Below are 115,343 nucleotides of genomic sequence, written 5' to 3' on the forward strand. Positions count from 1 at the left end.
TTACGACATTGATGCCGGACAAACGTTGGAATGTATTCGAAGTGAAACTGGACGGAACCGGCTGCAAGCAGTTGGTTGAAAACGAAGAACCGGATCTGGAATTCTATGACGGTACATACTTGCCTGACGGACGTATTATCGCCAACTCTAACATCGGTTACCAGGGTGTACCTTGTGTTAGCGGTGATGACCCTGTCGGCAACATGGTTCTTTATACTCCGAAGGATAAGAATCTGCGCCGTTTGACATTCGACCAGGATGCCAACTGGAATCCGGTTGTAATGAACAACGGACGTGTAATGTATACTCGTTGGGAGTACACCGACCTGACTCACTACTATTCTCGTATAGTAATGCACATGAACCCGGACGGAACAGAAAACAAAGCTCTTTATGGTAGCGGCGCTATGTTCCCGAACAGTACATTCGATATTCAGCCGTTACCCGGACAAGGATCTGCATTTGTAGGTATCATTTCCGGTCACCACGGTATTGCCCGTTCAGGACGTCTGATCGTATTCGATCCGAGCAAGGGACGTAAGAGCGTTGACGGTATGGTACAGGAAATCCCTCACCGTAACCGTCCTATCCAGGAGCTGATCAAGGACGAACTGGTAAACGGTGTATGGCCGCAGTTCGTTAAACCGACAGCTTTGAGCGATAAATACTTCCTGGTTGCCGCTAAATTGGATCCGCAGTCATTGTGGGGACTTTATCTGGTGGACGTTTATGACAACGTTACTTGTTTGATGCAGGCAGAAGGTGAAGGTTATATCAGCCCGATCCTGGTGAAGGAAACAAAAACTCCTCCGGCAATTCCTGACCGTGTTAAGTTGGATCAGAAAGAGGCTACTGTATTCATTCAGGATATTTATGAAGGTGAAGGTTTGCGTGGTATTCCTCGCGGAACAGTAAAAGAACTTCGTCTGCATGCTTACGAATATGCTTATGTGAAAACTCGTTCAGACCATAACTGGCATGGTATCCAGAGTGGTTGGGATATCAAACGTATCCTGGGTACTGTTCCTGTTGAAGAAGACGGTTCGGTTATCTTCAAGGTGCCGGCTAACACTCCGATCTCTATCCAGCCTATCGATAAGGATGGTGTAGCTATCCAGTGGATGCGTAGCTGGTTTACAGGTCAGCCGGGTGAAGTAGTATCTTGTATCGGTTGTCACGAAGACCAGAACCAGATACCTATTCCTAAACGTGTGATCGCTTCTCAGAAAGCAGCTACTCCGTTGAAGGCTCCTGAAGGTGGTGTTCGTTCATTCACTTTCGATTTGGAAGTTCAGCCAATCCTCGATCGTGCTTGTATCGCTTGTCACAACGGTGAAGGTAAAGCATTCGACCTGCGTGGCGGTAAGAAAGATAGACTGGGTTATGGTACATCATATCTGAACATTCATCCGTATGTACACCGTCAGGGTGGTGAAGGTGATATGGTTGTTCTTCAGCCGTACGAATATCATCCTAACACAAGCGAACTGGTTCGTATTCTGAAGAAGGGTCACCACAACGTGAAGCTGACAGATGAAGAATGGTTGAAACTGTACAACTGGATCGACTATAACGCTCCTGATAAAGGTTACTTCGATGCTAATATATTGGGTAAAGAAATCATTCCTTACCAGGGATTCGATCAGATCCAGCGTCGTAAAGAACTGACCGACAAATATGCTAACGGCATGGGTGTAGACTGGAAGAAAGAAATCGCCGACTACGCCGACTATCTGAAAGCTCAGGGTCCGATCACTCCGGTAATGCCTGAAAAGGCTGCTCCTGTAAAGGAAAAGACAGTGAAGGCTAAAGGTTGGCCGTTCGACAAGGCTGCTATCAAGGAAATGCTTGCAAAAGAAACGAGCAACCGTAAAGAGGTTGAAATCGCTCCGGGTGTAAAGATTAATTTCGTTCGTATCCCTGCTGGTGAATTCGTAATGGGTAGCTATCGTGGCGAATCGGATGCTTATCCTACTGCCAAGGTGAAGATCGGTAAAGCATTCTGGATGGGTGAAATGGAAGTAACGAACGAACAGTTCAACGTTATCTATCCGGATCACGACAGCCGTTTCGTTGATCAGTTGTGGAAAGACCACGTGGTACAGGGTTATCCGGCTAACGATCCGAAACAACCGGTTATCCGTGTAAACTACAACGATGCTATGGAATATTGTAAGCAACTGAGCGAAAAAACCGGCTTGAACATTACGCTTCCTACTGAAGCACAATGGGAATGGGCTTGCCGCGCAGGTAGCGACAATGATTTCTGGTATGGCGACATGAATACAGACTTTGGTAAATTCGAGAACCTGGCCGACAAGACTACTTTACTGTTCGCAGTAAGTGGAGTAGACCCGAAACCGATGTCACCTAACTCTTATTGGTATAAGTATTATACTTACCTGCCTAAAGAAGAAGGTGTAGACGACGGTCAGTTGATCCAGACAGGTGACAAGGTTTACCAGGCTAACCCGTTCGGTTTGTATAACATGCACGGTAACGTTTCAGAATGGACTCGTTCGGATTATGTTCCTTATCCTTATAATGAAAAGGCTAAGGTCACTTCAGACCATAAAGTGGTTCGTGGTGGTTCATATATCGAACGTCCGAAGTTCTCTACTTCTTATGCACGTAAGGCGTACTATCCGTATCAGCGTGTATTTAACGTAGGCTTCCGTGTAATAATCGAAGACTAATCAAGAAGATATGTCCTAGACATAGATAAAATCTATTAGGTGGCCCCGGAATAGCCGGGGTCACTTAATTGAAAATTCTTATCTTTGGCGACATAACTTAATAAAACAACAAATGAAAGCAACTCTCGAAAGAATACTCTCTTCCTTTGTAACGACAATCGTTCTGTTACTCCTTTATGGTTTTGGTCTGGCAATCGCTACTTTTATCGAAAAGTACCACGGAACGCCGGCTGCCAAAGCAATGGTTTATTATTCCCCGTTATTCTTCCTGTTGCAATTCCTTTTAGTGGTTAATTTTATAGCCGTTCTTATCAAATATCAATATATCAAACAACGCAGATGGGGACTGTTGATTGTTCATACCTCCTTTATTATCATCCTTCTGGGCGCCCTTACCTCTTTCCAGTTTGGCGAAGAAGGCATCCTTCATCTCCGCGAAGGAGAAGCTACGGATCAGATAGCAGTCCGCTCGGGCGATCTGACCACTTTCCATACCTTACCGTTCACTGTTGAACTTGAGAAATTTACTTTAACCCGTTATCCCGGCTCTTCGAGTCCGTCTTCTTATGAAAGTGAAGTTTTGGTTCATGTAGACGGTATGACACGCCGCGAACGGATATTCATGAATAATATTTTAGATGTAAAAGGTTACCGCTTCTTCCAGGCTTCTTATGACCCGGATGAACATGGAACCATCCTTTCCGTCAACCGTGATGTGGCAGGACGGAATATAACGTATACCGGTTATCTTTTGTTGGTGATCGGATTGGTTATTTCCCTTGTAGGGAAGAACACCCGCTTTATGAAACTGAGCCGTCGTATGAAAGAGTTACGTTCGGCAACGAAGTCATCGGTGGTCGTGGTGTTATTGGCTTTATCGGCAGTGTCCGCACAGGCAAAAGGGGAGGCTTCTCCCATGCTGGACGCCGTACAGAAATATATGGTTACTCCGGAACATGCCGCTAAGTTCGGTTCGTTGCCCGTACAGTCGCGTAGCGGCCGTATGATGCCGGTCAATACATTCTCTTCGGAGATCCTTCGCAAATTGCATAAAGCGGATAAGATAGGTAATATGAATTCCGACCAGTTCCTGTTGAGTATGCTGGCCATGCCGGACATGTGGATGCGTGTTCCGTTTATTACCCTTTCCAATAAGGAGCTGGCTAATTACTATGACTTGACGGACGGTGAATGTGCTTACCTTCAGGTGTTCGACAGTAATGGAAACTATAAGTTACAGGAAAAGCTGGAAGAGGCTTACAACAAGATGCCGGCCGAACGCAACCGTTTCGATAAAGACCTGTTAAAACTTGACGAACAGATCAATATCTTCCACCAGTTGATCAATCATCAGATGTTGAACCTTTTCCCCAAGGAAGACGATCCTAATCATACATGGTTTGCTCCGGGTGATGATCTCTCGTCTTTTTCAGGCAAAGATTCTTTGTTCGTATCCCGTATCCTCGACTGGTACCTGGCCGAAGTGCAGGATGCTTTGCAAACCGGCGACTGGAAGAAGTCGGATGAAGTAGTCGATATGATCGCTACCTACCAGCAGGCTAAAAACAAAACACTGGATATCTCTCCGAAAAAGATAGAGGCGGAACTGAAGTATAATAAGATGGATATATTCCGCTACTGTAAGATCGGTTACCTGATCTTGGGCGGACTGATGCTGGTACTCTCGTTCGTTATGCTGTTTAAGCAGCAGAAATGGATGACGGCCGGTATCTGGGTACTTGGGATAGGTGTGTTGACCGTATTCTTTTTTCATATGTACGGTATGGGGATGCGCTGGTATATCGCCGGTTATGCACCGTGGAGCAACTCGTACGAGACCATGGTCTATGTAGCCTGGGCTACCGTACTCGCCGGTCTATTGTTTGTTAAACGTAGCACGGTGACATTTGCGTTGGCCACCCTGTTCGGCGGTATTATCCTGTTTGTATCGGGGCTTAACTGGATGGACCCGGAGATCAACCCGTTGGTTCCGGTATTGAAATCGCCCTGGCTCATGTTCCATGTGGCGGTGATCGTAGCGGCTTATGGCTTCTTCGGTATCAGTTGCCTGATCGGACTGACAAACCTGGTGATGACAAGCATTGCAGGAAAGAAGAACACAGACCTGTTGAAAGCCCGTGTGAAAGAATTGACTATCGTCAACGAGATGTCGCTACTGGTCGGACTAACCTTGATGACGGTCGGTACATTCCTCGGAGCAGTCTGGGCAAACGAATCATGGGGACGTTACTGGGGATGGGATCCGAAAGAAACCTGGGCACTTATCACGATGGTTGTTTACGCGGTCGTTACGCATCTTCACCTGGTGAAACGCTGGTATAGCGACTGGTTGTTCAACCTCTGCTCGGTAGTGGCTTTCTCTTCGGTCCTGATGACTTTCTTCGGTGTGAATTATTTCCTGAGCGGTATGCACTCGTACGGACAGAATGATAATGTACACGGTATCTTTACTTATCTGTATATAGCCGGAGCGGTTGTGATTGTGCTCGGTGTGCTGTCGCGTATCGGATATAACAGGACAAAGGATAAAGAATAAAATAGAATTAATTAAATAGTAGTTTAACATTAAATTTTAGTGATCATGAGAACATTTAATCATGTAGGTATCATTACCAACGAAAACAAAGAAGGTGCTATGTTCAACGAAGGTTTGAACGTATGGTTGACGGATTACAGCAAGAGCCCTAACAAAATCGAATTCCTGAAATTTGATGATCCGGCTAAGAGTTGTTTACCTGATCTGGTAAAGACAAATGGTCACCTGGCTTATACTGTTCCTTCACTGGACGAAGCTCTGAAAGGAACTAAAGTGATCTTTGGCCCGGCTGTATGCGACGAACATCTGACTATTGCTTTCATCGAAGAAGAAGGCATTGCTATCGAATTAATGGAAATCAAATAATATAAACCTAACAAAACAAGGAGGAAAAACACCATGGCAGAAATTAAAACTAAATTCATAAATGATCCCGAACAAGTAACTCAGGAATTACTGGAAGGTTATGTACTGGCTTATCCCGAACAAGTTAAGCTGGCTGCTGAAAACATTGTTGTACGTGCCAATCCGAAAGGAGACGACAAAGTAGCTATCGTTACTTTAGGAGGTTCTGGTCATGAACCCGCACTGAGCGGTTTCGTAGGCGACGGTATGCTGGATTGCTCCGTAGTAGGAGATATCTTCGCAGCTCCGGGTGCACAGCGTCTGTTCCAGGCTTTGCAGTTGATGAAACGTGAAGCCGGTATCCTGTTGGTTGTATTGAACCACTCGGGTGACGTGATGAGCGCAAACATGGCTTGCCAGCTGGCAGAACGTGTTGGTATCAAGGTAAAACAGATACTGACTCACGATGACATCAGTGCCGGTATCGGTGCTCCGACTAACGACCGTCGCGGTCTGGCCGGTTGCGTGCCTTTGTTCAAGATCCTGGGTGCTGCTGCCGACGAAGGCAAGTCACTGGACGAACTGATCGAGATCGGTGAACGTTACAATGCTAAAGCGGCTACTTTAGCTGTGGCTATGCGTTCTTGTACACATCCGCAGAACAATGCAACTATTACCGATCTGCCTGACGGTATCATGGAAATCGGTATGGGACAGCATGGTGAAGGTGGTGGCGGCCAGAAACCGTTGGTATCTGCCGATGCCACTGCAGCTGAAATGGTAGATTTATTGTGTCAGCAACTGCAACCGAAAGCCGGCGATAAGATGATGCTTATCATCAACGGCGTAGGTGCAACTACCCACATGGAATTGAATATCATCTTCCGCAAAGCTTACAAAGAACTGGAAGCCCGTGGTATGGAAGTTGTATTCGGCCGTATCCAGGAAATCCTGACTGTACAGGAACAAGCCGGTTTCCAGATGATCATGGGTATTCTGGATGCAGATCATATTGACTATTTAAAGAACAAGAGTGCAAACGCACCTTATTGGACAACTATCGGTAAATAAATAAAGAACATGAAACAATTGACAATCGAGGGCTTCCGTGCTATGCTGAATAACGCCTTAAAGCATATCAAAGCCCGTGAAGACGAATTCTCTAAACTGGATGCGGTAATTGGTGACGGTGATCACGGACAAGCTATCGTAACAGCTTTCTCCGTAGTCGTTAAGGCTTCGGAAAAAGGTACGGAATTCAAATCTATGCTGAATGATATGGGATTTGGTGTGATGCTTGAAACAAGCGGATCGACAAGTACTTTGTTAGGCGCATTTTTCCTGGGTATGAGCGACAACGCTGCCGGAACCGAACTGGATGCGGCGGCTGTTAAGAAGATGTTCGCCGGAGGTCTTGCAAACGTGCAGAAACAGACACAGGCTAAGAAGGGTGATAAAACCATGATGGACGCCCTGATCCCGGCTATCGAAGCTATCGAAGCATCTTCATCCGACGATATCAAAGAAATTATGTCGGCTGGTGCTGAAGCAGCCCTGCGCGGTGCGGAACAAACCGTAAACATGAAAGCAAACTTCGGACGTGCCCGCAACTACGGCGAACGTTCTATCGGTTATGCCGATAGCGGTGCTACTTCCTGGAGCTGTATGTTCGCTTCTTTCGCAGAAGCATTATAATTGAGTAATTAACTTTTTAATTTAGAAAATAGAAAAATGGCAGATTTAGACGATTTGAGAGAAGGCAGTAACTTTGGGTTAGGTGTTGACTCTCAAAAACAAAGTTTCCATGTAAAGGGTGCTGAGAACCTTCCCTGGGGTATGAAAGATCGTTTGTCGCGTATCTTCAACCCGAAAACGGGCAAAGCTGTTATGTTGGCTTTCGACCATGGTTTCATTATGGGGCCGACTTCCGGTCTGGAACGTATCGACCTGAATATCGTACCGCTGGTAGAATACGCTGATTGTATCATGTGTACACGCGGTATTCTTCAGTCTACTATCCCGACAACAACAAATAAACCGATCTGTTTGCGTTCGGATGCCGGTACATCTATCCTGACAGAACTGAACGATAACGTAGTGATCGATATCGAAGATGCTATCCGCATGAACGTTTCAGCTATGGCTGTGATGTTGGCTATCGGTGACGAAGCACACGAAGCGAAAACGATCGCCAACCTGTTTGCTGCCGTAGATAAAGGTACCCGTTATGGTATCCCTGTAATGGGTGTGACAGCCGTTGGTAAACAAATGGCTCGCGATGCCCGCTACTTTGGTCTGGCTTCACGTATTTGTGCTGAAAACGGTGCGAACATCGTGAAGACTTACTATTGCGACGGTTTCGAAAAGGTAGTTGCTGCTTGTCCGGTTCCTGTGGTTATCGCAGGCGGTAAGAAGTTGCCCGAACTGGATGCATTGGATCTGTGTTACAAAGCAATCAACGACGGTGCTGCCGGTGTCGATATGGGACGCAATGTATTCCAGTCTGAAAATCCGGTTGCTATGATCCAGGCTGTTCACGCAGTGGTTCACCAGGGTTTGACTCCTCAGCAAGGATTTGAGTTGTTCCAGGATTTATCAAAATAATCAAACTATAAACACCGAAGGGGCGGGGCTCTGCTCTGCCCCTCGTTGTATCTGAACATAACATAATACACATTGAATTACCATGAAAAAAATATTCGCTTTACTGTGCTCCGCTTTTTTTGTGTTTGCAGCAACATCCTGTCAGCAAAAGGCCCAGAAATTATTACTGGCCGGCTCGGGTTGGAATAAGATCGTTATTATCGACAAGAATACAAAGCAGATCGAATGGGAACATCCCATACAAAAAGGTTGGGAGTGTAACTCGGCTGTAGCTACTCCGGACGGTAACATTCTGTTTGCCTATAAAAAAGGAGCTAAACTGATCACCCGCGATCAAAAAGAATTATGGAACATTCCGGCTCCGGATACTTGCGAAATGCAGACTGCCCGTTTGTTGCCCGATGGTAACTATCTGTTGGCGTGGTGCGGACATCCGGCTAAAATCATGGAAGTAAGCCCGAAGGGCGATATCCTTTCGGAAACGGTATATGAAACAGGTATCGAGAACCCACATGCCCAATTCCGCCAGGTGAATAAGAACAAGGCAGGTAACTACCTGATGCCTCTTTTCGCAACCTCTGAAGTTCGTGAAATCTCTCCGGCCGGCGAACTGGTTAAAACAACTACGCTGGAAGGTACTCCGTATAGCACTGTATTATTGAACAACGGTAACTACATGGTAGCTTGTGGCGACGGACATTCTTTGATGGAAGTAAATCTGGACAAAGGTGAAGTGGTTCGAAAGATCGGTGCAACCGATATCGACGGCGTTTCCCTGTTCTTCGTTGCCCAGTTGCTGCCTACGTCCAACAACGGTCTGTATATCTGCAACTGGCAGGGACATGATCCGAGTGCAAAGGAATCGAACAATCCTCAATTAATGGAAATCGACGGTAACAATAAGGTTGTCTGGAGTCTGAATGACAATGATACATTCGGCATGATTTCTTCAGTTAGCACGATCGATTAACAAGTTGACAATTAACAAGTGACAGTAAGTCTCTTATATTGGCAGTTGGCTATTGATAAGTAACAGTTTGTTTCATGAAAATGAATCTATTCGGCAGAAAGCCGAAATAACTGTCAACTGTCACTTGTCAACTGTCAACTATTTATATATCTTTGCTAAACGTTAAACCTAATAACAAAATTCAATATCATGAAATTGCAACCTATCGACATTTTCATCATTGCACTCTATCTGGTGGCGATGATCGTCATCGGTCTTGTACTGAAGAAAAAGGCGTCGAAAAACATGGACTCCTACTTTTTAGGAGGAAAAACTTTACCTTTTTATATGTTAGGCTTGTCTAACGCATCCGGCCAGTTCGATATCTCGGGCACTATGTGGATGGTTACACTAGCCTTTATTTATGGAGTAAAAAGTGCTTGGGTGCCCTGGCTGTGGCCCGTATTTAACCAAATCTTCCTGATGGTTTACCTTTCTGTCTGGCTGAGAAGGTCGAATGTTCTGACGGGAGCCGAATGGATACAGACACGCTTCGGAAAGAACCGGGGCTCCAATTTGTCGCATACAATTGTTGTTATCTACGCCCTGATCGGTGTATTGGGCTTCCTGAGTTATGGCTTTATCGGTGTAGGTAAGTTTATGGAGATATTCTTCCCCTGGGATTTCGTTTCCCAGTATGTCCCATTCGATATTCCGGCCGAATATGTGCCGCATGCTTATGGTATATTCTTTACTGCTATTGCTACTATTTATGTAATGTTGGGCGGTATGTTGAGTATTGTGTGGACGGATGTCGTACAGTTTGCTATAATGACGGTGGCCGGTATAACGATTGCTGTGATTGCAATGATGAAAGTAAGTCCGGAAACGATCGCCTCTATTGTGCCTGCCGGTTGGGATAGCCTGATGCCCGGATGGACGCTCGATATGAAGTGGACGGATATATTTAGTGATGCCAATGAAAAGATCATGAACGACCAGTACGGTTTGTTCGGTATCTTTATCATGATGATGCTCTTTAAAGGCGTATTCAACAGTATGGCAGGGCCTGCTCCCAACTACGATATGCAGAAGATCCTTTCCTGCCGTAACGGTAAGGAAGCTGCTCTGATGAGCGGTTCCGTTCCTGTAATCCTCCTGATCCCGCGGTATATGATGATCATGGGATTTACAATCCTGGCACTGGCTTTCTTTAAAGACCTCGATCTGACAACGAAGACGGGAGCTATCGACTTTGAGTTGATTCTGCCGAATGCCATTAACGAGTTTGTGCCTGTCGGGGTATGTGGTTTGCTGCTTGCCGGGTTGCTCGCTGCGTTTATGTCGACGTTTGCTTCTACGGCTAATGCGGCTCCGGCTTATATAGTGAATGATATTTATAAGAAATATATTAATCCGAATGCCAGCAATAAGACGATGATCCGTGCCAGCTATATAGTGACGGTGGCGGTTGTTGTTGTCAGTGTGGTGATCGGGTTCTTCGTAGAGAGTGTAAACTCTGTCCTGCAATGGATCACTTCGGCTCTGTACGGCGGATACATTGCTGCCAACTTATTGAAATGGCATTGGTGGCGTTTCAACGGGAACGGTTATTTCTGGGGAATGATTACCGGTATCCTGGCTGCTATGGTATGCCCGTTTATCTTCGACAGTTATACGATGGTGGACGGACACTTCGTAGAAAGAGTGGGAGAGTATGCCAACAATGCACCGATGTTGCCTTTGTTCTACTTCCCTGTGTTGCTGGTGGTATCGCTGATCGGTTGTATCGTGGGAACTTACTCGGCTCCTCCGGTGGATGACGAAACATTGGAACGTTTCTATATCACCGTACGCCCCTGGGGGTACTGGAAACCGGTTTACAATAAGGTCGTAGCTAAATATCCGCAGGTAAAAGCCAATAAGAACTTCAAACGCGATATGTTCAATGTCGCAGTCGGTATCATCTGGCAGATGTGTCTGACTATCATCCCGATGTATATCGTGATTCGCGAAGGAATGCCGCTGCTTACCAGTGTCCTGATCCTGGCTATTACTACCCTGGTATTGAAGAAGAACTGGTATGACAAGATGAGCAAGGACGAAGTGGAATATAATGCGTTGATGAAAGAGTTGAATCTGGATGAAAAGAAGTAATTTTGCATTGTCAATTATAAAATAAATCAACAAGAAATGGATAAACTGAAAATTGTAGGCGAACCGCTGCCTGATATGCCTTGGGAAGATCGCCCGGCTGATTGTAAGGATGTGATCTGGAGATATTCGCAGAACCCTGTAATTCCGCGCGATATTCTTCCCACGTCCAACAGTGTATTCAATAGCGCTGTCGTTCCGTTCAAGGGAGGTTATGCCGGTGTGTTCCGTTGCGACGATACCAACCGTCGTATGCGTCTGCATGTCGGTTTTAGTGCGGATGCTATCCACTGGAGTATCTCTGAGACAAAGCTCGAATTCGAGTGCGACGACAAAGAGATAGGAGAGTTCGTATACGCATACGACCCGCGTGTCTGCTTCATCGAAGATCGTTATTATGTTACCTGGTGTAACGGGTATCACGGTCCGACGATCGGTGTGGCTTATACATTCGATTTCGAAACATTCCACCAGCTGGAAAATGCGTATCTTCCTTTCAACCGTAACGGTGTGATGTTCCCTCGTAAGATCAACGGTAACTTTGCCATGTTGAGCCGTCCGAGCGACAACGGTCATACTCCGTTCGGTGATATCTTCTACAGCGAATCGCCTGATATGTGTTTCTGGGGAAAGCATCGTCATGTAATGGCTCCGGCAGCGTTCGAAGATAGCGCCTGGCAGTGTATGAAGATCGGTGCAGGTCCTATTCCTATCGAGACATCGGAGGGTTGGCTGTTGATCTATCATGGTGTATTGCGTTCCTGCAACGGTTATGTATATAGCTTCGGTTCCGCACTGTTGGATCTGGATGAACCCTGGAAGGTGAAATTCCGTTCGGGCCCATACCTGTTGTCTCCCCAGAAAGATTATGAATGCATGGGGGATGTTCCTAACGTGGTATTCCCATGCGCCGCTTTGCATGATCCGGAGTCAGACCGTATCGCTATCTATTACGGATGTGCAGATACCGTAACTGGGCTCGCCTTCGGTCGTATCAGTGAAATCATTGAATTTACAAAGAAGACATCAATTGTATAATTTGTATCAATATAACTGATATAAAATAGCTTTTTAAATAAGGACATCCAGGGTCAAAACGTGTTTGCTTTGACTTTGGATGTTATTTTTTACCCCAAAAAGTATCAAAAGTATCAAAAGTATCAAAAATATCATCCCCCTTTTTGATAATGCTTATTTTGTATGCCCGGAATTGTTGGTGTTTAATATTGTGTATATCAGGATGATATGTTGATTACGGTTCTATTATTTATCATGGTCTATAATCCTAGCTGACCTTGCTACGGACACGAACGCTGGTTTAGTGTAGGGAGGGAATGGATAGGCACTGAAGGATTCCCCGATGCCTATCCGTTTGTTCTTCGGTAGGCATCCGTCTAAAGATGTCCGCAGCTTAATGGAAAATAAACTTTTTATTCCGGTTTACTGATTGATTAATGGTTGTAAACAGTTTGTATTTCAATAGATTGTGTTTGTTGTTGTGAAAAGGTCTATATTAGGAATGGGGGTGATATTTTTGATACTTTTGATACTTTTTTGTCTGGAAGATAACCTTGTTGCGTAATGTACCAAAACAAAAAAACCTCAGAAAATAAATTTCTGAGGTTCTCTGTGGGCAGTGATGGATTCGAACCACCGAAGTCGAAAGACAGCTGAGTTACAGTCAGCCCCATTTGGCCACTCTGGTAACTGCCCAATACAAAACTTTCGTTTTTTGTAGGAAAATCTCTCTTTTCCTTTGAGCCTCTTGTCGGATTCGAACCAACGACCCCGAGATTACAAATCACGTGCTCTGGCCAACTGAGCTAAAGAGGCATTCGGTATTTCTGTTTTGCGAGTGCAAAGGTAGTGATTATTTTAAACCGTGCAATAGTAGTGGCCGTTTTTTTTTCTGTATTTTTTTCTTGTTTCGTTTCAAAAACAATCTATCTGTCTGATTTGTAGTTGAAAAGGAATAAAGGGAGTACTGTGCGGAAATGATACCCGGAAATAAAAAACTCCCGATAGCCGCCCCGTTTACCGGGTTTGCGCTATCAGGAGTTTATTCAAATTGCGTATGATTACTTTTCTTCTTTCTTCAAAAGCACTTCATCGATGGCTTTTTTGAAATCAGCCTTGCTCATGGCCCCTCTTGCCATCTGCGGCTGTTCGCCCATCGGGCAGAACAGGAGGGAAGGTATGCTCCGGATACCGAAAGCGGCGGCCAGTTCTTCTTCCTTCTCCGTATCTACCTTGTAGATATCGATTTGTCCGGCATATTCGTCGGCCAGTTCTTCCAGGATAGGAGCGATCGTTTTGCATGGACCACACCAGGTTGCGAAGAAGTCTACGATACAAGGTTTGTCACCTTCGTATACCCATTTGTCGGGGCTCGCTTCGTAGTTGGCTACTTTACTTAAGAATTCCTGTTTTGTTAACTCGTTAATTTTCATATTTATAACTCCTCGTTATTTTAGTTATTATTGTGCTTCTAATTACATAACAAAGTTACAACCCTTTATTCCTGTAACAATTGGCTGTTTTTCCTTAATAATTGACATTATATCCTTTGCCGCAAAGAATAAAAAAAACCGTTCGGAGAAGCATGCTCCGGACGGCCTTATTTAGTTTAAACTACACTACTATTAATTAATACCTTTTGCCAACGGCATCCCAATCGATGATCTTCCATAAGGCAGTCAGGTGATCGGGACGGCGGTTCTGGTAATCCAGATAGTAAGCATGTTCCCATACGTCGAATCCCAGAATCGGAGTCAGACCCTTGGCAACAGGGTTGCTGCCGTTAGCTTCTTTGGTAATTGAAAGTTTGCCGTCTTTATCTTTTGCCAGCCAAACCCAGCCTGAACCGAACAAACCGGCACCTGCCGTGTTGAATTCTTTCTGGAAGTTTTCAAACGAACCCCAGGTCTTGTCAATAGCTTCTGCTAATTTGCCTGACGGTTTGCCGCCTCCTTTGGGTGAGAACTGTGTGAAATACAAGTTATGATTGAGGATCTGTCCTGCATTGTTGAATATGGCACCGTCCGATTCTGCTACGATCTGTTCCAACGGAGCGTTTTCAAACTTGGTTCCCGGGATCAGGTTGTTCAAGTTGTTGACATAAGCCTGAAGGTGTTTTCCGTGATGGAACTCTATAGTTGCTTTACTTATAACCGGTTCCAGCGCATTGGCTGCATAGGGTAATTGAATTAATTCGAATTTCATAATTTCTTCTTTTTTATTTGTTGTTTGACTATGATTACTGTTATTTGTGACCAATAATAATAAACTAAGACATAATGTAAGCATGACCAATATGTTTTATGTTGTTTCTATTAATCTAACATTAACAGTTCAATATTTGTTCACCCGGAGAGCCCTCATTTGTTATAACTTTTTTCGATCAATCGATAGACGCGATTTATAAGGCTTGGCTTTTGTTTCCAAACATGCTATTTATCAGTTAGTTTTAGTTGCAGATGTAATAAAAAGGGAAATAATATGTAAAAAGTTGGTTTTTTATCATTTGTAAAGAAAATAATCCCAAAGAAGTTCCTATTTTTGTGGCCGCAATATTATTAATTAAGTAAAACATATTTGTAGATGGTAAAGAAAGTTGGGAATTTAATTCCAAACACCTTTTTTATTACAAAGGGTAGTGGCGACTCGGATCTGGAAAAACATGCAGGTTCTTATCACATGGCCCTTTATGATGCTGGTATATCAGACTTTAACATTATGACGTATTCGTCTGTTATCCCCGCCACTGCACATCTTGCTACCATGGATGAGATTGACCTCCCTCCATTTGGTACGGAACTGAAGACCATTATGGCCGTGTCTCACGGGTATCAGGATGAGTTTGTATCTGCCGGTGTGGTTTACGCCTGGATGTACAAGGACGAAAACTTCGACGAGAAGCTGGGAGCCCTGGTATGTGAGGTTAGCGGCCGTTATCGTATTGAAGAGTTGGAGTCGCGTCTGATTCGTGTAATCAACGATCTTCACCAGAAAACTTACAGTAAGTACTATCTGGGTGAGCTTAACTTTATAACTGAAGGTATTACCATCGAGAAAAGATACGGTACAGCTTTGGCTGCCCTGTGTTTCGTGGACTTCCTAATGCCTGTAATTGAAGAATAAAGATAAATAAGATACCTGATTATTCGTATGGAAAAACAGAGGTAGGGCTTCGTCTTTATCTCTGTTTTTTTTGCTCCTTCCCCGAAAACTCGCCGTAAGTTTGTTATATTTGTAACGGACTTATGCTATAAAATTTTCTTTATTTAAGAAACAATCCGTTTAAAGCTGTTGTTGTATGAAAAAGATTATTAATCCCTGGGAGGGACTGGAAGGTTATATGTGTTTCGGGTGTGCACCCGAAAACCCTCAGGGCCTTCACATGGAATTTTATGAAGATGGGGATGATGTAGTCGCTTTCTGGGAACCGGAAAGCCATTATCAGGGCTGGTTGAATACATTGCACGGGGGAATCCAGACGACACTTATGGACGAACTGGCCGGTTGGGTAGTATTAAGGAAACTACAAACGTCGGGAGTGACTTCCCGTCTGGATGCACGTTTCCTGAAAAGTCTCTCGACCGGGGAACCACGCTTAATGGTGCGCGGGCGCATCAAAGAGCGGAAACGGAATGCCGTTTTTATTGAGACAGAAATATATAATTCGCAAAACGAACTTTGTTCGCGTGCCGATATCGTATATTTTATTGTTACTCAGGAACAGGCAACGGAACAGTTCCATTTTGCCGGATGCAAGACCGAAGATGAAAAATAGTAGATTAAAAAACAAAGCAAAAAGAAAAACAGATGAAATATATAGGAGCTCATGTAAGTGCGTCGGGTGGGATAGAGAATGCACCGTTGAACGCTCAGGCTATCGGGGCAAAGGCTTTCGCTCTTTTTACCCGAAACCAACGTCAGTGGAAATCTTCTCCGTTGACAAAGAAAAGTATCTCTCTTTTTAAAGAACGTTGTCAGGAGTTTGGCTATGAAGCGAAGCACATCCTTCCTCACGACAGTTACCTGATCAATCTGGGACATCCCGAACCCGAAGGATTGCAGAAATCGCGTGAAGCCTTTCTGGATGAGATGCAGCGTTGTGAACAACTGGAGTTAGACCGCCTTAATTTCCATCCGGGAAGTCACCTGAACCAACTGTCTGTCGACGATTGCCTGGCACGTATTGCCGAATCCATCAACTGGACATTGGAACAGACTACCGGAGTATGTGCCGTTATTGAGAACACGGCCGGTCAGGGCACCAATCTGGGATATACGTTCGAACAGATAGCAGCTATTATCGATAAGGTGGAAGACAAGTCGCGTGTAGGTGTCTGTATCGATACCGCCCATACGCTGGCTGCCGGATACGATATCAAGACCGAGCAGGGATTTACGGAGACCTTCCGCCATTTCGACGAGGTGATCGGTTTTTCCTATCTGCGTGGAATGCATATCAACGACTCGAAGAAAGACCTGGCCACACGTGTAGACCGGCACGATAGCATAGGAAAAGGAGTGATGGGACTGACAACTTTCACTATGTTGATGCAGGATCCTCGTTTCGACGATATACCACTGATCCTGGAAACTCCCGATGAATCGATCTGGGCCGAGGAAATCAGTTATTTGTATACTTTATAATATAATAGGGAAAGAGGCACTTTTGTAAGTCTCCTCTTTTCCATAATACATTACAGTTATGTTTATATTAATGCCAATTATTTTTGTTGCAGGCATCCTGGCAATTGCGCTTGAAGATAAGATTAAGATCAATAAAGCCGCAACCGCCCTCTTTATGGCAATTTCTTTATGGATGATCCTGATGTTTGACGCCTATAACATCTTCATTGAACGCTCTAACCCTTTATTCGCCGAATTTTTAATACAAAACCCGGAAATGGCGAACCTGCCGGCCAAAGACCAGTTTATTAATTTCATAACAAACCGCTCCATTGTCTATCACCTGGGTAATGTGGCGGAAACCTTATTCTTTGTAATGTGTTCCATGCTGATCGTCGATATCGTCGACAAACATGGTGGTTTCAGGGCCGTTACGGGATATATCCGGACTGCCAACAAACGGAAACTGTTATGGTATATTAGTTTCGCAACCTTCTTTTTTTCCGCCTTATTGGATAACTTGGCAGCTGCCATCGTGATTATGGCAGTGCTCCGAAAGCTGGTTCCTGACCGGACCGACCGTTTAAAATATGCCTGTATGGTGATTATTGCTGCCAATGCCGGTGGATCATGGTCGCCGATCGGTGATGTCACTACCATCCTTCTTTGGGTAGGTAAAAATATAACTGCGATGCACCAGATATCGCATGTATTCCTTTCAGCACTGGTCAATATGCTGGTTCCGCTCACGATCGCCAATTTCTGGCTCTTCAAGAAAGATGCTCAGTTGCGTGTGATGAGCGAAGAAGAAATGGCGGACGAATTTGTTCCGGAAATATCCAACCGGGCTCGTCGAACAATTTTCGTGATCGGCGTGCTTTCTTTAGCATTGGTTCCTGTCTTCCAGATGCTGACCAATTTGCCTCCCTTCTTGGGGGTATTGCTGGGACTGGTTATCTTGTGGTTCTACACCGATCTGATGTATAGCCGTTTGCACGTACATGAATCGGAAAAGTTACGTATTTCCCGCTTATTACCCAATATAGACTTAGCCACCATCTTTTTCTTCCTGGGGATCCTGATGGCCGTAGGGGCATTGGAAACATCCGGACAGTTGGGACTTATGTCCGCTTATCTCGACAAACATGTACATGATCCGTATCTGATCAGTTTCGTTATCGGCGTACTGTCGTCTTGTGTGGATAACGTTGCTTTGGTTGCTGCTACTATGGGTATGTACCCTGTGGTACAACAGACAGCCGATCTGGCTCCTTATGCCCAGTATTTTGTGGCCGACGGCGGCTTCTGGACTTTCCTTGCCTACTGTGCCGTAACAGGTGGTAGTATCCTGATTATCGGTTCGGCAACCGGTGTAACGGTGATGGGTTTGGAGAAGATCGATTTCATGTACTATACAAAGCGATTTTCAATTCTGGCATTGATTGGTTATATTTGCGGTGCGGCAGTATATATGCTATTATTCGCTTAAACTTATTTATATGAAAAAGAATTGGATTATCGCGGCAGCCTGCGCCCTTTTGCTTTCCGGAATGGATGCAATGGCATGTACAGGTTTGCTGGTTGGAAAGAAAGCATCGGTCGACGGATCGGTTATGATCAGTTATGCAGCAGACTCGCATACTTTATATGGCGAGCTCTACCGTTGGCCGGCAGCAACCTGGCCGAAAGGGGCTATGCTGGAAGTAAGGGAATGGGATACAAATAAACCGTTGGGACAGATCCCGCAGGTAGAACAAACCTATTCGGTAGTAGGAAACATGAACGAATATCAGGTGGCTATCACGGAAAGTACGTGGGGCGGCCGTCCGGAATTGGTGGATACTACGGGTATCATGGACTACGGAAGCCTGATCTATATTGCTTTGCAACGTTCCAAATCGGCACGCGAAGCAATCAAAGTAATGACCGACCTGGTGAAGGAACATGGCTATTACAGCAGTGGCGAAACATTCTCTATCGCCGATAAGAATGAAGCCTGGGTAATGGAACTGATCGGAAAGGGTACAGGCAATAAAGGAGCGGTATGGGTGGCTATCCGTATACCGGACGATTGCATTTCGGCACATGCCAACCAGTCACGTATCCAGCAGATTCCCTTCGATGACAAGGAGAACTGTATGTATTCGCCCGACGTTGTTTCTTTTGCCCGTGAGAAAGGTTATTTCAGTGGAAAAGATAAGGACTTCAGCTTCCAGAAAGCCTATTGTCCTTACGATTTCAGTGGATTGAGAGGATGTGAAGCCCGCGTATGGTCTTTCTTCCGTAAATATGATAACACAATGGATAAGTATACCGATCTGATCAAAGGGGATACTTCTAAGGAGCCGATGCCATTGTATGTGAAGCCTAACCGTCTTTTGTCCGTACAGGATGTACAGAACGGCATGCGCGACCATTATGAAGGGACGGAGCTGGATATGACGAACGATGCCGGTGCAGGTTCTTATAAAGTACCGTACCGCTGGCGTCCCATGACGTTTAAGGTAGATGGTGAAGAATATACCAACGAACGTGCCATTGCAACACAGCAGACCGGTTTTGTAATCGTGCCTCAGATGCGTAACTGGTTGCCGGATGCAGTTGGTGGAATTCTTTGGTTCGGTGTGGACGATGCCGATATGGCTGTATTCACTCCATTGTATTGTTCGATCACGGAATCCCCTGAATGTTATCGCGTAGGCAACGGGGATATCATGAATTTTTCCTGGACCTCTGCTTTCTGGATTCATAACTGGGTAGCCAACCAGGCTTATTCGAAATACAGTTTTATGATCAAGGACATCCGTACGGTTCAGCAGGAGTTGGAGAATAGTTATAAAGAAGCAATTCCGGCTATCGATAAGGCTGCATCCGAATTGTATGCAAAGAATCCGGCAGAGGCTGTAAAGTTCCTTACCTGGTTCAGTACGACGACAGCCGATCAGGCTACGGCCCGCTGGAAGAAGCTGGGTGAATACCTGTTAGTAAAATATATGGACGGAAACGTTAAGAAAGAAGAAAATGGGCAGTTCAAACAAAACGGTTACGGTTTGTCTGAATATCCTGATTTCCCTGGCTACGATGAAGATTACTATCGCAGTATCGTAAAAAGTGCCGGTGACAGACTTAAAGTAAAATAATTATATTTGCGAATAATGTTGAACTAAATTATTGAGAGTATGAAAAAATTAATTGTTATGTGTATGCTGGCAATTATCAGCATGAGTGCATTTGCACAAACCCAACAGGGACAATCGTCGTTCGGTTTTAATCTTGGTTATGGGTTTAATGATAATGGCAATGCACTGTTGGGAGTTGATTATCGTTATAATTTTACTGATGAAGTTCGTTTTGCTCCTTCGTTGACTTATTTTGTGAAGGACGATGGTTTGAGTGCTTGGGCTATCGATATGAACGTTCATTATGTATTCAAGTTGAGTGAAATGTTTGGTTTCTATCCGTTGGCAGGTCTTGATCTTTCATTCTGGAAAGCAACAGGAAAGTACAATTTTGACGGATTAGGAACAATAAAGGCTAGCCAGAACTTTACTCGCTTCGGTGCAAACGTAGGTTTGGGAGGTGAAGTCTATGCAACCGATCAATTAACTGTTGGTCTGGAATTTAAATATAATATCATTAAGGATTTCGACCAGCCTATTCTGGCAGTTCGCGTCGGATATAATTTCTGATAAACAGATAACTTTATAAATAAAAAGGCCTCTCGGTGGAAAATTATTTCATCTGGGAGGCCTTTTTCGTTGCTGTTTCTTTGTTTGGCAAAACATAGGTCTTTTGACTTCAAAACTCCTATGTTTCGATTGCAAAGCATATATGTTTTGAAGTCAAAAGATATATGTATCCTATAAGTTTGTCGTAAATGATGTTTACCATTTCATATAATCCTCGAAAGTAGTCTTTTCAAAGTTCGGTATCACTTCATATACCTTATCTCTGAGGGTTTCTTCCGGGTTGGTAGTGCTTAATCCGATTACCCGCATACCTGCCGCTGTTCCGGCTTGTATGCCGGCAAAAGAGTCTTCGAAGACGATGCAGTCGGCAGGAGAGACGTTCAGGTCGTTTGCTGCCAGCAGATAACACATCGGATCGGGTTTGCCTTTTGTGATACGGTCGGCTGTTACGATCGTGTCGAACAGGTTGTCCAGGTGATGTAATTTAAAAGCACGTTCTACTTTTGAATTATCGGAACTGGTGACCAGACCCATCTGCACACCATTCTTTTTCAGCAAGTGCAGGAATTCGAGGGAGCCGGGCATAGCCGGTAGCGGCATTGTGCTTTCGTATTCGGTCGATTCTTTAATTACCATCTGACGGAATTCTTCCGGACGATCGGAAAAATACTTATCCATTATGTAGGGGAGGGTAGTGCCTTTGATCACAGCGGCGAAGTTATCGATACCTGTTCCGTAGCGGATGCCTGCTTCATTCCAGAAAATATCATAAATAGGTTCAGTGTCGACTATCACACCGTCAAAGTCAAAGAGAGCCGTTTTTAGTTTCATAGAAATACCTTTATTGATTACATTTTGCATACAAAGATACATCTATTTCTTTGATAAGGATTCCTTTTTATTAAAATAGCTATGCATTTGCTGGTACATTATAAATTAATTTCTATATTTGTGCTCGTGCACACTAATGTCTGTATACCGAAAAAACATTTACTTACTTATAATACTAAAAGGAAAACAGAATGAAAGCAACTTTGAAATTGGCAGCCTTATCTCTTGTGCTGCTTTGTTCCTGTCAGTCGAATGACGGTTGGCAACAGTTATTCAATGGTAAAGATCTTACCGGTTTCAAACAGTTAAATGGAGAAGCTCCTTATCGGGTGGAGGATGGTTGCCTGGTAGGAACTTCGGTAACGGGGCAGCCGAATAGTTTTATGGCTACCGAACAGGAATATGGTGATTTTATCCTGGAGTTTGAAGCCTTATGCGATCCTTCTTTGAATTCGGGAGTACAGTTCCGCAGCGAGAGCCGCCCGGACTATCAGAACGGACGTGTGCATGGTTACCAGTGTGAAATGGACCCGTCAGACAGAGCTTGGAGCGGTGGTGTGTATGATGAGGCGCGTCGTGGCTGGCTTGTGACATTGGTCGATAACAAACCGGGACAGGCTGCTTACAAAAAGACAGACTGGAACAAATATCGTATCGAAGCGATCGGCAATAATATCCGTATCTGGCTGAATGGTGTCAATACGGCTAACCTGTATGACGATGAAACGGCTAAAGGTTTTATTGCTTTCCAGGTACATGGTATCGGTAAGAATACGGAACTGGAAGGAAAAGAGATCAAATGGCGTAATATACGTATCAAAACGGAAAACCTGGAAGCAGAGCGTATGCAGGGTACTTTAGCCCCGGAAGTGAACCGTATTCCCAATTACCTGACAGATGCAGAAAAAGCGGATGGATGGAATTTGATGTTCGATGGAAAAACAACCGACGGATGGCGTGGAGCTCATAAAGAGGCTTTCCCGGATCATGGTTGGAAAGTGGAAGACGGACAACTGATCGTATTGAAGTCGGGTGGAGGAGAGTCCACAAACGGCGGTGATATTGTTTCCGATAAAGAATATGCAGCTTTTGAGTTGAGTGTGGAATTTAAAATTACACCGGGGGCTAACAGTGGTATCAAGTATTTCGTAACAGAGGCTGAAAAACAGAGTGGATCGGCTTATGGTCTGGAATATCAGATATTGGACGATAAGCTTCATCCGGATGCCAAACTGTATACAACTTTTCCGGGTAGCCGTACACTGGCAAGTCTTTATGATATGATGCCGGCACAGAATAAACGTTTCAACGGTGTTGGAAACTGGAATCAGGCTGTTTTGAAAGTGTTCCCCAATAATCATGTAGAACATTGGTTGAACGGGTTTAAAACACTCGAATACGAACGTGGCTCGGATGCTTTCCGTGAGTTAGTGAAAGGTAGTAAATATGCTGCCCCGTCATATAACGAGGCAGGACGTTTCGGGGAAGCTCCCAAGGGACATATCCTGTTGCAGGATCATGGCGATGAGGTTGCTTTCCGCAGTATAAAGATTAAAGAGCTTAAATAAACTTTATTTTTCGCGTGCGAAACTGCATAAAAGAATCGGACGTCGCATTTCTTGAATGATATAATCAGAGGAGGTCAATATACTGAATGTGTATTGGCCTTCGTAATTTTTGATCACTGTCTCCAGATCACTGGGGGTAGCAAAGAAAAATCCTCCTTCCGGCATTTCCTGTTCGAAGTTATGGAAACGGTTTCCGAGGTAAAAATTAAGTCCGTACAGGTTTCTGTAAATCCTGAGATTGTTCATCACGAACATGTTATTTTCGTTCAACGGATATTCTTTCATTACCCTTTCTGCGAAAGGACGTGCAGAACCATTCTGACGGATACCGCGCATAATAACGCCGTCGATCAATAGATTGATTGTGAAGCTCAATGCAATGGTAGCATACAGGATTTTGATGTTTATCTTTTTGAACATCTGGTAAAGTACTGTCAGCAGCGCCAACAGGACGATAATAACAATACAGATTGTCAGGCCGTTGCAATAAGAAAACATATTCGATACGGCTTCAACCTGCGACAAGGTAGCTGCACGGTCTGTATATTGCGATACGATAGTTACCGGATCGATGATTCCTATCATTGTCAATCCGATGGCAATCAGAACGACAGTTGTTACAGAGGCCAGGAATGCTGCAAATATACGGGTAACCTTCGTCCTGTATTCGGTAATATAAATTGCGTATTGTGCCAGGAATATCGCAATAAACGGATATGCGGGCATCAGGTACACACTTCTCTTGCTGGAAGGGATGCTATAGAAAAAAATGATACAAACCAAAGCCACTAAGCTGAATAGCTTTTCTTTCTCCATTGAAAGAATGCGGTTCCAGCTGTCTTTCAGGATCTCTTTAAAAGACTGGTTGGATTTTTGCCATTTCAGTCCGAAGAGAGAGAAGAAAAAGAAGATCGTCCAGGGAATAAATCCTGCTGCCAGGGTCATAAAGTTGTACCAGGCACCGTTCTCATGTCCCAGGTCATAGCTGATTTCCGGGGTGTCCAGATGAAAGAAACGTCCGAAGTTCTCGGCAAGTACGACATCCAGGAAATGATCTCCTCCCTGTTTCCAGGCTGCGATATACCACAGTAAAGGTAAAAATAAGGAGGATACACCGATATAGAGGAGCGATTTAAAAATAGTCAATAAGCTGTATTTACGAAGCATTAACAGGTAAGCTCCGAATACAAACAGGGGAAGGATGACACCGACAGGTCCTTTTGTCAATACGGCACATCCCAGTAATATAGGAATTATGATCGGTAAGCCTTTCAGTTCCAACCTGTCCTCCCAACGGAACAACTGATAGAGGCCGATCACTATGAAAGTGGTCAGTAACATATCGACTCGGGTGGTCATGGCCGCCCTGTGTATCTCTATACAGGTAAGTAATAGGAGAGTGGCTATGAAAGCCTGTTGAAATTTAATCCTTCGTCCGAAAAACACCAGTGTACATCCCATCAGACAGATGAAAGCGAGGGCGGACGGCAGGCGGGCAGTAAACTCTGATACATATCCTTGCGGGTAGGAAAAAGCAGCCATCAGCCAGTGTGCCATAGGAGGTTTGTAAGCAAACTCGTTGGCATAGACCTGGGGCAACACCCAATTTCCTGATTCCAACATGGATATAGCAACTGATGCTTCACGTGGTTCTCCTTTGGTGGAGAAATCCCCCAGACCGATCCAGGGAAGTACGGAGATTATACAGATGATGATAACCATTGTTACCGGCTTTTGCAGGTAGAGGTATTGTAGTGTCGGTGTACGCATATTCTTTTTGTAAAAGGGCTATCCCAGTTAATGTCGATATTTTTAATGTGCAAAAGAACGATTTTTTACGGACTTTTCCCGCATTTTTGATAACTTTTTATGTCCCTAAAGATTCTTTGATGGATGAACGGATGATTTCCGCATCCTCTTTATTTTCTTTCAGTATAGAGAGGATCAGGTTCAGGTAACTTTCTTTGTTACTGATACCGCAGATGTTACACAGGCGACTTTGCGGGAGCATACCTTTCTGATTATATACCCGAAGAATGTTTTTATAGTCGTTTGTTTCGACGTATTGAATAAATTTATCTTTTATTCCGCTGTATATCTCGTCTACATGGACGTTGAAACGGATGCTTTCCACATGCTCGGTCAGTTGTTCGACGGTGGTGATTTTGCGGTCTACTGTTGTTTCGAGCTTTTTGCGTACACGATGTTTGGCATGGAGGATCACCTGGCTCTCCATATCTTTCTCGAACAGTTTGACTACATTCTCTTTTACCTGTTCGAATACTTGTTCGGGATCTCTCATCAGGCGGCTGGCAACAGTTTTGATGACGGGTTCGAGCATCAACAGGTTTTCCACTTCGGCTACGTCGGGGACGAAGATGTGTTGCTCGCGCAGATAATCGATCTCTCCCCGGGTACGGCGGTCGCGGTCGACGATGCCCATCGATTCCAGTGTATGGAAATCCTGTAGCTGGCGGAAGGCCTTCGTTGTTTCGATCACTTTCTGGCAACCGCCCATCGGCTTGACCATATAATCGGGGAAGATAAGCGGGTAGAGGCGGTTGTCGATACTGTTGGAGTCGGTGCCTTCGATGAACAGAATTGGTTTACGGCTTCCCAGGATATCTATGTAGACCTCTTCGGGAAGGCTGTCGTTGCTTTCTATCAATTGGTAATCCCAGGTATGGGCATCGGCGTTGTAGTCTCTTATCCAGATCCGTTTACCTTGTGGGCGTGAGGTGGCAAAGTCGATGTCGTGTGTGAGATATATGTAGGTACAATCGGGGCGCATGGTTTCTATCTCGTCCCAAAGCAGGTTCTTGATGGAGTTGTGAAGGAGTATTTCGGGTTCTTCGATCACTAACAGTTCGTTCGGGGCAGCACAAAGTACGGCTCCGATCAGGTAGAAAACGATCTTTTCGCCGTCGCTCATTCTTCCGGCGGTATATGAATTACCGTCGCGACTGGTCGAGGCCAGTTCGATAAAACCGGATTTCCGTACCAGGCGGTTGTGGGGAAACATTTTTTCCCAGATGGCTTGGATGCGGTCTATTTTGGTGACAGGCGGTTGCAGGTCCGGATTGAGCTTGCAGGCTTCCTTGTAATTTACGGCCGCTTCGAATTCTTCGCTTTGCAGGCGCAGGATCAGTTTCTCATATTCCGAAAGGCGGGGCATAAAAATACGTTCTGCGATCATCGACTGAAGGCGGGAGAGTTCGTTGCCTTCGACCGGAACGGGTTCTTCGCTGCTGATAAATAACGAGTGCATGCCGGATATCTTTTTACTGTTATCGGCATAACGTTCCAACAAGTCCCTACCGAACGAACTTTTGCCGGCGCCATTCGCTCCGATCACAACGAGTACCTTCGTGTCGAGTACGGTCGGTTCGGTAGCATTCAACTGGGTTGGGAGAGTGAGTTCCATACAAGTCTGATTTGTTTTACTCCCAAAGGTAAGGAATTTGCTTTAAACCGACTAGTGTTCCTTTGCTTTCTTTTGTTAAGGGGAGGATTACATCAAATAGAAAAGGGTTGCATCTTATTAATTGCAACCCTTTTTCTTTGTTTAATTAGCGAAGTGATAACTACCCGAGCCGATCTCGATTTCCGTGTAGGTGGCGGTGTCGCTCACTTTCCGGATTCCCGGCTGGTTGGATTGTTTGATTTGGAATTCTTTCGGTATACGTACTACCGCAGATGTGTTACCCGGGATTGTGATGTCCCAACTGAAAGTTCCGTTTTCTTTCTTCCAGGCACTTGTGATCTCTCCGTAAACAGATTCGTAGGCCGCAGACACTGAGTTTAATCCCTCTGGGAATACCGGGGCCATGATTAGTTTCTTGTAAGCGATCGATTCCGGAGCGGACTTAATTCCTGCCAGGTCTTCGTAGTACCAAATGATCAGGTCACCCAATAACATGACATGGTTGGCTGAGTTCATGGCAGGATCGGCTGTGTCTCCGTTCCATAATTCCCAGATGGTGGTGGCACCTTTCTTCACCATATAGCCCCAGCTGGGGTAGGTGTCGTTGGTAGCGATCTTCCAGGCCATATCTACCCGGCCGTATTCGGTTAGGCCGCGCATCAGGTGTTGGATACCCAGAACACCGGTGCTTACATGGCCTCCGAAGTCATCTTCTGTTTTCTTTACGATGTTGGCAAAAACTTTTTCTCCGTATCCTTCCGGTACAAGACCGAGACGTAATGACAATATGTTGGCTGTAACGGTGTTGTTGCCATATTGGGCAGTTTCCGGATTGAAGAATTTTGTATTGTAAGCCTCTTTCATCTTGGCTGCAAGTTCACGGTATACAGGGATGTCGTTGTCTTGTCCGCAGATTAGAGCAAATTCACTCATCATGTTCAATAGACTATAATACATGCTGGTTGAGAGGATTGCACCGTCGGTTTTACGGGCCGGATCCTGCGAATGGATCAACTCCTGCGATTCCGGAGGCATACACCAGTCGCCGTATGTGTCTTTTACGATGATATAATCCTTCATGGCTGTTTGTTCGATATGCTGCATCCAGCGTTTCATGGACGGGTAGTGTCTGATAATACCACTCTTGTCACCATATTGGCGATATAATAGGTTGGCAACATAGAAGTAGGCGGCAGGCCAGGTGACATCGTCGTTGTATATGGTCCAATAGCGGGGAGATACATCGGAAATACTTCCTTCGGGGCTCTGAGAGTCTTCTATATCCTGCAACCATTTGTTATAGAGGAGGGCATTGTTGAAGATGAATGCTTCTCCGTAAGCACCTGTTACGCGGTCGCCCAACCAGCCGTGGCGTTCGTCACGCTGCGGGCAGTCGGTCGGCATTCCACGGTAGTTACCGCGGATACCCCAGTAGGCGTTTTTATAGATCTGGTTGACCAGAGGGTTGGAGGTTTCGAACTTTCCAGTCGTTTTCATTTTGTCATAGATTACTTTTCCGGTGAAGGCGGTTAATTCCGGTTTATAGTCGAGCCCCGAGATCTCTACAAAACGAAATCCGTGATAAACGAATATCGGTTCCCAACTGAAATTACCATCCTGTGCCGGTGTATAAATATCGAAGACATTGGCGCTACGCAGGTTATCCAGGTAAAGTGAACCGTCTTCTTTCAGTATCTCGGCAAATTTCATCGTGATAGGTTGATCTTTCTTTCCTTTCAGGTTGATCGCCAGTCTGCCGACCATGTTCTGGCCCATATCGATGATGTATTTACCATCCGGTCTTTCGGTGATGCTGACGGGTTCGATTTCTTCCTGGATGCGAAGGTTCGGGTTGGCTTGTACGGTTAGTTTTCCCGGAGGTGTGGCCATAACATCTGCCGTTTGCCATTTGGAATCGTCGAAACCGTTCTTATTCCATCCGTTCAGTTCCAGTCGGGCATCGTATTCTTCCCCGTCGAATTCGTTGTTGGCTACGATAGGACCTTGGGAGGTCACTTTCCAGGAGGTGTCACTGATAATGATTGACTGCGAACCGTCGGTATACTCGATCTCCAACTGTGCGAGTAAAGAAGGTAAAGTTTCTTGTTTATCTCTCATGCCGAAATAGCGTCCGTTACCTAAGGCGATACCGATCGTGTTTTTATCCTTCGACAATAGATCGGTTACATCATACACATTATAATATACCCGGTTAGGATACCAGGAGGGTCCGGGTGCAAAAATATCTTCGCTAACGGGTTTTCCGTTGATGTAAGATTCGGAGAAACCGAGACCTGAAATGTATAAGACGGCTCTCTGAATAGGTTTGTCTGCAACGAACTCTTTACGGAGATAGCGTGCGGCAAGGCGGGTTTTCCCTTCATTTGTTTCTCCGGGATTGGACAGTTTGTTTTCTCCGATCCACGTCGCCTTCCAGTCGGATGGGGTGAGAGTCATCGACCAGGAGTTTGTTTTACTCCAGTCGGTGGTACCCTGGTTGGTGTTCGCTTTAACACGCCAGAAATATTGTTTGCGGGATTGTAGGGGGCTTCCTGCGTAAGGGATCTGTATGGACTCGTCGCTTTTAATCTCGCCACTGTCCCAAACTAAATCTTTTCCGTTATTTAGATTCTCGGGAGATTCGGCGACTTGTATCTGATACGAGGTCTGAATGAGATCTGGAGAAGCGGAGGAGATTTTCCACATAAAGCGGGGGTGCGATACTCCGATACCGACCGGATTCTCTTTCATTTCAACCCGGAGGTCTTTTATATCGACCGTTTGACAGGATGTACATCCTGTCAGTATGAAAACTAAAGCGGCCAATAAGGAGGATAAGGTTGTTTTCATCTGTATTTGTATTAAGTTATGATAGAATAAAAGTCTATAATTATCTTTCTACAAAATTAGAGTTTTGGATATTGAGCAGACTTTGAATTTTGATATTTATTCTATGTAAAATGATACAACAAGGAATGAAAACGAGAATCTTTTTCTGTGTGAATATAAAAAAGCGGTAAACACCTCGTCTCCCAAGGTTATTTACCGCTTTTCATATTTAGTATTATTTAGTAAGCCCGTGCAAACAATACGCGTTGTGCGGAAGGTTTGCCGGTAACCATACATTTACCCGGTGTCTTGTCTCCTTCCAGAGGGATACAACGGATAGTTGCTTTCGTTTCGTTCTTGATCAACTCTTCTGTTTCAGGAGTACCGTCCCAGTGAGCCATGATGAAGAGGCCTTCTTCGATCTTTTCTTTGAATTCTTCGTAAGTATCGACTGTGACCGTGCAAGCTGTACGATGGTCGAGTGCTTTCTGGAAGATGTTCTGCTGGATTTCTTCCAACAGGTTCTGTACGTATTCTTCGATACCGTCGCAAGTGATGGTTTCTTTTTCCAACGTATCGCGACGCATTACTTCGATCGTGTTGTTTTCAAGGTCGCGTCCACCCATAGCCAGACGTACGGGAACACCTTTCAGTTCGTATTCGGCGAACTTCCATCCCGGTTTCTTATTATCTGCATCATCGAACTTAACGGAAATACCCATCTTCTTCAGCTTGGCAACGATACCGCTCACCTTTTCGCTGATCTGTGCCAACTGTTCGTCATTGCGGTAGATCGGAATAATTACAACCTGGATAGGAGCTAGGTGCGGAGGCAATACCAAACCGTTATCGTCTGAGTGAGACATGATGAGCGCACCGATCAGGCGGGTGGAAACCCCCCATGAGGTAGCCCATGCGTAGTCGCTCTTACCTTCTTTGTCGATGAAAGTAACGTCGAATGCCTTACCGAAGTTCTGTCCCAGAAAGTGGGAAGTACCTGCCTGCAATGCTTTTCCATCTTGCATCATGGCTTCGATCGTATAGGTATCCAAAGCTCCTGCAAAACGTTCACTGGCAGATTTTACGCCCTTTACGACCGGCATAGCCATATAATTTTCAGCAAAGTTTGCATATACTTCCTGCATCTTCTTTGCTTCGATCTCTGCTTCTTCGCGTGTTGCGTGAGCGGTATGTCCTTCCTGCCACAGGAATTCGGCAGTGCGAAGGAACAGACGGGTACGCATTTCCCAACGCATCACGTTAGCCCACTGGTTACATAAGATAGGCAGGTCGCGATAAGACTGGATCCAGTTACGGTATGTATTCCAAATGATTGTTTCTGATGTCGGGCGAATGATCAGTTCTTCTTCCAGTTTAGCTGCCGGGTCGACAACTACACCTGTGCCGTCGTGATTTGTTTTCAGACGATAGTGTGTAACAACTGCACATTCTTTGGCGAAACCTTCTACGTGCTCGGCTTCCTTGCTCAAGAATGATTTCGGGATCAATAGTGGAAAATAAGCGTTTACGTGTCCTGTTTCCTTGAACATATCATCGAGGATACGTTGCATCTTTTCCCAAATAGCGTATCCGTAGGGTTTGATAACCATACAGCCACGTACAGCAGAGTTTTCTGCCAAATCCGCTTTAATTACCAGATCCTGGTACCACTGAGAGTAGTTTACACTTCTCTTGGTCAGTTCTTTCAGCTCTTTTGCCATCTTCTTTAATTCTATGTTATTTTCAATGATTTCAAATAATGTCGGGCAAAGGTACAAAAATATTTAGATTGCATTTCAATAAGTATGGTTGATATTGGAATATATTCTGAGTAGAATTAAGATAGGGAACCAAGAGTTGTTTCATACCGGAGAAACAGTCGTTTCTACTAGATGAAACAGTTGTTTCACTTAAGTGAAACAAAACCTTAAAGCTTAAGTGATAATCACACTCTTTAAACAAACAAAGGCTGTCACCCTTTCAGGGACAGCCTTTGAGTTGTATAAAGAACTTGTCTATTATTTGTACGGTTCGCCTTTAACAGCTGCGATACCCGGCAGAACTTTACCTTCGATAGCTTCCAGCAAAGCACCGCCACCTGTAGATACATAAGAAACTTCGCTTGCAATACCGAACTTATTAACGCAAGCAACAGAGTCGCCACCACCAACAAGAGAGAATGCACCGTTCTTGGTCGCTTCAACGATAGCGTTACCTACTGCACGAGAACCGTCAGTGAAGTTTTCGAATTCGAATACGCCTGTAGGACCGTTCCAAAGGATAGTCTTAGATTTCTTGATAACATCAGCGTAGATTTCGATAGTCTTAGGACCGATGTCAAGACCTTCCCATCCGTCAGGAATTTCGTTTACGTTGGCATAATCTGTTTTAGCATCGTTGCTGAAAGCGTCAGCGATCTTAGCGTCGACAGCCAATACCAGGTTTACACCTTTTTCTTTTGCTTTCTTCATCAGGTCGAGAGCCAGATCCAACTTATCGTCTTCAACGATAGAGTTACCGATCTTACCGCCCATGGCCTTAGTGAAAGTATAAGTCATACCACCTGTTACGATCAGGTTGTCTACCTTGTTCAACAGGTTTTCGATGATTTCGATTTTAGAAGAAACTTTAGAACCACCCATGATAGCAGTAAACGGACGAGCAATGTCGTTCATTACTTTTTCTACAGCTTTTACTTCTTTTTCCATCAGGTAACCGAACATCTTGTGGTCAACATCGAAGTAATCAGCGATCAGCGCTGTAGAAGCGTGAGCACGGTGAGCAGTACCGAATGCATCGTTTACATAGCAGTCTGCATAAGAAGCCAATCTCTTCGTGAATTCTTTCTGGCTTTCTTTCACTGCTTTTTTAGCAGCTTTCTTTTCGTCGTCTGTTGCATCTTCAGCCAAACCTCTTGGTTTACCTTCTTCTTCAGCATAGAAACGAAGGTTTTCCAGCAGTAAAGCTTCGCCCGGTTGCAGAGCAGCAGCCTTAGCGCCAGCTTCTTCACCAATACAGTCGTTAGCAAACTGAACTTCTACGCCCAGTAATTCAGATACACGACCCAAAATATGTTTCAGTGAAAATTTATCAGTAACGCCTTTCGGACGGCCCAGGTGAGAACCTATGATTACACTGCCACCGTCTGCCAGGATCTTCTTAAGAGTAGGAAGAGCGGCACGAATACGAGTGTCGTCTGTGATGTTGAAGTTTTCGTCCAGTGGAACGTTGAAGTCAACTCTTACAAATGCCTTTTTGCCGGCAAAATTGAAATTGTCAATTGATTGCATAACTCTTGTATTTAAATTTCTGTATAAAATGTCTTTCTTAGCGCTCGCAAACTTACATAAAAATATTTTATTTTGGTGTTACATTTACAGAATAATTCGGTCAATTTAGCATTCGCTTCCCTTTTGATAGTTGATTTATTATTATAGTATAGGAAAGGATCGGTGGTTTTCGAATATTAGTAAGGGATACCGGGGAAGACGAGTGTTGGAATATATAATAGTTTTTTTTCAAAACTTTTAATAGTAGATAATAAAGTCTGTTTATATATTTGCCGGTAGCTATTGATAATCATTTTTGAAAGAAAATTTTTATGAACTATGCGTACTAACTATTTAAATCTACTTATTGTACTGTTATTGGGTATTATCCCTTGTAAGATCTACGCTGAAAACTCTGAAAAAAGCGTAATGTTGTACACTCCCTACACTAAAATTTCTTTGCCTCCGGGAGAATCTGTTGATTACAGTATTGATGTCATTAACAAAAGTGACGAAGTGAAAAACGCTACAATCTCCATTGAAGGGATGCCTCGTGGATGGAACTACGAGATCAAATCGGGAGGTTTCACAATCAGTGAACTATCGGTCCTCCCGGATGAGAAAAAGAATTTCTCCCTGAAGGTGGAAGTACCGGTAAAAGTGAATAAGGGGACTTATCAGTTCACGGTATCCGCAGATGGAATGGCCCGGCTTCCTCTTACTATTACCGTCTCCAAACAAGGAACTTATCAGACGGATTTTACAACGACCCAGCCTAATATGGAGGGTAATTCAAAATCTACATTTACTTTCAATGCCTCGATTAAAAACCGCACAGCCGAGCAGCAACTGTATGCCCTGACCGCTGATGTGCAGCGTGGATGGAATGTCGTTTTCAAGCCTAACTACAAACAGGCTACTTCTGCCCAGGTGGAACCTAATGCTACGCAGAATATTACGATTGATATAAATCCGCCGGCAAATGTAGCAGCAGGAACCTATAAAATCCCCGTTCATGCATCGACTGGTTCTACCTCTGCCGATTTGGAACTGGAAGTTGTCATCACTGGTTCCTATGAAATGGAACTGACGACACCGAGGGGATTGCTTAGTTCGGATATAACGGCCGGCGATACCAAGCGGATAGACCTGGTAGTAAAAAATAACGGTTCCGGTGAGTTGAAAGATGTAACATTTTCTGCTAGCAAACCGGTAGACTGGGAAGTCTCTTTCGATCCCGCCAAGGTCGTAAAACTGGGTGCAGGACAAAGTACAAATGTGGTGGCTATCGTAAAGGCTTCCAAAAAGGCGCTTCCGGGCGATTATGTTACAAAAATGGAAGCAAAGACACCGGAAGTTAATGCTACTGCAGATTTCCGTATCTCCGTAAAGACCCCGATGGTCTGGGGATGGGTCGGTGTATTTATTATAGTGGTAGTATTGGGTGGTGTGTATTATCTGTTCCGCAAATACGGAAGGAGGTAAGCCATGTGCCAGCATGTTATCGAACTAACCGGCTTGACAAAGAAGTACGGAGGTTTTACAGCAGTGAACGATTTGAATCTCATTGTAGAGAAAGGTGATATATTTGGTTTGCTTGGCCCTAATGGTGCGGGAAAATCAACAACTATCCTGATGATGCTCGGACTGACCGAACCTACTTTCGGGTCAGTAAAGGTCTGTGGCATAGATTCGACTACCCACCCGATAGAGGTGAAAAGGAAAGTCGGTTATCTGCCCGAAGATGTAGGTTTTTATGATGATATGACCGGAATAGAGAATCTGGTTTACACGGCTCAGTTGAACGGTATTCCTAAAAGTGAAGCGATACAGAAAGCGGAGCAGCTACTGGACAGGGTAGGGTTGACTAATCAAGGAAAGAAGAAAGCCGGGAAATATTCCCGGGGGATGCGTCAGCGTCTGGGACTGGCCGATGTATTGATAAAAGAGCCGGAAGTAATTATTCTGGATGAACCGACATCAGGAATAGATCCGTCTGGTGTACGCGAATTTATGGATTTGATTCATCAGTTAAGTCATGAGGACGGGTTGACGGTCTTATTCTCTTCCCATCATCTGGACCAGGTTCAGCAGGTTTGTAACCGGGTCGGGTTATTTAGCGGTGGTAAACTACTGGCTGATATCAGGCTGGCCGAGTTGCAAAAAGAAGAACATGCACTCGAACATATTTATAATCGTTATTTCGAAGGAGGTAAAGATCATGAATAGAATATATCATCCTTTTTGGGTAATTGTAAACAAGGAAGTCTCCGACCATGTGAGAAGCTGGCGGTTTATCATTCTGATCGTCATAATTGCGTTGACTTGTATGGGATCGTTGTACACTGCCCTTACTAATATCGGTGCTTCTATTAAACCGAATGATCCGGATAATGCATTCCTGTTTCTGAAGCTGTTTACCGTATCAGATGGGACGTTGCCCTCCTTTGTCGTATTTATCAGCTTTTTGGGGCCATTGTTAGGAATTGCCCTCGGATTCGATGCGATCAATTCGGAGCAAAACAGGGGTACGCTTAGCCGTATCCTGTCACAGCCGATTCATCGGGATTATCTGATCAATGCGAAGTTTGTGGGAGCTCTGATCGTGATAGCGATTATGCTGTTCTCGTTAGGCTTTCTGGTGATGGGTTTTGGATTGATTGCTATCGGTATTCCGCCAACGGCAGAAGAGTTTCTGAGGATGGTGTTCTTTATTATTGTTAGTATCTTTTACGTAGCCTTCTGGCTGAATTTGTCGATATTCTTTTCCATACAATTCCGTCAGGCGGCGACTTCAGCATTGGCTTGTGTGGCGATCTGGTTGTTTTTCAGTGTTTTTTATAATATGATCATTAATCTGATAGGAAAAGCACTCAGTCCTTCCGGATTTGCCAGCGATTATCAGATAATCAGTTACCAGCGCTTTATGCTTAATCTGTTACGTTTCGCACCGAGCCAGTTGTTCAGTGACGCAACGACCACGTTACTGATGCCTTCTGTCAGAAGTCTGGGGCCGTTGACTATGGAGCAGGTTCATGGAGCTATTCCCAGTCCGTTGCCTTTAGGACAGAGCCTGATGGTTGTCTGGCCGCAATTGACCGGGCTGATTGCGGCGACGGTTGTTTGTTTCGCTTTATCATATGTTTCTTTTATGAGGAGAGAGGTTCGTTCCCGGTAATTTGATAAATTAGAAAAGGCTCTCATCCGATGTAGGGATGAGAGCCTTTCTTTATTCTGTATATCTATCTTTTCGTTATACGGCTTCCAGCTTAAAGCGCAGGCGTAACCTTCCGTCTGCATAATCATAGTTAAGCAGTTTGAACCGTCCTATTTCGGAGGTATTGCCGACGTGGGCGCCAATGCATGCACAAGCATCGTAATCTCCAACACGAACGATACGTAGTGTATCGCTGGCATCTTCCGGTAATTTGCTGAGATCGACAATGGCACCGGCTTCCGATTTCGGGATAAAGTCGATTGTTACAGGTAGATGTTGATCTATCACTTCGTTTATCCGTCGTTCTACTTCTGCCATCATTTCAGCAGTAGGCGCTTCTGACAATTCATAATCGCACTTGCTCTTTTTCCTTTCTATATGGGCGTTCCTGGAACGGGGACAACCGAACATCCGTACCATCGTCTGGTTAAGAATATGTTCGGCCGTGTGCATGGGTGGATACTCGGCTTTGTTGTGCTCGTTTAATTGAATTTCTTGTTCCATAAATAAATTGAATATCTCTGTTGTTGATTATTTACTTTGCAATATCCTCTTTCAAGATACTATATACATTAATATCTGTATATTTTCCAGTTATCAGAAGTTCACCGTCGCGTTCCGTACCTTCATGTGTGAATCCTAGACGCAGGGGGATGGCATTGCTGGCAGTGTTGCCTACGGCACATCTTATTTGGATACGGTTGAAACCTTTTTCAAAGAAAGCTAACAGGCATAGGTGATGTACGGCCCGGGTAACAAGACCTTTTCCTCTGTATTCAGGCAGTAGCCAATAACCTATTTCCGTACGATGGTTGGCGCGGTCTGAGAAATGAAAACCGATCAGTCCGCAAATGCTTTTCCCTTTTTCAATCATATATACGATATCCCGTTCTTCATACGGAACCTGTAACGATGAGGAAAGGAAGGATTGTTCATCGCCAACACTTTTCAGGCCATCGACAAAAGGTAGCCAGGCCCGTAAGTCGTCGCGGTTTTTATCTATTGCATCGAATATGATTCCGGCATCTTCATAAATAGCTTCACGGATGGTATAACCCGGAACTCCGAAAGACGAGGCATAAGGATAAATACATTTCTCGAATGCTTTCCTTATATTATTGCCTCTGTAACGAACTTCCCCTGTATATTGGAATCCCAGTGAATCAATCAGGTGAAGCATATATTCATTGTCATAATTAGTATCGACGCGAAAGTTATAGATTCCTTTCTGACGACTAACCTCTTCGGCTTCCAGCATAAAACGCTTAGCCATTCCCTGACGTTTCATTTCGTCGGCAACAGCCAAACGATGGACAATCATATAAGGTAATTCATTCGTCCATTTTCCATCGATATCTTTATAGACAGGTTCTCCGTCAAAAGAGATAACACCGTATGCAACCACTTTATTTCCTTTGCAGAAGACATAACCGTTACCGATCTTAATGTCTTGACTGATCGTTTCGAGAGCCGGATAGCTTTCGTCCCATTGGTGGCTGTTGAGCCGGCGCATTTGTTCTTTTGCTTGTCCGATAATAACCCAGATACGTTCGATATCTGTTTCTTCAGCTTTTCTGAATAGTAAGTCTGAAGCGATTTTCCTGTTGTCCATAGTATACTTATATTTCAGCAGATGCAAATATAATGATATATTTCGGGCAATCGGATATTTTTTGAAGAAGTAGGGGGAGGGAGAGAAGAAGAGTAGATTACAAATTACCTTGTAATCTACTCGTTGTTATCTTGATTGATTAAAATTCATAGTGGAAACCGAATGTCAGGTCTTCAGAACTCAGGCTGATACCGGACGTACTGTTGGCATATTTGTAATCATCGCGGTAACCTGCAAATCCGTATTTAGTAACGAATGTAAGGTTCTTGCATATCTCAAGCGCGATACCCGGCTTAATACCGATTTCAAAGCCGTTGACACTGTCGTTGCTTTCTGCTTTATAAGTAGAAACACCAACACCACCATCCACGAATAAACGAACAATACCTTTTTCAAAGAAAGAGAAACGTGCATAAGGAGCAAAATTGAATGCATTAGCCTTTAATTCGCCATTCTTGAAATGAGTATAACCGATTTCTGCAGCGATAGCCCAGGTCTTGTTCAGGTTATAGCCGACTTCAGGGGCGATAGTAAAATTGGTGACATCGGTGTTCTTGTCGTGAGTCAGATTGAAAGAACCACCTACATAAATCTGTGCATCAGCACTGATGATTGCCATAAATGCAACCACCAAAGTAAAAATCAATTTTTTCATCTTTGCTTGTATTTTAAACGTTAAATGTAAACGGGCGCAAAGATAAACAAAAATAAACATATGTTGTACGACATAAATATTTTATTGTTTGTCTTGCTTATTACAGAATATCCTTAACTTTGCCGCCGTAACAATTAACAAAAAAGCATTATGTCAGTTGCAAAGAGGGATTTAGATGATACTAGAAAGGTGACTACACATCGCCTGATGGAAATGAAACAACGTGGAGAAAAAATATCCATGTTGACAGCTTACGATTATTCAATGGCTAAACTGATCGATCAGGCAGGTATGGATGTTATCTTGGTCGGCGATTCAGCATCGAATGTGATGGCCGGAAATGTAACAACGCTTCCTATAACACTGGACCAAATGATTTATCATGGTAAATCTGTTATGAAAGCCGTTAATCGTGCATTGGTAGTAGTAGACCTGCCTTTCGGTACCTATCAGGGTAATTCGAAAGAGGCTTTGGCTTCCGCTATCCGTGTCATGAAGGAAACACATGCCGATTGTATTAAACTGGAGGGAGGTAGTGAAATAAGAGAATCCATTGAGCGTATCCTTTGTGCAGGTATACCTATAATGGGACATTTGGGTTTGACTCCGCAGTCTATCAATAAATTCGGAACTTACACAGTTCGTGCCCGTGAAGAAGCTGAAGCACAGAAGTTGATTGACGATGCACATCTGTTGGAAGAGATCGGTTGTTTTGCCATCGTGTTGGAAAAGATTCCGGCAGAGCTGGCTGCACGTGTCGCTTCCGAATTGACTATTCCTATTATCGGTATCGGTGCCGGTGGAGGTGTAGATGGTCAGGTTTTGGTTATGCATGATATGCTGGGTATCAACATGGGATTCTCTCCGCGCTTCCTTCGTAGATATGCTAATATCGGTGAAGAGATCACTCGTGCCGTACAGGCTTACATCGAGGATGTGAAGACACAGGATTTCCCGAACGAAAAAGAGCAGTATTAATACTGATTGAACTTATAAGAAGCACGTGTTTCGTGCTGTTGATTCTGTTTTGCCACTGTGATGACAATGTTTGTCATCCTAGTGGCAAAATCGTTAGCTTAGCATAATACCTTCTCTTTATTATTGATAAACATCTTTATTGATCATGAAATCTCATCTTTTAATAGGAGCAGCTTCCTCGGGAAGTGGGAAGACGACATTTACACTCGGACTACTTCGGGCATTGAAGAACCGGGGAGGGGAAGTCAGACCCTTTAAATGCGGACCGGATTATATCGATACACGCCACCATAAGATGGCGGCCGGTTCTCCTTCTGTAAATCTGGATAGTTTCATGATGTCGGAGCAACATATAAAGGAACTGTATCGGCATTATACTTCCGAAGCCGATTATGCAGTGACCGAAGGAGTGATGGGGCTTTTTGACGGATACGACGGAATGAAAGGCAGTAGTGCTGAAATAGCAGGTCTGTTGGGTATTCCGATCATACTGATTGTCAATGCAAAGAGTACGGCTTACTCTGTCGCTCCATTATTATATGGGTTTAAAAACTTCCATAAAGAACTTAATCTGGTAGGAGCCGTTTTCAATTTTGTCGCTTCGGAGAATCATTATTCTTTCCTGAAGCAGGCATGTCTTGATGCTGGGGTGGAAGCGTTAGGATATCTTCCTAAACAAGCGGATGTAGAGATTCCCAGTCGTCATTTGGGTTTATCATTGGATGAGGCATTTTGTTTCGATACGTTTGCCGATCGTGTAGCCGAACTGGTAGAAAAGCATGTCGATATAGACCGGCTTTTGGAACTGACGGCTTATCAGCCTGATGCACAGGTTTCTCATCTTCTTACTCAATCAGGGGAAAATACACTACCTTCTTTAAGAATATCGATTGCCCGGGATGCCGCTTTTAACTTTGCTTATGAAGAGAATATCCGGTTGTTGCAGCGGTTAGGTAAAGTAACCTTTTTCAGTCCTCTGAAAGATACGACATTGCCGGCGTCTGATTTTGTCTATTTACCCGGAGGATATCCTGAATTATATTTGTCCGAATTGTCTTCCAACCAGTCAATGCTCCGGTCAATCCGACAATATGTGGAAGCAGGAGGGAGACTGCTGGCAGAATGTGGCGGAATGATGTATTTATGTAATGAGATAAGATCGACAGAAGGAACTATTTATCCGATGGTTGGCCTGTTCAACCAGTCGGCCACTATGGAACAGATGAAGCTTCGCCTGGGATATCGTACCTTACATTATAAAGACTATATTATGAAAGGACACGAATTTCATTATTCCCGTGTCTTGCCCGGCGAAGAACATCCTGCATCAATTGCTACCGCGCAAACGGCAAAAGGAGTTTCTGTCGATACTCCACTTTACAGGTATAAGAACGTGCTGGCAGGCTATACGCACTTGTATTGGGGTGACAGCACGAATAATAAGTGGTTTATAGACTATTTGAACGGACTTATTTAGCCATAGCCTGTACTTTCAGTTCTTTGGGCATCTTCTCGATGGCATATCTTAATGAGGTACGGGGCATGGTTGCTTTTTTCGACATCACATAATCGAATACCTCTTCCTGATGAGCTTCGCTGGCAGCTTTCAGCATCCAGCCATATCCTTTTTGTACCAGATCGTCCGGGTCGTAAAGGAGAATATCTGCGATCTCGAAAATATCTTGCAGGAACATCCCTTTCCTGGCAGGAATGATCAGGGTAACGGCAGCCGCACGTTTGGTCCAGCGGTTATCCGACCGTGCCCATTCTTTCAACCTGAATATATAGTCCGGATACATTTCAATAAATGTTCCGATCGTATGATTGCATAGTGTGTCGCAAGATGCCCAATTGTTGACATACGAGTTTACCCATTTCTCAAATACGGTAAAGTCTTCCGGTTGGTATTGTGTATGAATATAGTAAGACCAGTTGCATGCAATGTACGATTCTTCCGAATAACCGGATTTCCACAATGTCTCACATAAAGAAAAGATTTCGTTCTTAGGAAGTTCTTTGATCGACGTGAAAAGTTCTTTACTGATCTTGTTGACAAGAGGAACCTTTACACCATGATACAAAATCTTTTCCTTGAAGAAGCTCTGGGCATTGTCACGAGTCTTTTCGTCTATGTTTTCAATGAGTGCCTGTTGTACTGTTTTTATGATTGTTTGCATAAGGTAGTCTTAATAATTTACTGCAAACATACATATTTTTATTATATATGCCGGTTTTATCGAAATAATCCTTATTTTCGTATAAACTAATAATTCATACCATGGTCAATACTATTTTTCTCGGTATCGCAATAGTTGCTTCAGCTATATTTCTGATACAGTTTATCATGTCTATCTTTTTCGGTGACCTGGATACAGATACGGATATCGATGCAGATCTTAGTAGTGCCGTGTCATTCAAAGGTTTTACCCATTTTTGTATCGGCTTCGGTTGGTATATGTATATTGCTAAAAGTACATCCATATCGACTTTCCTGGTCGGTATACTGATCGGATTGGCATTCGTTTTCGTCTTATGGTTCCTTTATAAAAAAGCCTATCAACTTCAGAAAGAGAATAAACCGGAGAAGACGGAAGCCCTTGTAGGTCGTGAATGTTCGATTTATGCACAAGACGGTGTTCGCTATTTCGTGCAGGTAGCTCAGAATGGAGCCTTGCGTGAAGTAGAAGTCCGTTCCCTGGAAGGAAAGAAGTATCAGACCGGAGACCGTACGATTATTTGCAAAGTAGAATCAGGAACAATTTATATACAATAACAAACTCAAGGATTAAGTTATGACACAGGAAATGTTAATTATGGTAGCCATTCTGGTAGTGGTTATCATCCTTTCTTTTATCGGAATATTATCCCGGTATCGTAAATGTAAGAGTGATGAAGTGCTGGTAGTGTATGGTAAGACATCAGGAGAGAAATCCGCCAAACTTTATCATGGTGGTGCCGCTTTCGTTTGGCCTATCATCCAGGGATATGAGTTTCTTTCCATGAAACCTCTTCAGATAGACTGCAAACTGACCGGAGCCTTGTCCGCCCAGAATATCCGTGTGGATGTTCCGACAACCATTACGGTGGCGATCAGTACGGATCCCGAAGTAATGCAGAATGCAGCCGAACGTCTGTTGGGGCTACAGCCGGAAGATAAACAGAACCTTATTACCGATGTCGTGTACGGTCAGATGCGTCTGGTTATTGCCGACATGACCATCGAGGAACTGAACTCCGACCGTGACAAATTCCTGTCCAAGGTACGCGACAATATCGATACGGAACTGCGCAAATTCGGTCTTTACCTGATGAACATCAACATCAGTGATATTCGTGATGCCGCCAACTATATCGTCAACCTCGGTAAAGAAGCGGAAAGCAAGGCTTTGAACGAAGCCCAGGCAAATATCGAAGAGCAGGAAAAACTGGGTGCTATCAAGATTGCCAATCAGATCCGTGAACGTGAAACGACTGTTGCCGAGACGCGCAAAGATCAGGATATTGCTATTGCTGAAACCAAGAAACAACAGGAAATTTCTGTAGCTAATGCCGATAAGGAGCGAATCGCACAGGTTGCCGTAGCCAATGCAGAAAAGGAATCGCAGGTTGCCCGTGCCGAAGCCGATAAAAATATCAATATCGAAAGAGCGAACACTGATAAGGAAAGCCGCGTGGCTGAATTGAATTCCGATATGGAAATCAAGAAAGCCGATGCCGAAAGAAAAGCTGCCATAGGACGAAACGAAGCAAACAAGGAAGTGGCCAAGTCGGATGCCGAACTTGCCGTAACTCAGGCGGAAGCCAATAAACAGGCAGGTGAAGCGGCAGCCAAATCGGAAGCCTCTGTACAGGCTGCCCGCGAAATTGCACAACGTGAAGTGGAAGAAGCGAAAGCCAAAAAGGTAGAATCTGCCCTGAAAGCACAAAAGATCGTGCCGGCCGAGATTGCCCGTCAGGAAGCGATCCTGCAAGCTGAAGCAGTTGCCGAAAAGATGATCCGTGAAGCTGAAGCGAAAGCAAAGGCAACATTGGCACAGGCCGAAGCCGAAGCAAGAGCTATCCAGATGAAACTGGAAGCCGAGGCTGAAGGTAAAAAGAAATCGTTGCTTGCCGAAGCTGATGGTTTCAAGGCGATGGTTGAGGCTGCCGAATCGAATCCGGCTATCGCTATCCAGTACAAAATGGTGGATCAATGGAAAGAAATTGCCGGCGAACAGGTGAAAGCATTCGAACATATTCAGCTGGGTGACATCACTGTCTTTGACGGTGGTCAGGGTACAACAGGTAATTTCCTGAACCAATTGGTCAAAACGGTGGCTCCGAGTTTGGGCGTATTGGATAAATTGCCGATTGGTGAAACTGTAAAGGGAATTATCCATCCGGAAGAAAAGGAAGAAAAGAAAGATACAACAAATAAGTAAGATGAGAATTTATACCAGAGGAGGCGATAAGGGTCGTACCGGTATCCACGGCGGTGAACGGGTTGACAAAGACGATATCCGTATCGAAGCGAACGGCACATTGGATGAAGTGAATGCACAAATCGGTATCGTGCGGGCTTTATTACCTCCTGAACATGAATGGCAAGATGTCTTAGGTAAAATACAACGGGAACTGATGGTGGTTATGTCACATGTGGCGACCCCGTCGGCTATCCGTGATAAGAATCCGAACAGTCTTTCGGAAGACCTGGTGTCTTTTTGCGAGCAGCAGATAGATACCCTGACCGCACAGATGGAAGATAGCGGATTTTTCATCCTTCCGGGAGGCACATTGATCTCCGCCCATCTGCAACTGGCCCGTACGATTGTCCGTCGTGCCGAACGTCGTTTGTGGACGTTGAACAGACAAGATCCCGTTGAAGAGAATATCCTTCAATTTACTAATCGCTTGTCCGATCTACTCTTTACGATGGCCCGTTACGAGATGTTTAAACAAGATCATGCGGAGGAGCGGTGGCAATCCTTTTTGTATAAGAGAAGAAAATAAGGTGACCTTAGGGCCACCTTGTTTTTATATTGCAACATCCTGCCAACTACCTTTTACTAATTCCCGTGTTGTCTTAAAACCAATTTCTTTCAGTATTTTGAACGCTTCTTCGCGTCCGTCATTTACCAGATCGGGATAATGGCAGTCAGAATTAACCATTACCGGAATATTCATCTCTTTCAGTAATCCGAGGTATTCTTTCCGAGGGAATATTTGCTGTTTCTTAACCAGGTTCTTGGTGTTTACTTCAACCATTAATCCTTTTTGAGCTATCAGGTCGAGGGTTGCTTTGAATGGAGCCTGGTACCAATCCGCATCAAAAGAGAAATCATTGCATTTGTGTCCGTTCATATAGATCTTGTCCATATGTCCCACGATGTCGAAACCACCGGCTTCGATCATTTTTAATGTAGAGTCGAAATAGCGGGCAACCAGTTTGCTGATGTCACCTTCGAAATAACGGTCTACCGAATTTTTGTAATCGGAAAAAGCCCCGTCTATGCACATCATATTATCTTCACTCAGATGTTCCGATAAAGGCAGGAAATGAATGGAGCCGATCCGATAATCCAACGGTAGTTCCTGAAAATAGGCGATGGAAGGATTATAAGTCTCATCCAGGTAATCGATTTCCAGGGATGTATATATTTCCAGCCGGTCTGCATATTTCTCCTTCAACCGGCTTATCTCTGCCAGATATTCGGGCATATCATCTTTTGACATATTCCAGAAAGTTTCGAAGGGTAGGGGCGAGTGTGATGAAAAACCATACGCCCGGAATCCATGCGATATAGCGAACTTTACAAAATCTTCAGGAGTACTACGCCCATCACAGAATGTGCAATGACTGTGGTAATTACTAAGTTGCATATAAATATTATATTGTCAATTGTTTTCGGTATGCAAAGATATGAAATCTTTCCATCTTATCGAAGTGGCTTCCCACAATAAATGAGGCCATAGCGGAACGCTTAAAATTTACGTTGTACAGACTATTTTTTGATGAACATATTGGCAATTTCGGTTGTTTATTAATTGAGTGATTGTTAAACAAGTGATAAATAAAAAATAGATATGAACAGGCGCGAAAGATTGGAACTGGAGATATCCAATATCCAGACGAAAATAGATAATCTTCCAAAAGATACACCGTCCCATATCCTGAAATCATGGAAAAAGGACCTGGTAAGTCTGGAGTTTGAATTGAATAATCTCGTGGATGGCGAGGAAGATAATAATTATTAAAGGTTAATGGTTTGTTTGAAAGAAAAGAAGCGGTAACAAATATGTTCCGCTTCTTTTTTATTTATAGAAAAATGTTTATTTATTTAATCACATTCAGTTCTTTACCAACCTTGATAAATGCTGCGATCGCCTTATCCAGATGTTCTTTTTCATGTCCGGCTGATAGTTGAACACGGATGCGTGCCTGGTCTTTCGGAACTACCGGATAATAGAATCCTGTTACATAGATTCCTTCTTCCTGCATCTTGGCTGCAAAATCCTGAGATAATTTGGCATCGTACAGCATAACAGCGCAGATAGCAGACTGAGTCGGTTTGATATCGAAACCGGCAGCCAGCATCTTATCGCGGAAATAAGAGACGTTACCCATCAGTTTTGTATGCAGGGCATCGCTTTCTTTCAGTATCTTGAACATTTCCAGACTGGCTCCGACAATAGCAGGTGCTACCGAGTTAGAGAACAGATAAGGACGTGAGCGCTGGCGAAGCATGTCGATAATTTCTTTTTTACCTGTAGTGAAACCACCCATTGCACCGCCAAATGCTTTTCCTAATGTACCTGTGAAGATATCTACTTTTCCATAAACATTATATTGTTCTGCCACGCCATGGCCGGTCGGACCGACAACACCCGCAGAGTGAGATTCGTCAACCATTACCAGTGCATCATATTTTTCTGCCAGTTCGCAGATCTTATCCATCGGAGCAACATTGCCGTCCATAGAGAATACGCCGTCTGTTGCAATGATGCGGTGACGTTGAGCCTGAGCTTCCTGTAGACAACGTTCCAGATCTGCCATATCGGCATTTGCATAACGATAGCGTTTTGCTTTACACAAACGTACACCGTCGATGATAGAAGCGTGGTTCAGTGAATCGGAGATGATAGCGTCTTCTTCGCCGAACAACGGTTCGAACAAACCTCCGTTTGCATCAAAGCATGCAGCATACAGAATAGTATCTTCCGTTTTGAAATAATCGGAAATGGCAGCTTCCAATTGTTTGTGCAAATCCTGAGTTCCGCAGATGAAACGAACGGATGACATTCCGTATCCGTGAGTATCCATAGCATCTTTTGCAGCTTTAATCAGACGCTGGTTGTCTGATAGACCAAGGTAATTGTTGGCACAGAAGTTTAAAACATCACTTCCGGCATTTACTTTAATGTCGGCTCTTTGAGGTGTAGTAATAATACGCTCATTTTTGTACAATCCGGCAGCTTTAATATTTGCCAGTTCCTGTGTAAGGAATTCTTTCAGTTTACCGTACATAACATTGTTTTTTGTTAGTATTTTTGAATCAAGTAGACGAAATTGTTTATAGTTGATGCAGACAAGTTACAGTTTGAAGCTTTTTATAAATGTAAGCTGCCAACTGTTAATAGTCAACTGTCAACCGATGAAGCAAAGGTCATATTTTTTTTTGAATTTTGGTATTAAAAAACACAAGAAAATAATGCAGGAACAATTTTATTCTCTATACCTTTGCCGCGGAAAAAACTTAAAAAGACAATAAAACGCAATGAAGAATGTATTAATTATTGGTTCTACCGGTCAGATCGGCTCAGAGTTAACCATGGAGTTGAGAAAACGTTATGATGGCGACATCGTGGCAGGTTATATTTCCGGTGCAGAACCTAAAGGAGAGCTGCTCGAATCGGGACCTTCTGCCATTGTTGACATAACAAACGAACAGCAGATCGCTGAGACAGTTTCTAAATATAAGATCGATACGATTTATAATCTGGCAGCTTTACTTTCGGCGGTAGCAGAAGCAAAACCCCAGCTAGCGTGGAAGATCGGTATGGGTGGTTTGTTCAATGTGCTGGAAGTAGCACGTGAGATGCATTGTGCTGTATTTACTCCGAGCTCGATCGGTGTATTCGGTAACAATACTCCGAAAGACAAAACTCCGCAGGATACAATTCGCAACCCGCGTACAATGTACGGTGTAACAAAAGTTTCCGGCGAGTTGCTGAGCGATTATTATAATATCCGTTTCGGTGTCGATACCCGTTCGGTTCGTTTCCCGGGATTGATCTCTTATGTAACTCCTCCGGGTGGTGGTACGACCGACTATGCTGTCGATATTTATTATTCTGCAGTCAAAGGCGAGAAGTTCGTATGTCCGATCGCTGCCGGAACATTTATGGATATGATGTATATGCCGGATGCATTACATGCAGCTATCCAGATCATGGAGGCCGATCCTACCCGTCTGCAACACCGTAACTCATTCAATATTGCTTCTATGAGTTTCGATCCGGAAATTATAGCAAATAACATCCGTAAATATATTCCTGACTTCCAGATGGAATATAATGTAGACCCGTTGCGTCAGGCAATTGCCGAGTCATGGCCTAACTCGCTGGATGATACTTGTGCCCGTCAAGAGTGGGATTGGAAGCCGACTTATGATCTGGATACAATGACTCGTGATATGATTGCAAAGTTGAAAGAGCGTTTCGATAAATAACAAATATAAGAGGTTTGGTGATGAGAGGGGATGTCCGGTTTCGGGTATCCCCTTCATTTTTATCTAACAAATAAGAAAGTTTCTAATAATAAATGGTTGCTTTTGTATGTTTTAGAACATGTTTCAGGTAAATAATGTTAATAGAATGCGTTTTTCTTGCAAATGTTATGCTGTATAACATAAAAGCACTATATTTGCACTGTGTTTTTCATGGTATTAGATTTAAGGTTAACAATGAAGATTGGCTGTCCGTGATGGATAGCCTTTTTTGCGTTTATATATAAGGTAATATAATGCTCGGAGTATAACCTATTCTGCCTACTCGATAAGTAGACCGACTGCTACTTATAGAGTAGGCAGTATGGTTACTTAGTAAGTAAGTTGCAGTCTACTTATTAAGTGGATTTTGCCTTACTTAGTAAGTAGACTTAGCCCTTGTTTGGTAGCAGGTTTGCGTTTAGATAGGATGACTTTTTTCTGTAAAATATCTTCAAAATATTTTGTTATATCAGAAAAAGGTTACTACTTTTACACAGTCAACAAAGATTGACTTCCTGGAATTTTAATAAATGTTACTAGTAGCATTTATTGGGGCTTAAATCCAAATTAAGCCAGTCGGCTAATAGTTCTGCCGACAACAACATGCGATATGCCTTACTCTTACAAAAGTAAGTCTTTAGTAAAGAGGTGGAAGGCGGGTTTTTAATAATCATATAAATTTTATGGTTTATGGCACTAAAATATAGACGTGTCAAAAAGACATTCGGTTTCGATAAATCGAAGACCGAGAAGTATGTGGTGGTTCCCGAAAGGGCAACCCCGGTGGAATTTGAATATATTTGAGATAATCTGAGGAAAGGAAACTGATTATCAACAGTTTTAGAAGACTTCCGCATGTATTGGGCACTGGATAAGTAGATGTAAAGTGCTTAGATACACTTCGTTTTACATGCTTTCAAATAACTCTACTCTTTTGCAAAGATACATAAGATTATGAAATAACCATACTTTTTTTAGGTTTTTGAGTGCCTGATTATAAAAAAGCCGTCGATGTATTCGACGGCTTTTCAGTTAGATTTTCATACTGCTTTTAGTGGGACGATCTGCATCAGAGGTAACACGGGGCACACTGCCTATAATGATTCTTCCACCCGAATTGTCCGCTATCTCCCGAAGCCGGGAAGGTATATAAGTTTGCCCGGTGGTTTGTGTCGGCTGGGGATTATCGGGCATCCGCTTTTCAGCCTTTTCAGGCTCATCTAAGGGCTGCCCTTCGCTTTCGCTAATCGGTTTAAGGGAAAGCTGTATCTTGCGGTCTAACTCCGTCAATTCGGCCCGCAAATCGGCCAGTTCGGGTTCTTTGCGCCAGGTACTTTCCACGACTTCTTTTAACAGCGGAATATCTTTGGAAAGTTGCTCATTCTCTTTTTGGAATTTCTCCAGCGTCGGTTCGATAGTGGCCAGCGCATTAATGAAATTCTGTGAGGCCAGTCGCGGATCGGCAGCCAGATTACCGTGATTATAATGATACAGGTAATTTCCTTCTCCCCGGAGATAAAAGCGGTTTTGTACCATATCCAAACCTTCTTTTTGAGTGGTTTCGCTTTTAACCAGAATATCGAAACCATAGAGGGTACCTACCTTGTCAAACTCCCCGGCAGTCCGGGCGGTTTCGGCGATATGGTTCAGGTGCTTGCCGATAAACTTTATATCGCCGCCCTGAACGCCATTGAGTTGGATCGGGTTCTTATAGGAGCCGTCTTCGTTCAACTGTACCTTACTATTGAAGTTATTCAGGTCACGTCCGATGCGTTCTATCAGGTCGCTGTTCTTATCAAAGGCTTTGGTTATCTCGTCCAGTTTGTAGCGGCTGGATGATTTACCCCGGACGAACGCCTGCCGTTCACTTTCCAGCGTGGTGATCCTTTTTTCCAGACGGGCTTTCTCCAGTAGTTCCGTATTGCCCGAAAGGATAGCCACGTATTCGGAGAAATTCATACCCGTTTTTTCATCTATCGCACCCTCGTCAATAGTACGGGAGCCCATATTGTTGGTTTTAAGCTGCCGGATAAACAGCTGTTTGTTATGGAGCAACCCGAATTTATAGGCGTCCAGCGATTTTTCGACGGCATACAGGACTACATCGACTTTATTATCGGCATAATACTTGGCAATCTCGTTGCCTGTGCGGATACCACGCCCATCGCGCTGCTCCAGGTCGCTGGGCCGCCACGGGCTGTCGAGGTGATGGATGGCAACGCATCGTTTCTGTGCGTTTACACCTGTTCCGAGCATTTCGGTAGAACCGAACATCACGCGGATTTTTCCGGCGTTCATATCGGCAATCATATTTTTCCGGGCGTTTTCGGTGGTCGCTTCCTGAATGAAGCGGACTTCGCCGGGTTTCAGTCCATGATCCTCCACCAGCTTGCGCTTCACTTCACTATATACATTCCATTCGCCGGGCTTATAGGTGCCCAGGTCGGAGAAAACGAACTGCGTGCCTTTGTGCTGGTCGAATTTTTTGTAATAACCGGCAACCAGGCGGGCGCAGTGGCTGGCCTTGTTATCGACATCGTCGCCGTAAAGAGCCGGGGAAATCATACGCATATCAAGCGACATTTTACGCGCGTAATCGGTGGCGATAAGCATTTTGGCTTTATCTTCCCGTTCGGTCAGGGGCAGACGGTGCAAAAGCGTGGCATCGCCCGTTTTTGCGAATTTCACCAGCCTGTCTATGAACTGAACCTGGTCGGGCGTGGGCGGAATATTATGCAGTATTTCGTTTTTCTCCGGGCGGTCGATACCAATATCGGCTGCGGTTCGGAAATCGGTTATTTCGGCATAAAATCCGGCCAGTTCCGGCACTTTGATAAAGTAGCGGAAGCGTTCTTTTTGTACAATCTCATTCGTTATTGAAAACTCATAATCTATGGTTTTCTTGGCGAATATGGCCGCCCAGGCATCGAAGGTTTTGATATTCTGCCTTTCGAGTTCTTTGGGACGGAGATACTTAAAGAGCAGGTACAATTCGGTGAGCGAATTGGAAATAGTCGTACCGGAAAGGTAGGTGGCTCCCAGGTCACGCCCGGTACGTTCCTGGATGGTACGGATGGCAAAGAGCATATTGAGTGCCCTTTGCGAACCTTCGGGATTACCCAGCCCCGCTACCCGGTCGTGGCGGGTATTGAATGTAAGGTTTTTGAATTTATGCGATTCATCGACATACAGGTGGTCGATGCCCATGTGCTTGAAATCGACCGCATCGTCCCTGCGTGTTTCGATGGAGTGCATTACCTTTTCCAGTTTGGCTTCCAGATTGAGCTTGCGTTTGATACACCCCTTCATCATAGCGCGGGAAACATGCTTGCCCTGTGCTTTGAGTAACTCCAGATTTTCCTCCACGCTGTCGAGTTCGGCTTGTAAAATCTCCTGTTGCAGTTCGGGGGATTGCGGAATCTTCCCGAATTGTTCATGTGTTAATATCACGGCATCCCAATCGTTGTTCTTTATCTCGCGAAAGATCCGCTCCCGGTTCTTGGGAGTAAAATCTTCCTTGCCGGGATAAAGGACACGGGCATTCGGATAAGCGGTGCAGAATGTGCGGGCTATTTCGTGGATATTGGCTTTCAGTCCGGTTATCATCGGCTTGTGAGCCAGTCCGAGCCGCTTTTTCTCCATTGCCCCGCAACACATGATTAGGGTTTTGCCACCGCCTACTTCATGGTCGCAGATGCCTCCACCTAATAATTTATCCATCCAGATGGCGTCCTTCTGACTTTGGTAGAGGTCGGATATTCCCAGCCCTTTGAGGTCGAGGCCGGGGAACGTCTGGTGCGAGCCGTCGTACTGCGGCCGCACGAAACAGTTAAAAGTACGGTTATAAAGGTCGGCAAGACGGTCTTTAAATTCGGGCGACTGCTCCCGGAGCCAGTCCGAAAAACCGTTGCGCATTTCGTCTATTTTGGAATTGGCCAGCTGTATGGCTTCCGGGTCGCGTACTTTGACTTCCTGCATTTTCCCATCGACCAGCATATTAACTTTTTTGGTAATATCGGGCGAGGTATTGTGCAGCGCGTGTTTCATCAGCGCTATGCCGTTGAATTTCCGGCTTTGGGAATCTACGGCATACTGGTTCTGTGTCTTTATGTTCAGTTTATCGGCCTTAACGTTATATTCGTCAATGTTGGGCGAAAAAGTGATCTGAACGTCCGTATCGAACAGCCAGGAGGCATACCTTTCATAAATGCCTTTGGGTATCCACCGCTCACCGAAATTGAAATCGAGGTCGTCAAAAGCAATGGGTTTCGGGGTGGCCTCCCGGAGTGCCCGCAGGGAAGCCTCCGCCTGAGCGTGTCCGGGATTGTCTTTCAGGAAACGCTCTACCCGGTCGGCTTTTTCAATGACGTTCCCGGCGATATACTTATCGGCAATTTCATAGCCGTCCATATCCGGGTTGTAATAGATGCTGCCGTGCAGTTCCTCCAGTATGGAATCCACCGTACCACCTGTCAGGGTAGCCATGTAAGGAAGATCAACGGAGGCGGATTTATTCAGGCTGGCTACAAGCGCTTCCCGTGCGTCGGCGGCCTGTGTAATCTCGTTGGGATTGAATGCTACCGGATGATGGAATATATCGGCTTTGTGAGCCACCCCGTCGATGTATCGTTCCAGTGAGAGGACTTCCTGACCGCGGGCATCCATTTTAATCAGGTCGAGGTTCTTCTTGTCGTTGAGTTTGCCGAAACGGTCTGTAAAATTATCGTACAGGCGGTTCAGCATTTCACGCAGGGCCGGATTGGCTTCGAGCCGTTCGGCTTCGTTTTGATACAGGTGATAGTAGGTATCCCGTATTTCAACGTAGATAGACGCTTTGGTTTCCTGTGTTTCGGATAGTTCCAGCGGGTGGAACATGGGCTGTAAACCGTCGATATTTTTCAGGTACCCGATTCGGTTGTGTTCGTCCGATACCAGCGACCCTTCGCGGTAATGCGCCTGTATTTCCGCTTTGAAAGGAACGGGTTTCAGGTATTCTTCCCGTTCGCGTTGTTCTTTTTCCTGTTGCTCCAGTTGTTCCCGCCGCCATTGCTGTTCAGCTTTCCGGGCATCTTCTACCGGATAGACCGGAGATGTAGTGCCGGATGCGAATTGTCCGGGCGACGGTTCCGCCTGCCGCTCCTTTTGCTCGCGCTCGCGCCGTGCGTTGAGCATGATTTCCTCGCGCCATTCGATTACGCGGTCTTCCTCCTGCTTCTTTTTCGGTTTGGCAGTCTTTTTACGTCGGCGCGGACGGCTTATCTGGCTGCGTTCCTCCTGGGAGAAACCGAACAGGTCGTATAATGTGATAAGCGGCTCCTGCTGCACATTCAGCGTCGGCTCTGCCACCCTTTGGGGTTTGGTAAGGATAGCAGGGTCATCCATATCAAAGAGGGTACCCCGGAACTCCCCTGCGGGAACGGTCGGTGCAGGCTCCATAGTCGCCTGTTGTTCAGGCTCTCCGGCAGGTTCGGCCATTCCGTAATCCTCCGGTTGCGGGGGGTATTCTTCCATTTGGCGCTGCTGCCGTTCCGCCGCCCATAGTCCGTAATCGGCCCAATCTTCGGCGGTCGGTTTATACTCCGTATTTTCGGCAGGCGTAATATCCTGCACCGGTTCCGTAGTCGCCAGCGGTGTCAGCTCACCGGTTTCCAAGTCCAAGTCGAATCCTTCGGCCTTCGCCTTACGAACGGCATCCTGGCCTTCGACCCATTCGTTAAACTTATGCCAATCTTCCGGCGTGGATTTCCAGTCGGGATTGAGGTAATCCGGACTGTCGTTTCCGGGTGGTCTTTGACTGCGGGAGGTGGAAACGTCGGCTTCCACTTTGTTTGAACCGCTGTCAATGTCCACCTGTTGGGTGCGCTCCGGTTTTATTTCCGGTGCAGCAACATTACGGACTTGCGATTGCTCTGCCACCTGCGGAGCAAAAGAGAGGTAGCGGTCCAGGTCGAGGTGTTTGGAAAAGTCCTCGGCCAGCATCCGGCGCAAGTCCTGTGCGATACCGTCCACGCCTCCGGCATGGGTAAACTCCATTGCCGGCTTTCCGTATGGATCAGTGCCGACCTTTGCGTCGGTATGAACGACGCGGTCGAGTTGCTGAAACAGGTTATTGACGGGAATACCGTTCGAGAGTTTGCGGGATTCTATAAAGTCTTGCTGCCGATGGGTAACGGCATATTCTCCCTGCGGTCTTTTCTGCAATACAATCAGGTCGCTGCCCACTTCTGTCCCGGCGTAATCGGTAAAAAGATTGTTGGGCAGGCGTACAGCGGAAACCACATTGCACCGCTGGGCCAGCCATTCCCTTACAGGGCGGTTCTGTTCTGAATTTAGGACGCCTTGCGAGGTGATAAAAGCGATAATACCGCCGTCGCGCACCGTATCGACGGATTTCATAAAGAAATAATTATGCAATGTCCGCGTACCCTGCCGCCGTACCGGGTCTGTGTGCGTGGAGAAAGCCGGGTCGAACAGCGCTACATCCCCGTATGGGATATTGCTGGCGATAACGTCATAATAGCCGTTATATTTACCTTCAATGCTCTCAAATCCCTGTGCCCTGACTGTAAATGTCGGGTTAAGATGTTTCAGGATAAGGGCTGTCAGGGGGTCTTTCTCGAAACAGGTTATCTCTGCTGACGGATTGGCCAGGTCGGCGTATTGCCCGAATATCCCGGTGCCAGCGCTCGGGTCGAGAAACCTGACCGGTTTTACCCCGCTTTCAAGCATCGCCGAAGTAAGCGCGTCCACGACTGCCGGAGGTGTGTAAAAAGCCGTCAGGACGGAGTTTTTTATCCCGTCCAGATACCTCTTGGCAATCTTCTCATCCGGCGACTCCTGCCGGATAACCTCATGCAGTTCTTTAACTAACGGGTATAAATCCTGATCGCCCTTCGGCCATTTATCGACGGGCACCTCCGAGGGTGGCGTATTTAATATGGCTTTGATACCTCCAAAACCGCTATATTCAGCCAGTATTTTCCGTTCCTGCGAAGTTTCCGCTTCAGCACTCCATTCGTAAGCAAAGGCGGTCTTTATCGCTTTTATATTCCGGCGAAGATGTTCCGCTTTATTAAACCTTGCCATCTTCCAGGAGTATTTGGACGATACCCGTCAGTTCGGTATATAAAAGACCGTATTCCGCAGTAGCGGCAAAATCATCCGACAGGTCGTACTTTGCCAGAATCTCCGTACATAATGGCAATAGCCGTAATGCGACGGCGGGAGCATCGTTTTCGGGTATTTCTGTGGAAAACTCATCCCACAGAATATTCCGCAGGGTATTGTAGGGTGAAAAGTGCAGGCCCCGGTAGAGTTCGGCACTCGCACGTTCTTCGGCTTCGATGTGGGTCAGTCCGCTTTTGACCGTATCGCTGTAAACCTCCGCCGCAAGGTCAGCCCTCCCGGCTATAAATGTATTGTCTGCCGCGAGGTCGGGGTGGTTATTGGTGAGATAGGATAAAAGGGATAAGCCGTAATAAGACAGGTCGCCCTGGGGCGTATGTTTTTTCTTTGTCATAACATTGGAATTTTTAGTGGTTGAAAATGACGGGAAGGGGAAAGCGAAAAGGCGCTCCGGGTATCCCTACCCAGAGCGCCGACCACTAAAAATTCTCCGTTATATCAAGTTGATCTTAAAAAAACAACCCGTACACAAAGAATTTTATAGTGGCAAAGATAACGATTTATTTTCGCTTACCGCCTTTCCCTGCTTTGCCCGGTTTATTCTTCGGGAAATCGAATACGGTCTTAAACTCCGGATCAAAGGTTACGGCGGCATCGAATGTGCCTCCGGCCGACTTCTGAAATCCTTTGATAAGTCCGGTTTTACCTTTGTTAAACAGGTCTGCCAGCTGCCCGTCGGAAAGTTCCTTGCGGGCCATGCTGCGGAATACGGTCAGGGCGCAATCAGGGTTCTGGCATTTGGCTACTTTGGGATAGAATACCACGGGCTGCCCGCAACGGGGGCAGGTTGCCCCAGCCCGGCGGCCGCCGCCTTCGATTTGAGCCGTCAGCAATTCAGAGGCGATTTGTGCGGTAAACACTTCTATTCCCTGATGAAAAGTAAAGGCGTCCATCTCTCCGGAGGCGATTTTCGACAAGGCGAGTTCCCAGCCGCCGGTCATGGCTACGTCGGCGATCTTCTTATCCTTTACTATTTCGTAAACGGCCAGTCCCTTATCGGTCGGTACGAGGGACTTCTTCTCCCTGCGGATGTATTCACGGGCAAAGAGGGTTTCGATAATGGCTGCGCGGGTAGCCGGGGTTCCGATACCGGATTCTTTCATGGCTTCGCGCTCGGCTTCGTCTTCCAGTTCCCGCCCTGCCGTCTCCATCGCTGCCAGCAGGCTGCTTTCGGTATGAACCGGGCGGGGTTTGGTCTGTTTTTCCAGCACGTCGCATCCTTTCACGGGCAGGATGTCGCCTTCGGCCAGGTCGGGCAGAATGGTTGTGTCTTCCTCTTTATCTTCTTCCTGGCTGCCGAATACTTTCTGCCAGCCCGCTGACAGGATCACGGAACCCCTTGCGGTAAAATCCATTCCGGTGCACGTCAGGCTGACAAATGTGTTCTCTTTACGGCAAGCGGGTGAAAAGGCTTCCAGCATACGACCGGCTATCATTTCGTAAATGGTACGCTGGTCGGCTGTCAGTTCCTTCGGAATGTTTTCTGTCGGCAGTATGGCGTGGTGGTCGGTAATCTTACTGTCGTCCACCGCACGGATATTCAGTATTTTCATATCCATTTCCCCGGCATAAGCCGAAAAGCGCCCGTAGGCTTTCAATCCGGCAATACGTTCCGGTATCTCGTCCATGATGTCCGCCGATATATACCGGGAGCCGGTACGGGGATAGGTAATCAGTTTGGCCTCGTAAAGCCCTTGTGCTATATTCAGGGTTTTATCCGCCGAAAAGCCGTGCTTGCTGTTAGCCTCCTTTTGAAGGGCTGTCAGGTCATACGGCAGGGGTGGCTGCTGGTTTACCTCCTTGCGTTCCACTTTGGCAACCTGTACCTGCCCTGCATCGGTTACAGCGGCAAAAGCCGTATCTGCGGCATCCCTGCGGTCGTATTTTTTTACCGACAGGGCGGCGAATACGGTAGCCTGTTTGGCGGTGTGGAGTTTCAGTTGGAAATAGGTCTGTGGGGTAAACGACCTATTTTCCAGATAACGGGCGCAAATAATCGCCAGCGTGGGTGTCTGCACCCGGCCGAGCGACCATACACCGTTTCCGGCGGCGATAGCCAGTGCTCGGGAGGCATTCAGGCCCACCAGCCAATCGGCTTTCGCCCGTGCGTCGGCGGCAAAATAGAGGTTGTCGTACTCCTTGCCCGGACGGAGGTTCTGCAATCCCTCGCGGATGGCACGGTCGGTCAGGCTACTGATCCACAATCGACGACACGGAGTTTTGCTCCCTACATAATTATATATATAGCGATGTATAAGTTCGCCTTCACGGCCGGCATCGGTGCCCACGATAATTTCATCGGCACGGCTGAACAGTTCCTGAATAGTTTTAAGTTGTTTCATCACGCCGGGATCGTCTTTATAGATTTTACCCTCGCGTACCTGACGGGGTTTTAGAATGAATTGCTGCGGGAGAATAGGCAGGTCTTCGGCTTTAAATCCCGTAAATCCGTATTCGTCGGGCATAGCCAACCCTACCAGGTGACCGAATGCCCAGGTGACGGCGTAGCCGTTACCGTCTATATAGCCGTCTTTGCGGCTGTTTGCTCCGACGATAGCGGCTATTTCACGCGCTACCGACGGTTTTTCAGCTATGATTACTTTCATTGTGATACTATTTAATGGATGAATACTGTGTTAAATCCGGACGCCTTTCTTGGCTTTCGGCGCGGACGGCTTTCTGGCAGGGGCGGCTTGCCGCTGCTTGTTCTCGTCCTGCTTTTTCTGCTGCCCTTCTGTGGGTTTCTGCTGGCCCTGTTTCAGCGGCTCTTTTACGTTTTTGGTCGACTCGTTGGTCTTACCCTCGGTATTGACGGCGTGCTGGGTCTTGCTCTCGTTAGCGGGTTTCACCTCCGCGCCCTGCTTTTTGGCATAGTCGGGGTTCCACCTGAAAAACTCCAGCTTCCCTTTCTCAAAATTGGGCTTTACCCACAGGTTGATGGGTTCGTCCTTGCCGTCCAGCATCATGCCTTTCACATAGGTGGCCCGGACATTTTTCTGTTTGGTGGGGTCGGCTTCGGCTTCTTTCCACTGATTGTATGCTTTGTCCGGCACCTCGGCTCCACCCAATAACTTGTGGATGAAACTTTGTCTTTGGGAATTGCCGGGAGCCTGTTTCTGCTCCTTCTTTTCCGACGCCACCTTCTCCCGCCGGATTTCTTTATTCGCCTGGGCATAGCGGTTGCGGTCGAGGCCCTCGTAGGAAAAATCGAAATTACGGTTGGAGGCATTGATCTGGATATAGGCATCGCGCTTATATCCGGCGCGGGTGGTCATCCCCTCCAGCAATATCTTTTTGCCGTGGTCGTACAGGTCGATCTGCTGGCCTTTGGAGAGTTCCACGCCTTTGATGTTTGTACGTTTTGGGAAATCGGCCACCCGCATTACTTCCAGCGTGTTGGTCATCTTGTCGAGTGTAACATAACACGGTTCCTTTTTGCCGGGGGTAATTTCCAGTTTAATGGTTTTACCCGCGTTGCCGGTCAGTTCGAGGTTGGTTTTGGTTTCGGAGTCGAGTTTCTTACCGTACAGGGGAGCATCGAAGTTGGGTTTTTCCTGCCAGTAGTGGGGCCTGACTTTAATAGAGCCATCCGGCTGTTCTTCCAGCGATACGCGCCCTTTGGTGGGTACCCGCACTCCGCCGGGTTCCATTTCGGGGTTCATATCTATCAGCCCGTTGGACTTGTGACCGTAGGACATAGCCCGCAGGTGCGGTTCCATATCTTCCCAGCGGATGCCCTTGCGCTCCATATCGGCCCGGTCGATTTTGTTTAAATCGAGAGGTTGGAAGGCTTGGGATTCCTCGCCCGCATCCTGTTTCTGTTGCTGTCCTTTCTGGAGTTCGGCAGCGGGATCGACGCGGTACTTTTCCAGTTCTTCGGGAGGAAAGTCCATTTTGATAAGTTTGCGGAGAACGCTCTCGGTCATAATGAAAATGTTGGATAATCCCGTATGGGCCGGATTATCGGCCTGCTCCAGCATCTTTTTGAAGAAGGCTTCGAGCACCGAATCCTGGGTGTTCACGTTCAGCAGGGAAGCGATGTTCGATTCGGTGGGGTCAATGGTCTGGATGTTCCCATCCTTGTCCACGTTGGTAACGGCTTTCAGTTTGCCGTCGCTTGCGTCTTTGACGAGCATTACTTTTTTCTCGTCTTTTTTCTTTTTTTCGTCCATATTGCGAATGATTTAAATGAGCGCCAACATCGGCGCACGGACGAAATTAGGCTTAATCAGCTGGCTGGTAAAGGGTTGAATGGCGTGCGGAAGTGTCAGGAAAATAACTGGCGACTTGTGGCTTTAAACTCCACTGCGGGAAAGAGAAAAACATCCGCTGTTTACTCCCTGAACTGAATTTATTCCCTAACTTTGGGAACAGATATAATGAAATAAATATGATCGAACAATTTTACGCCATCGGCCACCTGACGACGGAGCAGTTAAGGGAACTGTTTTCATCCAACCGTAACCGGGGTTGGGTAGATTATGAATATTACAAGCTGATGCCCGAGGGGGGTACTCCGCCGGAACTCACGGACGAGGAAATACTGTTTAATATGGACGCGGCCAATCCGCACAATTATTTTGTATTTATGTTGGGCATGGAAGACGAGCCGGACGGGATTATGATAGGCTTCGGGCTGACGGAATATCCGGCATTCGGGGCATACCTGCACCTGGATATGGAGTTGCTGGACGAGATAGTGAAGAAATATAAACTGGAAGAAACTGGTACGGAAACAGACCGACTTTTATTTACAGGGGGCGCGGACAGCCTGCCGAACTGATTATACCTCTTGGGGAATAGGTTGTATAAGGCAATAGGCGCCCAATGAGCGCCTATACTTTAATTCCTCCCTCCTTAAATCGTTGGAGGGCCATGCCCTGCCATACCTCACCGCGCCAGACCTTGCCGTGTTCGGCCTTGCCCTGCCACACCTAACCATGCTTTGCCCTAACCCTAACGGGATAATTCTGCGTGATGGATAGATCGGTAAGCAGTATTTATTTGTCCTTAGCGGACACCTCAAAAATAATAAAGTTTTTTACAAAAAAAAAGAATTGCCGTTTTTTTATTACTGCTCCGGCAACAGGTGGCAAAGCACCGGATCGTTCTTGATCCTTTCCAGTTCGTCCTCGACGATCTGCCGGGTTTCGGCCTTAATGCGGTCGTAATTTTCCTGAATCATTTCCTTCATCCGATCAACCCCATCCTCGTCCACAAAATTGGTGATTACGGGAATCTTCCGGTAGGCTTTAGTTTCAGCCGCCACCTTCGCAGTATCCACTACGATTTCGCAATGGAAAATCTTCTGCTCGATGCGTTCGTCGAAGTTATCGGCGATGGCTCCCACGAACATACCCTGCGTGAGTGTGGCGATTTTACTGGCAGGGATCAGGCTGTCGAGCTGGGTGGATATGGATGTGCTTTTGTCGTTCCGGTTGATGGTCATAGACTGGCGTTTCTGCAAAACCTTTCCGAAGCGTTCGGAAAGCATTTTGGCGGTATCGCCTACTACCTGACCGGAGAATATATTGCCGACCGTGTTCATTACCACAGCGGCTTCTTTATCTCCGTAGTCGCGTTTAAGTTGCGAAAAGTCCTGAAAACCGAGTAGGACGCATACTTTATTACTCCGGGCAGTGGCAATTAAGTTATCCAGACCTTTGAAATAGATGGTCGGTAACTCGTCGATAATGACACTACTTTTAAGCTGGCCCTTCTTATTGATAAGTTTTACGATACGGCTATTATAAAGGCCCAGCGCTGCCCCGTAGATATTCTGCCTGTCCGGGTTGTTGCCTACTACCAGCACCTTCGGCTCGTCCGGATTGTTAATATCGAGCGTAAATTCATCCCCGGACATAATCCAGTAAAGTTGCGGGGAAATCATGCGGGAAAGGGGAATTTTCGCTGACGCTATCTGGCCCTGGAGCTGATCTTGAGCGCCACCGAGCCACGCATCCATAAAGGGACTGAGATAGTTTTCCAGCTCCGGGTATGAGGTGAGAATGGGGAAAATATCTTCGTACCGTTTGTTCAGAAATTCTATGGCATGAGGGAACGTACAGTATTTTCCACCCTGATAGATGCGGAGATACCAGATAATTGACGCCAAAAGGATTATGGGGGATTCCACGAAAAAATCGCCTTGTTTTTGCACCCAGGTTTTATTGAGGTTGAGCATTATGGTATAGGCGCTTTCGTAGGCGTCGGATATATCGGTCATAAAGGCCGGATTGATGGGATTACACCGGTGCGACCGGGCCGGGTCGTCAAAGTTGATTACATAGAAAGTCGGTACCTTTTTATACCCGTTTTGGTTGTTCAAAAGGTGGTTATAGGCTATCTCGCTCAGGTCGGGAAATTTGAAGTCGTACACGTACATGGCAAATCCCTTTTCAATCTGCTGTTTGATGAATTGGTTTACGACGGCGAAACTCTTGCCGCTGCCCGGTACGCCCAAAACGATGGCCGCTCTCTGCGGCGCTACGACTGAAATCCAGCCATCGTTCCATTTCTTTTTGTAGTAGAACCGGGTAGGCAGATTGACCGAATATTCGTTATCTATCCGGCGTGTTTCCTGCTGGAACGATTCGTTTTCGACATTGAAAACGTCGTCCATCATATTATTCTTCAACAGGCGCGACATCCATACCCCGCCCATCAGCAGGCAGATATAACCGGCCGACATGGTCAGGATATAAAAGCCAGCGTTGGCATCCATAGGCAGGGGCAGATAGAGCAACCACCAGTTAAAGAAAAAGAGGATAAAGCCGACGGAGAGTGAAATGATAATTTTCCTCCAGGTGATCTTTTCCTCTTTTACCCCCTTTGTTCCCAGACAGGAAAGGGCAAGAAATACAACGGCAAAAAGTTTTGTCCAAAGTATGTTGTGGAACAGCCCTGCCGTGCGGTCGAAATTAAGGAGTATCCTGTCGATTACGCCGACATTGATACCCCACGCCTCGATCTGCTGGTAACAGTACCAGTAGATATTGATTACTACAAATAAAATACTGAGGGCACGCATAAAGTCCATGACTTTGGCCAGGCCCCGGAGATCATCTTCTTGTTGCATATTATAATCGCTTTTAGGAGTTTGAAAAGCGAAAATACGCAGCAGAAAAGTCTAATTGATTGATAATTAATTGTATAGCAGTTTCAGGAAGGGAAGTGGCTGCTTTTGGCATAAACAGCTATAAAAAAACCGCCGCGTTATCACAACGGGGCGGAGTGGAAAAGCAAAAAGAAAAGCAAAACATGGATTATTTCTTTTTCTTCATGTTCCTGAATTTACTGAAATGGGTTTCAATAAAACGAACTACGTCCGATTCCTTATAGTAGGTCTTATGGTAGATCATCTGGAAAGGCAGTTCCCCGGAGGAACGGTAACGCTGCAAGGTGCGTTTGCTGACATTGAGCATCTGGCACAGGTCGTAATTATCCAGCAGCATATCACCGTCGGGCAACAGCGGCCGTTCTTTGACCGGAGTGGCTGCGTGGAGTTTCTCCAACTTGTCGAATCGCTCCATGATGCGGTGCATCCAGCCCTCGAAATGTTCTTTGTCGATAAACATACGCCGATGCTACTGATTTTGAATACGACCTTTATCGGCAAGTTCCTCCAGTGAGGGCTTATCCCGCCGGATGTTTTTATCCTTCAGCAGTTCTTTGACCGCTGCCACGCTGTAATAGGTTTTGCGGCCGATCATGGAATAGGCAATCACTCCGTTGCTGCGGTAGCGTTGCAGGGTGCGTTTACTTACTTTGAGATAGGCGCATACCGTATCTTTATCCAGCCAAAGGTTATCCGGTTCGGATTTATCTTTGGCACTGTCGATAATAAAGCGCTCTATCCGGTCAATTTTTGCCATAAGCTGTTGCCAGGCTTGCGATTCGATTGTTATTGTTTCCATATTACTGAGATTATAAATTCTGTTTTGCAAAGGTGGCAAGGTTTACCGGGGTGTATTCACAAGTTGGGTACACTATTTTTGAATTATTTTATATCCGGTTCATTATCAGTAACTTTTCATTAAAAAAGGCATAAAATTTCCGGGCGGTAATTTCTACTGGATTTAGTATAGAATGTATTCAGCGCGATGTTATATATTGAAATACAGCGACTTACAATACAAGCAAATTGTATCCTGTTCCTTTAAAAATTCAGAAGCACAAAAAAAAGTCCGTATTCGCCTTAAAAGCGATATACGGACAGGAATACTAAATTGGGTATAGCGTTATTCTTTTACTCTTTTCTGGGAATAACATTTTGTACCGTCTGGAGAGAGGACGAAATCGAATGTTTCGGTGGCTCTTTTGTTGGTCAGCGGTTCGTCGATGGTATAGGTGCAGCGGACGACTACCGCCAGTATTTCGTTGTTGTCCCGGCTTTCGTATCGGGCGGTTTTCGCCGGAGCGGTCTGCTCCAGCGAATCTATCAGGTGAGTGTAGCGGTCTACATTTTTTTGATAGAAAGTCATCATGGTTTTTCCCGGATAACGGCTGTTCTTTTCTTTGTCCAGACTTTCCTGATTGCGGGTAAGGGATTGCTGGAGTTGCGCTCTTTTTTTGTCCTTGTCGGCATTAAAAGCATCGGCAATAATCTGAATGCTGTCGGCAACGGTAATCTGCCGGATCTCTTCCAGATTATCAGCCTTAAAATTAAGGTCGTATTTTGTACCCTTGCCGTCTGTCTGTACTACATCGGCAATCAGTTTTTCATACTTGCCTGTCGTACCTCCACAGGAAAACAACAAGGCTACCAATGGTAATAATAAAATCCTTTTCATAAATCTGCATTTTTTAAGTTATTCATCATCATCCTTTTTCTTGCCGGGCTTTGTGTTTTCCATCCGTTTGAGGATTTCTTCCCGCAAACGGTCGAGAAACGGCGTAGGCTGTTGGCGGATGCGCATGTCGTAGAAGTTACGGGCGATGTTGTTACCCAAGTCGATGTTGAATATGTTTACAAAATAGGCGGTAATCTGATTAAGCGGTACTTTACCTCCATTGAAACATCCTACGGTATCCAACGCATAGATCAGTTCGATCAGATCGGTTTTGCTGCCCGTCCATGTCAGTTTAATCTTCGGGAAGGCCCCGGAAGAAACGTTATGCTGACTATTGTCCAGTTCTTCCAGTTCTGAAAGTAGGTAAGCCTGCAACATGTCGTTGGCCAGGATACGGGCGACCTTGAAATCGCAGTTGGTCGAAAACTGCGGATCACGCTCGTAGTAGAACGTTTCCAGGTATTGCTCCATGTCGGGCTTGCCACGCACGAAGTAGGCGGCATCCAGATAGTCGGCACAAGAACGGTAGTAACGATAAAAATCCAGTATCTTATTGTTGTATTCCTGGATGGCATCGAGTTTATTTTTCAGGTACACCCTTTGCGCATCCAAGCTGGCCACAGGACGGTTCATCTCGATGTTATAGACCTTGCGGTAATAGATCAGGTGGCAGAAGATCTTCGGCTTGATCTCCTTGAAAAATAAGATTTCCTCCGCCTCGTCCGCGAAACGGTAATTGATAATGAACTCTTTCAACCGGTCGAACGCTTCTCCGAGGACACGCGAATTTTCCAAAGATTTTTTAAGCATATCCGTCTCTTTCGCTTCATTTTTCTGCAAACGAACTTTTATTTCCTTTTGTAAGATGTATACAAATTCCTTCATATAGACAGATTGATTATGTGGATAACCGATTTGACATCAAACACCAATTTATAGTTTACAAATATCCGCGAATAAACCGAGATATTTTAACCCTAAATCTCATATTTATATCCCTGAAACGTAAAATATTCACGAATAACAGCCTAACTGTTCTGTGTTATTATTTTCCGTATAAATAGGATTTATCATACGGTGACGGGTAAAAGTTTATTGATGTTTTACGGGTAGTTTCCTGTTATTTGCGGTTATTTTTTCTGATGCCCAATCGGGAACTTTGCAGTTGAATAAAATCAAGTGTAAAGCATATGAAGAAATATTGTTTATTACTCTTGGGACTATGTTGTTTTGTCCCAATCCATGCGCAAAGCGTTATAGACAAGTACATCCGGGAAGGGCTTGATAATAACGAAAGTATAAAGCAGCAGACCTTCTTGTTGAAGAAGAACCTGTATGCCCTTAAAGAAGCGCAGTCGCTTTTCTTCCCGAAATTGATCGTTAGCGGCTCTTATAACAAGGCAGACGGAGGCCGTACCGTAGATTTTCCTGTCGGCGACCTACTCAATCCGATTTACAATTCCCTTAATGAACTTACGGGAAGTCAATCTTTTCCTTCTTTGGAAAATATGGCGATACAACTGAATCCCGACAACTATTATGATGCAAAGATACGATTGGATATGCCTGTATTCAATGCGGAACTGTTGTACAACCGGAAAATAAAGCGGACAACAGCGGATATGCAGGAAACGGAAATCCTTTTGTATAAGCGGGAATTGGTTAAAGAGATTAAGAAAGCATATTATCAGTATTGCCAATCGTCAAAGACTGTTGAAATAAGGGAAAACGCAGTGAAAGTGGCAGGCGAAAGTTTCAGGATCAATCAATCGCTTTTAAAGAACGGAAAAACAAACAACACAACTGTTTTAAGAAGCGAAAACGAAGTGACAAGAGCCGAAGCCGCTTTATTTTCGGCATTGCAGGCTCAAAAAAACAGCCAATCGTATTTCAATTTTCTGTTAAACAAGCCTTTTGAAACAGAAATAGAGATAGAAGAACCCGAAATAATCCTGTCGAACGGCAGCTCAAATATTTCTGTTGAGGACAGGGAAGAAATGCAAAAACTCTTGTTGGCATCCGATATAACACAATTGAATAAAGGACTTGCAAAATCATTTATGCTTCCTAAAGTGAATGCGTTTCTCGATTTGGGCTCACAGGGCTTTGACTGGAAAATGAACGATAAAACCCGCTACTATATGCTGGGGGTATCTTTACAATGGACGTTTTCTTTGGGTGGGCAGCATATCCATAAGATAAATGCGGCTAAAGCCGATATCGGTGCGGCGCAAGCGCAAACCAACCATGTCCGGGAGCAATTGGAATTGCAATTACGGCAGGCAATCAATAACCACTTGGACGCCTTGAACAATTATGATTCCGAAAAGTCCCAGATGGATGTCGCTGAGAAATATTACAGGGATATGGTGAAGCTCTACAAAGAGGGACAAGCACTATACATTGAGTTGCTGGACGCCCAAACCCAATATATCAATACTTCGGTGTTGTTAAATATCGCCCGGTATAACGTCTGTATCAAACAGGCGGAAGTGGAACGGGCTAACGCAAGTTTTAATCTGAATAATTATTAAACGCAATGAAAACAATACATTTTATCATTATTGCAGGGATATCATTATCCGTAATGTCCTGCAAGCAAAAGCAAGCCGAAATGGTTAAAAATATAAATGATATTCCAGTTCAGTTGGCCGATGTCAGGACACAGGAAGTCGCAAACAGTGTAACAATACACGGTGCATTGACTACACTTGAAGAGGCGAAACTATCTTTCAAGACCGCTGGAATCATCAGCCGTATATATGTAAAAGAGGGTGATGGAGTATATAAAGGGCAGCTATTGGCGGAACTGAATTATACTGAAATCGAAGCACAATCCATACAAGCCAAAGAAAATGAAGATAAAGCAAAACGGGATTACCAACGTGCCGAATCCTTGTATGCCGACAGTGTTATTTCATTGGAACAGTTTCAAAATGCAAAAACTGCCTGGGTATTAGCCAAACAAGCCTCGGATATTACGGAATACAATAAAACAAATTCGCGGATTATTGCGCCTGATAACGGTGTGGTTTTAAAAAGGATTGCCAACGAGGGAGAACTGATTGGTATAGCCTCTCCCGTATTTATTGTGACAACAAAAACGGGAAACGGCCTGATTTTAAGAGCTGGTGTGCCGGTTACTGATTGGCAATCCTTGTCGGTGGGCGACAAAGCGGGGATTACGATTGACGGTTTTTCCGATAAAAAGTTCAACGGGCGCGTACATCACCTTGCCCTATCGACAGATCAAAGTTCGGGATTATACCTTGTTGAAGTAAAGTTGGAGCCGGCCAAAGAACGTATCTCTGTCGGAATGTTCGCCAATGCCGAAATAAAATCCGGCAAATCACATTCTTATAAAGTTATTCCTGTAAGCAGCCTTGCCGAAATTGCAGGAAAGAAGGGTGTGGTATATATCCCTGAAGGTAATAAGGCAAAGAAAATTCCGGTATCCATTGCCAAAATTGAGGATAATAATGCCTTTATCAGTCAGGGGTTATCGGATATAGACAAGGTTATCAACGAAGGAGCGGGATTTATAACTGAAAGCTCAACCATTAATATACAATAAGGCCCTATGAAAGCATTTATACAGTTTTTCGTAGAGAAAAAGCAGTTTACCTATATCGTTATCGCCGGGTTGTTGATATTGGGTATAAACTCATTGCTGACCATGCCGAGAGGCGAAGAACCGGATATGAATTTTCCGATTTATTCCGTGGCTGTAATCATGCCGGGAGCCACGCCAACGGAATTACAAGATCAGGTAATAAAGCCGATAGAGGATGCCTTTTATGAAATGGATGGCATAAAGGAGATTAAAGCCTCAGCTGCAAGCGGCTTGGCGTATATCGGGCTTCGGTACGATTTTTCTACGGACAGAGACGAAAAGTATCAGGAAATTATACGTGAAATGGAACGATTGCGTTCCGGTGAACTTCCTCAAAACATCGCACAAATTCTTATCAAGCGAACCCGAACAACCGATGTCAATATCTATCAGATTGCATTGTTGTCCGAAACCGCATCCTATGCGGATCTGGAATACCATTCCACCGAATTGAAAAACCGACTAAAAAAAGTGGGCGGTATAAAAACCGTAGAAACGTGGGGATATCCTCGTCAGGAAGTAAAAGTAGAGTTGAATATCAATAAACTTTCGGAGTATAATATTCCTGTCAGTTCGGTATTCACTGCTTTAAAAAGGGATAGCTATACGCTTCCAGCAGGAAATGTTGTTTCGGGAAACACGGCATTCAATGTAAATTCAGGCGATACCTACGAATCGGTAGAAGAAATTGCCAATACGGTAATCCATGTTGCCAACCAGCAGATTATACGTTTGAAAGATATTGCTGATATCAGCAAGGATTATGAAGAAGAAAAGCATATCGTCCGGCTGAACGGTACAAGGGCTGTTCTCGTTACAGCATCCTTAAAAGCAGGATATAATATTCTTGCGGTAGCTGACGCGGCACAAGCCATTATTGATGATTATGCAAAAGTTTTGCCGGCCAACATTGAGTTGAATAAACATTTTGACCAATCGGAAAGCGTTTCTTCCAGGCTTAATCAGTTGCTACACGATTTCATTATTGCCATTTTGCTGGTTTCCATAACCTTGTTGCCGCTGGGATTCCGCTCGACGGCAGTAGTTATGATTTCTATTCCCTTGTCGTTATCAATCGGGGTGTTCCTGTTGAGTATATTAGGTTGCAGCCTGAACCAATTCAGTATTGTCGGACTGATTCTGGCATTAGGGATTTTAGTGGATGATGCGATTGTTATCAACGAGAATATCGAGCGTTCTCTACGTTCCGGGCTTCCTTTGAGAAAAGCGATTATAGAAAGTACCGGCCAGATAGCCCTTGCGGTGATGGGTGTAACCACCATGATTATCCTTGCTTTTATACCCATTCTGTTTATGCCGGAAGTTTCAGGCGAATTTATGCGTTCCCTTCCGCTTGCAGTAATCACAGCCGTTGCCGCTTCCCTGTTCGTTTCATTGGCTATCGTTCCATTCATTTCGGATAAGCTGCTGAAAGAAAAAGTAAATCCCGAAGGAAATATCTTCTTACGCGGATTACACAAGGGAATCCATTGGAGCTACGGGAAGGTTATGGAAAAATCCCTTCGCCATCCGAAATGGGCTACGCTGATTGTTGCCGTAATTACCATTGCTGGATTCTCGGTGGCGGGCAGTATGGGATTCTCCCTTTTTCCAAAAACCGACAAACCTCAGTTTCATGTAAATATTGAAACTGCGCCTAACGCTTCGTTGGACGAAACGGATAAAGTTTGCCGGAAAGTGGAAGATATACTGTCTAATCAACCGGGGGTGAAGTATTATACAAGCAACGTAGGTAAAGGAAATCCGCAAGTATATTACAATGTGTACCAGCAAGACGAACGCCTTAACTTTGCCAATATATTTGTCCAATGCGAAGATGCGGATGTAAAACACAAAACCGCCATAATAGATTCCTTACGGCGGCAATTCCTGAAAATCCCGGAAGCCAAAGTCCAGTTGTTGGAGTTTGAACAAGGGCCGCCGCTGGAAGCACCTGTCGCTATTCGCATTTTTGGGGACAATCTGGATACATTGCGGAAATACTCATTGAAAGTGGAGGAAATTATAAAATCCATAGATGCGGCAATGTATGTAAACAATAGCATCGCCATTTCCAACACAGGGCTGAAAGTTGAAATAAATAAGGAGAAAGCATCCCTTCTCGGCGTTCGGAACGAAGATGTGGACAAGGCTGTGCGAATGGCGATAACAGGGTCTAAAGCCGGGGAAATACAGTTGGATCGGGTGGAACGAAAATCTCCAATCAATATACTTCTGCCTAAAGGCAGGTTCCAGCAAATGGATATATTCGATAAAATATATGTGCCGACCGCAAAAAGGAACGCCGTTCCCTTAACAAGCATCGCCGATATTGCCTTTGAGAAAAATCCGAACTCTATCACAAGGCTGAATAAAGACTTATACACAACGGTAACGGCTTATGCGCAGGAAGGGTATCTTTATTCCCAACTAAACAAAGATGTTGTAGCTAAGTTACAATCCCTGAAACTGCCTGCCGGATATACTTGGAAAGCAGCCGGGGAAACAGAGAATCAGCAACGGTCGTTTTCAGGATTCGGGGCAATCCTTCTGTTTACTCTATTTGCTTTTGTAGCAGCTTTGATCCTTGAATTTAAGAGTTTTAAATCCTGTTTAATAGTCCTTTCGGTGATTCCGTTAGGATTTATGGGGGGCATACTTGCATTATTCATTACCGGAAGTCCCTTATCGTTTATCTCAATAATTGGATTCATTGCATTAGTAGGGATCGAATTGAAAAACTCTATTCTTATGGTAGATTATACGAACTACCTGCGTAAAGAAGGTATGCCGTTAGATACAGCGGTGGCTACTGCCGGAGAAGTTCGGTTTATCCCGATATTCTTAACCACCATGACGGCCGTAGCCAGTATGATACCATTAATTATACAAGGGTCACCATTATACAGACCGTTGGCATTGGTAATTGTTGGAGGGTTGATTAGTTCCCTGCTGCTATCGCGTATATTGACACCGGTTCTGTATAAATTGCTGCCGCCTAAAATCGCATAGTCATGGAATAAATATTCGAAAACGAATCGGGGGTAATTTGGTTTTAGTAAGACGAGAATTACCCCTGAAACGTAAAAAATACCAAGATTTGGGGATTGAATTGTTTTTGGGATACCCGTATCTTTGTAGTCTATTAGAAAAAGATTACATAATATGAGTATTCAATATTCTTCTATCACTCAACCAGGGGCATGGCTGGAAGTTATAGCCCAACAATTCGGTGCTCCTGTCATTGATGACCAGATAAAACTCCCCCGCAAGCTGGGAGAAGGTTTTTTCAGGCAATATTATCCATTTGAGTGGCTGACTGTTTCGTATCTGCGATTCAAAGTGCATCAACCTATGAACGTAGAAAGAAAAGGTGTGCAAAACCGCCCGCTTATCCCAATTGTATTTTATCTGGACGAAGGCGAACAGTTTGTAAACGATAAACAATATACTGTCGGAATCCACAATAACAACGGGATTTTTATGCCATCACCAGAGATTGATACCCAATGGATTTTCCCGGCTAACAAGTGGATCACAAACCTGACATTGACATTCAACAGGGCATGGCTGATAAATCAGATGCAGGATAAAAACACCTTCCTTTACCGTTTGCTGACGGATAAGAAACCGTTTTACATCTTCGAATCGTTTTCCCCTGCGCTTTTGTGTATCGTCCATGAAATCGAGCGTAATATCAATTTATCCCATAATCTGGAACGGTTATATCTCTACGAAAGCATACTTCGGTTGTTCAATGCCTTTCTATCAAAAGCAAACGAGCGATTATTGGATGAAACAAAAAGCAGGATTCATGCTGCCGATATCGCACAATTATTCCAGGTACGTAAAATGGTACTGGACAATCTCGTTGATCCGCCCTCCATGATCGTTTTGTCTCAGGCAGCCGGAATGAGCGTATCGAAACTTCAAAAATGTTTCAAGTCTGTTTTCGGCAAAAGCATTATTCAGTATGCCATAGACGAGAAAATGAAATATGCCCGGAATCTACTTGCGACCAACGAATATTCCGTTTCGGAGGTCGGGTACAAGGTTGGGTATTCCAATCTGAGCCATTTTTCCGAAGCTTTTAATAAGGCATTTCTAATGACCCCTAAAGCCTATCTTTCATCTGTTGAAAATACACAAAACGAGTGCCGTTGTTGTGTGTTGAATAACCGTAAGTAAAGAAATACGTTTCGCGGGTACAGCATTACGTTCTACGGGCAGACCAGCCTTTCCATTAGCCGTAACTTTGCAGTAACAAAAAAAGTACAAAGTTAATGGATTTATTATGTGTAGATTATTTGATTGCAGAAAGTGCGCTGGATGTTTGCTGGCTCTATGCTGCACCACTATAGTTTCCGCCCAGACAATCAAGGTTCAGGTAACAGATGCCGAAACAAAAACTCAGATTGAATACGCCAATATAGCATGGAAGCCTGTCGGTGCTGAAACCTTCAAGAACGGTACAACAACTGATACAAAGGGGAATGCAACGCTTTCCATCGGAAATCTTAAACAGATTCATCTGATGGTAAGCTATATTGGCTATGAAACCTTTTCCGATACGATTCCGACCCAATCAGGAAAATATGACGTAAAACTTCGACCTTCAGCATTAAACATGAAGGAGGTGGTTATCTATGGTAAATCGCAAGAGCAGGTTATCAGGGAATCACCGGAAGCTGTTTCGGTAATCAACATAAAGGAATTGCAGGGACGTTCCGTTTCGCTCGAATCGGTTTTAAATAAAACCACCGGATTAAAAATCGAACGAAGCGGTGGAACCGGCAGCAGTTCTCGTATTATCGTGCATGGCTTGGAAGGAAACCGCGTACAAATATTGTGGGATGGCTTGCCCATGAATACCAATGACGGAAGTTTTTCACTGGATGAGATACCTATCGACATTATTGACCGGATAGAAGTCTATAAAAGTATAATCCCGGCACGCTTCGGATGCGATGGGCTGGGTGGTGCTATCAATATCGTTTCCAAAGAATTTTCGACCGATTATGTGGATGCCTCTTACGAAATAAGCTCTTTCAATACCCATAAAGCGAGTATTTTTTCCCGTAAGAACCTTCCTAAAAGCGGAATTTTACTCGGCTTCGGTGGTTACTATACGTATTCGGATAATGATTACGAGTTTAACGTGCCCGAACGGGAAAACCTGCGTGTGAAAAGGGATCATGACCTATTTCGCTCTTATATGCTAAAAGGAAAATTAGCTTTCACCAAATTGTGGTTTGATGAAATAAGCACGGAGTTTGGCTATTACAGCCGTTTCAACGAGATACAAGGGGTTTTGAAGAATATCCAGCAGGCCGAAAACGATGCCGGAACATTCATGCTTGAAAATAAGATTAAGAAACGTGGATTCTTTAGCGAAAAGCTGGATTTAGAATCTCATTTTTCGTTGCAATACGTGAAGAATAACTTTACGGATACGGCAAGCGTGAATTATGATTTCGAGGGTAACTCTTATCCCAGCCCCAACGGTCAGGGCGAAACAGGCGATGTACCGCATGATACGGACGATAAGTATTTAGATCTGAACGAACGTATCAATTTCGATTATCATTTCACACCCAACCATAACCTGAACTTCAATACGCTTTTCCATTATGCCAAAAGGCAACCGAAAGACGATATTGCAAGCCAACATGCAGGGTTTACCATTGGGGGTTATCCGAGCAATATGACCAGTTTCATTTCCGGGCTTACATGGGAAGCTAATTTTTTCAATAAACGGCTAATCAACATGCTTTCGGCGAAGGTTTTCCATCTGAATTCAAAGATAGAAGACCTGACATCCTATGAAATGATGGAACCGCCGAAGCAAAAACAGAATAAAGCAACAGAGTTTGGTTGGATTGAAGCGATAAAATATGAAGTAATTCCCCATGTCCATCTAAAGGCATCTTACCAACGGGCTATTCGCCTGCCAAATCCGCAGGAATTATTCGGGGACGGGATTAGTATATTCCCCGCTGCCAGTCTGCGGCCGGAAAAGAGCCATAATTTCAATGCCGGATTCTTGATTGACAAGAATAACTTCCTGGGAATGAAACGGGTTCAGTTTGAAACAAGTGCTTACTACATGCAAGTAACTGATATGATTAAACTGATGCAGCAATATCGCTCTGCCGGATATGTCAATGCCGAGAAAGTTGAGATTAAAGGTATTGAAGGTGAGTTGAAGGTAGATGTTACACCAACCGTATATGTTTATGGGAATGTTACCTGTCAGAATGTAAAAGACGTTTTGAAATATGTACCCGGCTCGTCTACGCCCAATCCGACCTATGGCATGAAACTTCCGAACATTCCTTACTTCTTTACCAATTTCGGCGCAGAGTATCACAGTAATAAGTTGCTGGGTAAAAACTGGTATGTGAAAGCGTTTTGGGATAGCAAGTTTACAGAGGAATATTACTATTTCTGGGAAATGACCAACCTTGAAAAAAGACGTATTCCCCGTAGTTGGATAAACGATGTAGGCGTATTGTTCACCTATAAAGGCAAATATTCCCTTGCTGCGGAATGTCATAACATAGGCGATATAGAAGATTGGGATCAGTACCGCCAACCCTTGCCGGGACGGTCGTTCCACATAAAATTCCGATATACCTTTTCAAAAGGTCTTTAAGTTTAACAATTAAAATAAATAGCAAAAATGAACAAGTTGAGATTTAAAACATTTGCCGTACTGGCAGTGATGATGGCCACAGTTTGCCTGATGTCCTGTGACAAAGACGACCCGAAGCCAAACCCGGACGAAGGACAGCATCACTTCCTGTTTCTTCAATATTTAGACAATAGTGCAGCCTATATAGGTACGTTCAGCGACCTTTCCCAAAAGAACGTGGATAACAAGAATGCCTACGAGTTTGGTTTTGGTTGTTATCCGTTCAGTTACAAAAACATAGTTCTTCTGGCTGAAGGCGTTTGGGGCGATAAAATACACAAGTTTGTAAGGGGAAGCGACGGGCATATCTCGCCTGCCGGAACCATGACCTTTGCACAGGGGGCCAAACCCGGCGAAATCACTTTTGTCGATGAACATTTGGCGTATGTTTCGATTAACGGACGTGGAACTATTGCCATGATTGACCCTACGGAAATGAAACAATTGGGCGAAATCGACCTTTCCGCATACGCAGTAGGGGACAATAACCCCGACCCCGGATGTAATGTTCTTCGCGATGGAAAACTTTATGTGGCATTGAATCAGTCGAACTCCACCCATTCTTCTGTCCCCGGTGTTGGTGCAGAGGTCGCCATTATTGATCTGGGAACAAAGAAGGTAGAAAAAGTCATTAAAGATTCTCGTACCCGTCCGGTAGGAATGTTCCGCCATTCATGCGCCTTTACGGACGAAAAAGGCGACATCTATTTTTACAGTGCGGGGATGGATGGCGTAAACCCGTTGAAAGACGGCTTCCTGCGTATTAAAAAGGGTGAAACAGAATGGGACAAAGATTACCATTTCAAATTATCGACAACTTCCATTAAAGGAATCCCTGACGACAATGCCGTTTCACTGGTTCCGTACCTTTACGATAAAAACGGGAATATATATGCCTGTATCCAGTTGCAATCCAAAACAAGTAATCCGCCCGATTTTGTCAATGACAAAAACTTCCAGCCGGTAAAGATTAACGTCTGGAACAAAACCATTGAAAAGATAGAATTACCGTTGACTACCAGCATGGGGTCATTTGCGTATGCCAAGTATGGCGATTTGATTGTCTTCGGAATGACATGCGCTAATGGGACGGGGTACTATACCTACAATAAGAAAACAGGCGAGTGTTCCTCAAGTCCCGTTACCACAACCGTAGGTGTTCCGGCCAGTTTGATTTCATTTGAGTAATAATACCTAACTAAATAAACTGTATAATATTAAAAATTATAGTATATGAGCAGAATACCCCATAAATGCGAAGCCTTTGAAGGTGAATTTTCGATAGGAAAAAAACGCATTACCGCAAATTCATACGTTAAGGATCACCAGAAATTCCCAAAAATATATAGCTCAATAGCAGATATAATATTAGGATTAAAGAAAGAAGGTGACTTTCTTGAAGTTGGTGCAGGAGGTGCATTTTTAGCCTCTATTATAGCAAAGAAGGCAAGTAATGTAAAAATTACTGCAACTGACATATCTCCTGATATGGTTCGACTTGGAAAGGAATATATAAATAAACAAGGATTGGGAAATAGAATTGAATACATACATTCCAAAGGGGAAGCTATAAACTTTCCTGAAAAGAAATTTGATATGATTTATTCTTCCTTTTCATTAAATTATTGGAAAGATCCTATTTTACTCATCTCTAATTTAGAGAAATATTTAAAACCGGGTGGCATTATTTTTATAATGGATTTCAGGCGGGTTTGGTGGGTGCGTTTAATCCCTCAATTTATTTGGAGAGATGTTCCTGTAATTCTTGCAGGTTATACACGTAAGGAAATCCATCGGTTATTCAAGAAAAACAGGAAAAAAGTCCCTGAAGTAAATCACATCTATCCTTTCTCCTTATCAATAACAATTAGAAATAATATCAGACATGAGAAAAGTTAGTAATATCCCCAGAGAAGGTGATGTAAATTGCAACCTTCCGACTTTGTCTGAATACGCAAAGTCTATTGCAGAGTTTTCCAATAAGGAAATCTTACCACTTGTTTCGGAAATGGACATGAAAGCTGAAATGGATAAAAGCCTTGTTAAAAGCTTATTTGAATCAAAAATCATGTCTATTGAAATCCCGGTTGAATATGGCGGATTAGGATATTCTTTTGCCCATACCATAACCGCAATTGAAGAAATATCAAAAGTCGATCCTGGGGTTGCTGTATTTGTTGATGTTCATAATACTTTAGTTATTGGAGCAATCAACAAGTGGGGTACAAATGCACAGAAACAATATTATTTGCCAAAACTGGCAAATAATATTGTTGGTGCATTCTCGTTGACAGAACATCATGCCGGAAGTGATGCCTACTCTTTGTCATGTGAAGCTCGAAAACATCATAATGGGTATCTTATTACCGGTAAAAAGCATTGGGCTACCAATGCACGGGAAGCGGGAATATTTATCCTGATGGCTAATGTTCTTGGAGAAGATTCTATTCCTCATTTAACTGCATTCATCATTGATGATACCACGAATCTGAAGGTGCTTGCTCCGTCAGAAAAAATGGGAATCCGGGCTTCCTCCACTTGCGATATGGAATTGGATTATGTCTTTGTACCGGAAGAGAACATATTGGGAGGAGTCGGTTTTGGAAAACGCATCATATTGGAACTTCTTACGGATGGCAGGGTTGGAATTGCGGCACAAATGCTCGGTCTGGCACAGGGGGCATTTCATTTTGCAAGTAAGTATTCGCAGGAAAGAAAACAGTTTGGTAAAGTGATTGCCAATTATCAAGGTGTTCACTTTGAACTTGCGAGAATGGCAACCCGTATCGAGGCAATCCGCGGCCTTTTAGAGAAATCCGTTCAATTAAAAGCTAATGGTGATTTCATGAGATATTTCAAGTTTGCATGTATGGCTAAACTATACTCATCAGAAGTCGCCGAATACACAGTTTCTAAAGCTATTGAAATTTTAGGTGGCGAAGGTTATATGAAGACATCTCCGGTAGAAAAGATGTACCGGGATGCTAAGATTGGAGCCATATATGAAGGGACTTCAAATATTCTTTTAAAGACAATAGCAAAAATTATATTGAAGACAAAAATCTCCGATTAAAATATGTAACAAATGAAATCGCAGGATAAAAATAAGGTTTCCATTTTTTCATTCTTAGACAGTCAAGCAAGAATGAATCCAAATGAAACTGCATTTGTATTACTGGGAAAAGGATATGAAATTATTGATACAATTACCTATAAAGAATTATATTTTCAAAGTAGCAGGATTGCTTCATATCTTGATAAAAATGCAAAAAGCAATATCGTTATACAATTGTTTGATCAGTCCATCAACGGAGTGAAAGCGTTTTGGGGATGTCTCCAGTGCGGAAAGATCCCATTCCCGGTATATTACAACAGTGGGAAAGATATAAAAAATGATTTGCGGAATATCTTAGAGATGACACAGGCAACGTGCATTGTATCGGATTCTAAAATTATCCATGAACTTACAGAAGCCTCGGCTTTTAGCAACTTGACAGATGTTTTTGCAGTAGAAGATATATTAAGTTCAACACCTGACATTGAATTTAAGGAAAAAAACAACAATAATGATATTGCTTGTATTTTATCTTCTTCCGGAACAACCGGTGTACCCAAAGGAGTGGTAATAACCAATAGGAATATATCCTGCAATTTGGAAAGAGCAACGGACATATTTTGCTATTCGCCAGATTCCAGAATCTTGACATGGTCGCCCATACAACATGTTTTAGGGTTGACTATCCACATGATGATGGGAATTTACAAAGGAATTCCGGTGTATCTGATCCCGTCAGCTCTTTTTATGGAAGATACACACTACTTCCTAACGCTTATACCAAAGTACCAAATTACTCATTTAGGTTTTCCCAATTTCGCGTTTAAGCTTCTTGTCGAAACCCAACGTGAAAATAAAAATTATCCTTATGATTTATCCACTCTAAAATCTATCACTTGTGGAGGAGAACTGGTTCATCATAATGATTTGAACAATTTTATTGAATGTTTTAAGCCTTATCATCTCAATCCGGCTTCCATTATCCCGGCATATGGAATGACCGAAACTTGCGGAGTAATCAGTGGTTATAAACCTACAGAAAGTCGTTATAAAACAATTGATAAAGTGCCTCATGAAAGTCTCATTGTATCCAATGGGTGCGTAAAAGACCGTACTAAAATAAAGATAGTTGATGGGAAATCAGGCTTAGATTGTAAAGAAGGAGAAATTGGTTATATTCACATTGCTGGTGATATCTTATCCCCAGGTTATCTTTCTCCTGAAATAATTCAGAAAATTGAGATAGACGAAAAGTATGTATCTTCTGATTACGATTCCCATGAATGGCTAAATTCCGGTGATTTGGGCTTTATTCAGGATAGTGAGTTATATATCGTTGGAAGAGAAAAAGATATTATTATCATCCGTGGCAGGAAATACAATTTGGTTGAGATAGAGCAAATTGTACACCAGGAGTATGCGGATGAGATTCCCGTTTCTGTGGCTATAGCTGCTTTCATCAATTCGGAAGAAAAACTGATTTTATTATTGGAGGTTAATGCTTGTGTACTGGAGTCGGATGAACAGAAGGATATTTTAAAAGATAATATTCGCTCGTGCTTAGTTAAATCTAAGGGAATCTCCCCCTATGAGATTATTTTTCTTGAACAAAATTCACTACCAAGAACTAATCTGGGAAAAATCAGCAGGAGTGATAGTGTAAAACTTTACCTCAAAAAAATATCTTCAAAGGTAAGCGAAAATGAAACCGTTTCGGAAGATGAAAATTATGTTATCCTTTCACAAAAGATATCGGAATTAGTTGATACAAATGACGTTTTGGACTTTCACAACAAAAGTCTGATTGCAATGGGCTTTGATTCTTTATCTCTTGCAAGATTCTGTTCTTTTGTAAATACAACCTTTGGTGTAAACTACACTATCAGCGATTTTTTCAAAAAAGGTTTTACTCTTAAAACGTTGCTTTTACAGTTAAAAGGTAAAAAGACTATTCAGAAACAGGAAACTGACATTTCTTTAATGCACAAAGGACAAAACAGCGTTACGCAGACAGAGTTGACGGATATTCAACACTCATACTGGATTTCTCAACAAGGGAAATACACCTTGTCCGGTAATTCAGCTTTGATATATGTGGAAATAGAATGTTTGGATGAAATAAAAGTAGATAAGCTAACTGAAGCGTTACGCAAACTTGTTCAGCGTCATCCGTTGTTGTTATCGGCAGTCAATGATGACGGTTATTTAGTTATTCAGCATGATAACCAACTAATAAATGAGATTCCGGTTTTCCCAATCTGCGATTTTGATAAAATCAGGCAGGAATACTCTATTGCATATTTTGATTTAACCCAGGCACCACTTTTCAGAGTGTGTCTATCGGAAGCACCCGCTAAACGTATTATTCATTTTTGCATCAGTTTACTAATCGCAGATGCTTCGAGCATCCAGCTGTTAATGAGAGATTGGTTTCTTTTTTATCATGAAAGAGAAAGTGAGTTACCCGCTTTGAAGACCGATTTCGCCAGTTATGTACACGAACTGTCCAAGCGAAAAGAAAGTCCTGATTATTTACGGGCTAAAGAATATTATCAGCAATCAATTGGTTCAATTCACAAAGCTCCTGAACTTTATACCTTACAAGATCCAGCCCTTATAAAGAACAGTAGAATCGTTCATCAGGAACATCTTTTTGATAGGGAAACAAGCGAGCGGCTGAAAAGGATAGCCCAGGAAATGAATGTAACAAGTACCACTTTATTTCTGGCATTCTTCTGCCGTGCGCTTTCCCTTTGGAGCAAATCACCTGCATTCTCTATTATCCTAACGATTGATGGACGTGCATTCTGTGATCAAATCTATAATGATATTGTGGGTGATTTTACTTCTACTCAAATACTATCGTTGGATTGCAATGGACTTAAAATAGATGAACTGATTAGAGCAATTCAGGATAGAATCAGTAAAAATCTGGATTACCATCAGTTTAACGGCGTAGAAATTTCCAGGATGATTTCTCCGTCCGGCAACTTAACCCCCATTGTATTTACAAATGCAATAAAGTCTTCGGAGAAGTACCAGTCCGGCAGCTATGCTTATTCATGGGGGAAAAGAAGTTACTCTTATTCCCAAACACCACAAGTATGGTTAGATTGTCAAATCTTTGAAGATAATGGTCATCTGATTCTTGCCTGGGATTATATCAAAGAAATATTCCCATGCAAGATGATGAGCGATATGTTTGCTTATCTACTTTCAGAAATTACGCAGTTGACGAGTGCCAATTTGAAAGAAGCGGGTAGTAATTTCATATTGCCTCATGGGCAGTATAAACTACGTGAGGAATATAATGATACAAGCGTTGAAGTTGTACCGCAAATGCTTTTCTCCGGTTTTTTGGCTAATGTTCAAAAGAAACCGGGACATGTAGCTATAGTCCATAATGACCGGCTGATTACTTATAAGGAACTACATAATGCAGTTGCAACAATTGTAAGGCTTATGGAAGAAAAAGGCATTACTGCCCAAACGAGAATAGGTATTTATTCGCACAAGGGTTGGGAACAGGTTGCTGCCGCATTAGCCATACAGATTGTTGGTTGCGCTTACGTCAGTATAGATCCGGACTTGCCGTTTGTAAGACGGGAATTTATCTTGAATGATTCAAACATCGCTTTGATTATATCTTCCGAAGAGTTATCGAAAGAGGTAGAAAGGAATGAGCGTATTGTTGTTGTCTGCAAGGTAGACTATTTAACTGAAAGTCAAAGTGATATAATATCAAAGACTTGCCGGGACGTAAAATGCCCTGCATATTTAATATATACATCAGGTTCGACCGGCACGCCTAAAGGTGTGGTGATTTCACATGAAAGTGCCTACAATACGATATGGGATATCAATCGGAAGTTTGCTATCACAGAAAAAGACCGTGTTTTAGCTCTGTCTTCATTAAGCTTTGACCTGTCTGTTTATGATATTTTTGGGTTGTTGGATGCTGGCGGAGCAATTGTGATTCCCGACCACACCCAGCTAAAGAATCCCGACCATTGGAGAACTCTTATTGATAAATACCATGTGACAGTCTGGAATTCTGTCCCTGCCTTAATGGAGATGTTTACATTCTATTTAGGAAGAGAAATGTATGAATCAACACTTCGGCTTTGTCTTTTGAGTGGCGATTGGATACCTGTTGCACTTCCTAATCTATTACGAAAGCTTTTTGTCCGCTCTTTAGAAATAATCAGTTTGGGAGGTGCTACAGAAGCTTCTATTTGGTCAATATATTATCCTATTGACCAGGTTGAAAAGCACTGGAAAAGCATACCGTATGGAATGCCATTGGTAAATCAACAGATGTATGTGCTAAACGATCAATTAGAGGACTGCCCGGAATATGTAACTGGCCATATCTATATCGGTGGCATAGGGTTGGCACGTGAATACTGGAACAATGAAGAAAAGACCAATCAGGCATTCATTGAGCATCCAATAAAGAAATGCAGGTTATACAGAACTGGTGATTTGGGACGATTTATACCTGAAGGCCATATAGAGTTTTTAGGCCGCGAAGATCATCAGGTTAAAATAGGCGGTTTCAGAATTGAAATTGGCGAAATAGAAAGCGTTCTGAATAAACATGAGTTAGTCAATAGGGCTATCGTTGTCAAAAAGAAAGACAGTACAGGAAGTGAAAAATTAGAATGTTTCATTGTACCTGCCGATCCAACAGGACATCAGTTTAACGATGATTCCGGGATTATCACCGACAAGGAAGAACGGAAGAAATTTAAGCTATCCCTGCATGGGATTCGTAGATCTGCTTTGGGAAAGACAAATATCGGTTTAAACCTATCCCAAAATGGGTATTACCAGAATTATGTCATGCGGGCTTCGTCAAGGCGTTTTTTGGATGCTTCAATCGATTTGACATTACTCGGTGAGTTTTTATCCTGTATAAGTATCTGGGAACATAATGGCTCTTTAAGACGCAGATATGCTTCTGCCGGAAGTTCATATCCTGTACAGGTTTACTTGTGCCAGCACAGAAATCGCATCAACGGATTGGAGAATAATGTTTTGTACTATTATAATCCCTTATCCCACAGCCTAAATAAAGTTACTGATTATTTTCCGGTATTGACAGATTATCATGAGAATGAAAATAAGGAAATATATAAGGAGGAAGGCTTCTCCGTTTTTTTGGTTGCAAACCTGAATGCGATAGAACCTTTGTATGGGAAAAAAGCATTTGAATTTTGCCTTATTGAAGCCGGGTTAATGACGCAAGTGATGGAAACTACTGGTGTAAATACAGGTATAGGGATATGTCAGATCGGTAGTTATAAGAACTATGATTTCATCAGGGATTTCAATCTACCTGACGAAAATTACCGACTTATCCATTCGTTTATTGCAGGTAAAATCGACTTTACAGATCATGCTCGGTCACTTCCAAGGCACGAAGATGATAGTAGCCAGGATTACGGGAAAGAAGATACCATTGCCATATTAAAAGAATATGTTCTGAATGAGCTTCCCAATTATATGTGCCCTTCAAATTGGCACATACTATCTGATATGCCCCTAACTTCCAATGGGAAAGTGGATTATTCCGCTATATTAAATTATGGTGAGAAGGAAACGGTTAGTTGTACAGTTCAACCACCTCCACAGCCTTCAACACAACAGGAAGCCTCTTTTAAGAATCTTGTGATAGATGAAGTATCGCAAGTATTAGGGACAAAGGATATTGATTTAGATGCGAACTTTTTTGAGATTGGTATAGATTCCAAGACCATTGTCAAAGTTTGGAGAGGTATCACAGATAAATCCCAAATTAAATTCCCCCTGACTTCCATTTTTGAGCATACTACCGTGCGAAAACTTACTCGCTATTTAGAAATTACAAAGAATAAATAAAAGGAAAGATTATGAATACAGATATAGCAATAGTCGGCATGTCATGCAGGTTTCCTGATGCAGATTCTATTGGTGCATATTGGGAAAACCTGAAAGAAGGAAAGCAAAGCATAAAGAAGCTTTCAGAAGAAGAACTCAAATTATCTGGTATTTCTGATACTCTTTATAATCAGGAAAACTACGTTCGGGCAGCGTCCTATATCAGTGATATTGAACATTTCGATGCAGGTTTCTTTAAATATTCTCCCAGGGAAGCAGCTATTTTAGATCCCCAACAACGGATTATGCTGGAACTTTCTCATGAAGCTTTGGAATCCGCTGGTTACAATAGCGAATACAACACTCAAAATGTTGGTGTTTTCATGGGATCGGGTTACAATCAATATCTTTTGAAGAATATCCTAAGAGGGCGAAGCATAACAGATAACAGTGAAGAGTTTTTCATACAAACGTCGAATGATAAGGATTATCTGGCCTCACGGATTTCTTATAAATTAAACTTGCATGGCCCCAGTGTAAACATACAAACAGCCTGCTCAACCTCTTTGGTTGCTGTCCATTTTGCACGAAAAAGCTTGCTGGCGAAAGAATGTGATTGGGCAATAGCCGGAGGAATAACATTAAGACTCCCGCAGAAACAAGGATATTTTTACGAACCGGAAATGATTGTTTCTGACGATGGAAGATGTTGTCCTTTTGACGAAGCTGCTAACGGAACTGTTTTCGGGAGTGGTGCCGGTGTTATCGTTCTGAAACGTTTGGAAGACGCTATTGAAGACGGAGATAATATTCTTTGTGTAATAAAGGGGTCTGCAATAAATAATGACGGCCAAAACAAGGTTGGATATACTGCTCCCAGCCTATCAGGTCAACAAGCCGTTTTAAACAGTGCTATTAGGGATGCTAATATTCCGGTTGACACCATTTCTGCTATTGAAGCACACGGAACGGGAACTAAAATGGGTGATCCGATAGAATTTGATGCGTTGGTAACCGTCTTTAATGGTGTTCAAAAGAAATGTAGTATTGGTTCGGTGAAAGGTAATATAGGTCACTTAGAGAATGCCGCGGGCATCGCAGGGTTGATAAAAATGGTTCTTTCCCTAAAAAACAAAATGTTGGTTCCATCTGTCAATTATACCTCACCCAATCCCTTCATTGACATTGAAAACAGTCCGTTTTATGTTAATATAGAAACAAAATATTGGGATAATCAGGATAATGATTACCCAAGAAGATGTGGAGTAAGCTCATTTGGGATTGGGGGAACGAATGCGCATGTAATTCTGGAAGAGTATGAAAGCGATAGTGATACCTCCAACCATACTAATAAACAAGATTATTATCCGATAAATATTTCTGCCGATTCTAAGGAATCGTTACGTAAAAATGAGCAAGCCCTACTGGAATATATTCAAAACAGCCCGGAAGTTGAACTATCGCAGGTTTCATATACCCTGGCTTGTAGAAGAAATGCATATAAACACAGGCATAGTTATTCGTGTTCCTCCATTAAGGAACTTGCAGAATTGCTGAACAAAGAAAGTGACTCATCTTTAGTCGCTGGTGACTTTGATATTGCTTTCATGTTTCCGGGACAAGGTTCTCAATTTGTTGGAATGTCAGTTGAATTGTACAATAAAGGTGGCGTTTTCAAAGAAGAATTAGATCGGTTAATGACTCTTTTTCAGGCTCATCTTGCTATTGACCTCTGTAGCATTTTGTGGGGGCAGGATAAAACCAAGAACATAAACGATACGATTTATGCTCAGCCACTACTTTTCATTATAGAGTATGCTTTGGGGAAACAACTGATTGCATGGGGCGTTGAACCGAATATCATGATCGGTCATAGCATTGGTGAATTTGCCGCTTTTTGTCTGGCAGGTATGATAAGTGTCGAAGATGCTGTAATCCTCGTTAGCGAAAGAGCTTCATTAATGCATGCTATTAATAAGGGAAAGATGTATTCTGTACATTCAGAGGAAGAAGTTATTATGCCTCTGCTCCCGGCAGGTTTATCCATTGCCGCAATCAATACCAAAGATTTATTAGTGGTATCCGGTAATGAAGATGTGATGGAAAAGTTCTTGCAGATTGCAGATGAAAATGGAATAACCTATGGACAACTGCACACATCAGCTGCATTCCATTCTTGCTTAATGGAACCGGTGTTAGCCGATTTCTACGAAGTAGCAAAAAAAGTCACATTCAATCCTGCGAAAATAAGAATTGCTTCTACCCTGAATGGGGAAATAATAAATATAGGCCAAAGCATATCGGCAGAATACTTGATGAACCAAATCAGGAGGCCGGTTCGTTTCAAGGATGCCACTAATACTATCTTAAAACTGGAGCCGCATATTTTTGTTGAAGTGGGGGCAGGAAGCACTTTGAAAACATTTATCAAACGGATAGACCACCGGACAAATGCGGTAAATCTTTTACCGGCAGCAACCTCAAATATGAACTCTTTGCATTCCCTGTATTTGGCATTGGGCAATATTTGGAGTTTGGGTACAAAAGTAAACTGGAAAGCATTGTTTTCTACTGATGAGAGAATTTTCATTCCGCTACCTACTTATCGGTTTGACAGAAAAAGATATTGGATTCAACCTGCTGAACATACAGGGCAAGAAATAGAAACTATTTATAAGAGTGTCGGTGTGCAGGAAGACAAAGATGAGTCCCGAAATGGGTCAAAAGAAGAATCCTTGTCAGAAAAACAAAGAACCTTGTTGAGAATATTCTCATCTGTTTTAGGCATTGAGAATATTAGGTTAGAAGATAACTTCTTTGAAATGGGAGGACATTCATTGCTTGCAACAAGAATTCTGTCAAGGATTAACAAGGAATTTTCCAGTGATATACGCCTTAAAGAATTCATGAAATATCCAACCATTAAAGCCCTTTCGGATAAAATAGAAGAATCCGACGAAGTGGATTTAGGACTTCCGGTAATTGTGGAAGACCTGGAAAATTTACATACTCCGTTTCCGCTCACTGAAATGCAGGAAGCCCAATGGTTGGGAAGAATTGAGGCTTTTAATACAAGTGGTGTTGCTGCTCACTTGTATTTTGAAGTCGAGAATTACAATCTGTGCCCATTAACAATTTCAAAAGCATGGCAAAAACTCATTGAGCGTCACGACATGTTGAGAACCATTATTCTGGAGGATGGAACACAGAAGATTCTTCCGTTACCTATGGAGTATAAGGTAAAAATCAATGATTTCAGCAACGTATCAAACGCTGATGCGGAAACTCGGCTACAGGAAATAAGGGGTAAAATGGATAGTGTTGTACGTCCTATTGACCAATGGCCATTATTTGAAGTACAATGTTCCGTTTTGCCACAAAACAAAGTAAGGATACATTTCAGTTTAGACTTGATTATTTGTGATGTCGCAAGTTTACGAATCCTAATGAAAGAATGGGCTTTGCTTTATTCAAACATGGAACGGGAATTACCGGCAATTGATTTAAAATTCAGAGACTATGTTCTTGCGGAAAAGAAAATTAGAGACTGTAATGTATATAAAACCTCCGATACCTATTGGGATGAACGTATCAAAACATTGTCTGGCAGACCTGAATTACCTTTGAAGAATGTCACCCTGACAGAATCTCCACGCTACAAAAGGCTCAGTTATACCATAGAAACAGCGTTATGGGAAAGGTTAAAAGAGGTTGCTGGCAAAAAAAAGATTTCGCCTTCAATGGTATTATTAGCCGGATTTAGTGAGATACTTGCTTGCTGGGGCCAAAACAAAAGCTTTTGCATTAACACTACCATAATCAATAGGCATCCCCTGCATCCACATGTGAATAGATTGGTGGGTGAATTTGCTTCTTTTGCTCCCATTGAAGCGAATTTAAAAGAAGCTGTTGATTTTGAATCGCTTGTATTGAATTTGCAACAGGAAAACTGGAACAATCTGGAAAACAGGTATGTACATGGTACAACCATTCTACGAAAAATAGCAAAGGAGCGGGGAAATACTGCTGGAGCCGTTTTACCTATCGTTTTTACCAGTACTATTGTACATGATGCCAGTGGCGAGAATCTTTTTCATGAAGTATTTGGAGACTATAATTATGTTTTGTCCCAAACGCCACAGGTGTGGCTTGACCATGCAGTCTTTGAGAACGTTCATGGCCTAATGCTTAGTTGGCACTTTATTGACAACGTTTTTGAAGATGGTGTTATTGACGAAATGTTCAATGCTTATATTAAGTTGATACTATCGTTGTGCGAACAAACGGTAGATTGGCACCATCATTATTACGATTTGATTCCGTCCAGTCATTTGGAAGCTATCAAGGAATATAACACTACCAGCGAAGATATTCCTACGACAACACTCCATAACCTTTTCTTTAACTCTTGTAAGGACTTTGCAGGTAAAACAGCCATTATTTCCAAAGGAAAACAGATAAGTTATGATCGGTTACGTGTGTTAGTCCTATACTATTCTTCGGTGATTAAAGAGAAAAACATCGGAAAAGATAAGCCTATCATTGTCTTAATGGAAAAGGGATGGGAACAGGTTGTAGCAGTGTTATCTATCCTGAATGCCGGATACGCATATCTTCCGTTAACCATAGAAACACCTGTTGAGAGGGTTAAATACATTATTGACGAAACGGACTGTAGTCTGATAATCTCGATATCGGAGCATAGTGAACAGTTGGAAAACTTTCCGGATGTGGATGTGGTGTCTGTGGAAGATAGGAATATTGACCTTTCAATGGTTAACCTATCAATGAATGAAGTTTCACCAAACGATATAGCCTACATCATCTATACGTCAGGTTCTACAGGAAAGCCCAAAGGAGTAGTAATATCTCACAAAGGGGCTGTAAATACGATTATTGATATCAATAACAGATTTAAGATAAAACCATCTGATAGTATCTTTGCTTTATCAGAATTAAGTTTTGACCTGTCTGTTTATGACATATTTGGTATGCTTGCTGTTGGTGGGACTATTGTAATGCCCGAATCCGGGATGGCAAAAGATCCCGAAAGCTGGCATAAACTCGTAATGGGATATAACGTGTCAATTTGGAATACAGTTCCGGCCTTAATGGAAATGTATGCTGAATATGTATCCAATATATCTGAATCAAACAACATCAGTATTAGACTTGCGCTTTTGAGTGGCGACTGGATTCCCTTGTCCATGCCCGATAAATTGAAAGTCCTTAACCCACAAATGGAGATCATAAGCTTGGGAGGTGCTACCGAAGCTTCTATTTGGTCTATTTATTATCCAATAAATCACGTTTCTAAAGAATGGAATAGTATTCCATATGGGAAACCACTTGCCAATCAAACAATCCTGATATTGGATGATTCATTAAACCCTTGTCCCATTTACGCAACGGGCAACATATACATAGGCGGTATTGGTGTTGCAAATGGTTACTACAAAGACAAAGAAAAAACCGAAAATGCTTTTGTTAGACTGGAAGGAAGTAATGAAGTTATATACAAGACCGGGGATCTTGGCCGGATGTTACCTGACGGGAATGTTGAATTTCTTGGAAGAGCAGATTCACAGGTAAAGATTGGTGGTTACAGGATTGAACTTGGAGAAATTGAATCGTGCATATCCGCAATTGAAGGCGTGAAAGCCTGTGCTGTTGTTTTAACCCAGCAAAAAAGAAAAATCAAAGCATCGGTACAACTTAATGAAGGGGCACAATTAACTACAAGTGAAATTCAGGAAAAATTAAGTCTTGTTCTTCCACACTACATGATGCCCCAGGAACTCTTTATTTTGTTGAAGTTGCCATTAACCCCAAACGGGAAAATAGACCGTAGGCGCCTATCCGAAGAGACAGATGTATGTGAGAGTGAAGAAAGGAAATTGTGCATTAATATGATGGAGAAAGATTCTGCCAAATATGATATTATGATTGAAGTCTTTGCTGAAATTTTGGGGATTGATAAGTCCATGATAGACATCAATCAGAACTTCTTCTCAATGGGGGGTGATTCCATATTGGGGGTAAAAATTATATCCAGGTTGAAACAGCACGGAATAACATTATCCCCCAGAATGATTTTCGAGCACCCAACGATTAAAGGACTTACGGAAGCATGTGTATTAAGCAATGAGGAAAAGGTCGCCGAAAGTGACATCATATATTTATCCGCATATCAACAAATGTTGATAGACTATTGTGGTGATGACGTTTTTGCTCAAAATCATATTGTCTTGCTGGAACTGAAAGAACAAATCGACCCTGACAGATTAGATCAAGGTGTATCAACGCTATGCCCTTTGTTCGACTTCTTAAAGGGGCAACTCTTAAAAGTAAAAGACACATGGGAGCTGCATGTTAACCTCAATTATAGTTTTGAGATTGATTTTGTAGATAATATTCCAGAAAACACATCATTTGAAGATTATGTAGAAACTATAGCAAGCGACTTTATTCGTGATTTTTATTCCGGTGCTACTCCATTGTTCAGGATTTGTTTATTGCAGCATACAAACAAAGATTATCTACTGGTTATATCCAATAAATTAGTGTTGGACTTACATTCGGTTGATTTACTGCTCAAACTCCTACTAAACAACATGTATTATGGTGTGGGCATTTCCAAAGAAATAAGTAAACGAATAGCTTCTTTAAGTGATATTGCCGGTCTTTACAAATCATGCAGCATATTGAGAGATAAACGAGCAATACTGGAGGCTCGGATACAAGAAGGGCCAGATTTACCTCTTTCTATAAAAATTGAAAATGAATATATGAAAGAGGTTGAAGGAGTTGCAATCATAAATCTATTAATAAGGGCTGCTGCTTCATGTCTAAATTTCATAAGCGAAGACCGGACATTTGTCAGATACACTATTCCGAGAGACTATGAGAACCTTTTGGAACATTCTTTAGAAGCCACTTGCGGCAATTTCCTCATGACATATATTGTTCCACTGCAACTCAGTGATCTATCTGTCAATTATAAGAAGATGAGGGATATAATAGTCGATAACTCTATCGATTTAAGTATGCAGACATCAACAGATGTTTCTGAAATTGTGCCCAACGTAGATATTGTGTTTTATGGTAATATAAGCAACGATGCGTCATATTATAGCATATTAGACCGGAAAAGTAGCCCTCTAAAATCTTGTTCTGAAGTTACTATTGAAGCTTTTATAGTGAATGATCAATTAGAAGTTTCAATTCTTGTAGAAAAAAGTTTAACAGCTTCGGATGAACTGCAAAAACAATTCAAGAATCACTTACTGAAAGAGATTAAGAACTTAGAAAAGATGCAAGCGAGAGATTCTCGTGAGTTTAAAGGCTTGGAGATTTCTAAGGAGAATTTTAATGAGTTAATTTCAAAATAAGTTCATATCATGAAAAAGACTGTAAATAGTAAAATCGAAGATATTCTTAATGTTACGTCTATGCAACATTGGTATTACAATATCTATAAGAATGCGAAGGACTCGAAAACCTTAATGATGGATTTGGAATTTGTGTTTTCTGGTACTGTCGATTTAAGCATATTGAAAAAATCTTGGAACTTGATTTTGAAAAAGTATCCCATGTTGAGAACTGCATTTTATGAAACAAAAACTCATGAAGTGTTTCAGGTAGTCTACAAGGATTATTATATTGAAATCGAGTCTGTTAATTGGAAAGGTGTAAATCCTCATAAACAGGAAAAGTTAACACAGAACTTGAGAAATGAACAAAATAAAAAGAGGATTGACCTACAAGCCCCACCGTTACTTAAACTTTACCTCATTCAGAAAACGTCTAATGAGTTTAGTCTTAGATGGTACTTCCCTGTTTTACTTATGGATGGGTGGAATGTCCCTATTATATTTAATGAATTAATATCGTTCTATTCAGCATATTCAAGAGGCAAAAATCCCGGTTTGGTTTTGGAGTCGTACTCAATGAAAGACTATATAGTCTATCAGCGGGACAGGGATAAAAGCGAGGATGAAATTTTTTGGAAAAATTATTTACTCCCATTAGAAAATGTAGCCCAACCTAAGAACAAAGATAGTCATCCATTGGATTATCAAAGAATAGATGTGGATTTATCAGCTGTGGAAGACAGAATCCGGGAAAGAGCTAAAAAGATAGGAGTTAGTCTGAACTGTATTTTTCAGTTAAGTTATATGTTGGCATTAGCCCGGTTGCAAAACAGGAAACAGGTGTTTAGCCGGACAACCGTAGCTGATAGACCAATGACGATAAAGGATATTCATAATCGGGTGGGCTTATACATCAACGAGATTCCGATAAAATTGACCGTAAAAGACCAGTCTTTTGAGGAAATGGCAAAATCCTTACAGAATGATCTCAATCAGGTATTTTCCCATGTTTCATGTTCTTTGGAAGAGATAAGTTCTTTTGTCGGGAATGAATCTCTTCTTGCAATAGATAATACGATTACTTTTGAGAATATGCCAATGGAAGAGATTGATTATTCATCATTGCCTTTTTCTCTTTCCAGCACCAACTTCGTTAATCACCCTTATGGTAAAGTCAACATTTTTATTTGGCCGAGTAAAAACATGAACATCAAGCTACTCTATGATGCCAAAACATATTCCAAAGAGGATATGATTGAATTAGGAAACCGTATGAAAGATATATTAATTAACTTCTAAAAATAGATGAAAATGAGAAATGTTAATGAAGAAAAGATGAAAAAAATATGGGGAAAATGGCTGTATATACCTAATCCCCAGCCTGTTGTGAAAAATAGAGTTTTCTGTTTACATTATGCGGCGGTGTCTGCCGAAGTATATCATAACTGGTGTTTCCTATTTGATGAAGGAACAGAAGTTTGTTGTGTTCAACTGCCCGGAAGATCCACTCGAAGCGATGAAAAGAGGATCACTGTTATGGAAGACTTGGTACCGCTTATTGCTGAAGTTATTCTTTCATATAATGATGCTCCTTATGTGATTTTTGGGCATTGCATGGGTGGCTTTATGGCTCATGAGGTAACGCGGTATATTATCCAGCAAAAAGGATTGTTGCCAAGTGCAATATTTGTTTCCGGAGAAAACCCTCCCCATTTTCCTTATAGAAGAGACCTACATACTTTGTCGGATGATGAACTTCTTCAGGCGTTAAGGGAGATTAATTTCACACCGGAAGATTTTTGTTTCACGGAAGAAACAGTATCGGAAATGTTACCAATTATAAAAGGTGATTTCCAGCTGGTTGATGACTGGTTTTTTAATCCCCAAAACTCGCAAATACCTATTCCCATATATGCTTATGGGGGTGATGAAGATGTGTTTGTGACTGAAGATAATATCAAGGCATGGAAAATATACACTACAAATGGTTTCAAACATCGTATCCTTCATGGAGATCACTTTTTCATTAAAAAAGAAGTTTCAAGAGACGAGATAATAAGTGATATAAAAGCCTTCTTAAAATCTCTGGAAAAATAAAATGAGAACTGTAAATCGCAATAAGTATATGCTGATTTGTTTGCCATACGCAGGTGGTTCTTCAACATTTTATAATAAATGGAAACAGTTCTTGCCTTCCAATATCGAGATGTGTGTATATGAGTTAGCTGGCAGGGGCACCAGATCTTCTGACTCTACAAATTATACTTGTATTGAAGATATTGCGGCAGACCTGTTTTCACAAATGGATGCAGATAATCTATTCAGCAAACCGTACTATCTGTTCGGACATAGTTTGGGCGCATTGATAACTATAAAGTTGTGCAACCTGATTCGGGAAAAAGGGAAGATACTACCGGCTCATCTTTTCGTATCTGGTGAAGGTGCTCCTATCCATACAAGAGAACAAAAAAAGCTTCATTTGCTAAATGACCAGGAATTTGTCTCTGAACTGAAAAAATTAGGCGGTATGACAGACGACTTTTTCAACTATCCGGAGTTACAAGAATATTATTTGCCTATTCTTAGGAATGATTTAAAGATAGCTGAAACAGCCGTTTTCAATGGTACTTTACCTTTCGATTTTAATATGAGTGTATTGGTCGGAAAAGAAGATACATGGACAGTTGATCAAATATACAAATGGAATAGTTATACGACCGGAATTTGTAGTTTCCATTTCTTCAATGGAGGGCATTTCTATTTAACCGATTGTGGTGAGGAAATTATTCATATCATAACGTCTTGTTTATGAGGGAAGAAGATATTTGGGTATTCTACACATATGTAGATAAAGTGATTTCCAATCTCGCAGAGATTCCTTTATCAGTGTTTGATCTGTGTAGGATAGAAAAGATGCGAAGGAAAGAAGATAGGGAAAGAAGTCTCGCCGGAAGACTTCTTTTACAGCATGCAATAATGAACCTGAATATCTCTAAAGATGCTATATGCACTATCGAATGGGATAAGTTTAAGAAGCCATTTATTAAGTCAATGTATCCATTTCAATTTAATATCTCGCATTCTGGACAATGTGTTGTTTGTGCGCTAACTTCCGGGAGAGTTGGAGTAGATATCGAAAAAATGGATTACAGGATAGATATAAATGATTTTGCAGATGTATTTTCTCAAAAAGAGCTTGATTTTATATATGCTGGTTCAACTCCATATCGACAGTTTTACAAACTATGGACATTAAAGGAATGTGTTCTTAAAGCACAGGGAACAGGTTTTCTAACCTCTCCTATCGAAGTTTTGACGCTGGAAAATCCTGTGAGAATAAGTGGAGACTGTTTTTATACCCATCATACATTTATGAATGATTATTCCCTCTCTGTTGCAGCTTCGATTCCGAGTAAGAACGTTTATTTAAGTAGAATAGAATTACCAGGTTAAAGAAAGTTTTATGAAAAAGAAAAAAGAAAGCCAAATATTACAGAATCAGAGAGATGGCATGTCTAATATCATTGTGGTTTTGCATCTTATATTCGGGACACTGCCTGTTTTGCTGGTTGTGTATATGGTGGATGCGTTCTTTAAGGGCGATGCCACCGTTCGTATGATTGTGTTTGTGGCATGTTTGATGTTCGCTTTTGCCCTGCTGAAAGGATTCTTTTACGGGGCTTCCATTTGGCGGGCGCATAAATCGGCCTACGAAGCCCTGACGAAACTGCGGATGAAAATCGTAGCCCATTTACAGAAATTGCCCCTCGGTTTCTTCCAGGAACGCAAGGTGGGTGATTTGACAAATATCATTCATCACGATGTAGAACAAATAGAACTCTACCTGGCTCACGGACGCCCTGAAATCCTTTCGGCGACATTTTTACCCTTTGTGCTTTGGATTATCGTTTTATGTATTGATTGGCGTTTGGGATTATCGTTGGTATCATTGCTTCCCGTTGCATTTATTCTGCAAAAGCTGTTCAACCGCATGTGGAAAAAGTCATTCCAACATTTTTCCGATAGCACCAAACAAATGTCCGAGGATTTATTGGAGTACGTGGCCACTATTCCTGTGATAAAGGCATTCAGCAATGAAGAAACACGCACCGGAAAAGTATTGCAGGGAATGCGGGATTATATCCATTGGGTAAAAAACAGCATGACAAGCATAGCGGTTCCCATGAGTATTATCTCAATGTTTTTAGAGGGTGGCGTGGTGGTAATGATTATCACCGGATTGGTGTTGATCGGCAGCGGCGACCTGTCCGTTGCCAGCTTCATACTTGCATTGATTCTGGGCGGCATCTTCGCATCCTGTTTTGTGAAACTATCGACCTTTCAGCATTTCGGTATTGTTTACAACCAGTCAGCCCAACGGGTACGTTCCATTACCAGCGTTCCGCCCAAAGAAAATGTGGATATGAAAATCAATCCTTCGGGCGATGATGTTCGCTTTGAAGATGTTTCGTTTACCTATCCAAGCAAAAGAGAAAAAGCACTCTGCGATGTCAATTTAGCGTTTCCAAAAGGCTGCCATGTTGCAGTGGTGGGAGAATCGGGTTCCGGGAAAACCACATTAGCAAGCCTGATGATGGCGTTCTGGCAACCTCAATGCGGCATTGTCCGTATCGGGAACGAACCAGTCAATAATTTATCCGAGAAAAACATTGCGGAACTGTTCTCAATGGTTCAGCAGGATGTTTTTCTTTTCAATATCAGCATCGAGGACAATATCAGGATAGGACAACCCACTGCCACCAGAGCCGAAGTAGAATCGGCCGCCCGCCGTGCAAGGATACACGATTTTATTATGAGTTTGCCTAATGGCTACGAAACACTGGCCGGGGAAGCCGGAGTGAAATTTTCGGGTGGGGAAAAGCAGCGCATATCCATTGCCCGGATGATTCTCAAAGATTCGCCCATTATCATTCTGGACGAGGCAACGGCCGCACTCGACGGTGAAAACGAACGGCTGATTCACGAAGCATTGGACGATTTACAGCAGGATAAAACGGTAATCACCATCGCCCACCGACTGAATACCATTCGTGAAATGGACAGCATTGTCGTCATGGATAAAGGCAAAGTCATTGCTAACGGCAATCACGACCAACTGATGCGGCAATGCGATATGTATAAGGAAATGATAGAAAAACAGACCATTGTAAACCAATGGCAATTAAATTAAAGGAGGCGCGATATGATACGAAATATCTTTAATGAAATGACATCACGTGGCATATACCGTTTAATCGCCTCAATCGTGTGTTTTGTCCTCTATGCTTTGTGTGGAACAGCAATTATGCTGGTAGTCCTCTACGCGATAGATAATATTGTCGCGGGGCAAGCGGTACGCATTCCTGTATTGGCTTGGATTCTTATCGGATTATTGGTATTTAAGACTATTGCCAACTCTGTTGCCGATATGTCGAAGCATTACGCGGGATTCGACTTGGTAGAACAGATACGCCAGAAAATAATCCTGAAACTCAAATCCTTTTCGTTGGGATTTTATTCCAATGAACGCCTGGGCGAGATTAACACCATTATCCATAAAGATGTAGATAATATGGAAATGGTAGTCGGCCACCTATGGACACGGATGTCCGCCGACTTCATTGTGGCGTTGATACTCGGCATCGGCTTGTTTTGTATTGATTGGCGCATGGGTCTTGTGATGATTGCTGTACTTCCGTTGGCATTGTTCGGGTTGTTCAGAGGAATCCGAAAAGGGGTTAATGAACAGGAAAAAAATCAGGATGACTTGGCGAACATGGTAAGCCTGTTTGTGGAATATGTGAAAGGTATTCCTGTGTTGAAGATCTTTGGTGGGAAAGGTTTGTTCCGTAATCGCTTGGACAATGCCGTCGAGCATTTCGGCGATAGCAGCAAATCGACCTCACGACTGGCGGCTGTCAATATGGGAAAATACACTTTCTGGCTTGAAATCGCTTTTGCCCTGATGGCAACCGCCGGGGCTTTCTGGGTTTATAAAGGAAGCCTTAGTCTGTTTACCTACTTAATGTTTGTCGTAGTTTCCAAAGAGTTCTACAAGCCGTTTGCAAGTATGGAAGCGCACTGGATGAACTACATTAAGGTAAAGGACAGTTACAGCCGGATAGCACGTTTACTGAATACGCCGGTTGTCAAAGAGCCTGCACAACCAAAGACAGTTGAAAAGTTTGATATTGCTTTTGATGCTGTGGAATTCCACTATGAAACGGAAGGCTTTGAGATAAAGGATTTATCATTTACCGTTCCTGAAAAAACGGTTACCGCCCTTGTCGGTTCTTCCGGTTCTGGCAAAACGACCATTACCAGCCTGCTGTTACGATTCTGGGAACCACAATCTGGGGCGATCCGCATCGGCGGAGTCGATATACGGGATATGAGCTACGATTACCTGTTGGGCAATATCAGTATCGTGATGCAGAATGTAATCCTGTTTTCTGACACCATTTACAACAATATCAAAGTCGGAAATAAAAACGCCAGCCGTGAGGAAGTGGAAGAAGCAGCAAAGAAAGCGATGATACACGATTTCATTATGCAGTTGCCCGATGGCTATGATACGAAAATCGGGGAAAATGGAATGGGTTTATCCGGTGGGCAGAAACAACGCCTATCAATAGCCCGTGCGTTCCTGAAAAACGCCCCGATTGTCATACTGGATGAGATAACCAGCAATGTAGATCCGATCAATGAATACAAGATACAGAAAGCCATGTCAGCCCTGATAAAAGACCGGACGGTGCTGGTAATCGCTCATCATCTGCACACGATCCGCAATGCAGACCAGATTGTAGTCCTGAATAAAGGGATTTTGATAGAAGCCGGAAAGCATCAGGATTTATTGCTGAGAAACGGGATGTATTCGGATATGGTGCAGGAACAATCGAGGGCTTTCTGATCAATCATCACACGCGTTATCAGATAGATTGGTTCTTATTGCCTTGTAATAAGAGCAAACGAATACGTTTTACGGGCAGAATATTGCGTTTTGCGGGCAAAGCTTCTTTTTCGTTAGCTGTAACTTTGCATAAACAAAAACAAGCCCACGAAGCAATCCATTGAAAATTTGAGCATTAATATAATATAGCTTATAGTAGAATATAAAATGAAACAAATAATCTTACTTTTATTAATCGGTCTTTTTTTTAATTCTTGCGATAAAAACAAAGATGAGATAACATACGATTATTCCTTCGAGTTGCAAGGAGATAAGGATTCTGATTTTGCAGAACAAGGCGAGTTAAGAACATTCACATTGACGGTTTTTCGGGAAACTCAAATCAATGGGGCCTTTTCTGGGCAGAAGGAAAAAGTAAAAGCATCTGCCATTACAGAGATCAAGCTTGAAGGAGAACAGTTCACCATTTCAAATATCACAAAAGACAACTTTATCTGCTCTTTTGAATTACGTGCCAGTGAAAATGAAGAGGACACCATTCGGAAAGGTAGAATTATGTTCTCCATTGCAGATGGAAAAGAAATTACTTATAAAACCTATTCATTTCAACAGAAAGCATCCCAAATAGAATATCAGTATATTATTTCAACAGAGATGTCGCAGCCATTTTATATACCTGTAGAAGGAGGTAAATTTGAAGTATCCTTCATGTGTAACCGACTGAAATCTGTTAATGGAGAACTGGCAGATACTACACCAAGTGCTTTAAAGAGTTTAAGATACAATATCTGCCGTGCTAATTCAGCCTTGGTTCATTCTGTGCATATAGAAAAAGATGGTGAATCTACGGGTAAATATAAATTCGTAATAGAGTCTTCAGGCAAATACAATTTAACTAATTGGAGTGCAAAGAACGAGTCTACAGTTTTCATCGAAATAAAAGATGGGGAAGAAATTATATTCCACTGTGACATTATTCAACCTCAAACAGAAGGAGAAGACTTCTCTGTACCATTAGTCTCTTCTGCGGCAATAGGCACATTTGAAATATAAATCATAATCACTCTGGGGAAAAGATATTAACTGTTCTTGAAATAAGGAGATGAGAGTTCCAGTCGGACAAGAGTAGTCAAAATACCAAGAAATAGGGATTGTGTAACAGGGTAATTAGCCGTTACTTTGCATTTTAAAAAGGAACATCGTTCTTTATTCATATGAGGATTCTGAAAGACGATAAATATAACTCCATTCTGCATCATGCCCGGCGTGAGTTCTTCCGGTGCGGGTTTAAGGATGTCTCCATGCGCACCATAGCAAAGGAATCATGCGTAGGGCTAAGCAATATCTACAACTATTTCAAGAATAAGGATGAAATATTTACAGCCGTTGTAAAACCGGCCAAAGATGCGCTCTTCAGGTTCATTACCGAACAGCATACGGAAAAGCACCTTGATTTTAATAACCTATCGGCATTCGGACACGGGGAAGAAGCGATTGATTCTTATATAAACATCATTTGTACTTACAAAGAAGAATTCCGTTTGATGCTTTACCATTCGCAGGGTTCCTCTATGGGTAACTTCCGCGATGCCCTGACCGACCACATTACACAAGTCAGCCACAATTACCGGAAACTGGAAAAGAAATATTTCCCTGATTCCAATAATGTTTCCCGGTTCTTCATTCACGCAATGGCTTCGTGGTTGGTGAGTATCCTGGGCGAAATTGTTACCCACGACTTGAACAAGCGGAAAATACGGGAGTTCTTCCGGGAATATCTACTATTTAATTTTGCCGGGTGGTGTGAATTGACAGGAATTAAGAAGGAGGCTGGATAAGCCTCCTTCTTTTTTTGAACAAAATCGAACATTGTTCGCTATTGGGCAGGATGAACATAAAATGAGAATTAGATTAAAAACAGATAAAGTATGAGTAGTAAAACTTACAAAAAACCGAAGCAAGGCTTTTCCCGACTGTTGGAAATAGCCGGAACAAAAAGATGGTGGCTTATCGGGTCGGTCGTGCTGGCCGTCGCTTCAACGCTGGCGCAATTCGTACCTTATGTCGCCATACTGAACATTTTGAATGAACTGGCAGCCCATGCCGCCCACCCCGAAAACGTTTCGCAGGAATTGGTAAAACATTGGGGAATCATCTGCCTCGTAGCCTTTGGCTGTTATGGCGTGCTACTTTTCGTGTCGTTGATGTGTTCACATATTGCCGCTTTCAACATTCTGTATGAACTGCGTGTGGCGATAACCCGCAAAATGGCAAAACTTCCATTGGGTTTTTTCACCAAACGCACCACGGGCGATTTGAAGAAAATCATCGGCGAAGATGTGGAACGGGTCGAATTGTTCGTTGCCCACCATATCCCCGATTTAACCAGCGCTATTGTTTTTCCGCTGTTGATCATTGGCTGGCTTTTTACCATTGACTGGCGACTGGCACTTATCGTACTTGCCGTCATGTTGATTGCCTTTTTCTTCCAGTTCTCTACCACCTGGTCAAAGAAAGCCACCGAAGATACGAAAGGCTATATGTCGATTATGGGAAAACTGAATGCTTCGATTATCGAATACGTGCGTGGTATGCAGGTCGTGAAGATTTTTAACCGCTCGTCCATCGCGCTGGAAAACCTGAAGAAACAGATTTTTGGGTTCCGCGATTTTTCCAATACCATTACCTCCACTTATGCCGTTACTTATCTCGGCTTTTACAATATGCTCTCGGCAGCATTGCTGTTTATTATTCCGGCAGCTATTTACTTTCTGTTGAAAGCCCCGTCTTATACCGGCTACATATCCACGGTATTGATATTCCTTGTATTGGGTGGCGGTATCTTTTTCCCTATGCTCAAATTGATGTGGATGACCAATATGTTGCGCCAAAACAGTATCGGCGTGGATTTGATGGACGGGATTCTGAAAAAAGAAGAAATCACTGATCCGATACAACCGCAAACACCTCGCGATGCTTCTATTGAGTTTGTAAATGTATCGTTTGCGTATGATAAAACAGAAGTCCTGAACAATGTATCGTTTACAGCCCGACCCGGTACAGTAACCGCATTGGTAGGTGTTTCGGGTGCGGGAAAATCGACCATCGCCATGCTGGCTGCCCGTTTCTGGGATATTGAAGACGGCGAAATCCGCATCGGCGGTAGCCATATCAAGCAAATCCGCACGGAAGACCTGATGAATACCGTGTCGTTCGTGTTTCAGGATAACATACTGTTTTTCGATACCATTGAAGAAAATATCCGTATGGGAAACAAAACGGCAACAAAAGAAGATGTAATAAATACCGCTAAAGCCGCCCAGTGCCACGACTTTATCATGCAACTGGAAAAGGGATATGATGCGTTGGTCGGTGAGGGCGGCACATACCTTTCAGGCGGCGAAGCCCAACGGATAGCGTTAGCGCGTGCCATATTGAAAGATGCACCGATTGTACTGCTCGACGAAGCGACCGCTTATGCTGACCCCGAAAATGAAGGGAAGATACTGGCTTCGTTTTCCCAACTGATTAAAGGCAAAACGGTAATGGTGATTGCTCACCGCTTGTCCACCATCCGCAATGCCGACCAGATATTGGTCATTGATAAAGGAACCGTCGCCGAACAGGGCAAACATGATGAACTGGTAGCCCTCGGCGGATTATATAAGAACATGTGGGATATTTATTCCCGCTCACGTGAGTGGAAACTTAACCGATAAATACGAATCAATATGAATATTATAAAACTAATGAATGCCGCTACACAGGGAAAACCGCAGCGGTTATATCCAATGATAGGTTGGACTTTATTGGAATATACTTTCCGCGCCGCGCCTTACTGTGTCATGCTGGGAGTGGTATGGGAAGTTTTCAAACCGCTGCAATATCCGGGAACGGAATTGAATGTGAAACTGATTGGCGTTTACTGCGCCGCCCTGTTGGTGTGCCTGTTGCTATTGGTGTTTTTCAACTATAAATCCTATATGGCATCCTATCGGGAAGGTTATAACATTTGTGCCGACGGACGGATCAGCGTAGCGGAACACCTGCGCAAACTGTCTATGGGATTCTATAATACTAAAGACCCCGGTACGATTGGTTCCTACATTGTAAGTGACTTCGACAATGTGGAATTGTTGGTGACGCACCAGCTTCCGCAAATCATCGGCGGCCTTATCGGCCCATTGGCTATGGTTATCAGTTTGGCATTCTTCAACTGGCAACTGGCGTTGATTGCCGCCCTGGTTATCCCGTTGGCTTGGCCGATGGTGTGGATTACCCGCAAACTGATAGCCTATTCGGGAAAGAAACAGCAAAAGTCGAAGACCGATGCGGCTTCGCGTGTCATTGAGTACATTCAGGGCATCCGGTTGATCAAAGCCTTCAATCTGGGCGGGACAAAATTTGAACGCCTGGAAAAGTCATTTCGTAAACTAAAACAGGATTCCATTCGTTTGGAAGCTGGTTCCGGCCCCACGTTGGTTTTGGCGACCTTTGTACTGAATGCCAGTATTCCACTGATTATTCTGGTAGGATTCTATTTCTTCACACATGGGGAAATGAGTTTACCTGTGTATATTCTCTTTCTTTTACTTGGAACCAAGATGTGTGAACCGCTGATGCAGGCGCTCATGTTTTTGGGACTGGCAACCTACATGGGATTAAGCGTGGAACGTATCGAAGCGTTGCGCAAAACACCCATCATGTCCGACGGTTCCGATACCGGAAAGATTACCAACTTTGATATCGAGTTTAAAGATGTGGATTTTTCGTACAATAATGTGCCTGTCGTCAAACAACTGAACCTGAAGATCCCTTCCCACAAGCTGACCGCTTTGGTCGGCCCTTCGGGTTCTGGAAAAACAACGCTCACGCGGTTGATTGCCCGTTTCTGGGATGTGGATAAAGGTGAAATCCGGTTGAACGGAAAAAATATCAAAGATTATCCGGTTGATAACCTGCTGTCGTGCATTTCCATCGTGTTTCAGGATGTGTATCTGTTTAACGATACTATTTACAACAATATTAAAATCGGCAATGCAAATGCAACTGAGGAACAAATATTGGCGGCAGCCGAAAAAGCACAGGTGATGAACTTCGCGTGGGAACTGCCCGGCGGCTTGCAGGCAATGGTTGGTGAAGGTGGTTGTACGCTTTCGGGTGGCGAAAAGCAACGGATATCTATTGCCCGCGCCCTATTGAAAGACGCGCCAATAGTCCTGCTCGACGAAGCCACTGCTTCGCTCGATCCCGAAAACGAACTGCACATACAGGAAGCCATCAACGAACTGGTGAAAAGTAAAACAGTAATTGTCATCGCCCACCGACTGAACACGATTGTGCATGCCGATAATATCGTGGTATTGGATGACGGCAAATTATCCGAGCAAGGCGCACACCAGCAACTATTGGCTAATAACGGCCTGTACAAGCACATGTGGGACGAACAGCAACGGATGAAAGGTTGGAAATTTTAAAAAAGAAATAATATGAAAGTAAATCTGTCGGGAGTTCCCGAAACATTATTTATTACGCTGCGGATTCGGGCAATCGAAGCAAAACGCCCCGATGCGGCAGTCAAAGACCCCTATGCAGTACAAATACTGGAACAAATAGAGTTCGATGAATCGTCCAAGAACAAAGTATCGGAAGCCTCGCAAACAGGGACAATAGTCCGTACTATCATCTTAGATGAAATCATCAACGATTTTTTGCATCGGCATCCGCAAGGAATTGTCGTTAATCTGGGTTGCGGCCTGGATGCCCGCTGCAAGCGGCTCTCCCTGAACGGTGCTCAGTGGTTCGACATTGATGTAGAAGAATCTATTGAGGTGCGTAAAAAGTTTTTTAAAGAAACGCCTTCCTGCAAAATGATAGCCAAGTCCATGTTTGATTATTCGTGGATGAATGATGTTCCCAAAGACAGGCCAACGCTGTTTATTTCGGAGGGCGTAATGATGTATTTCGAAGAAAAGAATATTAAGATGCTGTTTTGTGAGATTGCCGAACGGTTCAAATCCGCTGAAATGGCTTTTGATACAATAAGCCAATTGGCAGTTAAGAATCACAAACGGCATCCTGATGTGAAGAAATACAACGCCCCTTTCAAATGGGGTATCAACGACAGCAAAGAGATTGAAAGCTGGCACACGGGTATTGGGATAATCAAAGAATACTATTACGCCGATTACCTGAAAAACCGCTGGCCGCTACCGATGAAAATAGTGATGAAATTGTATCCTCCTTTTATGAAATCATTTAGGATTATTCATCTCAGGTTACACTAAAATAATGGATCAGCAAACAATACTTTTAGCTTTTTCTTTGACATTGGTTGCCGGACTTTCGACCGGAATCGGAAGCCTGATTGCACTCATTGCCAAACGCACCAATACAAAATTCCTGTGTTTCTCTCTGGGATTATCAGCAGGGGTGATGATTTATGTGTCATTCATGGAAATGATGCCTACTGCCAAAGCCGAATTGATTACCGCTTTCGGGGATAAAATGGGAATGTTCTACCTGTTGATTGCTTTTTTCGGCGGGATAGCCCTGATTGCCTTAATTGATTTTCTTGTACCGGAATCTGGTAACCCGCATGAAATACATGGTGTGGAAGAAATGAATAAACGGGATGCCCTGCATCGGGCGGGTCTGGTGGTTGCCTTTTCTTTGGCATTGCACAATTTTCCGGAAGGGATCGCCACGTTTACTTCCGCATTGGAAGGCTTGGATATTGCTATCCCTATTACGGTAGCCATTGCCATCCACAATATACCGGAAGGGATTGCCGTTTCCGTACCTATCTATCATGCCACCGGCAATAGGAAAAAGGCTTTCTGGTATTCTTTCCTGTCGGGATTGGCCGAACCTGTCGGTGCAGGCATCGCATTTCTGTTCCTGATGCCTTATTGGACAACAACGGTCAATGGGATTATTCTGGCCGCAGTTTCAGGCATTATGGTATTTATTTCACTGGACGAATTATTACCGTCCGCCGAAAAATACGGCAAACACCATATTTCCATTTCCGGTGTGGTGGCAGGGATGGCGATAATGGGAGTGAGTTTACTACTGCTTTGAAAAAACGGTGTCATTTCCGTTGATTCAATCATCAAACATCTTGCTACCGGTTAATGTCCATACCGGGCTTCCTCTTTTTACGGACAGCACCTTGTTTGCGGGTAGCTTTCTGTTGCGGGTCAGCTTCGGAAACCTTGTGCGGATCTGCTGCGGTATTTCGTCCGGCTGCGTACCGCTCATTCAGGGCATTGGCTGAATATTCCTTACCCAAGCGGGAGCCATTCAATACGCAACGGTTTTCATGGTCGATAAAAGTTACTCCAACAATACGCCCGGTATCATTACGGCGCAGGTGGAGATCAATGTGGAGGGCTTTCAGGCGTTCCCTCAGTACGTTTTCGGTGGGTGCCTCCACAAACGCTTCGGCAACGCGGTGGCGGGTATGCTCCCGATGGTTATCCTTTTCTATCTTTTCGCCTGAGCGTTCCATGTGTTTCTCCAACGCTTCATACCCATAATTCTTTCCAAACAGCGACGATTTAAGCGGCGTAACTTCCGCTTTTTCTTTGTTATCCTCCAATGCCATGTAGAGCAACCCCCGGTACGGCTGGCCGTCGCGTTCTCCCTTCACTTCCTCTATACTTATATTATATAAGGAGAGCAGGGCCCGGAACTCGCCCAACGTCTGAAACCGGTACATCGAAAGTACAGGTTTAATAACCGCCGCAATCTGTTTTTTCAGGTCGCCTTTGGTGTGATCCACCGCTTTGAGCTGCCACAGTTCGGAGCGCTTCTGCCCTTTGGCCGGATGTAGCCCATATTCTTTCTCCAGTTGCTCGGTTATTGCCACGCTTCGCTCGTTGCGCTTGCTGTCTTTGATTTTCTTACCGTCTCGCCCCACCTGCACCGAAACGATATGGATATGTTCCCGCTCGATGTCGGAATGTTTAAAAACGATATAGGGCTGTTCTCCCCAACCCATACGCTCCATATATTGCCCGGCGATTTCGGAAAGTTGCTCGTCCGAGAGCGTGTCTTTTGGGTCGGGATTGAGGGAGATATGGATAACCGGTTTTTCGGTGCGGAAATGGTCGGGCATCCAGCGCAGTATATCTTCTGCCGTTTCGGCCACGCTGAAATTACCGTCTGTCGGCTCCCGCAGAATATGGGTTGCCAGTACCGTTCCCACACCCTTTTCCACCTTCTCCTGATTGTAAAAAAGGGCGCCGTACAGGTTGCTCCCGGTTGTAATATTGGCTACCATCGTTGCTTAAATTCTTCGGAAAGCGCAATGACCTGCCCTCCGATTGCCGCCAGTTCTGCTGTTATCTTTTCCAATTTGTAGAGCAGGGCCAGCGCTTTCTTCTGTGAAAAATGGGTGTGTAATTCCTTCACGACCTGGTTGTAATTTGTCCCCACCGCGCGGAATTGGGAGTGGAATTGCGAGAGCTTTGCCACATACCGGAGGGTTCCTTCGTCGGTTTTTATCACCCGGAACCTCTCGCCGAATACCCGCGCTTTGATAAAAGTCGCCTTTACCTGTACGCCTGATTCTTCCAACAAAGAAAGAAAACGGGCGTATTCTTCATCCGTAAACCGCACCATCACACAGTTGGATGCGGTATCTGTTTTGGTGGGCCTGCCACCTCTGCCCCGTTTGCGGGGTACATTATTCTTTTCCATATCGGATATTTTAAAAAGGATGGCAATTAAGCCCTCCGGTTACAAAATTTCCGATCCCTTACCGGCGTAGCCGCCCATTCAAAAGCAACGACTTCGGAGGCGCTTTCCCCCCTTGCGGGCAAGCTGTTTTCGGTTACTAAATTTATTTAGGGTAACTGAAAACACAGCTTGCTCTTTGCCACTTTGCAAAGAAATCTGTCCGGCGACGGACAGAGCTTTTTAATAGCTGGCCGTCATCTGCCAGGCGAGCTACCTTTTACCCTTCGGGATCGTCACGCTGCAAAGTTACCGACCCTTTCAATCAGTTGTATGGCAGGAGATTGTGCCTGCCTTATCCAGTTGGCTGCCACTCTGTGCCATAGCCCGAAAACAGCATACAAGAACTGCTAAATAGAGGTTTATTTGCAGTCGGATTTGAAAATATGACCGACGATGTGTATGACTGAAAATATGACCAAACAGCTGTCCGGCGGAGCAACCGACCGACCGATTGAATGGCTTTCAGACCGGCTGCTTGTAAGATTGTCCGGTTATCCGGCCAGCCGGATGATTCATGGAATGATTGACCGCATGGACAGCCGCAAGGCCGGCTGTTCAAACATTCAACTATTCAAATGTTCAAACGGTCAGCCAGTCAATCATTTTACCAGCCGGTTGAATAGCCCTATGTATGGCTATCCGGCCGGTTGTCCGGTCTGTCAAGTGAATAATCAACCGCATGTATAACTGATTAAATGATTAAACAATGGAAAAGAAAAATTTGTGCATTGCTTTCTCCACCCAAAAAGGAGGGGCAGGAAAAACAACCCTGACGGTGCTGGTGGCTTCGTACCTGCACTATGTGAAAGGCTACGATGTGGCGGTAGTTGATTGCGACTATCCGCAATACAGTATTGCCGAGATGCGTGAGCGCGACCTGAGAATGGCAACCGACGACGATTATTACAAGTCGATGGCTTATGAACAATTTACCCGCCTGGGCAAAAAAATGTACCCTGTAATCAAGAGCCTTCCCGAGAAGGCTTCGGAAACGGCCAAAGCCCTGTTGCAGAAAGGTAAATACGATATTATCTTCTTCGACTTGCCCGGAACGGTCAATAAGGAAGGGGTTATTTACACCCTTTCGCTTATGGATTATATCTTCTCACCTATCAGTGCCGACCGGGTGGTTCTGGAAAGTACCCTGCGTTTTGCCCACCGGCTGAATAAGGCTATCGTACTGACCGGGAAATCGAAGATTAAAGGCTTGCACCTGATCTGGAACATGGTCGATGGCCGGGAGAAAACGGAATTGTATGGTGTCTACGAGCAAATTATAGCGGAACTCCACCTTTCAGTGCTGAAAACATTCCTACCTGACAGCAAACGCTTCCGCCGGGAACTTCCCGTATCCCATAAGGCCCTGTTCCGTTCAACGATTTTTCCTGCGGATAAGGTGTTGCTTAAAGGGAGCAATATAGAAACGCTGGTGGAAGAAATTCTGGAAATCATCAACTCCTAATCCTATGGCAAAAACAATCAAAAAAGAGGATATAAACGAAAAAGAGATTATAGCCTCCTTCTTACAGGAAGAACCTACGGATCACGCCTCCCTTGTGAGTGAAACGCAGGAAAGCATCGAAAATGCACCTGTTTCCCAGGCAGACCCTCCCAAAGAGGAAAGCCGCCGGCGAAAGGGCAAAGAGCAGGATTACGAAACGCTTTTTATCAAGGCATCCGCCATTACGGCCCGCACGGGAAAGATGGTCTATATCCGAAAGGATTTTCACGATTCGATTAAAGCACTATGCAGTGTGATGGAAAGTGAGGGCATAACCCTCTCCGGCTACATTGACAATGTGCTGGCAAACCATCTCAACCTGTATGGGAATGAGATGACCCGCTTGTATAACGAGAAACACAAAGGTATCAATATCAATAAAAATCAGGAATAATGAAAAAGAACAACAGACTGGAACCGGAAGACAGCATTTGCGAAATGGCTTCCTACGAACAACAGTATTTGAAACCCATTGAGATAGACCGCCGCCAGTGCGTGTATATCAGTAAACGCAATCACGGGATATTGACCTCCCTGATTCGCTCTATCAACCAGAAAGGACTTACGGTGGGTGGTTACATCGACAATGTAATCACCGAACACCTGGAGAAACACAAGGCGGAGATCAATCACCTCTACCGCCGCGAACGCAACGATTTATTATAAACCACTAAAAATTCTTTTGTTATGTCAGACAATTTGATTATGCTGAGCATCGTGCTGGTGGTACTGGCTGGAATAGCCATACCATTTATCCGCAAGGCTATAAGCCACCGGAAAGCCATCGGGGCAGGCACCCCCGAAAAAGAAATCGAAATCAGGGTACAACCGGCGGACAATATTTACTTCCTGCGGTATATCCTGACCTACAAGGCTCCATTCAAAAGTTCCAAAACCGTGCGCATACGCCCGGAATATGTCGATGCGATCCGAAAAGCCTGCCGCATTATCAAGGGCGGCAAAACGACTGTCACCGCCTATGTGGACAAGGTGCTGGAGGCGCATTTTACGGAACATGCGGACGCTATCGACCGCCTTTACAGGGAAAAACGCGGTGAATCCGATAAATCCGGTGAGTAATGGGTGCCATCTCACAAACCCATGTGCTTATCGTGCTGTCCGCCGTGGCGATAGTTTATGCCCTGTGGATGATGTATTTCACCATGCGGGAAAGCCGCCGGATGAATAAGCCGGGCCATAAGGATAACGGTGATACCTTATCCGGTGAAAAAAGAAAGAAGGGGGACATTGTCGGCAAGAGCCGTTTTGTCCTCCCTTCGGGGCGCTCCCGGCCAGAAGCTGCCGTATCTCCTGAAAATGAACGAGATACAGAAAAAGAGAATATCTTTGCCCCTGCAAATGTACCCGAACACCCCCGGCAGATAGCGCCGGAGGAATTGGACGAGGTTTTCGGCCAGGTACCGGAAGGCGAAACAAATGAGCCTTTGGACATAAACTTCCCGCTTTATGAATCATTCCCGGAAGAAGATGCGGAAGATGTGGAAGAACCGGAATTTGACGACGACGAGGACGAAAACGAAGATTACCCTTTCGAGGGTAAGACCTACGCCCAGGGTGTTAGTTACGATCAATTAGGCGATGCCTACCGCCATGTGGTACACAATCCTACACTTACGGATCAGCAGCAGGAGGAAACCGGACGCATACTCCTGAACCTGAAAGGAACCGATATGTTTGAGTATATCGTTTCAGGCCCACCCGAACGGGAAGATAAGGTAACGTCCCTTATGCACACCTATTTGTCGGCATTCAATAAGCGGATGGCCGCCGAATCAGCGGAAAGCCCATCTCCGCAGGGTGATTTCCCGCCGGGTTTTGATGTCCGGGATTTTGTGTAACAATCAAAAAAAGAATCCAAATGAAAAAGTACGATTACGGATAGCTTCGGTTGCTATCCACAGACCACTAAAAATTCAAAGTTAAAACAAGTTTCACCGGTGCGGGGCCTATCCAACCCCGCACCATCTTAAAAAATATCCAATTATGACAAAGAAGAAAATTGAATTTCATTCTTCCTTTTTTACGCTCGGCAAAAAGTGCAAGCACTCTCTGCCCTCGCTCAACAAAAAGGTTCTTATGTCGGCGGCATTTGTCTTTGCCGCTGTTTCCTCCGCATTTGCCCAGGGCAACGGACTGGCGGGCATAAACGATGCTACCAACATGGTCACGTCGTATTTCGATCCCGGAACGAAGTTGATATACGCCATCGGAGCCGTGGTCGGCTTGATCGGCGGGGTCAAGGTCTATAACAAGTTCAGCTCAGGCGACCCGGACACCTCAAAAACGGCTGCCAGCTGGTTCGGGGCCTGTATTTTCCTGATTGTGGCTGCTACGATCCTGCGCTCTTTCTTCCTTTAATATATCGCTCCAAAATAAGCAATAGTATGGAGTACACTATTAATAAAGGAATAGGCAAGAGCGTAGAATTTAAGGGGTTGTCATCGCAATATCTGTTTGTCTTTGCGGGCGGCCTACTGGCGGTGTTCGTGCTGTTCGTCATCCTTTACATGATTGGTATCGACCAATGGGTATGTATCGGTTTCGGCGTGATTGCGGCTTCGATGCTGGTATGGCTGACATTCCACCTCAATGCGAAATACGGGCAGCACGGACTGATGAAGCTGGGCGCCAGGCGCCAGCATCCGCGCTACCTGATTAACCGCAAAATCGCCTGCCGCTTATTCCTCCATAAAAAGAAGAAAGCGTTATGAGGAATATAATGAAAGCTACTACGGTAGAGAGCAAGTTCCCTCTGCTGGCTGTCGAGGCGGGTTGCATCATCAGTAAGGATGCCGATATAACGGTGGCCTACCGGGTGGAACTACCGGAGCTGTTTACTGTAACCAGCGCGGAATATGAAGCCATACACGCCGCCTGGGTAAAAGCGGTCAAGGTGCTGCCTGATTACAGCATTGTGCATAAGGCCGACTGGTTTATTAGCGAAAAATACCGGCCGCAGACAGGCGACGGGGATATGAGTTTCCTTTCCCGCAGTTACGAACGGCACTTCAATGAGCGGCCTTTCCTGAATCATTCCTGCTATCTGTTCCTTACCAAAACGACAAAGGAACGGATGCGGATGCAGAGTAACTTTTCAACGCTCTGCCGGGGCAATATTATCCCCAAAGAGGTCAATAAGGACACCGCAACTAAATTTCTGGAAGCGACCGGTCAGTTTGAGCGGATTATCAACGATTCGGGGTTTATTACCATCACTTGCCTGACGGACGATGAAATCACCGGAACACCGGATAACGCCGGACTGATAGAGAAATACTTTGCCCTCTCGATGGAGGATACGACATCGCTGGAGGATATGGAACTGGGAGCTGACGGTCTTCGGATCGGTGATAAGCGGGTATGCTTGCATACTCTCTCCGATGTGGAAGATCTGCCGGGACGGGTGGGAACCAATATACGTTACGAAAAACTGTCCACAGATCGCAGCGACTGCCTTTTGTCTTTCGCTTCGCCTGTGGGGTTGCTTCTCTCCTGTGACCATGTGTATAACCAGTATTTGTTTTTGGACGACAGTGCTGAAAACCTGCGCCGCTTTGAGAAACAGGCGCGTAATATGCAATCATTGTCGCGTTATTCCCGTGGAAATCAAATAAATAAGGAGTGGGTAGACCAGTATCTGAACGAGGCTCATTCCTTTGGTTTGACCTCCATCCGGGCGCACTTTAACGTGATGGCCTGGGCGGAAGATGCCGAAACATTGCAGCATATCCGCAACGATGTGGGCAGTCAGCTGGCACTTATGGAATGCCGGCCCCGGCATAACACGGTAGATGCGGCAACACTCTATTGGGCGGGTATGCCCGGCAATGCAGGAGATTTTCCGGCCGAGGAATCGTTTTATACGTTCATCGAGCCGGCCTTGTGTTTCTTTACCGAAGAAACCAACTATAAATCCTCCCCATCGCCTTTCGGGATCAAGATGTGCGACCGCGTCAGCGGAAAGCCCCTCCACCTGGATATATCCGACCTGCCGATGAAGAGGGGAACAATAACCAACAGGAATAAATTCGTGTTAGGGCCTTCAGGGAGCGGTAAGTCTTTCTTTATGAACCACTTAGTAAGACAATACTACGAACAGGGCACCCATGTGGTTTTGGTCGATACGGGTAACAGCTATCAGGGCCTGTGCGGTCTTATCAACCGCAAAACCAAAGGGCAGGACGGAATATACTACACCTATACGGAAGACAGCCCGATCAGTTTTAATCCATTTTTCACGGACGATTATGTATTCGATGTAGAAAAGAAAGACAGCATCAAAACCCTGCTGTTGACCCTCTGGAAAGGTGAGGAAGATAAGGTTTCCAAAACCGAATCCGGGGAATTGGGCAGTGCGGTAAACGCTTATATTGACCTGATCCGCAGCGACCGGACGATCCGCCCGTGCTTCGATACGTTCTATGAGTTTCTGAAGGACGATTACCGACGGGAACTGGAACAGCGGGAGATAAAGGTGGGTAAAGAGGATTTCAATATCGACAATATCCTGATTACCCTGCGCCAATATTACAAAGGCGGCCGTTTCGATTTCCTGCTGAACTCCGAAGAAAACATAGACCTGCTGGGTAAACGGTTTATCGTTTTCGAGGTGGATTCCATCAAGGATAACAAAGAATTGTTCCCGGTGGTGACCATCATTATCATGGAATCGTTCGTGAACAAGATGCGCCGACTGAAAGGAGTGCGGAAAATGTTGATTGTGGAGGAAGCCTGGAAGGCGCTCACTTCGGCGAATATGGCGGATTATATGCGCTATATGTACAAGACCGTCCGTAAGTATTTCGGCGAGGTCGTCACTGTTACGCAAGAAGTTGAGGATATTATTTCCTCTCCGATTGTCAAGGAATCCATTATCAATAACTCGGACTGCAAAATCCTGTTAGACCAGCGAAAGTTTATGAACCGTTTCGGGGCGATCCAGTCGCTTCTGGGCCTGACGGATAAGGAAAAATCTCAGATACTCTCCATCAATATGTCTAATCATCCCGGCCGCTTCTATAAAGAGGTCTGGATAGGTTTGGGCGGCGTTCAATCGGCGGTGTACGCCACCGAAGTGAGCCGTTCGGAATACCTGACCTATACCACCGAGGAATCGGAAAAGATGGAGGTGCTGGAGCTGGCGGAAAGCCTGGGCGGGGATATAGAACTGGCGATTAAACAGCTAAACGAGGGTAAAAATTAAAACCGGAACAGCCATGTACAGGAAAGAATATATACCTGCCCAAGCAGTGGACAGCAATTTCCGGATGGCCGATTTACAGGGCCGTTGGAAAAACTCTTTCGGCTCGCCGGAAGTGGAAGTTGTCCGCAGCGGACATGGATACCGGATAACGTACAGTTACAAAACAGGGGTCAGTATCACGACCCGGTTATTTCGTTATGGTGGTACTGTATTCTTTAACCTGTACGGTTGGATTGCCATTTACTACGACCCGCTGCGGGATGTGCTTACCCTTTCGACCGAAGGGGACTATTACAGGGTGGAGGATTAACCCGCTTCGGCGGGTGTCTTCTCCCTTATCAATGAAACAATAACAATTAAAAGTAACAATATGAAACGATTGATTTTAATACTATGCGTGGCCGTTTTCGGTTTCGCGCATCAGGTAAAAGCACAGTGGACAGTCCTCGACCCGTCCAATTTGGTGCAGAACATACAGCAGGTAGTTAAATCAACCTCCACCGTGAGCAACCTGGTCAGCAATGTAAAGGAAACGGTAAAAATCTATGAACAGGGAAAAGCCTACTACGACGCGCTTAAATCGGTCAATAACCTGATAAAAGATGCCCGTAAGGTGAAACGTACCATTGAAATGATCGGCGACATCACCAATATGTATTCGACCGGGTTCAACAAGATGGCGTCCGATCCCAATTTCAGTGTCAATGAACTGGAAGCTATTGCCCTGGGCTATGCCAAATTGCTGGAGGAAGGCGGAGCGCTGGTCACGGAACTGAAAACCATCATCACAGGCGGAAACGGCCTCTCCCTCTCGGATAAGGAACGGATGGACGTAATCGACCAGATTTATACCAAAATGGTCGATTACCGCAACCTGACCCAATATTACACGAATAAAAATATCTCCATCTCCTTTATCCGCAGCCAGCAAAAAGGTGATATGGAGAGGGTGCGGGCGCTCTATGGCAAACCGTCAGACAGATACTGGTAAGCCATGACACTACTTGCAATAAATTTTGAAAACCTGCATCAGGTTCTCCGCAATCTGTATCAGGATATGCTACCCCTGTGCGGCGACATGATCGGTGTCGCCAAAGGGGTGGCCGGATTGGGCGCTCTGTTCTATGTGGCCTACCGGGTATGGAAGTCACTGGCCAGCGCGGAGCCAATCGACGTGTTTCCCCTGCTCCGGCCTTTCGCCATCGGGTTGTGCATCATGTTCTTTCCAACGGTAGTGCTGGGTACCATCAATGCGGTCATGTCGCCTGTCGTCACCGGAGCGCACGGTATTCTGGAAAGCCAGATGACCAACGTAGAGCAGTTGCAACAAGAACGGGATGCGCTGGAGTATGAAGCGCGGGTACGCGAGGGCAAGGAATGGTTGGTTAATGACGAGGTGTACGAAGAAAAATTCTCAGAACTCGGCATCCGGCAAATCGGCACGATGGTGTCCATGTGGTGGGAACACACCTGGTATAATATAAAGATGTGGTTCCGGCAGCTGGTGACGGATTTCTTTGAACTGCTGTATAACGCCGCCGGGCTGACGGTGGACACCTTACGAACATTCTTCCTGGTGGTGCTGGCCATATTGGGGCCGTTGTCCTTCGCCCTGTCGATTTACGATGGCTTCCAGTCTACCCTTACCAACTGGATTTCCCGGTATATAAGCGTGTACCTGTGGCTTCCCGTGGCCGACATTTTTTCGGCGGTACTCTCTAAAATTCAGGCATTGATGCTGGAAAGCGACATTGCCCTGCTGCAAGACCCCAGCTATATTCCGGATAGCTCGAACGGGGTGTATATCGTCTTTCTGATTATCGGTATTATCGGCTATTTCAGCGTTCCGACGGTCGCCGAGTGGATTATCCAATCGGGCGGCGGAGCCAGCGGTGCGATGAGCGGTATCAACCGGGCCGGCGCATTTACCGCAGGTGTGGCCGGAGGTATTGCCGGTAATGTACTGGGGCGCAGGTTCCGTGGAAAGATCGGAGGCGGTTCTTCGGGCGGCAGCGATTCAGGCGGCGGTGGCTCCGGCTCTCCCAACGGGCAGAACCTGGCAACACAGAACGGCGGTTCTTCAGGAAGCGCTTAACAGTCATTATTAATCAGTATCAATATGGAGTTCAAATCATTAAAAAACATAGAAAGCAGCTTTAAGCAGATAAGGCTGTTCGGCATGGTCTTTCTCTGCCTTTGTGCGGTGGTGGCGGTATTCAGTGTAATCAAGTCCTACCAGTTTGCCGAAGCGCAGCGGCAGAAAATTTACATACTCGATGGGGGAAAATCCCTCATGCTGGCCCTCTCGCAAGACCTTTCGCAAAATCGTCCGGTCGAAGCGAAAGAGCATATACGTCGGTTTCACGAGCTTTTTTTTACGCTCTCTCCCGACCGGGCAGCCATCGAATCCAATATCAACCGGGCTCTGTTCCTGGTGGATAAGAGTGCCTTTGCGTATTATCAGGATTTTCAGGAAAAGGGGTACTATAACCGCATTGTGTCGGGCAATATTAATCAAACCGTGCAGGTCGATTCTGTGGCGGTGGATATGAGAGTGTATCCCTACCGGGCTATAACCTACGCCCGGCAGATGATTATCCGCCAGAGCAATATCACCGAGCG

Annotated in this window: 87 protein-coding genes and 2 tRNA genes (2 of these 89 only partly in view); 62 read left to right on the forward strand and 27 right to left on the reverse strand. The window is 44.1% G+C overall.

The genetic code is table 11. The features are described 5' to 3' along the window. The 9 genes from M1P97_RS02780 to M1P97_RS02820 all read left to right on the forward strand — a co-directional run. Positions 1-2,696: the 3' portion of an SUMF1/EgtB/PvdO family nonheme iron enzyme gene (locus M1P97_RS02780; protein WP_249388328.1), read on the forward strand. It extends 1,309 nt beyond the left edge of the window; the window shows 2,696 of its 4,005 coding nt (coding positions 1,310-4,005); its start codon lies beyond the left edge, outside the window; the stop codon is at positions 2,694-2,696. Positions 2,697-2,808: 112 nt separating this feature from the next. Beyond that, positions 2,809-5,253 carry a cytochrome c biogenesis protein CcsA gene (gene ccsA / locus M1P97_RS02785; protein ID WP_195374296.1) on the forward strand — a complete coding sequence of 815 codons (2,445 nt, stop codon included), beginning with the start codon at positions 2,809-2,811 and terminating at the stop codon, positions 5,251-5,253. Between the two features lie 45 nt (positions 5,254-5,298). Continuing rightward, entirely contained in the window at positions 5,299-5,619 is a 321-nt protein-coding gene (locus M1P97_RS02790; protein ID WP_129733104.1) for a VOC family protein, read from the forward strand. Positions 5,620-5,652: 33 nt separating this feature from the next. Beyond that, entirely contained in the window at positions 5,653-6,669 is a 1,017-nt protein-coding gene (locus M1P97_RS02795; RefSeq protein WP_195374295.1) for a dihydroxyacetone kinase subunit DhaK, read from the forward strand. A gap of 9 nt (positions 6,670-6,678) precedes the next feature. Continuing rightward, on the forward strand, positions 6,679-7,293 hold the full coding sequence (locus tag M1P97_RS02800) for a DAK2 domain-containing protein (RefSeq protein WP_195374294.1): 615 nt from the start codon (positions 6,679-6,681) through the stop codon (positions 7,291-7,293). Positions 7,294-7,329: 36 nt separating this feature from the next. Beyond that, on the forward strand, positions 7,330-8,202 hold the full coding sequence (gene lsrF / locus M1P97_RS02805) for a 3-hydroxy-5-phosphonooxypentane-2,4-dione thiolase (protein WP_195374293.1): 873 nt from the start codon (positions 7,330-7,332) through the stop codon (positions 8,200-8,202). An 82-nt stretch (positions 8,203-8,284) separates the two neighbouring features. After that, on the forward strand, positions 8,285-9,172 hold the full coding sequence (locus M1P97_RS02810) for a beta-propeller domain-containing protein (RefSeq protein WP_195374292.1): 888 nt from the start codon (positions 8,285-8,287) through the stop codon (positions 9,170-9,172). A 189-nt stretch (positions 9,173-9,361) separates the two neighbouring features. Beyond that, a complete protein-coding gene (locus M1P97_RS02815) occupies positions 9,362-11,308 on the forward strand; it encodes a sodium:solute symporter family protein (protein ID WP_195374291.1) in 1,947 nt (648 codons plus the stop codon). A 36-nt stretch (positions 11,309-11,344) separates the two neighbouring features. Then, positions 11,345-12,343 (forward strand): glycoside hydrolase family 130 protein, encoded by a 999-nt coding sequence (locus M1P97_RS02820; RefSeq protein ID WP_249388329.1) that lies wholly within the window; start codon positions 11,345-11,347, stop codon positions 12,341-12,343. Between the two features lie 592 nt (positions 12,344-12,935). Here the strand turns inward: M1P97_RS02820 and M1P97_RS02825 are convergent. The 4 genes from M1P97_RS02825 to M1P97_RS02840 all read right to left on the reverse strand — a co-directional run bounded on the left by M1P97_RS02825 (position 12,936) and on the right by M1P97_RS02840 (position 14,611). Beyond that, a tRNA-Tyr gene (locus M1P97_RS02825) sits at positions 12,936-13,018 on the reverse strand. A 46-nt stretch (positions 13,019-13,064) separates the two neighbouring features. Then, positions 13,065-13,138, reverse strand: a tRNA-Thr gene (locus tag M1P97_RS02830). A gap of 245 nt (positions 13,139-13,383) precedes the next feature. Beyond that, positions 13,384-13,755 carry a thioredoxin gene (trxA, locus tag M1P97_RS02835; protein ID WP_075557913.1) on the reverse strand — a complete coding sequence of 124 codons (372 nt, stop codon included), beginning with the start codon at positions 13,753-13,755 and terminating at the stop codon, positions 13,384-13,386. Between the two features lie 196 nt (positions 13,756-13,951). Further along, positions 13,952-14,611 carry a superoxide dismutase gene (locus M1P97_RS02840; RefSeq protein ID WP_075557912.1) on the reverse strand — a complete coding sequence of 220 codons (660 nt, stop codon included), beginning with the start codon at positions 14,609-14,611 and terminating at the stop codon, positions 13,952-13,954. A gap of 294 nt (positions 14,612-14,905) precedes the next feature. Between M1P97_RS02840 and M1P97_RS02845 the strand changes: the two genes are divergently transcribed. The 6 genes from M1P97_RS02845 to M1P97_RS02870 all read left to right on the forward strand — a co-directional run bounded on the left by M1P97_RS02845 (position 14,906) and on the right by M1P97_RS02870 (position 20,634). Continuing rightward, the gene (locus M1P97_RS02845) at positions 14,906-15,445 is read left to right on the forward strand and encodes a pyruvoyl-dependent arginine decarboxylase (RefSeq protein WP_195374287.1); all 540 of its coding nucleotides are present in this window, start codon (positions 14,906-14,908) and stop codon (positions 15,443-15,445) included. A gap of 175 nt (positions 15,446-15,620) precedes the next feature. Continuing rightward, complete coding sequence (locus M1P97_RS02850) at positions 15,621-16,097, forward strand: PaaI family thioesterase (RefSeq protein ID WP_195374286.1); 477 nt, start codon at positions 15,621-15,623, stop codon at positions 16,095-16,097. Positions 16,098-16,129: 32 nt separating this feature from the next. Beyond that, positions 16,130-16,966, forward strand: a complete 837-nt coding sequence (gene nfo, locus M1P97_RS02855; protein WP_195374285.1) for a deoxyribonuclease IV — start codon at positions 16,130-16,132, stop codon at positions 16,964-16,966. A 58-nt stretch (positions 16,967-17,024) separates the two neighbouring features. Then, positions 17,025-18,434 (forward strand): sodium:proton antiporter NhaD, encoded by a 1,410-nt coding sequence (nhaD, locus tag M1P97_RS02860; RefSeq protein ID WP_195374284.1) that lies wholly within the window; start codon positions 17,025-17,027, stop codon positions 18,432-18,434. A gap of 10 nt (positions 18,435-18,444) precedes the next feature. Next, positions 18,445-20,085, forward strand: a complete 1,641-nt coding sequence (locus M1P97_RS02865) for a dipeptidase (RefSeq protein ID WP_249388330.1) — start codon at positions 18,445-18,447, stop codon at positions 20,083-20,085. Positions 20,086-20,124: 39 nt separating this feature from the next. Further along, entirely contained in the window at positions 20,125-20,634 is a 510-nt protein-coding gene (locus M1P97_RS02870) for an outer membrane beta-barrel protein (protein WP_195374282.1), read from the forward strand. 195 nt (positions 20,635-20,829) lie between these two features. On the opposite strand, the gene M1P97_RS02875 is transcribed toward M1P97_RS02870, so the two are convergent. Then, a complete protein-coding gene (locus M1P97_RS02875) occupies positions 20,830-21,465 on the reverse strand; it encodes an HAD family hydrolase (RefSeq protein WP_195374281.1) in 636 nt (211 codons plus the stop codon). A gap of 191 nt (positions 21,466-21,656) precedes the next feature. On the opposite strand from M1P97_RS02875, the gene M1P97_RS02880 reads away from it, so the two are divergent. Further along, positions 21,657-23,033: a 3-keto-disaccharide hydrolase gene (locus M1P97_RS02880; protein WP_075557881.1), complete on the forward strand. Its 1,377-nt coding sequence runs from the start codon at positions 21,657-21,659 to the stop codon at positions 23,031-23,033. A gap of 3 nt (positions 23,034-23,036) precedes the next feature. Here the strand turns inward: M1P97_RS02880 and M1P97_RS02885 are convergent, their stop codons facing one another. The 5 genes from M1P97_RS02885 to M1P97_RS02905 form a co-directional block, all read right to left on the reverse strand. Then, a complete protein-coding gene (locus M1P97_RS02885) occupies positions 23,037-24,803 on the reverse strand; it encodes an ArnT family glycosyltransferase (RefSeq protein WP_195374279.1) in 1,767 nt (588 codons plus the stop codon). A 97-nt stretch (positions 24,804-24,900) separates the two neighbouring features. Beyond that, a complete protein-coding gene (locus tag M1P97_RS02890) occupies positions 24,901-26,457 on the reverse strand; it encodes a DUF4435 domain-containing protein (protein WP_249388331.1) in 1,557 nt (518 codons plus the stop codon). Between the two features lie 141 nt (positions 26,458-26,598). Then, a complete protein-coding gene (locus tag M1P97_RS02895; RefSeq protein WP_249388332.1) occupies positions 26,599-29,307 on the reverse strand; it encodes an alpha-L-rhamnosidase in 2,709 nt (902 codons plus the stop codon). Between the two features lie 218 nt (positions 29,308-29,525). Then, on the reverse strand, positions 29,526-31,007 hold the full coding sequence (proS, locus tag M1P97_RS02900) for a proline--tRNA ligase (protein ID WP_195374276.1): 1,482 nt from the start codon (positions 31,005-31,007) through the stop codon (positions 29,526-29,528). 297 nt (positions 31,008-31,304) lie between these two features. Then, positions 31,305-32,576 (reverse strand): phosphoglycerate kinase, encoded by a 1,272-nt coding sequence (locus tag M1P97_RS02905; RefSeq protein WP_195374275.1) that lies wholly within the window; start codon positions 32,574-32,576, stop codon positions 31,305-31,307. Between the two features lie 318 nt (positions 32,577-32,894). Here M1P97_RS02905 and M1P97_RS02910 point away from each other — a divergent pair, with 318 nt between their 5' ends. Genes M1P97_RS02910 through M1P97_RS02920 form a run of 3 tightly spaced genes read left to right on the forward strand, consistent with a single transcriptional unit; the run spans position 32,895 to position 35,733 of the window. Then, positions 32,895-34,040: a COG1470 family protein gene (locus M1P97_RS02910; RefSeq protein ID WP_249388333.1), complete on the forward strand. Its 1,146-nt coding sequence runs from the start codon at positions 32,895-32,897 to the stop codon at positions 34,038-34,040. A 3-nt stretch (positions 34,041-34,043) separates the two neighbouring features. Continuing rightward, entirely contained in the window at positions 34,044-34,784 is a 741-nt protein-coding gene (locus tag M1P97_RS02915; RefSeq protein WP_249388334.1) for an ABC transporter ATP-binding protein, read from the forward strand. Next, positions 34,777-35,733, forward strand: coding sequence for an ABC transporter permease (locus M1P97_RS02920; protein ID WP_122363005.1), 957 nt, complete (start codon positions 34,777-34,779; stop codon positions 35,731-35,733). The genes M1P97_RS02915 and M1P97_RS02920 overlap by 8 nt, the downstream gene beginning before the upstream one ends. 75 nt (positions 35,734-35,808) lie before the next feature. Here the strand turns inward: M1P97_RS02920 and M1P97_RS02925 are convergent, their stop codons facing one another. From M1P97_RS02925 to M1P97_RS02935, 3 genes are all read right to left on the reverse strand, one after another. Next, a complete protein-coding gene (locus M1P97_RS02925) occupies positions 35,809-36,276 on the reverse strand; it encodes an alanyl-tRNA editing protein (RefSeq protein ID WP_249388335.1) in 468 nt (155 codons plus the stop codon). 31 nt (positions 36,277-36,307) lie between these two features. Continuing rightward, a complete protein-coding gene (locus M1P97_RS02930; protein WP_249388336.1) occupies positions 36,308-37,384 on the reverse strand; it encodes a GNAT family N-acetyltransferase in 1,077 nt (358 codons plus the stop codon). 139 nt (positions 37,385-37,523) lie between these two features. Continuing rightward, positions 37,524-38,039 (reverse strand): outer membrane beta-barrel protein, encoded by a 516-nt coding sequence (locus M1P97_RS02935; RefSeq protein WP_249388337.1) that lies wholly within the window; start codon positions 38,037-38,039, stop codon positions 37,524-37,526. Positions 38,040-38,189: 150 nt separating this feature from the next. Between M1P97_RS02935 and panB the strand changes: the two genes are divergently transcribed. Beyond that, positions 38,190-39,017, forward strand: a complete 828-nt coding sequence (panB, locus tag M1P97_RS02940) for a 3-methyl-2-oxobutanoate hydroxymethyltransferase (RefSeq protein WP_075557868.1) — start codon at positions 38,190-38,192, stop codon at positions 39,015-39,017. 145 nt (positions 39,018-39,162) lie between these two features. Continuing rightward, positions 39,163-40,494: a cobyrinate a,c-diamide synthase gene (locus M1P97_RS02945; RefSeq protein ID WP_249388338.1), complete on the forward strand. Its 1,332-nt coding sequence runs from the start codon at positions 39,163-39,165 to the stop codon at positions 40,492-40,494. On the opposite strand, the gene M1P97_RS02950 is transcribed toward M1P97_RS02945, so the two are convergent. Next, positions 40,487-41,194 carry a DNA alkylation repair protein gene (locus tag M1P97_RS02950; RefSeq protein ID WP_249388339.1) on the reverse strand — a complete coding sequence of 236 codons (708 nt, stop codon included), beginning with the start codon at positions 41,192-41,194 and terminating at the stop codon, positions 40,487-40,489. The two genes, M1P97_RS02945 and M1P97_RS02950, sit on opposite strands and share 8 nt — an antisense overlap. A 101-nt stretch (positions 41,195-41,295) precedes the next feature. Between M1P97_RS02950 and M1P97_RS02955 the strand changes: the two genes are divergently transcribed. Genes M1P97_RS02955 through M1P97_RS02965 form a run of 3 tightly spaced genes read left to right on the forward strand, consistent with a single transcriptional unit; the run spans position 41,296 to position 44,006 of the window. Next, on the forward strand, positions 41,296-41,790 hold the full coding sequence (locus M1P97_RS02955; protein ID WP_075557865.1) for a hypothetical protein: 495 nt from the start codon (positions 41,296-41,298) through the stop codon (positions 41,788-41,790). A gap of 19 nt (positions 41,791-41,809) precedes the next feature. Then, positions 41,810-43,438: a flotillin family protein gene (locus tag M1P97_RS02960; protein ID WP_195374267.1), complete on the forward strand. Its 1,629-nt coding sequence runs from the start codon at positions 41,810-41,812 to the stop codon at positions 43,436-43,438. 1 nt (position 43,439) lies between these two features. After that, complete coding sequence (locus M1P97_RS02965) at positions 43,440-44,006, forward strand: cob(I)yrinic acid a,c-diamide adenosyltransferase (RefSeq protein ID WP_195374266.1); 567 nt, start codon at positions 43,440-43,442, stop codon at positions 44,004-44,006. A 24-nt stretch (positions 44,007-44,030) separates the two neighbouring features. Here M1P97_RS02965 and M1P97_RS02970 read toward each other — a convergent pair whose 3' ends face one another. Further along, the gene (locus M1P97_RS02970) at positions 44,031-44,876 is read right to left on the reverse strand and encodes a histidinol-phosphatase (protein ID WP_195374265.1); all 846 of its coding nucleotides are present in this window, start codon (positions 44,874-44,876) and stop codon (positions 44,031-44,033) included. 204 nt (positions 44,877-45,080) lie between these two features. Here M1P97_RS02970 and M1P97_RS02975 point away from each other — a divergent pair, with 204 nt between their 5' ends. Next, a complete protein-coding gene (locus M1P97_RS02975; protein ID WP_195374264.1) occupies positions 45,081-45,251 on the forward strand; it encodes a hypothetical protein in 171 nt (56 codons plus the stop codon). Positions 45,252-45,330: 79 nt separating this feature from the next. Here the strand turns inward: M1P97_RS02975 and kbl are convergent, their stop codons facing one another. Further along, positions 45,331-46,521, reverse strand: coding sequence for a glycine C-acetyltransferase (kbl, locus tag M1P97_RS02980; protein ID WP_195374263.1), 1,191 nt, complete (start codon positions 46,519-46,521; stop codon positions 45,331-45,333). A gap of 250 nt (positions 46,522-46,771) precedes the next feature. Between kbl and M1P97_RS02985 the strand changes: the two genes are divergently transcribed. Next, positions 46,772-47,725, forward strand: a complete 954-nt coding sequence (locus M1P97_RS02985) for an NAD-dependent epimerase/dehydratase family protein (protein ID WP_195374262.1) — start codon at positions 46,772-46,774, stop codon at positions 47,723-47,725. Positions 47,726-48,796: 1,071 nt separating this feature from the next. Here the strand turns inward: M1P97_RS02985 and M1P97_RS02990 are convergent. The 4 genes from M1P97_RS02990 to M1P97_RS03005 form a co-directional block, all read right to left on the reverse strand. Further along, positions 48,797-54,850, reverse strand: a complete 6,054-nt coding sequence (locus M1P97_RS02990) for a helicase-related protein (RefSeq protein ID WP_249388340.1) — start codon at positions 54,848-54,850, stop codon at positions 48,797-48,799. Next, entirely contained in the window at positions 54,837-55,283 is a 447-nt protein-coding gene (locus M1P97_RS02995; protein ID WP_221656164.1) for a DUF1896 domain-containing protein, read from the reverse strand. Before M1P97_RS02995 ends, M1P97_RS02990 begins: the two co-directional genes overlap by 14 nt. Before the next feature lie 166 nt (positions 55,284-55,449). Further along, the gene (locus M1P97_RS03000; protein WP_221656165.1) at positions 55,450-57,555 is read right to left on the reverse strand and encodes a type IA DNA topoisomerase; all 2,106 of its coding nucleotides are present in this window, start codon (positions 57,553-57,555) and stop codon (positions 55,450-55,452) included. A 30-nt stretch (positions 57,556-57,585) separates the two neighbouring features. After that, positions 57,586-59,121, reverse strand: a complete 1,536-nt coding sequence (locus M1P97_RS03005) for a DUF4099 domain-containing protein (RefSeq protein ID WP_221656166.1) — start codon at positions 59,119-59,121, stop codon at positions 57,586-57,588. Positions 59,122-59,339: 218 nt separating this feature from the next. Here M1P97_RS03005 and M1P97_RS03010 point away from each other — a divergent pair, with 218 nt between their 5' ends. Further along, entirely contained in the window at positions 59,340-59,732 is a 393-nt protein-coding gene (locus tag M1P97_RS03010; protein ID WP_249388341.1) for a hypothetical protein, read from the forward strand. Between the two features lie 288 nt (positions 59,733-60,020). Here the strand turns inward: M1P97_RS03010 and mobC are convergent, their stop codons facing one another. The 5 genes from mobC to M1P97_RS03035 all read right to left on the reverse strand — a co-directional run bounded on the left by mobC (position 60,021) and on the right by M1P97_RS03035 (position 64,626). Further along, the gene (gene mobC / locus M1P97_RS03015) at positions 60,021-62,027 is read right to left on the reverse strand and encodes a conjugal transfer protein MobC (protein ID WP_221656168.1); all 2,007 of its coding nucleotides are present in this window, start codon (positions 62,025-62,027) and stop codon (positions 60,021-60,023) included. Between the two features lie 187 nt (positions 62,028-62,214). Next, on the reverse strand, positions 62,215-62,526 hold the full coding sequence (locus M1P97_RS03020; RefSeq protein WP_221656169.1) for a helix-turn-helix domain-containing protein: 312 nt from the start codon (positions 62,524-62,526) through the stop codon (positions 62,215-62,217). 9 nt (positions 62,527-62,535) lie between these two features. After that, positions 62,536-62,865 carry a helix-turn-helix domain-containing protein gene (locus M1P97_RS03025; RefSeq protein WP_221656170.1) on the reverse strand — a complete coding sequence of 110 codons (330 nt, stop codon included), beginning with the start codon at positions 62,863-62,865 and terminating at the stop codon, positions 62,536-62,538. A 324-nt stretch (positions 62,866-63,189) separates the two neighbouring features. Further along, positions 63,190-63,741, reverse strand: coding sequence for a hypothetical protein (locus M1P97_RS03030; RefSeq protein ID WP_221656171.1), 552 nt, complete (start codon positions 63,739-63,741; stop codon positions 63,190-63,192). Between the two features lie 18 nt (positions 63,742-63,759). Continuing rightward, positions 63,760-64,626 (reverse strand): RteC domain-containing protein, encoded by an 867-nt coding sequence (locus M1P97_RS03035; RefSeq protein WP_221656172.1) that lies wholly within the window; start codon positions 64,624-64,626, stop codon positions 63,760-63,762. A gap of 305 nt (positions 64,627-64,931) precedes the next feature. Between M1P97_RS03035 and M1P97_RS03040 the strand changes: the two genes are divergently transcribed. The 22 genes from M1P97_RS03040 (at position 64,932) to zupT (ending at position 104,334) form a co-directional block, all read left to right on the forward strand. Next, a complete protein-coding gene (locus tag M1P97_RS03040) occupies positions 64,932-66,275 on the forward strand; it encodes a TolC family protein (protein WP_249388342.1) in 1,344 nt (447 codons plus the stop codon). 5 nt (positions 66,276-66,280) lie between these two features. Beyond that, positions 66,281-67,315: an efflux RND transporter periplasmic adaptor subunit gene (locus tag M1P97_RS03045; protein ID WP_221656174.1), complete on the forward strand. Its 1,035-nt coding sequence runs from the start codon at positions 66,281-66,283 to the stop codon at positions 67,313-67,315. Positions 67,316-67,321: 6 nt separating this feature from the next. After that, positions 67,322-70,366 (forward strand): efflux RND transporter permease subunit, encoded by a 3,045-nt coding sequence (locus M1P97_RS03050; protein WP_221656175.1) that lies wholly within the window; start codon positions 67,322-67,324, stop codon positions 70,364-70,366. Between the two features lie 153 nt (positions 70,367-70,519). Then, the gene (locus tag M1P97_RS03055; protein WP_221656176.1) at positions 70,520-71,542 is read left to right on the forward strand and encodes a helix-turn-helix domain-containing protein; all 1,023 of its coding nucleotides are present in this window, start codon (positions 70,520-70,522) and stop codon (positions 71,540-71,542) included. A gap of 106 nt (positions 71,543-71,648) precedes the next feature. After that, positions 71,649-74,009: a TonB-dependent receptor gene (locus M1P97_RS03060; protein ID WP_221656177.1), complete on the forward strand. Its 2,361-nt coding sequence runs from the start codon at positions 71,649-71,651 to the stop codon at positions 74,007-74,009. A 27-nt stretch (positions 74,010-74,036) separates the two neighbouring features. Continuing rightward, positions 74,037-75,236, forward strand: a complete 1,200-nt coding sequence (locus tag M1P97_RS03065) for a YncE family protein (RefSeq protein ID WP_221656178.1) — start codon at positions 74,037-74,039, stop codon at positions 75,234-75,236. Between the two features lie 45 nt (positions 75,237-75,281). Continuing rightward, on the forward strand, positions 75,282-75,947 hold the full coding sequence (locus tag M1P97_RS03070) for a class I SAM-dependent methyltransferase (protein WP_221656179.1): 666 nt from the start codon (positions 75,282-75,284) through the stop codon (positions 75,945-75,947). Further along, complete coding sequence (locus M1P97_RS03075) at positions 75,934-77,121, forward strand: acyl-CoA dehydrogenase family protein (protein ID WP_221656180.1); 1,188 nt, start codon at positions 75,934-75,936, stop codon at positions 77,119-77,121. The genes M1P97_RS03070 and M1P97_RS03075 overlap by 14 nt, the downstream gene beginning before the upstream one ends. Before the next feature lie 12 nt (positions 77,122-77,133). Next, positions 77,134-82,986, forward strand: coding sequence for a non-ribosomal peptide synthetase (locus tag M1P97_RS03080; protein ID WP_249388343.1), 5,853 nt, complete (start codon positions 77,134-77,136; stop codon positions 82,984-82,986). 11 nt (positions 82,987-82,997) lie between these two features. Next, complete coding sequence (locus M1P97_RS03085; RefSeq protein ID WP_249388344.1) at positions 82,998-90,356, forward strand: non-ribosomal peptide synthetase/type I polyketide synthase; 7,359 nt, start codon at positions 82,998-83,000, stop codon at positions 90,354-90,356. Between the two features lie 9 nt (positions 90,357-90,365). Next, on the forward strand, positions 90,366-91,637 hold the full coding sequence (locus M1P97_RS03090; protein ID WP_221656183.1) for a condensation domain-containing protein: 1,272 nt from the start codon (positions 90,366-90,368) through the stop codon (positions 91,635-91,637). A 12-nt stretch (positions 91,638-91,649) separates the two neighbouring features. Then, the gene (locus tag M1P97_RS03095; protein ID WP_221656184.1) at positions 91,650-92,435 is read left to right on the forward strand and encodes a thioesterase II family protein; all 786 of its coding nucleotides are present in this window, start codon (positions 91,650-91,652) and stop codon (positions 92,433-92,435) included. Between the two features lies 1 nt (position 92,436). Further along, entirely contained in the window at positions 92,437-93,150 is a 714-nt protein-coding gene (locus tag M1P97_RS03100; RefSeq protein ID WP_221656185.1) for a thioesterase II family protein, read from the forward strand. Beyond that, positions 93,147-93,791 carry a 4'-phosphopantetheinyl transferase family protein gene (locus tag M1P97_RS03105; protein ID WP_221656186.1) on the forward strand — a complete coding sequence of 215 codons (645 nt, stop codon included), beginning with the start codon at positions 93,147-93,149 and terminating at the stop codon, positions 93,789-93,791. The genes M1P97_RS03100 and M1P97_RS03105 overlap by 4 nt, the downstream gene beginning before the upstream one ends. 10 nt (positions 93,792-93,801) lie before the next feature. After that, entirely contained in the window at positions 93,802-95,529 is a 1,728-nt protein-coding gene (locus tag M1P97_RS03110) for an ABC transporter ATP-binding protein (protein WP_221656187.1), read from the forward strand. 12 nt (positions 95,530-95,541) lie between these two features. After that, on the forward strand, positions 95,542-97,251 hold the full coding sequence (locus M1P97_RS03115; RefSeq protein WP_249388345.1) for an ABC transporter ATP-binding protein: 1,710 nt from the start codon (positions 95,542-95,544) through the stop codon (positions 97,249-97,251). A gap of 207 nt (positions 97,252-97,458) precedes the next feature. Continuing rightward, positions 97,459-98,304: a hypothetical protein gene (locus M1P97_RS03120; RefSeq protein WP_249388346.1), complete on the forward strand. Its 846-nt coding sequence runs from the start codon at positions 97,459-97,461 to the stop codon at positions 98,302-98,304. Positions 98,305-98,465: 161 nt separating this feature from the next. Then, positions 98,466-99,089, forward strand: a complete 624-nt coding sequence (locus M1P97_RS03125; protein WP_221656190.1) for a TetR/AcrR family transcriptional regulator — start codon at positions 98,466-98,468, stop codon at positions 99,087-99,089. Between the two features lie 90 nt (positions 99,090-99,179). After that, positions 99,180-100,970 (forward strand): ABC transporter ATP-binding protein, encoded by a 1,791-nt coding sequence (locus M1P97_RS03130; protein ID WP_221656191.1) that lies wholly within the window; start codon positions 99,180-99,182, stop codon positions 100,968-100,970. Positions 100,971-100,982: 12 nt separating this feature from the next. Further along, positions 100,983-102,728 carry an ABC transporter ATP-binding protein gene (locus M1P97_RS03135; protein WP_221656192.1) on the forward strand — a complete coding sequence of 582 codons (1,746 nt, stop codon included), beginning with the start codon at positions 100,983-100,985 and terminating at the stop codon, positions 102,726-102,728. A 12-nt stretch (positions 102,729-102,740) separates the two neighbouring features. Next, a complete protein-coding gene (locus tag M1P97_RS03140; protein ID WP_221656193.1) occupies positions 102,741-103,538 on the forward strand; it encodes a class I SAM-dependent methyltransferase in 798 nt (265 codons plus the stop codon). A 4-nt stretch (positions 103,539-103,542) separates the two neighbouring features. Further along, on the forward strand, positions 103,543-104,334 hold the full coding sequence (gene zupT, locus M1P97_RS03145; RefSeq protein WP_221656194.1) for a zinc transporter ZupT: 792 nt from the start codon (positions 103,543-103,545) through the stop codon (positions 104,332-104,334). 43 nt (positions 104,335-104,377) lie between these two features. Here zupT and mobB read toward each other — a convergent pair whose 3' ends face one another. Both mobB and mobA read right to left on the reverse strand, forming a co-directional pair. After that, entirely contained in the window at positions 104,378-105,538 is a 1,161-nt protein-coding gene (mobB, locus tag M1P97_RS03150; RefSeq protein ID WP_221656195.1) for a conjugal transfer protein MobB, read from the reverse strand. Beyond that, on the reverse strand, positions 105,532-105,957 hold the full coding sequence (gene mobA / locus M1P97_RS03155; protein ID WP_221656196.1) for a conjugal transfer protein MobA: 426 nt from the start codon (positions 105,955-105,957) through the stop codon (positions 105,532-105,534). The genes mobB and mobA overlap by 7 nt, the downstream gene beginning before the upstream one ends. 432 nt (positions 105,958-106,389) lie before the next feature. On the opposite strand from mobA, the gene M1P97_RS03160 reads away from it, so the two are divergent. The 13 genes from M1P97_RS03160 to traK form a co-directional block, all read left to right on the forward strand. Further along, a complete protein-coding gene (locus M1P97_RS03160) occupies positions 106,390-106,683 on the forward strand; it encodes a hypothetical protein (protein WP_225659594.1) in 294 nt (97 codons plus the stop codon). 19 nt (positions 106,684-106,702) lie between these two features. Further along, the gene (locus tag M1P97_RS03165) at positions 106,703-107,458 is read left to right on the forward strand and encodes a ParA family protein (protein ID WP_221656198.1); all 756 of its coding nucleotides are present in this window, start codon (positions 106,703-106,705) and stop codon (positions 107,456-107,458) included. Between the two features lie 4 nt (positions 107,459-107,462). Further along, a complete protein-coding gene (locus tag M1P97_RS03170) occupies positions 107,463-107,891 on the forward strand; it encodes a DUF3408 domain-containing protein (RefSeq protein WP_221656199.1) in 429 nt (142 codons plus the stop codon). Then, positions 107,891-108,163, forward strand: coding sequence for a DUF3408 domain-containing protein (locus tag M1P97_RS03175; protein ID WP_221656200.1), 273 nt, complete (start codon positions 107,891-107,893; stop codon positions 108,161-108,163). The genes M1P97_RS03170 and M1P97_RS03175 overlap by 1 nt, the downstream gene beginning before the upstream one ends. Before the next feature lie 21 nt (positions 108,164-108,184). Beyond that, on the forward strand, positions 108,185-108,577 hold the full coding sequence (locus tag M1P97_RS03180) for a DUF3408 domain-containing protein (protein ID WP_221656201.1): 393 nt from the start codon (positions 108,185-108,187) through the stop codon (positions 108,575-108,577). Then, a complete protein-coding gene (locus M1P97_RS03185; protein WP_221656202.1) occupies positions 108,577-109,356 on the forward strand; it encodes a hypothetical protein in 780 nt (259 codons plus the stop codon). Before M1P97_RS03180 ends, M1P97_RS03185 begins: the two co-directional genes overlap by 1 nt. Before the next feature lie 238 nt (positions 109,357-109,594). Further along, entirely contained in the window at positions 109,595-109,876 is a 282-nt protein-coding gene (locus M1P97_RS03190) for a DUF4134 domain-containing protein (protein WP_249388426.1), read from the forward strand. A 26-nt stretch (positions 109,877-109,902) separates the two neighbouring features. Continuing rightward, positions 109,903-110,229 (forward strand): DUF4133 domain-containing protein, encoded by a 327-nt coding sequence (locus M1P97_RS03195; RefSeq protein WP_221656203.1) that lies wholly within the window; start codon positions 109,903-109,905, stop codon positions 110,227-110,229. Beyond that, complete coding sequence (locus M1P97_RS03200) at positions 110,226-112,721, forward strand: TraG family conjugative transposon ATPase (RefSeq protein WP_249388347.1); 2,496 nt, start codon at positions 110,226-110,228, stop codon at positions 112,719-112,721. Before M1P97_RS03195 ends, M1P97_RS03200 begins: the two co-directional genes overlap by 4 nt. A gap of 13 nt (positions 112,722-112,734) precedes the next feature. Beyond that, positions 112,735-113,031: a DUF3876 domain-containing protein gene (locus M1P97_RS03205; RefSeq protein ID WP_249388348.1), complete on the forward strand. Its 297-nt coding sequence runs from the start codon at positions 112,735-112,737 to the stop codon at positions 113,029-113,031. 60 nt (positions 113,032-113,091) lie between these two features. After that, on the forward strand, positions 113,092-113,712 hold the full coding sequence (locus M1P97_RS03210; protein ID WP_249388349.1) for a DUF4141 domain-containing protein: 621 nt from the start codon (positions 113,092-113,094) through the stop codon (positions 113,710-113,712). Positions 113,713-113,715: 3 nt separating this feature from the next. Further along, complete coding sequence (gene traJ, locus M1P97_RS03215) at positions 113,716-114,816, forward strand: conjugative transposon protein TraJ (protein WP_260459575.1); 1,101 nt, start codon at positions 113,716-113,718, stop codon at positions 114,814-114,816. Positions 114,817-114,840: 24 nt separating this feature from the next. Continuing rightward, positions 114,841-115,343, forward strand: partial view of a conjugative transposon protein TraK gene (gene traK, locus M1P97_RS03220; RefSeq protein WP_221656207.1) — the 5' portion only. 121 nt of this gene lie beyond the right edge of the window; only the first 503 of its 624 coding nucleotides appear in the window; the start codon lies at positions 114,841-114,843; the stop codon falls past the right edge of the window.

Origin of the sequence: Parabacteroides leei, assembly GCF_023369805.1 — a bacterium.
GTDB classification, from domain to species: Bacteria; Bacteroidota; Bacteroidia; order Bacteroidales; family Tannerellaceae; genus Parabacteroides; species Parabacteroides leei.

Excerpts from the sequence above, each read along its gene's own strand:
- M1P97_RS03075 (WP_221656180.1), top strand. The coding sequence starts at position 75,934 with ATGAGAAAAGTTAGTAATATCCCCAGAGAAGGTGATGTAAATTGCAAC.
- M1P97_RS02955 (WP_075557865.1), top strand. The coding sequence starts at position 41,296 with ATGGTCAATACTATTTTTCTCGGTATCGCAATAGTTGCTTCAGCTATA.
- M1P97_RS02800 (WP_195374294.1), top strand. The coding sequence starts at position 6,679 with ATGAAACAATTGACAATCGAGGGCTTCCGTGCTATGCTGAATAACGCC.
- M1P97_RS02820 (WP_249388329.1), top strand. The coding sequence starts at position 11,345 with ATGGATAAACTGAAAATTGTAGGCGAACCGCTGCCTGATATGCCTTGG.
- M1P97_RS02985 (WP_195374262.1), top strand. The coding sequence starts at position 46,772 with ATGAAGAATGTATTAATTATTGGTTCTACCGGTCAGATCGGCTCAGAG.
- M1P97_RS02790 (WP_129733104.1), top strand. The coding sequence starts at position 5,299 with ATGAGAACATTTAATCATGTAGGTATCATTACCAACGAAAACAAAGAA.
- M1P97_RS02885 (WP_195374279.1), bottom strand. The coding sequence starts at position 24,803 with ATGCGTACACCGACACTACAATACCTCTACCTGCAAAAGCCGGTAACA.
- M1P97_RS03025 (WP_221656170.1), bottom strand. The coding sequence starts at position 62,865 with ATGGAAACAATAACAATCGAATCGCAAGCCTGGCAACAGCTTATGGCA.
- M1P97_RS03020 (WP_221656169.1), bottom strand. The coding sequence starts at position 62,526 with ATGTTTATCGACAAAGAACATTTCGAGGGCTGGATGCACCGCATCATG.
- M1P97_RS03055 (WP_221656176.1), top strand. The coding sequence starts at position 70,520 with ATGAGTATTCAATATTCTTCTATCACTCAACCAGGGGCATGGCTGGAA.
- traJ (WP_260459575.1), top strand. The coding sequence starts at position 113,716 with ATGACACTACTTGCAATAAATTTTGAAAACCTGCATCAGGTTCTCCGC.
- M1P97_RS03010 (WP_249388341.1), top strand. The coding sequence starts at position 59,340 with ATGATCGAACAATTTTACGCCATCGGCCACCTGACGACGGAGCAGTTA.
- M1P97_RS02795 (WP_195374295.1), top strand. The coding sequence starts at position 5,653 with ATGGCAGAAATTAAAACTAAATTCATAAATGATCCCGAACAAGTAACT.
- M1P97_RS03110 (WP_221656187.1), top strand. The coding sequence starts at position 93,802 with ATGAAAAAGAAAAAAGAAAGCCAAATATTACAGAATCAGAGAGATGGC.
- M1P97_RS03180 (WP_221656201.1), top strand. The coding sequence starts at position 108,185 with ATGTCAGACAATTTGATTATGCTGAGCATCGTGCTGGTGGTACTGGCT.
- M1P97_RS03135 (WP_221656192.1), top strand. The coding sequence starts at position 100,983 with ATGAATATTATAAAACTAATGAATGCCGCTACACAGGGAAAACCGCAG.
- M1P97_RS02975 (WP_195374264.1), top strand. The coding sequence starts at position 45,081 with ATGAACAGGCGCGAAAGATTGGAACTGGAGATATCCAATATCCAGACG.
- M1P97_RS03090 (WP_221656183.1), top strand. The coding sequence starts at position 90,366 with ATGAAAAAGACTGTAAATAGTAAAATCGAAGATATTCTTAATGTTACG.
- M1P97_RS03175 (WP_221656200.1), top strand. The coding sequence starts at position 107,891 with ATGAAAAAGAACAACAGACTGGAACCGGAAGACAGCATTTGCGAAATG.
- M1P97_RS03200 (WP_249388347.1), top strand. The coding sequence starts at position 110,226 with ATGAGGAATATAATGAAAGCTACTACGGTAGAGAGCAAGTTCCCTCTG.
- proS (WP_195374276.1), bottom strand. The coding sequence starts at position 31,007 with ATGGCAAAAGAGCTGAAAGAACTGACCAAGAGAAGTGTAAACTACTCT.
- M1P97_RS03120 (WP_249388346.1), top strand. The coding sequence starts at position 97,459 with ATGAAACAAATAATCTTACTTTTATTAATCGGTCTTTTTTTTAATTCT.
- M1P97_RS03050 (WP_221656175.1), top strand. The coding sequence starts at position 67,322 with ATGAAAGCATTTATACAGTTTTTCGTAGAGAAAAAGCAGTTTACCTAT.
- M1P97_RS02875 (WP_195374281.1), bottom strand. The coding sequence starts at position 21,465 with ATGAAACTAAAAACGGCTCTCTTTGACTTTGACGGTGTGATAGTCGAC.
- M1P97_RS02920 (WP_122363005.1), top strand. The coding sequence starts at position 34,777 with ATGAATAGAATATATCATCCTTTTTGGGTAATTGTAAACAAGGAAGTC.
- mobA (WP_221656196.1), bottom strand. The coding sequence starts at position 105,957 with ATGGAAAAGAATAATGTACCCCGCAAACGGGGCAGAGGTGGCAGGCCC.
- mobC (WP_221656168.1), bottom strand. The coding sequence starts at position 62,027 with ATGCAACAAGAAGATGATCTCCGGGGCCTGGCCAAAGTCATGGACTTT.
- zupT (WP_221656194.1), top strand. The coding sequence starts at position 103,543 with ATGGATCAGCAAACAATACTTTTAGCTTTTTCTTTGACATTGGTTGCC.
- M1P97_RS03185 (WP_221656202.1), top strand. The coding sequence starts at position 108,577 with ATGGGTGCCATCTCACAAACCCATGTGCTTATCGTGCTGTCCGCCGTG.
- kbl (WP_195374263.1), bottom strand. The coding sequence starts at position 46,521 with ATGTACGGTAAACTGAAAGAATTCCTTACACAGGAACTGGCAAATATT.
- M1P97_RS03100 (WP_221656185.1), top strand. The coding sequence starts at position 92,437 with ATGAGAACTGTAAATCGCAATAAGTATATGCTGATTTGTTTGCCATAC.
- M1P97_RS03060 (WP_221656177.1), top strand. The coding sequence starts at position 71,649 with ATGTGTAGATTATTTGATTGCAGAAAGTGCGCTGGATGTTTGCTGGCT.
- M1P97_RS03160 (WP_225659594.1), top strand. The coding sequence starts at position 106,390 with ATGTGTATGACTGAAAATATGACCAAACAGCTGTCCGGCGGAGCAACC.
- M1P97_RS03045 (WP_221656174.1), top strand. The coding sequence starts at position 66,281 with ATGAAAACAATACATTTTATCATTATTGCAGGGATATCATTATCCGTA.
- M1P97_RS03095 (WP_221656184.1), top strand. The coding sequence starts at position 91,650 with ATGAGAAATGTTAATGAAGAAAAGATGAAAAAAATATGGGGAAAATGG.
- M1P97_RS02915 (WP_249388334.1), top strand. The coding sequence starts at position 34,044 with ATGTGCCAGCATGTTATCGAACTAACCGGCTTGACAAAGAAGTACGGA.
- M1P97_RS02965 (WP_195374266.1), top strand. The coding sequence starts at position 43,440 with ATGAGAATTTATACCAGAGGAGGCGATAAGGGTCGTACCGGTATCCAC.
- M1P97_RS02990 (WP_249388340.1), bottom strand. The coding sequence starts at position 54,850 with ATGGCAAGGTTTAATAAAGCGGAACATCTTCGCCGGAATATAAAAGCG.
- M1P97_RS02870 (WP_195374282.1), top strand. The coding sequence starts at position 20,125 with ATGAAAAAATTAATTGTTATGTGTATGCTGGCAATTATCAGCATGAGT.
- M1P97_RS02935 (WP_249388337.1), bottom strand. The coding sequence starts at position 38,039 with ATGAAAAAATTGATTTTTACTTTGGTGGTTGCATTTATGGCAATCATC.
- M1P97_RS02815 (WP_195374291.1), top strand. The coding sequence starts at position 9,362 with ATGAAATTGCAACCTATCGACATTTTCATCATTGCACTCTATCTGGTG.
- M1P97_RS02945 (WP_249388338.1), top strand. The coding sequence starts at position 39,163 with ATGAAATCTCATCTTTTAATAGGAGCAGCTTCCTCGGGAAGTGGGAAG.
- M1P97_RS03000 (WP_221656165.1), bottom strand. The coding sequence starts at position 57,555 with ATGAAAGTAATCATAGCTGAAAAACCGTCGGTAGCGCGTGAAATAGCC.
- M1P97_RS03035 (WP_221656172.1), bottom strand. The coding sequence starts at position 64,626 with ATGAAGGAATTTGTATACATCTTACAAAAGGAAATAAAAGTTCGTTTG.
- M1P97_RS02880 (WP_075557881.1), top strand. The coding sequence starts at position 21,657 with ATGAAAGCAACTTTGAAATTGGCAGCCTTATCTCTTGTGCTGCTTTGT.
- M1P97_RS03115 (WP_249388345.1), top strand. The coding sequence starts at position 95,542 with ATGATACGAAATATCTTTAATGAAATGACATCACGTGGCATATACCGT.
- M1P97_RS03210 (WP_249388349.1), top strand. The coding sequence starts at position 113,092 with ATGAAACGATTGATTTTAATACTATGCGTGGCCGTTTTCGGTTTCGCG.
- M1P97_RS02925 (WP_249388335.1), bottom strand. The coding sequence starts at position 36,276 with ATGGAACAAGAAATTCAATTAAACGAGCACAACAAAGCCGAGTATCCA.
- mobB (WP_221656195.1), bottom strand. The coding sequence starts at position 105,538 with ATGGTAGCCAATATTACAACCGGGAGCAACCTGTACGGCGCCCTTTTT.
- M1P97_RS02895 (WP_249388332.1), bottom strand. The coding sequence starts at position 29,307 with ATGAAAACAACCTTATCCTCCTTATTGGCCGCTTTAGTTTTCATACTG.
- M1P97_RS03040 (WP_249388342.1), top strand. The coding sequence starts at position 64,932 with ATGAAGAAATATTGTTTATTACTCTTGGGACTATGTTGTTTTGTCCCA.
- M1P97_RS03005 (WP_221656166.1), bottom strand. The coding sequence starts at position 59,121 with ATGGACGAAAAAAAGAAAAAAGACGAGAAAAAAGTAATGCTCGTCAAA.
- nhaD (WP_195374284.1), top strand. The coding sequence starts at position 17,025 with ATGTTTATATTAATGCCAATTATTTTTGTTGCAGGCATCCTGGCAATT.
- M1P97_RS03030 (WP_221656171.1), bottom strand. The coding sequence starts at position 63,741 with ATGAAAAGGATTTTATTATTACCATTGGTAGCCTTGTTGTTTTCCTGT.
- M1P97_RS02960 (WP_195374267.1), top strand. The coding sequence starts at position 41,810 with ATGACACAGGAAATGTTAATTATGGTAGCCATTCTGGTAGTGGTTATC.
- M1P97_RS02865 (WP_249388330.1), top strand. The coding sequence starts at position 18,445 with ATGAAAAAGAATTGGATTATCGCGGCAGCCTGCGCCCTTTTGCTTTCC.
- M1P97_RS03165 (WP_221656198.1), top strand. The coding sequence starts at position 106,703 with ATGGAAAAGAAAAATTTGTGCATTGCTTTCTCCACCCAAAAAGGAGGG.
- M1P97_RS02950 (WP_249388339.1), bottom strand. The coding sequence starts at position 41,194 with ATGCAAACAATCATAAAAACAGTACAACAGGCACTCATTGAAAACATA.
- M1P97_RS02970 (WP_195374265.1), bottom strand. The coding sequence starts at position 44,876 with ATGCAACTTAGTAATTACCACAGTCATTGCACATTCTGTGATGGGCGT.
- nfo (WP_195374285.1), top strand. The coding sequence starts at position 16,130 with ATGAAATATATAGGAGCTCATGTAAGTGCGTCGGGTGGGATAGAGAAT.
- M1P97_RS03140 (WP_221656193.1), top strand. The coding sequence starts at position 102,741 with ATGAAAGTAAATCTGTCGGGAGTTCCCGAAACATTATTTATTACGCTG.
- M1P97_RS03195 (WP_221656203.1), top strand. The coding sequence starts at position 109,903 with ATGGAGTACACTATTAATAAAGGAATAGGCAAGAGCGTAGAATTTAAG.
- M1P97_RS03070 (WP_221656179.1), top strand. The coding sequence starts at position 75,282 with ATGAGCAGAATACCCCATAAATGCGAAGCCTTTGAAGGTGAATTTTCG.
- M1P97_RS02905 (WP_195374275.1), bottom strand. The coding sequence starts at position 32,576 with ATGCAATCAATTGACAATTTCAATTTTGCCGGCAAAAAGGCATTTGTA.
- M1P97_RS02910 (WP_249388333.1), top strand. The coding sequence starts at position 32,895 with ATGCGTACTAACTATTTAAATCTACTTATTGTACTGTTATTGGGTATT.
- M1P97_RS03105 (WP_221656186.1), top strand. The coding sequence starts at position 93,147 with ATGAGGGAAGAAGATATTTGGGTATTCTACACATATGTAGATAAAGTG.
- M1P97_RS03190 (WP_249388426.1), top strand. The coding sequence starts at position 109,595 with ATGTCGGCGGCATTTGTCTTTGCCGCTGTTTCCTCCGCATTTGCCCAG.
- M1P97_RS03065 (WP_221656178.1), top strand. The coding sequence starts at position 74,037 with ATGAACAAGTTGAGATTTAAAACATTTGCCGTACTGGCAGTGATGATG.
- M1P97_RS02850 (WP_195374286.1), top strand. The coding sequence starts at position 15,621 with ATGAAAAAGATTATTAATCCCTGGGAGGGACTGGAAGGTTATATGTGT.
- M1P97_RS02890 (WP_249388331.1), bottom strand. The coding sequence starts at position 26,457 with ATGGAACTCACTCTCCCAACCCAGTTGAATGCTACCGAACCGACCGTA.
- M1P97_RS02930 (WP_249388336.1), bottom strand. The coding sequence starts at position 37,384 with ATGGACAACAGGAAAATCGCTTCAGACTTACTATTCAGAAAAGCTGAA.
- M1P97_RS03130 (WP_221656191.1), top strand. The coding sequence starts at position 99,180 with ATGAGTAGTAAAACTTACAAAAAACCGAAGCAAGGCTTTTCCCGACTG.
- trxA (WP_075557913.1), bottom strand. The coding sequence starts at position 13,755 with ATGAAAATTAACGAGTTAACAAAACAGGAATTCTTAAGTAAAGTAGCC.
- M1P97_RS02995 (WP_221656164.1), bottom strand. The coding sequence starts at position 55,283 with ATGACAAAGAAAAAACATACGCCCCAGGGCGACCTGTCTTATTACGGC.
- M1P97_RS02810 (WP_195374292.1), top strand. The coding sequence starts at position 8,285 with ATGAAAAAAATATTCGCTTTACTGTGCTCCGCTTTTTTTGTGTTTGCA.
- panB (WP_075557868.1), top strand. The coding sequence starts at position 38,190 with ATGTCAGTTGCAAAGAGGGATTTAGATGATACTAGAAAGGTGACTACA.
- M1P97_RS02845 (WP_195374287.1), top strand. The coding sequence starts at position 14,906 with ATGGTAAAGAAAGTTGGGAATTTAATTCCAAACACCTTTTTTATTACA.
- lsrF (WP_195374293.1), top strand. The coding sequence starts at position 7,330 with ATGGCAGATTTAGACGATTTGAGAGAAGGCAGTAACTTTGGGTTAGGT.
- M1P97_RS03125 (WP_221656190.1), top strand. The coding sequence starts at position 98,466 with ATGAGGATTCTGAAAGACGATAAATATAACTCCATTCTGCATCATGCC.
- M1P97_RS02840 (WP_075557912.1), bottom strand. The coding sequence starts at position 14,611 with ATGCTTACATTATGTCTTAGTTTATTATTATTGGTCACAAATAACAGT.
- M1P97_RS03205 (WP_249388348.1), top strand. The coding sequence starts at position 112,735 with ATGTACAGGAAAGAATATATACCTGCCCAAGCAGTGGACAGCAATTTC.
- M1P97_RS03080 (WP_249388343.1), top strand. The coding sequence starts at position 77,134 with ATGAAATCGCAGGATAAAAATAAGGTTTCCATTTTTTCATTCTTAGAC.
- M1P97_RS03085 (WP_249388344.1), top strand. The coding sequence starts at position 82,998 with ATGAATACAGATATAGCAATAGTCGGCATGTCATGCAGGTTTCCTGAT.
- ccsA (WP_195374296.1), top strand. The coding sequence starts at position 2,809 with ATGAAAGCAACTCTCGAAAGAATACTCTCTTCCTTTGTAACGACAATC.
- M1P97_RS03170 (WP_221656199.1), top strand. The coding sequence starts at position 107,463 with ATGGCAAAAACAATCAAAAAAGAGGATATAAACGAAAAAGAGATTATA.